The following is an 86,140-nucleotide window of genomic DNA, read 5'->3' as shown; positions in this document are numbered from 1 at the left end:
CAGAGCTTCTAAAAGATAAGGGACCTATATACATATTTAATAATTATGGCACAGCATATAATATGTTTGATGCAGGAAACTGGTTATGGGGTTATTCTCAACAGACGCTGGGGACCTCATCTGGCCAAGCTATTAAATGGGGAACTATGTATAATTATCAAGATAGTAAGGCTGATAAAAGGGCTATCACAGAAGGGTGGTCTTATGGAGCCGGTTTTAGGAAAGTTGTTCACGGAAGATAAATCATAATGAAAAAGTATGTACGTTGGTTAGTATATGTTCTAGCTGTTTTTTCGATTATTATAATAACGTTTGTTCTTTATCATATGATAGACGCAAGAAGAACCGAGCGTCAGAAAAAGATTTATGAAGAACGATTAGACTATTTTAAAAAAGTGAAGCCCGATCATTGATCGGGCTTTTGTTGTTTGTTATTGTGCACTTGTAATTGCAACTTAAAAGTGGAGATTTTTTATGCCGCTAATTTCTGTTTGAGTGATAAAACGATTCCATTTGATTTGAATGCGAATTTTTTTTCTTTGATAATTTAGATATATTTAGTATTTTCAATTAATTATATTAATCAATTTTTTATATATGTAAACCGATATTGACCTAGCAGGATATTGTTAAAGGATCTTTTATGTAATTTCATGGATTACTTTCAAGTTCAGCAATAGTCGGAAGGCAAGTGATGGAGTAATATAGTATTTTAATAACCAATTATAATTTATGAAAAGTGACAGAAATAGTTTTGCTCTGGAACTTCGGTTTCTTTTGATTCTATGTCCAGTTTTTTTCTTTTGCGACAGATCATTGGGACAGGATGCCACATTGACAAGTGCGGTCCTTCGGGGCCATGTTTCCGATGTCCAGGTGATTCCACCTTCGGTGGAAGCGGCCTCGCTGGCAAGATATGGCAACCAGAATATATCTAAATTTACCGGCCAGCCCAATATTTCTGTCCCGATTTATCAGATCAGGGGAACTGCTATTTCACATGACATCTCTTTAACTGCCAATGTTTCGGGCTTTAAACCTGCAGAGCGGGCCGGATGGACAGGTCAGGGCTGGACTCTGAATATGGGATGCGTAATCACAAGGAGCGTTCAGGGTGCACCGGATCTACCCAGCAACTATTATAATGCACAGGCCGCAAATTATGCTCCGCCCAATGCACAAAAATTATTTGACTATCAAAATTATCTTGACCAGATCGACAATGGTACCATAGAACGGCAGCCTGATCTTTATTACTTTAATATCGGTGGTTATTCTGGGAAATTTAAGATTGCGCATGATGGGACTGTCAATCAGAAAGAATCAAGTCTATTGAAGATTATTCCGAGCAATGTCTCACAAGATACTTTTTCGTTTAGGATAATTGACCCGGAAGGTACGGTATATTATTTTACGGAACGGGAACAGACGCGTATGACAGCGACCGATTTTGGTGATGAAGCTAACCTGAACAGTTATAACTTTACCTCTGCATGGTATGTAAGCAAAGTTGTTAATTCTTACACAAAAGAATCACTGATCTTCGACTATCATACGATGACCGTAGAGGAGGAACTGGCACGGGGGAATAATAGTATCTTTTCGATAACGGTGCCGGTAACTGACCTGCGGGTCAGCCAGTGCTATCCCAGTAATAGTAGTTTTTCTAATGTCATTATCGAGCCGTTTACCTATATCAAGAAAAAGTTTTTGAAATCAGTTGTTCTCAGTAGAGAAGGAAACTTGTTAAAACGAGTGGATCTAAATTCGCAGACAGGGGTACGCAAAGATAGTCCCATTTTGGAAGAGCGTCAGCTTAAAAGCATTCAGGTGTCCAATTACTTGAATGGAACAATAATTCCTCTGCGGACGTTTACTTTTTACCACGGCTACTTCTCCAATCTTTCTAATATCGGTCATGAGCGATACAGGTTGCGGCTCGATTCGTTGACCGAGTCTGTCGGAAACGAACGACTTCCTCCTTACATCTTCAGCTACCACGATGCCTGGAATCTTCCACCCATCAATACAAAGGGTATCGACCATTGGGGATATTTCAATGCTCGAAGTAACAGTACGTTGGTCCCGAACCTGACATTACAGGGTGAATATGGTGCTGAAATGGTTTATGGCGGTGGTGCTGACAGGTCTCCCGATCTCGCCGCCAGCCGTTCCACAGTGCTGCGCAGCATACAATATCCTGGAGGAGGACGGACCGAATATGAATATGAGTTGAATGAGGCTTTTTTTCAGAACCAACGCGTCAATGTCGGTGGTATCCGTCTGAGCGGTATTGCCGATTTCTCTTCATCCAATGTGGTTGCCGGAAAAAGGCGTTTCCAATATCTCAGTGAAGACGGAAATTCGAGTGGTTTTATCGGCCGGATGCCGCAGTATGTGCGTACGACAACGCGATTGGTGCATGGCCTGAACATTAACCCACCAGGTTCGACAGATCTTTGCGCACTGAAAGACAAGATCTTTATGACCCATACACTCTATTCTTCCTCGATATATGAACTGGGGAGTTTTGAAGGCTCACAGGTCGGCTATGAGCGGGTCATTGAAGAAACCATTTCTCCCTCAGAAGGCCGAGTTATAGGAAAAACAGTATCGCTCTATAACAGAGGGTGGATCGGTGAAGAAGAGGATAGGTCTGCCGGAAAACTGCTGAATCATAAGACCTATAATATCAGTGGCAAGCTGGTGCGGGAACAGAAATTTCAATATGGAGTGGCCGTACTGGCGACACTTTATGGCTATTATTCAGATGCCCGACAGTCGCAGAGCAGTTATCAGTATCATTGCAAGAAGTCTGATTTTGAATACATTAACTATTCGATAGATAACGGCGCTCCCGCTGGCTGTTTGGAAAGTAGGCGTATTCCTACGGTCAAAGCTGCTATGACAAAAGCATTTTCGACACAGGAAATAAGATTAGTGAAGGAAGATAACATTGAATACACTGACAGTAGTATCCTTACGGAAGAAAAGAGTTACACCTATCAAGGATTTCTCCGCCTGCTGCCCTCCGCATTGACTCTTAAGCGATCCAACGGAGAACTGTTGGTCAACAGGAAAAAATACATTGCAGATTTTGACTCTGGAAGCGGGATCAGGCCGAGCTGGGTTCGGAATATGTACAATGCCAATAAGCTTAGTGCTGAAGTGGAGAGCGTGTTGTTGAGTAAAGCCAATGAGAGTGCCGCTGAGCAGGTTATTGGGGCAAATTTTTACGAATACGCAAATAATGCACCTGCACTTGCGCGGGTTTTCCAGCTGGAAAAACTTCCTACAGGTATGTCATTTGTCTTATCAGGCATTGATGCATCAGGAAATATCACTCGTGATTCCCGTTATGCTCTGGAGAAAGAAGCAGGTTATCAGTCAAATGGTAGGATCCGGGATATCGTAGCAAAGGACAGCTCGACAGTTTCTTATTTATGGGACAGCCAGTTCAACGAACCGATCGCGATCAACCAGCAAGGTGATTATAGGAATCTGGCAAATGCCAATTTTGAGACCGGAGAGACTGGAGGGTGGCAGGTCGACCAGATCACCTATTCGAGCGGAGCGTTTACAGGTAAGCGTGCTGGCTTGCTCTCTGTGGGAAGCAGAATCTACAAGCTCCAACTTCGTCAAGTAGCTGTTCCGCTGGTACTGGAATTTTGGAAAAAAGGAGGAAGTGTTAAAGTTGTTGTAAACGGAAGTACTGAGGTCGTTCCACAATCGGTGACGGTGCTTCAGGGCTGGAGTTCCATGGTATATAGTCTCCCGACAGGAACAGTTTCGGTGGAAGTTACTGGGAGTGGTGTAACAGTGGATGATCTGCGGTTATACCAATCAGGTGGAACAATAGAAAGCTATGGTCATAGTGAAAAAGGCGTCGTTTCTAGATTGGATGCCAACAATTTCCCCGCAACTTATGAATATGATGTTTTCAATAGACTCAGTTCAGTAAAGGATATAAACCAATATGTCACCGAGGGATACCATTATCAGATCAACAGGCCAGCTGTAGTCGGTGTTACACCTGGTACACTATTCTTCAGCGTGCTGAAATCAGGATTTTTCACAAAGAATAACTGTCCTACCAATGGAAGTCTGCCTACCCAGCTTGAATACATTGTTTCTTATGGAAGCTATGTATCTGCTATTAGCCAGGCAGATGCCGACAATAAGGCACAGGCTGATGTGCAACAGAACGGACAGTCTTACGCTAATGCTAACGGGAAATGTCTGTTTTATAACGATCAACAGTCCAGAATGTTTTTTAAGAACGACTGTCCGCCAGATAAAGGAGTGGGAAAACGGATAAATTATGTAGTTCCTGCAGGTAAACATTCTTCCGAACTAAGCAAGGAAGATGCAAATGCCAAGGCCGACCAGGATATTGTCCAGAACGGACAGGCCTATGTCAATGCAAACGGTACCTGTTCATGCGATGGTCCTGATAAGAAAATGGTTGGTGGGATTTGCGAGACTGGTGTACGCGTCGAATACAGTTCAAGCTATCTGGGCAATAACCAGTGGGAATGTAAATACAGATACATGTTCAGTGATAGCAGTTATTCGGCCATCTATTCGGAGATCAATTCATCGGCTTGTCCACAAAGTAATTAATGGTGTAGCGTATTATGAAAAAGATTGTTTTATTCTTTATACTGACAACAGGGTGTCTATCTCTCTATGGCCAGGGATCTACAGACTGGTTTGATCTGTCCATGGTGGAGAAAACAAACCATATTGTAAAATATAATCCGACTGAACGGACAAGAAGCCAGGACTCTGCACTCAACCATGTAAAGAATCGCATTGGTATCAGTTATTTTGATGGACTAGGTAGAATTGTGCAGGAAATACAGTTCAAGGCGAGTCCGCTTTTTTCGGACCTCATCAAAGGAAGTGCGTACGACGGTTATGGGCGTGTGTTTAGGGGTGACCAGGTATATGCTAAATCTGGGAACAGTGGAAAATTCAGTCCCGCAGGATTTAATGAATTGAAGAGTTTTTATACCGAAACCCAGGCCACTATCAATGGGGTTAAAGCGATGGACTATCCTTTTGAACAGCGCGTATTTGACAATTCAGGGCGCTCTGAGCCTGTAGAGACAGGTTTCGCTGGTGCAGTTTGGCAACCGGGAACTAGCCATACGGTCAGGCGGTCATCTGGAAGCAACGGACAGGACGAAGTGCCCCGGTGGAAAATGGACAATCCTAACCAAGCCTCGCTACAGGGTTTTTATGCTACAGGCAAACTTTATAAAAGCATTGTTAAGGACGAGAACTGGACTCAAGTTAAAGGGAAAATGGGTACGGTGGAGGAATATAGGGACTTTGAGAACCTTGTTGTGTTGAGGCGGATCTGGGAGACTTCTACCAAGAAATTGGATACCCATTATGTTTATGATGAGTATGGCGATCTGAAATATGTGATCCCGCCTGGCTTTACGGCTACCACCGTTACGGAGAGCAGTTCAGATTTCAATGAACTGATCTATTGCTACCGTTATGACAGCAGGCATCGAATAATAGAAAAGAAAATCCCGGGAAAAGGCTGGGAATGGTTCGTTTACAATAAAAGTGACCGTTTGGTACTTAGCCAGGATGCTGTACAGCGGAGTCAGAACAAATGGAGCTATACAAAATATGATGCACTAGGGCGTGTTGCGCAGACCGGTATCTATGCAAAATCATTTTCATCGCAGGCTGCTGCACAGACTGACGTGAATACAGTTGTTAAGTATTGGGAGAGCCGTATCGGTACGGCCAGTTATACCAATCAGGCCTATCCTAAGACGGGGCAAGCAGTGATGACGATCAATTACTACGATGATTACAGTTTTAATGGAGCGTCTACTGCAGCACTTCAGCCATTGGGTATCAGCTGGAGCCAAAGAACAAAGGGGCTTCTGACTGGAACCGCCATTTGGAAAGATGACCGTACGGATTCGATGTTGACAGTCAACTATTATGATGATTATAGCCGGTTGATCCAGAGCGTGGGAAAAAATAACTTGAAGGGTACAGACCGACTGACCAATGAATATAATTTTTCTGGAGATCTGGTTAAAAATGTGCGTTTGCATACGCCAAGTAGTGGTGCTGCTACAACATTAACGACCACAAATGAATATGATCATGTAGGTCGGCTGGTACAGACTAAAAAGAAAGTGAACAGCCAGACTGAAATTCTCCAGAGCAAGCTTGCGTACAATGAGATCGGCCAGCTGAAAACTAAATCACTGCACAGTGAAAACGGTGGGAGTACCTTTATGACCAATATTTCTTATTCCTATAACGAACGGGGTTGGCAGACCAAGATGGGTTCTCCTCAATTTAGCTTTCAGCTGAACTACAATGTCAACGGAACTACGGTATTATCCAATGCACAGTACAATGGCAATATTGCGCAACAGCTCTGGGGGCATGCGTCTACAACAAACAGTACATTTACCTATGCCTACGATGAACTAAACCGATTGAAGAGTGGTGTGAGTACAGGAACAGTTATGAGCGAGTTATTGACCTATGACGATATGGGTAATATCAAGACATTGACACGTGATAATGGGGCTTCAATTACCTATGTTTATAACAATGCAAATAAGAGCAATAGGCTTTCTAGCCTTTCAGGTGGATTAACTGGGACATTTACATATGATCTGAACGGTAATGCGACCAAGGACCGCACAGGTATGTCGTTTACATATAATCATTTAAACCTGCCAAAGACAGTAACAGGTGGCAGCAGGACTATCGTATATAGTTATGATGCGATAGGAAACAAACTTAATCGTAAGTCTACAGTAGGTACAATAATCACAGAACAGGATTATATAGGAGGAATAGAATATAGTAAGACTGGTACTGCAGCTCCCGTGATCGAACGCATTGCTACGGAAGATGGATTTCTGCTGAACAGTTCGGGCACGTATAGCTATCATTACAACCTGACCGATCATTTGGGTAATGTGCGTTCCGTGATCAAGCGAGAAGGAAGTGCGACTGTTCCATCTGTTGTTCAGAAGCAGGACTACTATCCGTTCGGCAAAACCAAGTCTATTGCAACGAGTGTAAATAATAAGTATCTTTATAATGGCAAGGAGATGCAGAGTGACCTTAATCTGGGTACGCATGCCTTGGGAGGTTCTTATGTCTTGGAAGGACAGCTGGATTACGGAGCTAGATTCTACGATGCAGAGATAGGACGTTGGAACGTTGTGGATCCATTGGCTGAACAAGGACGACGATTGTCTCCATATTCTTATGCTTTTAATAATCCGATCAGGTTTATGGATCCGGATGGACAATACCCTATTGAAATACATGTAAGGAGTTTTGCACCTTTTGATTGGTTTGGTGGAAATTTATGGAAAGGTGATGGCTACAATAGACGTTTTTCGACAATATATGAAGGACACTCCTCAAGAATAAGGCAAATTACTTCGTATGAAACTACTACAATGACTTCAAATAGTACACCTTATGGTAGTTGGTCAGAATCTAGGTATGGTGCGAGAGCATTTTCAGATGCCCAAATTGAAGATGATTATTCTTATGGTAGCAGAATTTATACGCATTTATCGGGAAATGATGATGCTTTATTTCCTGGACTTGACGGAGGTCCGTCACATGATATTGATGTCTGGACTGATGTACATATTGGTGTTTCAGAAAATAAGGATGGTTCTTCTATTTTAAGTTTAACTGGTGATTTAGCAGGCGATGGTTTTCCAAGTTCAGAAGCTTTTGTTGTTGATGGTACAGGAAAGAACAAAGTATTCTTAGGAGTTGGAGCTGCAAAAGCAGGATCCGATAAAGGACCATTTTGGGCTTTATTAGGTGATAAAAGAGAAAAACAGTTTGATATTAATCTTCGGATAGCAGTAGATAAGAAAGGAAACTTTACCGGTGTTTATTCTATTGGCCAGAATGGAAAAGAAACAATCATTCCTATTGCTGATTGGAATAAACAATTTGAAAAACAAAACCCAAGAGGACAATGAATAAATTAAAGTTTTCACTCACAGCCTTTGTTATATTGGTTGTGAGTTCTTTTATGCCAGTTCTACAAGTGCTAATAATGTATTTGAATAGCATTATAGCTGAACCTATAGGAGTTTTATTAAGTAAGAATGACAGCATAGGAATGTATCTGGTGAATAGTTTGTTTTCTCTGACTATGCTTGTGCTTTTTTATTTTTCTAATACTACAGTTGCAAAAATATTTTCAACAATAGGTTTTTTGCTATTCTTTCTACCGTTATTTTTTTATTCAACAACAAATCTGTTTACCGATGAAACAGGGAGATCACGGTTAGAGAGGTTTTATTTTCTACAGTTTTTGATAGCAGGATTTGTAGCAGGTTTATTGCTTGTTGTAATAGAGCTTATAAAATCAAAAAAAACGAACTAATGAAGTGATCTCAAAAGTTTGGACAGGTAATACATGTGACTCATACAGATCCTTTCAATAACTTTATGTTAAAATAATGGTAGAATTGCTAGTTTTACCATATTCTAACTCTTACTATCCTTGAGTAGTTAACGTTCTTTAACAAAAGTTGTTAGGAGTTGCGACAGAATCGGGCAGACTACGGAAAAATCATGGTAACCAATATGATTACGGCGCGAGGTTCTATGATGCAGAGATCGGACGGTGGAATGTGTTGGATCCGATGGCGGAAAAGATGAGGAGGTATTCGCCATATAACTACGCTTTTGATAATCCTATAGTATATATAGACGCTGATGGTATGGCACCTGAAAAAATTATTTTAGGTATAAACGAGTTAGAAAATAGAAAATTGAATTCAAAAGAAATTGGAGGTATAATGCAAGGACTTCAATCAATGACTGATGATAAATTATCTTATAATTCAAAGACAGGAGAAGTTGAAATAGCCTCAAGGGATCGTGGTAGCAAGAATAAAGGAACGGATCTAATACGTAAATTGATTAGTAATAAAAATTCTGTAACACTAGATGTTGCGAGAAGTGAGACCAGAGGAGATGTTGCTGGAGCAAGTTCTGGAGCAACAAATCCAAATTTAAAATATAAAACTGAAAATGGAGATGGAACTAATGTCAGCGTTTCTTTGGGAAAGGGGCTTAAACATTATTTATCTAATAATGGACGTATAAGTGAAGAATCTGTTAATAATACTAATGAATTACTAAATCATGAGTTATTGCATTCTCTAAGGCAGATGAATGGAGAAGCTTTAGCTGGTGAACAGAATAATCAATCAATTGTATATACAGATGATAAAGGTGTTTCTCGTATGGAAAAGGTTAATCCAGAAGAAGCAGCGGTATTTAGAGGTGGAGTACAGTCAAAAATTTACCCAGGCTATAGATATCCTTCTGAAAATACCTTAAGATTGGAGCAGGGATTGAAACCTAAAGTAAATTATTTGAAATATTATCAAATTAGGCGATGAAATATCTATTATTATTATTATTATTATTATTTGTATTTAGTTGTTCACCTAATGCAGATAAAAAGGAGTGTCGGATAGTGTACAGAATCGGCTACAATTTTATTAAATTGTCCCTTAATGAGGATGGTAATACGACCGCTATTATTGGTGAATCAAATGATTTGGAGAATGATCGATTTAGAGTAGATACTATTATAGACAGCGCTAGATTTTTCTTGAAGACAAGTGGTGATTTTTTTAAAAAGCTACAATCAATAAATGTTAAAAAAGTAGAAGAAGGGAAAGGTTATAGTAGAATGCAGATATTTTTAAATGATTCACTTTATTATGATACGCGGACATATAGTCCTGAATTTTGGAAATTGTATTCGATTATTTCTGATGATATCCCAAATGAATATAATCCTTTTAAAACTAAGAGATTTGAGTAATTGATCAAGTAAAATAACAGAGCCCAATCTTTCATCGGATTGGGCTTTTTTGTTTATTGTGCATAAGCTTTTCTTGCCTTATAATCTTTGATGAGCGCATCGAGTACAAGGAAAACCTGTTTTTTATCATCTTTCGGCATTACGGATATCTCCATGATCCTATCGAGTGTTACCAAATCCAGTTCGGTGTCGATTTTTCCCGAAAGTTAATCCAATGATTCATCAAGCACATTGGCCAGCTTGGATGCCACCTCTACGGAAGGCGTCACCTCGTCACTTTCTTGCCCAGATCGCCCCGTGAGAGCTGTAGTTGCTACCTTTGAGTGGAGACGGATTGTAATCCCCCGCTCTACCGCATGTTATGTGAGTTGTATTCGAAAAGTTACAAAGAATAGCAAAAGCTATCTTGACTAAGGTCAGTCGCATCTCGCAGTTCAATAATATTAGGTGACAAAATTTTTATTGTTAGGTCAGATTTTGTGATTCTTTAATTTAGTATAATATAAAATTATAACATAGCCTTTTCAGGCAAAAAATCTTTTGGGGACATTCCAAAATGATCAGCAAGTAGATTAATATGGTCAATATTATATTTCGCTCTATTGGATGGATTCTCAACATTTGTAATAAAGACTCTGTTGACAGCAATAATTGTTGCTATATCTGCTTGATTAAGTTTTTTTCTTTTCTAAGTTTAAACACATAATCAATGATATATTGTTCAATAGTGCTAATATTGAGACTGATCACATCTCGTTGTTCGATAATATTGAATATCAAAATTTCTATTTAAGTTTTTTCAATATAGCTTTGTTATCTAGCAATGATCTCATTTGTGTCATCGCAACTTTATTCAGTTGTGTAAGTCTATCATTTTGAGGCAAGCCTTGTTGAATTAATAGGGCATTTATACTTTCCATATTGCTTAGTACAACCAGTTGTTCTATTATTGCAAAATCGCTAATATTTCCTTTCTTGTCAGGATTTATATCTCTCCATTCTTTGGCTGTCAGCCCAAATAGTGCAACATTTAGTAGATCGGCTTCACTGGCATAAACGAAATTAGATTGTTGTTTGGTAATTTCTGGTGGAATAAGATTTTCTTTGATTGCGTCAGTATGAATTTGATAATTCACTTTAGATAGTGTTCTTTGTAAATCCCAACTCAGCTTCAAGCGATCGTTTTCATCATCTTTTAAACGCTGAAATTCTTTGATTATATAGATTTTAAATTCGATAGAAATCCAAGAGACAAATTCTAGGGCAATGTCTTTATGTGCAAAGGTTCCTCCGTATCTTCCAGCTTTGGATATTATACCAATAGCATCAGTATTTTCTATCCAGCGTTTAGGGAGTCATGACAAAGCTATTGAGGCCAGCTTGCTTTTTAAACCCATCGAATTCGACGGGTTTAAAATTAGGATTATAAATAGTTTCCCAAAAACCTAAAAGTTCAATGGTATTTCGATTTCTCATCCAATTTTGATTAAGTCATCAGTAAGCTCAGAATTTTGTATCTAGCAATATCAGTTAGAGATATGTAATCATTTTGATGTTCTTGAAAAAGGAAAATATCAACTCCTTGAACATTAATCTTTTTATTCTTAGTCATACTGTTAGATTCAATAAGTTCTTTTTCGTCATCTTGGGATAGACAAATAAATAACTGGCTATTATTTTTATTAGAATACGAGTAACAAATAGGGGAGTTACTCGCATCTAAAAAGCAAATTACTTTTGCTCAATTATTTCGAATATTTTTTTATTCATATCTGTCACACTATTAATAAGTTTTAAAATAGCATCATTTTGCTTTTCATTCACCCCTATAAAAGTATGAAATGTAGAAGCATTAAGGATCGTAGAGTTTTCAATATCACTAAAATTATGACTTGAAGTATGAGACAAAAAATGTAAGGGGTCCTTATTAAAAAGTTTTGCTCCTTTCTTAATCAATTCAATAGTAAATTTGCCATTTCCATTTTCTAGATTTTCGTATTCTTCCTTTTTAAGATTTAATCCTTCAGCAATTTCTTCTGTAGTCAAATCGGAATTTTGCCTATTCAGATAAAATTCGAAACCTATTTTTTTGTGATCTAGTTCTATAGATTGTAGATTTTTCTCTTCCATTTTTATTAAGGTGCTTATAAATTATCTTTTGACGTTTATTAAATATCTTTATTATCCAATTTTTCTAATAACGTCATCATACGGTCGTTTAATTTAATGACATTATCAATTAGTAACAATATTGATTCATTTTGTTTCTCACTATTTCCGTGAAAATTATGAAAATTAGAAGCATTTAATATTGTTGAATTTGTAATTTGGGAATAAAATGCATCAGGTGGTGAAGATAGTAAAAGGAGCGGATCTATCTTCAAAATATCAGCTACTTTCTTGATAAAGTCAACAGTGATTTTTGTTTCACCTCTTTCATATTTTGTATATGCAGCTTCTTTAATATCAAGCTGCTCGGCAACATCAAAAGCCTTAAGTCCAGCAATCTTCCGCTGAATATATATCTTGTGTCCTATTTTTTTATTATCCAGTTCTAAATAAGGATGCTTTTCTTCATTTGCCATATTTCACAAATCTAATCATTCTATATTATTGAAGTTTAATTGGCAAGTAGTTTTTAACTACTTATTGCAGTGGTAAATATACTAAAAAAAATAGTATTTCAAGTTCTTTTTCTGTAATTTTGTTTACAAATTAATAGTTTAAAATTGATTTAAAATCATAGTAGCAAAAGTTTACTTGATTTAGTAACTTTGCAGAACTTCAAATAGAAAGAAATGAAGCTTCTGCTTCGAGTCTTGTTCTGGAAACTAGCACTTTTAAAGAACACAAGATGAGAGGTAAGAACTCCCATACTATAGGTATGGGGTTCCCTTCTTATGTGTGTTCAGGGCGTGCTAGCCCTCCAGAACCATAGGTTGGGGCCCCATACTTTTAGAAATATACCCACCTATAGACTCGTTTAACCATTGGAATCGAGTTATGAGTAGAAAACAAAAAAATAAAAACATCAAATCCCCGGCCGATTAATCGGCTCATGTAGCCATTATGGCGATTTTCTAATAGAATGCGTATCGATGACCGATATGAAACCTGTATGATAACTTTATAACGCATTCTAAAGCAGTTAACCATTTTTTTATTTGTGACCTAAGTTAGGCTTAGGATCATGTGGATGCGTTTGTAAGTATCTGCATTTTAATCTTTTGTCAATAGGTCACAGCCCTTAAAACCTTTAAAAATGAGCAATTTTTACAAGGGTGGGAGAGAACTTGCCTATTTTAAAGGGCTGTCCCACTATGCTGTACAGCAAAAAACTACAGCAATCCGACAACATTTACAGATAGCTTTGCAAGACTCTATACTTGCTATTGCCATCTTGTTTATTAACCCCATCACTTTACTCCGTAAGCTATGTAAGAGCAAAGCAATCCTTTTACTCGGGATCGCTTTGTTACATATGTTTAGTTTATCAGCTCAGACGCCCCGCAAGGACAGCGGGGCTGATGGGGTGTCTCCAAAGGATTTGAAAATGGGTGATTTTGTACCCGAGGACTTTTGGAGTGTGCAACATTTGTTTTACCAAAACGGGGATACCATAAGAAGAGATATGAGCGCATATAAAGGCAAACATATCATTCTCGACTTTTGGAGCTTGGACTGCGGTGCCTGTATATTGACATTTCCAAAAATGGAAAGCCTTCAGCAGGAGTTTTTTGATTCGATCGTCATCATACCGGTGAACAGCCAGAAAAAAAGGCATAATTATGAGCGGTTTCAACAGTTTTTCAAGTATGGTAACCGTGCTATGCCTCAGCCTATGAAGTTGCCGAATATCATTTACGACTCGTACTTTGCCCAGCTTTTTCCGATCGACATACTGCCGCATTATGTCTGGATAAAACCGAGTGGTATGGTAAAAGCCATTTTATCTGCTGATTTTATCAATCGAACACAAATAGAAACGATCATACAGATGGAAGGGGGCGAATTATGAAACAGATAACATTATTATGGATACTGGCTTTGATAACTTCTCTTGCCTCCGCACAACAAAAAATCAATATTATTGTGCTGGATAGCCTGACCCAAAAACCTATTGCCCATGTTAATATCAAAAATGGACTGCATGAAACTGTTGGACAGACGGGTGAAAATGGATCTGTATTGATCCCTGTAGAAATGGCGAGAGGCAATTTACAGTGCTCACGCGTGGGATATGAGCCCTCAATTATTGCTGCACTTTCCATTGACGGTCGGGAACAGATCATCATCAGATTGTTGCCTAAAAGTATTGAAATGGAAGAGGTACAGGTCAATACAGGTTACCATTTCTTACCCAAGGAAAGGAGTACCGGAGCATATTCAATAGTGACAGAGAAACAACTGCAGGAGCGGATAGCTCCCAATATTCTGGATAGACTGGAAGGAATAGCACCGGGACTACAGTTTGATAAAAGATCCGGTAACAGTGTTATGAATATTCGTGGTATAAACAGTTTTGGATCTGGAGGAATCGCTCCGCTGATTATCGTTGACAATTTTCCATATACCGGTGAAATCAGCAATATCAACCCTAATGATGTTGAATCGGTCAATTTGCTCAAAGATGCGGCCGCTACGTCAATATGGGGCGCACGGGCAGGAAATGGTGTACTGGTGATTAATATGAAAAAACCAAAGGCTCGTAATGAACTGAGTTTTACAGCCAATACTTCTTTCACCGCCAAACCAGATCTGAGGTATCTGCAGGAAATGTCGAGCACAGATTTTATTGCAGCCGAACGATTATTATATGATAAAGGTTTTTATAAACCATCTCTCACAGGTACAAATGCACGGCTTTTTGTGATGTCCCCAGTTGTCACTTTATTGAATCAAGTAGATCAAAAGTTGATTACGGTAGCCGAGGCGGAAGAGAAAATACGGTCTTTTGAAGGACTGGATTATCGTGATGATTATGAAAAGTACTTCTACAGGACAGGAGTCAATCAGCAGTATAATCTGAGTACAGGTGCCAATATGGGCGCCCTGGGATATCGGGTCTCAGCGAGCTATGATAGCAATAAAGGAAATATGGTAGGTGAAAAATCAGAGCGGTTGACACTGACCTCATCTGTCAAATATGAACCGAACCGAATGTTTCGTTTTGAGTTAAATTCTTCTTACAATAACAATGGCCGTATGGCAAGTCTAGGTGTCCCCAATTACCCTCTTAATGTTGGGGGAGGAAAAGCATCGCTCTATCCTTATGCACAGCTTGCCGATGCGCACGGAAACCCTTTAATAATACCTTACCAGTATAATGCGGCATTTGTGGATACTGTTGGTGGTGGGCGATTGTTGGACTGGCATTATGCTCCACTCACTGATATCAGTAAAAGCAGAAGTACGATGAACAACCGTTACCTCTCATTTTCACCTACTGTTCAGATCCGGCCCATGGATGGTGTTATGTTTGCACTGATGTACAATTATGAACATCAGGCCAACCGAATATTTGGAGAATATGATGTAGAGTCCTTTTACGTACGAAATATGGTTAACCGTTATACCCAGATCGTGGGCGGTATACCGAGATATAATCTGCCTAAGGGTGCCATAGCAAACGTAAGCAACAATATATTAGCAAGTCACAAATTTAGGATACAGGGAAATGTAGATAAAATAATAGCATTGGATCATCAGATCAATGCCTTGCTGGGAGCAGAAGTTACAAATAATATGACATCTGGGGAATCGCGCCGTCTATATGGGTATGATGGTATCAGGTTGACGCAGTCACCGATTGATTATCTGACCAGATTCCCTATCTATGGAGGTCTGGCCAGTGCCGCAACTATACCATTTACAGATGGGTTTTCAAAAGGTCTGAACCGATTCATCTCGGCTTATATGAATGTCGGCTACACTTATAAAAGTCGTTATGTCCTATCATTTTCTACCCGTCGGGATGCGTCTAATTATTTTGGGGTCAACACCAATAATAGATGGAAGCCGCTTTGGTCGGCAGGAGCAGCCTGGAATCTGCAGCAGGAAAAATGGCTTGAGAACAGTGATTTTGTAAATGCCCTAAAACTGAGAATGACCTACGGTCATAGTGGAAATTCGACTGGTCAGGTTTTTACAGATGTTATCTTGCAGTACGCTACTGCACCTGACACCTATTATGGAAAACAGTATGCACGGATCATTTCACCTCCCAATACAAACTTAAAATGGGAAGATGTCGCCCAGTTAAATGTCGGTGTAGATTTTGGCTTTTTTAGAAATCGATTATCCGGATCTGTCGATCTGTATAGAAAGCATACAACTGATCTGATTTCCACCGATCCGATAGATCCGACCGTAGGCTTCGCCTCTATTAATAGAAATGTGGCTTCGATCAAAGGACGGGGAATAGATCTGCAATTAAATGCACTGATTTTGAATAAGGGATTTAAATGGAACAGCAGTTTTTTTGTATCCTACACAAAAGATAAGGTCGAAAAATTCAAAGGTAATAAATACACAGGGTTAAATTATGCTTCTTCCGGAGGTAGATCGATATCACCTATTGTGGGGTATGTCATGTACCCGGTATTTTCCTACCGCTTTAAAGGTTTAGATCCTAAAAATGGTAACCCATTGGGCTTTACTGCCGACGGTCCTAGCGACAATTATTCCCAGTTGCTAAAAGATTCGGTAGAGCAGCTTGTCTATCATGGATCGGGGCTACCGCTGGGACATGGGGCGTGGACCAATTCATTTTCGTGGAAGGGAGTTGAGTTTTCCTGGACACTTTCATTCAAATTTTCATCTTATTTTATGAAGCCCACGATCCGCTATATGGATCTGATGAATAATTGGACAACTCATGCAGATTTTGCGAACCGATGGCAGCATATCGGAGATGAACTGACCACAACAGTACCCTCATTTAGCTATCCCGGAAATCAGAATAGAGATAATTTCTATTCATATTCGTCAGCAAATGTCGAAAAAGGAGAACTTTTGCGTATCCAAAATGTACGCTTGGGCTATACAGTACAAGACCAAAAAATGTTGGAAAGGTTACGTTTAAAAAGAGCAACACTATATGTTACAGCCAATAATCTAGGTTTATTGTGGTCGGCCACTAAATCGGGCTATGATCCAGATTTTACGTACTTACCAAATGCCAGAACAATTAACTGTGGTATTAATATTCTATTTTAAAAATAATGAAACGATATAAAATTTATATATTCAGATGCATAATAGCTATTGGAATAACAGTTTTCATGTTTAGCTGTAATAAGTTTCTTGAAGCTGTACCCGATACTTCCAAAGTAATTCCTGCAACGTTAGATGATCTTGAAGCTATGCTTTGGGATGGATATGGGCTCAATGGTGGGGCAAGTGGACTTATCGAAATGGGAACAGATGATTTTTATCTGAAACAATCCGTGTTTGATGGACTTGAGGTCTTCAGCCAGCAGGTGTACACGTGGGACAGAGTGCTTGATATTACCAATGCAAATATAAATCAACATTGGGGATCGACCTATAAGAAGGTGCTGACAGCTAATGTTGTACTGGATAAACTAAAGTCAATCCGCTCAGATGATCAAGCCAAAGCCAAAAGATTGGAAGGAGAAGCTTTATTTATTCGAAGTCTGGCATTTTTTCAATTTTCACAGATCTTTATGGATACCTTTGACCCCGCTACCGAAAATGAAGGTCCAGGTATTCCATTAAAACTAAGTTCAGATATCAATGAAAAGGTGTTTCGGTCTACAGTCGCCCAGACTTATCAAAGAATCATAGAAGATCTGAACACAGCAAAGGACCTTTTACCGACACAGGTTGAATATAAAACAAGGCCTGCTCTTCCGGCGGTAGAAGGGTTATTGGCTAAGGTATATCTGATCATGGGTAATTTTAAAATGGCTGAAGAATCTGCTGAAAAGTCGCTGGCGTACTATTCGTACCTGAGTGATTATAATAAGCTGAATTCCAGCTTGGCTCAACCTTTTAAAACGTTAAACGATGAAATCGTTTATTTTGCTTATACTGGATCGACCGATATGTTGATCTCTTATACAACCAATGTGGATAGTACCTTGATCAGTCTGTATGAAAAAGATGATTTACGGCGAAAATTATTCTTTGAATTTTCCACAGATGGCTCTGCAACTTTTAAAGGATGGTATTCAGGAATCAATAATTGCCCATTTTTGGGAATTAATACGTCAGAAAATTATTTGATCAAGGCGGAATGTTTAGTTAGAAGGGCAGCTTATCAGGAAGCTAAAAATGAGTTGAAAACATTATTGAAAAATAGGTACAGTCTAGGAAAAGTGGCTTTCATTGATGAAGTACGTAACGAACGTTTATTATCCCTTATTCTTGAGGAAAGGCGCAAGGAACTTCTTTTTCGTGGTAGCCGTTGGAGCGACCTGAGAAGGCTTAACCGAGAAGGAAAGTTTCAGACGACGCTTTGGCGGGAGGTGATTGTGAATGGAGAGAAAAAACGGATCAGTTTAGCACCAAATGATAAAAGATACATTTATCCTATACCACTCCAGGTGATTGAACTGACTGGAGTAGTTCAAAACGAACGATAAGTTAAAGATTCTTACAATTGAAAGCAATGGAAAAAGACCAGAAATATGAAAATTCTGGTCTTTTTGATTTTTGAGTGACCTTTTAAATTATTATAAAAGATCTGATTGTTTTCTTGTGTCTAGTATTCTCTGAAAGCGGTTACTGTTTCGTTTTCAGTTTTACTATTCGCAAGGGCAGCTTCGATTCTATGGGCTACAGTTTCGGTACCGGAAACAAGCTCATCCATTTTCGGATGCCCTGGGTTTAACGGATCCTCCGGAGCATCTATGGAACAGATGGTTTGCGGCACCCCACAAGATTTTGTAGGGTGAGGTGAATCTGCGTAGAGGTTGGGATTGGTTACATTGCTCGGACTGTCTGTCCCTTGAAAGTACCAAGTCTCATTTTCAAGCTTGATGGAAGGTATAACTTCCACAGGTGTTTTTTTTATCATCACTGCAGCTGCTGCAATCGTACCGACTGCAACTAGTGCCAAGATTAAAGTGAAGAGTGATGCCTTCACTGTAAAAAAATGTTTCATCATAACGTAAGTGTTTTGATCATAATGCTAAATTACTATCGAAAAGCACCTCACCGTTAGGCAGTTTTTGATGTGGAGTAAGGCAGTGTTTGATAACTTCATTTATGGCTCATAATCTGCGTGCCTATAGGGGTAGCCAAGGGGAAACTGGTCGTACACATGGAGATAGGCCAATACCAGAGGCGATATCTTTCTACGATTGTAGAGCGCAATGATGCTGGGTAAGTGCAGCGGATCTACAGCTGGATCGTCATAACCTTCCAATACCTGCTCGATATCTAATTGTATTTGCCAGAGCTGCTGCTCTTTTTCTAGATAATGAAGGTCTTGATAAAAGATCTGCTGATAGCTTTCCTGCAAGTCGGTGATTAAAAGCAATTCATAGTCCCAGAAGTTCAAATGAAATCCTTGTTTTTTTAAGATAGCAAATAGGTTTTCCAAACAGTAGAGTAGGTCCATGTCGTCCAATGGTGGACAGGGGCATATGGCAAGCATGAGATTTGCTTCCTCTTTTTCTATCTGTTTGTTTCGGTAGGCGATTTCGATAATAAGCTCTTCGAGCTGGATTTCATCGAAATAGTATGCAGAGCTATGGTGATCTCGGTGTAGTGTTGAGTCTGCTGTTATGTCAAGTAAGAGACCTGCTAGAATATAAAAAAGCTCCAGATGATCGTGATATAATGGAGGAAAAGTGATCAGGAAATAACTGTCAAAATCAATTTCCTCATTCCAGGGTATATCTTGTTCTGGAGTAAATGGACTAAAATAATGATGTGCTGGTGCTTCTTTATTACTATCCTGACAATCATTGTCATCACACCAGGGTATCTCTTGTTTTAGATCAGGAAGGTCGACAGTTTTGGACTCAGGATGAGAACTATTAATATCTTTATAATCATCATACAGCATTTTACGATAACTGATCATCTCTTGGTGATAAGGTGTCTGTTTCCAGCCTAGTGGTGCGATGGCTTGCATAACCTGAGGTACGCTATCGTATACTTCTTGTAAGATAGCTAGGACTATTGAGGAAGGTAATCTTTCGATTTTTCTTTGTTTCATAAGTAAATAATTATTTCATGAGCTAGTTTAGGGTTTTAGTTTTTGTTCAGCTTGCTGTTTAAATTGTGATGCGGTAAGACCGGTGTGCTGGCGAATAAATCTGTTCATCTCGTTGGGTCCGCTAAAGCCGGTCTGCTCTGCCGTGGCAATCAATTTGTCGTTTTCGACGATAACCTGCTCGATCAAGTTGAGCAGCAATTCATGCCGGTAGCTGTATAACGTCTGATGGTATTTCTTTTGATGTTCTCGGCTCAGGTACTCTGGGGCGGTTTGCAATATGAGCGAGATTTCTTGGAGATGCGTCTGCGCTCCTTGCTGCACGATCATGATATCGAGCAACTGTCGGGCCTGATCCACCAGATCCTGCGCTGCGCCATGGAGTAGTTTAAATCGGCTTAATTCGACCAGAAAGATTAAGTGTTTGAGTAGAATATACTCGTTGTTGAGGGTGTTGGGGTTCAGTCTGCTAAATAGAATCCGCAAATATTTGAGTGTGGTTATTCCTACCCGAAAGTCAACACTCTTGTCTGTATGACATGCGTGTTCTTTTTTTGCTCGTACCAGATGGCTGATGAAGTCAAAATGACGGATGGCCGGTGGCCTAAACATGCCTGCATCCAGAATAATGCCTACCAGAATGTGATGACCAACGGGAAGATGAAGATTGTACATACCCTTGGCTAAATAAAAATAAGCGCCTTTACCAGGCGTGAGCTCAAATGTAAAATCCACATCTGTCCTTTTGCCATAGATACTTTGCTCACTCAAGAGGGGGTAGATCAGGTGCAGGTCGTGCATGCTGATCTCAATGGGTATATCCATCGCTTCACAGATCCAGTACTCGTAGTAGTAAAGGTATGCAAAGCGGCCATCAAATACTTGTTCGCTTATCTGGTTGGAAGGGGACCACCAATGTTTTTCTTGCGCATTTCGTATGGGGTAACTAAGTTGCTTGCGAGGTGCTTCTACGGATTTAAAATCTTCATTTAATGTGAAGGTAGAGGGTCTTTTCATATTGGTTATCGCTTTGGTTAAAAGATGAGTTTAGGAAGTTTATTCACTGATAACCAAATAAAATTGTACATCGACCGATTTTGATTGTAACTCCGTACTTCCAGATTGCAACTCGCTCTTTTTCGTTGCAATTCGGTTTTAAGGACGATTATGGTGTTGCAACTCGGTTTTTCCCGTGAATGTACCTTTATTTGAGGGGCCTTGTTTTTCAATATCCATATTTGCTCCCATTGGATCCGATATGGAGTTATTAATTGTCTAAAATAGAGCCTGTACAACCCTATAGAAGACCTTATGTAAAACAATAAGATACTTTGAAATGAACGTATTGAAAGAACAGATTTTAATAAACGTAGCCCAGACGGCTGAAGGACAGGCAATATTAGAATGGAACGAGTTACTGCCTTTTATAACAGAAGAAGCTGCGAGCGGGGATCGGTGCCCCATCTTAACTTTCTAATCTAAGCAGCCACATTACCCCTGTGGAAGGAGAAGCACGGTTGTGCATGCTCCTTCCTATTTTATGATCTATTAAGAAGTTCACTACATGCCTATTGAAGATAACCAAAGCTGGGAATATGCGCTTTTCTCAGCTCATTTGTACCGGTACATACCAGCAATAAGTTGGGATAACCATGCCGATATTTATAAAAAATGGACGATCGTTCACCAACCCAAACCTATAGGAAGTACTTTACAGTGGGATCGATCTTTTTTACAGGAATTAGATTGGACTACGCCACAGATTATATGTTTGTACCATCTAGGGATGCATGCACAGATCCCGTTGGTACTGGCTGCTCATGGTCTCTGTTTCGATATTCTGATGGATAGAGCTGTGTTTGAGAAGCAGCGAACACAGTTACTGCAGTTGCAGGATGAGCTTCGTAATAATGGACTGGAATATGGTTTTTTAATGAGCGACGATCCGCAGGTTTTGCTGAAAGCGCGTAAGGCTATCAGAGAAGGAAGACATCTGCTTGTTTTTGCGGATGGCAACAGTGGGACTTCGGAGTCTTTGAATAAAAAGGTCAGAATTGATTTTTTGGCTGCAGATATTTATGTTCGCAAAGGTATAGCATTGCTCAGTTTTTTATTGCAAATACCTGTGATCCCGATAACTCATGTTTTTATAAATGATGATTACTATAGCGTGGTTGCAGGAAATCGGATTTGTGTGCAACCTTATGAAAATCGAGACTGCTACATCACTCGCTGTATGCAACAGGTATATGATTTTTTGGCTATTGAGATCAGTAGGTCTCCCTGGAATTGGGAGTGCTGGAGCTATTTGCACGAAATGAACTGTTACAGCATTGCGGTGCCTACGATCAAAGAAATTGGGGAGCAAAATACTGATGCAGGGATTATTCATATTCAATTGGCAGGTGAAAAAGGAGTTTTTTACAGGAAATATTTTTGTTACTCGCGGAGATAATTATTTTTTATAAGTAAATTTAAGTTTTTGACATTTTAATTTATGATGAAAACTACCGCCTTTACCCTGTATAGTCATCTGTTCATATTTGTATTAATGTTGACTGCTTTGTGGGTAGCTAATCTCTTATGGAGTGGTGAAGATATTCCATTTGTCCAGATCATCATTGCTGCTGGTTTATATTTTGGTTACAGCTATTTGATTTCGAACTTAATCTTACGGTTTTGGGGCGGAGCTCGTAAACAGAAGGTAATAAGTGTGATGTGCTATTTGATCCTTTTCATCACCGTGATACCTATTGTCCAGATATTGATCCATGATGTGTTACCCTTGTTCGGGATTATTTTTTTTGATGATTCTCTTCCCGAAAATATGCCTAAGTTTTATTTCAGGATTGTGAGCGGTTATTTAATCGCCAATCTCTTGGCCATGATTGTCGCGATAGGAAACCGGTATTTTACTGTTAAACAAGAAAAAAAGAAGCTTGATCAAGACCTCCGCGTTTATAGAGATCGGGTCGTGGGGCTTCAGTATACATCACATTTTTTGACCTCGATATTTTTGACAAAATTTGGCGAGATGCTACTCAATGATGTCCCAAAAGATAAGACTACAAAACGGGATATTGTTCAATTTTTGGCTTATTTGCTGGAAGTGGAAAGACCAGGTGATCGGAAAAGCTGGGCTGAAGAAATGGATCAGTTACATTGCTTTATCCGACTATTGAGCAGGCATTATGGAGAGAAATCTATTTTATATAGCGAAATGCTACATGATCGTATTTATCCTGCTATTCCTGCTGGAATATTATTTTTTCCTTTGGAAAACTGCCTCAAGCATGCTCATATTTCAACAGACCAGCCTATCGAATTTAGATTGGATGGTAATCATGATGAAATTTTACTTACCTGCCAGAATTATTGGTCGCCGAAAGATGAAAGACTTGAACCTGAAACGGGATTTGAAATGTTACGGTATAAACTTAGGCAGATGGATACGGAGGCAGCTATTGCTATCAAACGTACTGAAAATACCTTTCTTGTTCGTCTACAATTAAAACTACAACCTAATGAAAAAGCTAAGTTATAAGCTTCTGATTGTAGATGATAAACCGGAAACACTTGTCTACTTAAAAATGTTACTCGATGATATACCATTCATCAATAAAGATATTGAGGTCATCACCAATGCGGTAGATGCGATACAATATCTGAAAGAAAATGAAGTGGATATATTACTATTGGATATGGAACTTGGCTCAGGTGAAATCAGCGGAATAAGACTGTCCATGATGATCGCCAATCCGCCTGTGATGGCTGCTTGTTCTGCTCATCCTGAGTATGTATTTGAAGCCGAGGATACATCAATATGTGCTTATTTTAGTAAAAAGATTAGTTTTAATGCGCTTCAAGTGAAGATGGAAGAACTGGTTGAGCGCGTGGACCGAAAATTGGAAAATCAAAGTCGTGATATTAAGCATTTGCTGATGACCAATTTGGAAGGAAAAGTGATCGAACTGCCTTTGGCAGATATTTACTATGCGATTATTGATAATAACACATTGACTGTTTATCTGGAGTCGGAGCAGTATCAGTTTAATGAACACTTGAATAGTTTTCAATCCAGATTACCTGCCCATTCTTTTGCACGGCCACGCAACAATACGTTAGTTCACCTGGCCAAGGTAGATCTGGTACGCACGAATGAATTCTATCTGTGCAAACCTAGAAATATTGATCCGTTATCAATGACAGCAGATTTTAAAGGTAACTTTAAACATCAATTTGAGATTTATAAACAAAATAATAAGTAAAATGGGGTAGGGCTGCCCGCATTTCATGGTATCGGCAAATGAATTTTTTTATGTCGCAATTGAATGAAATTGTAATTATGTTGAAGGAAATCAACGAAAAAATGTTTAAGATCTTCCGGAGAATATTTCCGGACGAAAGCGAAAAACAGATCGTGGAAGTTGATCTATTAATGACACGGATGATGGTTGTATCGCGGTTAGGGATTTCTGAAAGAACCTATAACCGCTGGGTGAAAGTAGGGATTTTAACTCCTATTGTGCTGGGCAATAAGCACTACTATCGGGAAGAGGATCTGCGGGAAGCAATCAAGCGTAGTATAAATAGGGGGCTGATCTAGCTGTTGGAAATAAGAGGTCGATTCGGAACGGGATTGGCCTTTTTTATTTAACACTACGTTACTTTTTTCTGCCCTTTGTTTGCTTATTCTTTACTGTTTTATTGCTGTTTGCTTGCCTTTTTATTGGTGTTTTATTCCCTATTGTTGCGTGATTTTTTGGTTATTCTTTGCTTTTTGTTTGCCTTTTCTTTGGGCCTGATAGGCTATTGGCTTGCTCTTGGTTTGCTATTTCCCTGCTTATTTACTGCTATTTCTCTGCTCTTTAATAGCCACTTTTTATGCTCTTGCTTGTTAGGTAGCACTTATAGTTGCTTGCAATAGGCCAATTTTGACCGAAAAAAATTCTGTATTTAAGCTAGCCAGCTGTTTTGAAATACACCACCTGGTCACTGTTTAGTCACTAGCTTTACTACCTAAAATCTGCACTATAGTTATTCAATTCTTCCATTTGTATGTCGCCAAAATCGGCATTTCCAGTCAAATGATGCCAAATGGCGCCATTGCTCGTCTTTCGCTACATGCTGTCTTTACTTTAGCTGTATGATATCGATATCCGTGGTTGTCTGCAGCGCCACAAATATGGTTTAACAGTTTAAAAAATTAATATTATGGCAAGATTTATTAAAGGAATACACGGATCGTACCAGGGTAAAGTGGGCAGTGTCGTAGGCGCGTCCTGGCGGGGTATTGACTATGTTCGCTCGCTTCCAAAACGTAGTTCAAAAGCAGCTAGTGAGGGTCAAATGGCACAACGGATTAAATTTGGGATGACGACCAGTTTTCTCAAATCTATTAAGGATGTGCTGATGCTTGGCTATTCCGACAGTAAACAGAAAGGGAAAACTGGGTATAATGTGGCTTTCCAGCACTTTATTAAAAATGCAATCTTAGGTACTTATCCTAATTATACGATTGACTATGCAGCTGTACAGATAGCAAGTGGCAGTTTAGCAACATTGATGGGATTGGATGTTCTAGAGTCATTTCCCAAAGTGTTGAATGTGAATTGGGATCCAATAGGTAATAGATTTAATGCATTTGATGATGATCAAGTCTTTGTGGTCTTATATGACCCAGCGGATAATCTGTTTTTTGCTTATGAAGGAATGACGAGGATTGATGCAACTATGGAAATTACTTTGCCGGATAGTTATACGGGCAAAACTATAGTTGGCTGGATATTCAATATTCATCGTGATGGTTTGATCACGTCCAGTAGCCAGTACCTGGGTGAATTTATTTTGAGTTAAAGTGTAACAATGGAATCTGGATTAAAAGTCATCCGAATCAGACAGGGGAATAATAGTACCCTGTCTGAAATTTATCTCAACAATCAGTTTGTATGCTATGGTCTGGAAGATATCCCGCGCGAAAAGAAGATACCGGGGAGTACCTGTATTCCCGCTGGAAGATATAAGCTTGGTTTCAACCGTGATGGAGGGATGAACGGTAATTATTACGACCGTTTTCCGAAACTGCACAAAGGTATGATCGAAATTAAGGCTATTCCAGGTTTCAGCTATGTCTATATCCACATCGGTAATACGCACAAGGAAACGGTGGGTTGCCTGCTCGTCGGAACAAAGTATGTGTTCGAAAATGGGGATTATCGATTGGTGCAGTCGGTTACGGCATACAAGAAACTGTATCCTTTGTTGGCGGAGCTTATGAACAAGGGGGAGGTTTTTATTGAGGTAACTAATAAAGGAGTAACGACGTAACGAGTGATGTAGTGATATAGAGAAGGAGTTAAGATTAACGTAGTGACAGGGTAATTAGTGGAGAAGTAACGCAGTAATGCAGACTTGTTCACTTCTCCGTTACTATCCTTCTAACCTCATAACTTTCTCACCATCTAACCTTTTAACAATAAACAAAATGAAAAAAATTATCAAAAAAATAGGACAGGCACTCCAGGTAGTGCTTATGGCGCCGATTAAATTGCCGGGAAAAGCTTTAAATATTATCAAGTACATTGCTCTTGGACTTGGTGTAGTGGAGACGGTACTGGATGATAAAGATAAAAAAGAAGAGGATGAGTCACCGCCACCAGAGAAGATCGTGTCTCATAAAGAAAAGGAGGTGCCTTATGAAATTGAATGATATCCGCTTTGGTGCTTTGGGTGGGACACTTTGTTCCTTATGGCTAAGCCTTACCTTCAATGATTTGTTACAAACAGCTTTGATGGCCGTGGTAGGAACGGTTGTTAGTTTTATGACGAGTAAATTATTGGGAATGATCCGAAAAAAGGAGTAGTATTTTTGCAATAAGCCTTCCAATATAGAGGGGGCTTATTTTTTTTAATCGATGTTAAAAAAAAACTTATTTAAGAATATTTTGTCGACTATATCTTCTTCTACTTAAGAAATTGAAGAGTTTGCTCTATTTCTATTTTTTTATATATTTACACTTATGAGTTTTTTGAATACATTGTGAATTTCTCATAAATAATGAATATATAGTCGTATTTTTCCAAACTAAAAAGTACGACATAATAATCATTACATTGCTACCTTTTAAAAGTTCTATAAATATAGAACGATGTATCTACTTATTTGCTAAAGATTGGGTCGTACGAAACTTATTTTGTGATAAATACTTTAATAATGGAATTTGAGAGTTTAAACGATGATCAATTGATTGCTCGTCTTCAAATGAGTGATGCGAGGGCAATAACTGAAATCTATAGACGCTATTGGAAAAAACTACTTGCCATTGCATATAACCACATTCGAGATAAAGATGATGCCGAGGAAGTAGTACAGACTGTATTTATCAAATTATGGGACAAAAGAAATGATATTGCAATTGGACAATTACCCAATTACTTAGCTACAGCTGTTAAGTATTCAGTTTTCAGCATGATTCAGAAGAAAAATAGAAAAGATGAAGTAGGCCAGTTTTTTGTAATGAACCATCAGTCTCAAGATTATGAAGAAGAGAAGATCTACACGATTTTTTTGAGACAATATATTAAGGGAGTTGTTGAAGAATTGCCAGATCGTTGTCGACTTGTATTTACTTATAGCAGAGAGCAAGGAAAAACCATTCCGGAAATAGCGACCACTATGAACATCGCCGAAAAGACAGTAGAAGCGCATTTAACCAAAGCTTTAAGAAGAATAAAACATTCCTTGAAAGCTATCGGAATAAGTGTGGCTATAGCTATATCCTTTTATATATTTTGGTAGTTATTTATTATTTAATATTTTTTTAATATTGAGTAAGGGTTAATCATGTTGACGAGTGACTATATAGTATAACCGCTATTATAGCCATGGAGTCTAATAAATTACATACTTTAATTGAAAAATTTTTATCTGATACTGCTTCTGCTGAAGAAATACAGGAGCTTAATCAATGGTATCGTGATAAAAATGATCATGACGTCCTCTGGAAGCATGATACACCGAATGAAGAAGAAATTGTCAGTCAAAGACTTCTCACTAAACTGGAACTTCATGTCGGGAAAGAACAAGCTATTATTCGTAAACATCGTATTCGTCATATATCTCGATTGGTTGCGGCTGCTTGTATAATAATAGGTTCATTTGTCATTTATTTTGTCAATGATGCTAACGAAATCACAGATACGGTATTAGCTCCTGCTGATAATATTGAAAATCGCTATGTACTGCTCCCAGATAGTAGCAAAGTTATCTTACGTCCAGGTGCTGAAATAAAATATAGATATACCGAAGGGAAAAGAGAAGTGTTTTTAACCGGTGAAGCTTTTTTCGAGGTCTCCCATAATAAGCTGAAACCGTTCTTAGTCCATGCCGGCGATATTACAACACGAGTATTGGGAACTTCTTTTAATATTGAAGCATATGCAGAAAAAAATGTTGTTGTATCAGTAACAACAGGTAAAGTTGCAGTAAATGATAATAAAGAAAAGACACTTGCAGTTTTATTGCCTAATCAACAGCTACAATATAAACAAGATCACATCAACGTACTTCTGAAGGACGTGGAGATAAGTAAACTGACTTCTTGGGTAAATACAGATATGCAATTTTCTGATATCACTTTTGGAAAACTTGTTACAAGTTTGAACAGAAGGTATTCGACGAAGATTGAATTTGAAAATGAAGACTTGAAAAATTGTTTGATAACGGGACGATTTGATGGAACTGAATCCTTAGAAAATGTACTGGACATACTCACTAAAATGACCGGAGGAAATTATAAATGGAAAGATAAAAAAGTGCTTCTGTCTGGGAATGGTTGTGCCAAAAAGATCTAAAAACAATTAATAAATTATGAATATGCAGAAGTTCTACCTCTAAAGATATAACAGAATAGCCACTACCTAGGGAAGTGGCTATTACTCTCAAAAGCTGGTAACGATTGAGAGTTAAGGATAAAAAATTTCAACTCATTTTTTAACATCACAATATAATGAAAAAAAATAGAATTTTTTTCAAGGATAACCTGTTGTCTAGTAGGCAGGTATTTTTAAAAACTAATTTACTGTTTCTCATGAAATCAGGTTTATGTTTGTCTATGACTCTTTTGAGTGTCAATATTTTTGCTTCGGGCACCACATCCGGACAAACGCTCAATGAGACAAAGATCAATTTTGAAATAAAAGCTAACACATCATTAAAGAATGTATTAAGCGATCTGCAAAAACAAACTAAGTTTAATTTTTTTTACTCCTCTTCGAGCGTAAATAAGCAGACAATCGTTGGACCTAAACAAAATTTTTCGGGAACTGCGGATGAATTGCTGGCTGAAATTTTAGAAAATACTGGTCTTGCATTTTCGGAACAAGGAAATCGTGTTGTTATCTATGAAAATGTAGCTTCGACTAAAAACAAACCAAAGTTTCAGACGCGTAAAATAAGTGGTACCGTAAGAGATGAAAATGGATCGCCAATTGCTGGTGTGACGGTTACATCAAAACTTAACCCGACTTATTCAACGACGACAAATGATAAGGGTATTTTTGAAATCAGTACAACAGGCAATAATGATTTCTTACAATTTAGTTTTGTAGGTTATAAATCGCAAGAAATTCCAGTTGGAAGCAAAGAAACCATTAATACTTCAATGGATCTTGCTATAGGTAGTTTGGACGAAGTTGTTGTTGTTGGTTATGGTACACAAAAAAAAGCTACTGTAACAGGTGCTGTAGCGCAAATAAAAGGTGAGGATATAGCTAAATCTCCTGTTGCTAACGTGACAAATGCACTTGTAGGTAGATTACCCGGTTTAAGAGCTGTACAGCGTAGTGGCCAACCTGGGGCCGATGGAAGTGGAATCGATATTCGCGGATTTGGTAATGCACTTGTCATAGTTGATGGAATACCTAGTTCAATGAGTAATTTAGACCCAAATGAAATAGAAACATTTTCAGTCATTAAAGATGCATCAGCGTCGGTCTATGGTGTGCGTGCGGCTAATGGAGTAGTTTTAATTACGACTAAAAAAGGAAAGATCGGTAAACCAAGCATTAACTATTCAACTTATTACGGTTTTCAACGCATCAATAAATTTCCTGAACTGGGTGATGCTGCCCTATATGCAGAATTGTCCAATGAGGCTGTAACAAATACATGGCATATCAATGGAAGAAATTCGACATTAAGTTTACCTTTTTCAAAAGAACAGATTGAGCAATATCGTAATGGAACTCTAAAATCATATGATTGGTTCAATGAAGCTATTCAAAAGAATTCGCCACAATCTTATCACAACTTAAATGTGAGTGGTGGAACAGAAGATGTTAAATATTTTATGAACTTGGGATTAGTTGACCAGGATGGATTTTGGAAAAGTGGTGCTACGAATTATAAGCGATACAATGTAAGAGGAAATGTGGAAGCAAAAATCGTAAATGGATTGACTGCAGAGTTAAATTTAATGGCACGTATGGGTAAAACAAATAACCCAAGTACATCAACTCCATTGCTGATGGCGGGCTTATATAGGACTTATCCAACATATTCTTTTTACGCAAATGATAACCCTGAATATCCCGGTATTCCGAATAATGCTTCTCAGAACACTTTGATGCTGATGGACCGTAATAAAACAGGATACAATGATCAGACAGAAAAGGAATTTAATGGGATATTTTCATTACGATATGATATTCCGAAAGTAGAAGGGCTGTATGCGAAAGCTTATTATGCGTATAATAATAAAATAACCGACGTTAAAAATTACAATCGTAAATATAATTTGTATAGCTATAATGCTGACAATAAAACTTATAATGTTGGTTTCACAGGAAATACTCCCAGTAATCTAAATGTGAGCAACCTGAATGAGGTGAATACCGTTTTTCAACTTTCATTGAATTATAACCGTCGCTTTGCAGATGCGCATAATGTAAGTGGTCTCTTTTTGTTTGAAGCACAAGAAGGAACAACAAATTCGTTGTCAGCATATAGACAGTTTTTAATTGATGGTGTGGACGAGTTATTTGCTGGAATTGCCGCAAACCAGAGAAATGACGGTTCCTCTTCAGAAAGTGCACGCTTGGGATATGTAGGTAAATTCAACTACGATTATAAAGGAAAGTATTTGGCTGAATTTGCTTTTAGATACGATGGTACTTATAAAGTGATGGATGGCTCCAGATTTGGTTTTTTTCCAAATGCATCCATTGGTTGGAAAATTAATGAAGAGAATTTTTTGAAAGATGTTTCTTTCATTGATTTATTGAAAGTTAGAGCGTCACATGGTAAGGTTGGGGATGATGAAGATATAGCTGCTTTTCAATATATGACAGGCTTTACTTATCCTAACGGTAATTATATTTTTGGATCCTCCGCTATTCCTGGATTGGTAGATCGAGGATTACCGAATTATTTGTTGACATGGTACACTTCTAAAACAACTAATATTGGTTTAGATGTATCCCTATGGAAAGGATTATTAGGTGCCGAAATAGATGTGTTTTACAGGAAAAGAGATGGTTTATTGGCTAATCGCTTATTGAGTCTTCCTAATTCATTTGGTGCAGTTTTACCACAGGAAAATCTGAATGGTGATAGTCATAAGGGATTCGAAATCATGCTGACACATAAAAATAGGATAGGTGATTTTAATTATTCAATTTCCCCTAATATGAGTTGGACAAGATCAAAGAATGAATATCTAGAAAGAGCTCCATCGACTAACTTAGTTGATAATTGGAGATCTAATAATTCTAATCGTTGGAAAAATATTTATTGGGGTTATGTGGCAGATGGTCAATTTCAGAATCAGGAAGAAATCAATGTTGCCGCCATTCAAGATGACCAGGCAAATAAGACTCTTTTACCCGGAGATATTCGTTATAAGGATTTAAATGGAGACGGTATTATTACAGGTGCGGATCAGCAGGTGATCGGTAGAGGTACTACACCAGAGTTGTTTTATGGACTTAATATGTCTGCAGGATATAAAAACTTTGATCTATCACTTCTTTTACAGGGAGCTAGTAATTTTAATGCTTATTTCACTGAAGAATTACAAAACCCTTTGTTTAATAATGCATCTGCCTACTCTATGTTTGCAGATCGCTGGCATAGAGCAGATCAATTTAATCCTGATAGTGAATGGATTCCAGGAAAATATCCTTCTACGGTTAGCTCTGGAACTAATAACAATAAGCGTGTGTCATCTTTCTGGCTGAAAGATGCTTCATACTTGCGTTTGAAAAACTTTGAACTCGGGTATTCATTTGATAAAGAGATGATTAATAAATTAAAGATCAGAAACCTGCGTGTTTATGTGTCTGGACAGAATGTATTAACTTTTGATAAAATCAAATATATTGATCCAGAAGCTGAATCAGGAAGAGGAAATTATTACCCGCAACCGCGTATATGGACTGCAGGATTAAATATCGGATTTTAACATAAAATAGGATAGAAAAAATGAAATTCAAATTAAATTATATAGCCTTAAGTATCTTGTTGGCAGCAGGAACATCATGTTCAAAAGATTTTCTAGATAGAAGACCTCGTGATTTAATCATAGAGGACGATGCTTACGGATCTCAAAGTGGTATTGAAGCTTTAACTGTTAAGCTTTACAACGACATGTTATTAGAGGACTTCAGTTATGAAGTTGCTGAGCAGGCAGGTTATCTTTCTACTGTGACGGATGAGGCTGTCCGTTCATATACATGGGGAGCAGGAGTTATCAATGGTACAGTGTTAGGAAACTGGTTTGGATCTTGGGATTATGCTAAAATTAGAAGAGTCAATAGCTTCATTGAAAAAATACCAACATCAAAAGTGAGCGATGATCTGAAAGCAAGATTTTTGGCTGAAGCACGATACATCAGAGCATTCCATTATTTTCAATTGGTAAAGCGTTATGGTGGTGTGCCTCTAGTGACTAAAACTCAAGAGTATGCTTTCGGCGATGATGTTGCAGGATTATTTGTTCCTCGAAGCAAAGAAGATGATATTTATGCTTTTATTGAAAAAGAATTGACGGATATCAAAGATATTCTACCAACCACAAATATAGCTGTAGATCAAAATAGAATCAACCGGTTCACTGCTCTAGCATTAAAAAGTAGAGCTATGCTATATGCAGCATCTATTGCTAAATATGGACAGGTTCAGATTGATGGATTAGTGGGTATTCCTAAAGGTAAAGCTGAGGCATATTGGCGCTCTTCTCTCGCCGCTTCTCAAGAAATTATTAACGAAAAGCAATATTCTTTATATAAAGGTGACACTGATAAATCGCTTAATTTTCAGAATTTATTTTTGAAAGAAAATAATAGTGAGGTGATCTTTAATAAAGTCTATCGTACACCTGAGGTAGGACATAGCTATGATTTTTTTAATGCTCCGCAAAGTTTCAAAGTAGACTATGGTTGTGCTACCAGTCCGACTTTGGATTTAGTAGAGGAATATGAGTATACCGATGGAAGTTCCGGGGAGTTAAAAACTACGGATAAAACGGGTAATCCTATTGTTTATGCCAATCCATACGATATTTTTAAAAATAAGGATCCACGTTTACTAGCAACGATTATGTTACCTTTTTCAGCTTGGCAAGGTGGTGAGCTTGAAATTAGAAGAGGTGTTTTGAGAGATGGCCAAAAAGTAACTGCCGAAAACTTAACGACAGGTTATCCGGAAACAGGTTCAAATTTTAAAATTGTTGGTAAAGATGGACCTTTAACTACAGCTGATCCAACAAAAACAGGTTTTTATGTTAAGAAATCTATGGATCCAACCAAACGAGTAAACGATGGTGAATCTGTTGCGCCTTATATTGTATTTAGATATGGTGAGATCTTATTGAATTACGCTGAGGCAGCATTTGAACTTGGCTTGAATACTGATGCTCTTAAATATGTAAATGAGATTAGAGAACGCGCCGGGATTGCACTTAAATCCTCCATCAATTTAGAGCAAATTCGTCATGAAAGAAAGGTAGAATTGGCATTTGAGAATCATCGTTTATGGGATTTAAGAAGATGGCGAACTGCCACTTCAGTATTGAATAATACGCAATTTCATGCCTTATATCCTTGGTTGGTCTGGGAAGAGGGAAAAGACCCAAGTCAAATGAAGTATATCTTTGAAAAAGTCAATGCTCCAAAGAATACGCGAACTTTTCCTGAGAAATTGTACTACGAACCATTACCTCAAGGTGCAGAACCTTATATTCAGAATCCTTTATATTAGATTAATAGAAATGAAAAAAAATATAAAAATAGCACAGATACTTTTAATTCCTTTTTTATTGATAGGTATCGTATCGTGTGAAAAAGATAATTACGAAGCTCCAAGCTCTTCACTTGTGGGAAGGTTAGTAGATAAACAGACCGGCAATACGGTTCCTCAACAGACCATAAATGGTGGAATATTAAGATTATTTCAAACAGATCTTTCAGATAATGCAATTGCTATTACATCATACTTTAGGTCGGATGGGACATTTGAAAATAAAATGCTGTTTGATGGAAATTATAAAGTCGTAGCTGATGGTCCATTTTTTTATGACGATACGGTTTCGGTAAAGATTAATAAAGTAACCAATCAGGATATACAAGTAAGGCCATTCCTGTATGTCACTGCTGAGCTTGAATCTACAACTGCGACTTCGGCTAAGGTAAAAGTAACAACTGCTTTTGGACCAGGCAATACGAAACAGAAAATAGCTCGTGTGGGAGTTGTAGCAGGTACGACAAATTCTGTGGACATTAACTTTTTTTCGAAGAGAGAATTGACAAATACAGAGCAAATTACAGATAAAGAAATTTTGGAAACCGTATATACCTATGAATTGAAAGATTTAAAACCAAAAACTACATATTACATTAGAGGTGCAGCGCGTACAATTAATACTGGTAGTTATTATAACTATGCACCTATATTGACCATTACAACAGATTAAACCTGGTTAAATTGTTATTTAAAGAGGTGAATTTTGGTTTTTACAAATTGAAATTCACCCTCTTTTAAATAAATTTTTGCACTTTAGCAACATCAAATCTAAAGAACATAAGATCATTATGAAATTGAAAAAAATCTATGCAATATTGGCATTCCAGCTTATTGCTGGAGGTCTTTTTGCACAGGAACAGCTCGATAGCCTTGCTGTTACAAAATTAAGTCCCCTCTTTTCTCAACCGACTCTGAAGAATAACAAGCTGGTTGTCCCGCAGATAAAAGGATATGAAGTCTCTCTGATCGGGTCGGATAATAAAGTGGTGATTGACCTAAATGGTCATATATCGCAACCTCTGATCGATAAAAAAGTTAATGTACTCTATAAGATCGTACGTAAATCGGATCAGGCTTTTGGTGAAATTCCGATGAAAGATATTGTCATCAAAGGTGTATATGGTGATAAAGGAGTGGGGGAACAACCTTTCGTAATTCCTTCCTTGCGCGAGTGGTATGGTGTGAATGGCGTATTCCAATTGCGTCCTGAGTCAGCGATCGTGCTGGAACAACAGAATGAAGAGTCGTCAAAGGCTGCACAGCTTTTAAAGGAGGATCTCAAAAAGTTGATCGGACTGGATCTGCCTGTGCGAACTGGAGAACCAAAAGCGGGTGATATTTTTATTGGATCTAGAGGTGACAAGGCTCTGGGAAATGAAGGGTATTCGCTAAAAATTGATGATGTCTTCAGTATTCAGGCTCCAAATTATAATGGTAAGGTTTTCGGAACGAGAACATTACTTCAATTGCTTGCTCAAAATAAAAAACAACTGAGCATACCGAAAGGTTTCTCTCGTGATTATCCTACATACGAAGTGCGTGGATTTATGCTGGATGTGGGGCGTAAGTTTTTTACGATCGATTTTTTAAATGATTATGTGGAGATGATGTCTTATTACAAGATGTCAAATTTCCATATCCACCTTACGGATAACGCCTTCGATAAATATTTTAACTACGATTGGGATAAAACCTATGCAGGTTTTCGGTTAGAAAATGAACGCTATCCAAATCTTGCCTCTAAAGATGGACACTATACCAAAGCTGAATTTATTGCCTTACAAAAGAAGGCGCTTCGTTATGGGGTGACTATTATTCCGGAAATCGATGTACCTGCCCATTCATTGGCAATTAGCCATGCTATTCCTGAAGTAGGGAGCCGTAAGTTTGGAATGGATCATCTTGATCTGGATAATCCAAAAAGTTATGAGGTGGTCAAAAATATTTTTGATGAATATACAAAAGGTCCTAATCCGGTGTTTATCGGAGAAGAGGTACATATCGGCACAGATGAGTATGCAAAAAGTGAATCTGAGAAATTTAGAAAATTCACCGATTACGTGATTAAAGTGGTGCAGGATAATGGTAAGAAAGTACGTGCCTGGGGTGCTTTGACACATGCTCAAGGAACAACGCCTGTTCGGGTTAAGGATGTACGATTAAACATGTGGTACAATGGTTATGCCGATCCTATCGCGATGAAAAAATTGGGTTACCAACAGATCAGTACACCTGATGGTTGGTTGTATATCGTACCGGCTGCGGGTTATTATTACGACTACCTCAATACCGACAACCTGTATAATAATTGGGAGCCGAGAATGATTGGTGATATCACCTTTGAAAAAGGTGATCCGATCGTTGATGGTGGTATGTTTGCCGTTTGGAATGATATCGCAGGAAATGGGATATCGGAAAAAGATGTGCATAACCGTGTGTTCCCGGCCATACAGGTACTTGCTGAGAAAATGTGGGGAGCAACAGATCAACATACAAGTTTATTTACTTTCAATCAAAAGAAAAAATCAGTCATTGAAGCTCCAGGTCTAAATATGAGAGGTCATTATGCGGCTCTTGATCCTGTAATTGTTCACCTGAATTTTGATTCGCAAACGCGCAATCAAATGGATAACGAATGGAAAGAAGCTAGCACCACGGGTACTCAATTTGAAAAAGGTATAAAAGATAATGGTCTTAAGTTTACGGGTGAAACAAGTAAATTGATTTTACCTATTGCTGAAATTGGTGAGCAGTATACGGTGTCTTTCTGGATCAAACCTGAGACAAATTTAGTTGGTGATCTGTTTGTATCGAAAAATGCAAAAGTTTTCAGTGATGGTAAAGGTCTTGGATATGCTCGTGACGGTTATCAATACTATTTTGATTATACTTTACCTATAAATGAGTGGAGTCAGGTAAGCATCACAGGTGATTATATCGGTACACAATTGTATGTGAACGGTAAATTGATCAAGGATATGAAACCTTTTGATGTGGTGATGCCTTATAAGGATAAGAATAATGGTAAAGAAATCAAGTATAAGAAAGTGCAGACCTTAGTTTTTCCGCTGTCCGAGATCAGCTTAAAAAATGCTATTTTAGATGAGCTAAAGGTTTATAATAAAAAATTGACCAGTCAAGAAATTGTGAGTGAATTTAGAACATACTAGCACTTTTTGACAATCATTTCGAACTGCTCTTTATATCTTTCATGCCTGCCATTTTGAAATGGTTGGCATGTTTGTTTTGAGTATAATCGTAAAAAAAGATATCATCCAATCATTGGATGATATCTTTTAAAAACTTTATTTTAGGATATAAGACGAAAGGTAATAGTCCTGTCGGAAATTAATTTGAAACAGCGATGATGCTTTCAAATACTTTGTCCATAAAGAGTACAGTATCCATATTTTTTTCATACTTCCTATGTTCAAATAGAAGTTCAAAATTGCCGTTATATTTCATTGCAACAAGTTCAAATTTGCGTAGTTCCAGCCAGGTTGGAATCTCCTCGATACTGGGTACTGCACAGGTGATGGTTTTAAAATTTCCTTGTTGCGTAATGCTATAATGAACATGGACCGGAGTAGAGGTCTTCTTCGGATAGCTGACCATAATGTTTTGTTTCATACTGAATATAAAAATGAAAAAATAGTTGATGCTGCTCACTACGAAGAGCAGGAATCGCTAAGTGCAGACGATCTGCCTAAAGCCAGAAAGATAGAAGAAGAGATGTCGTTATCAATGAACGAGGACGTAGCGTAATCTCAGTTTTTAATCACATTTATGTAAGATGCTGAAATTAAGTTAAATAAACAAATATTAGGCAATTGTTGTTTACACTATCATACCTTTTTGGAGCGTAAAATTATTGTGATTTATCGGTTATTTAGCGTTAAATTAATATCTTTAGAAATAGAGTCAACAGCATGTCTGACCAATTTCAAATAAACCGATCAAAATAATACCAAGATTATTATGAATACAAGAAGAGCATTTCTCCAAAAGGGATTTTTGGGAATATCTGGATTAGCCTTAGCCAGTACATTTCAATTGGAGGCACAAGCAACTACTTTAGTAAAAAAAGAAAAAGAAGATGGCTTCCATTTGGGGGTTGCAGGTTATAGCTTTGTCAATTTTAAGTTAGACGAGTCTTTAAGCATGATGAAACGGATGGATATTAATTACCTATGCATCAAAGATTTTCATCTTCCTTTTAAGAGTACAGCAGCCGAAATTAGTAATTTTCATGAAAAGCTAAAACAATCTGGTGTTACGGGTTATGCTGTAGGTCCGATTTACACCAATTCGATAAAAGCAATCGACGATGCTTTCGATTATGCTAAACGTGTAGGAGTTAATTTAATCATCGGTATTCCGAATAAAGAAGATTTGACCTATCTATCCAATAAGACAAAGGAAACAGGTATCCGTTTTGCGATTCATAATCATGGTCCTGAAGATAAATTGTACCCGAATGCTACGGTGATTTATAATCTGATCAAAGATTTAGATGCTAACCTGGGGATGTGTTTTGATATGGGACATGATACGCGGGATGGACAGGATGCGATCAAAGATTTACAACAATATCACAAAAGAATATTTGATATACACCTCAAAAATGTCACTTCAGCAACTGCGGAAGGGACTACCTGTGAGCTTGGTCGTGGAGTCATTCATATTCCTTTATTTATAAAAGCATTGCGTAAGGTGAACTATAGCGGTAAGTGTAGCTTGGAACATGAAAAAGATATGGAGAATCCTTTGGCAGGTCTGGCCGAGTCAACGGGATATTTTAGAGGTATTTGTGCTGTTTGATCTTTAGAATAAATTATATGTTTTCAACTAAGTTAATCCCATATTTTACATCAGTGAAAGTATGGCTATCCTTCTTGCTTTTCTTTATGATTGTTGTGGATGTAAGGGCGCAACATCAGGATCATGTTTTATGGTATAAAGAACCTGCTAAAAACTGGAATGAAGCATTGCCTGTCGGAAATGGCCGTTTGGGTGCTATGGTATTTGGAGATTATAATAAAGAGACGATACAGCTTAATGAGGAAAGTTTATGGGCAGGTACCAAACAAGATGCAAATGCGGATGCTGCTAAAAAATTGCCAGAAATACAAGCATTATTGATCGCTGGTGAAATTGAAAAAGCTGCTGCGCTATCCGAAAAATACCTAAAAAGCGACCCGTTAAGAATACGCTCTTACCAGTCTTTTGGAGAATTACAGATTGATTTTGCGAACGAACGGTATAAACCTGAACAGATTACTGATTATCGACGTGAATTGGATATTCAAAGTGGTATTACAACTGTCCACTATCAATTGAATGGGGTACAGTATAAAAGAGAAGTTTTTGCATCGGCTCCTGACAATGTGATCGTCATCCGCTTGACGGCAGATAAACCGGGTAAACTTACTTTCCGTTTATCGTACGGTAGGGAGCAGGATGCTACTGCGATGCCACAGAGTGAAAAGGAACTGCGCATACAGGGACAGATTGCAGATCTGCCACATAAAGATGCGAGTGAACCAGGATTGCATATGAAGTTTGCAGGTTTGATGCGAGGCGTAAACAAAGGAGGTAGCCTAGTGGCGACAGCCAATTCATTTTTTGTGAAAGATGCCGATGAGGTATTGATCTATTTTACCGCTGCGACCGACTATAATTTCTCGATATTAAATTATGACCGTACGATCGATCCATTTTTACGTTGTCAGGAAATCATCGATAAGGTTAAAAATTTACCCTTTGACGAGGCTGAGAAACGTCATGTAATGGATCATCGTAAATTATTTGACCGGGTGGTTTTTAATATGGGTGCTCCTTCTATGTTGCCTACCAATGAGCGTCTAAAAATGGTGAAAGGCGGTCAACTGGATCTGTCTCTGATTAGTCTATATTTTCAATATGGACGCTATCTATTAATGGGATCATCCCGTGCGCCAGGTGTACTTCCTGCTAATTTGCAAGGTATCTGGAATCAGGATATGAATGCGCCATGGAGTTCTGATTTTCATACCAATATCAATATCCAGATGAATTATTGGCCAGCAGAGGTGTGTAACCTTTCTGAAACCGTAATACCCTTTTCAAACTTTATTTCGGCTTTACGTGAACCTGGCCGTGTCACCGCTCGGAAAACATATAATGCTTCGGGATGGACAATGAACCACCTCACGGATTTATTCGGACGTACCGCGATAACGGATGGTGTTGGATGGGGTACTTTTCCTATCGCAGCTTCATGGCTAGTGCTACATCAATGGGATCATTATTTGTTTTCAAAGGATAAAGAATATTTGAGAAAAGAGGCTTATCCGACGATGCAGGAAGCAGCGCAGTTTATGTTGGATTATCTTGTAGAAGATAAAAATGGAAATTTGGTTACAGCTCCTTCGAATTCTCCCGAAAATCAATACCGCATGGCTGATGGAAAGCAGTTTATGTTAACCTATGGTGCCACCATGGATGTACAGATTATCAATGAATTATTTCAAGCATGTGTGGAAGCAGAAACAATTTTAGGCCAAAAATCTGATTTTTCTGATCGCTTGAAAGCTGCAATGAAAAAACTACCTCCGATTAAAATTAGTCCACGCTATAACACGATTCAGGAATGGATAGAGGATTATGAAGAGGTTGAACCGGGGCACCGACATATTTCGCATCTTTTTGGTTTATATCCTGGGAAATCAATTAATGCAAATGACCCTAAAATTTTTGAAGCTGCACGCAGAACGATAGCCCGTCGTCGTTTTTATAATGAGAATGAAGGAAACCGTATGGGAAGCTATACGGGATGGAGTCGAGCTTGGATGATCAATTTTTACGCACGTTTGCTGGATGGAGATGAGGCTGGGAAAAATGTGCAGGAGCTCCTAGCGAAGACGACATTGGATAATCTTTTTAATACACACCCGCCATTTCAGATTGATGGTAACTTTGGAGGTACTGCGGGTATAGCCGAAATGCTGATTCAGAGCCATAATCAGGAGATTCATCTTTTACCAGCATTGCCACCGACTTGGGCAACGGGTGAAATGAAAGGATTGCGGGCACGTAACGGACTGGTTGTGGATATGAAGTGGGAAAATGGAGTACTGACTTCAGCTACTTTATATGCCATAGAGACTAAAAAGGTAACAGTACGCTACAATAATAAAATAAAAACAATGAAAGTGACTGCGAATAAACCGCTGATTGTTCAATTGTAATTTTGATTTATCATAAACACAAAGGGCTCCAATGCATTGGAGCCCTTTGTGTTTTTAATGGTATTTAAAAAAAAAAACAACTGCATTTTAACCTATAAATACGTATCCAAAACTTAGTTCAAAAAATTTTAGATCCATTAGTAGTAAGCTAATGCATGATTGTTTTGAAGACTGTTGTCTTTTGCAAAGAAAACATAGGTAATAGTCAAATTTGCAGTAGTTGCTTAGCAACTATAGTTGAATCTTTACATCGTACAAATAGATCAGTATTTGTGCATGATAATTATAATATCTAAATCCAAAAGTACTTGAACTCATTCATCATATTTTTTGAATTACCAAAACTAATCTTACAGATGAAGTTCTAGCCTTTTATTCGGTATACGTATATAATAATGGAGACGCAAACACAGAATTTTAATCAATTATTTAAAGAATATTATACCAGGTCTTTTTTGTTTGCAAGATCTTATGTGCATGTGTGCGAAGTTGCTGAGGATATTGCGTCAGAGTCATTAGTGGTGATGTGGGAACGCATGCAAGTTGAAGAGATCTTGTCTCCAAAAAGTTTTCTTTTTAAAGTTGTTAGAAATAAGTCTTTGGATTATCTTAAACATCAAAAAATACGCGTCAGAGTGGTGGAATCTCTTGATGACTGGGATCGGAAAGAATTGCAGGTAGAAGCTTTACAACGAATGGATAATGAGATTTTCCTCGCTAAAGAAATTGCAGAAATTACTTTGGAAACCATCGCATATTTACCTTTAAAAACTAAGGAGGTCTTTGTGTTGAGTCGCCATCAAGAGCTTAGCGGTAAAGAAATAGCGGACCAATTGGGGATTACGGTTAAAGGAGTAGAATATCATATAACCAAAGCCTTGAAAACATTGTCCGTCAGCTTAAGAGACTATTTGGTCGTTTAATAGTGTAGTTTTTTAGTATACATAACATGAAGTAATTAATAATAGATACTTCCTTATTTTAAAGGAAATTTTATACAGAAGTATTTTAAATCTGTAGATTGGTTCGTTTATGTTTTTTTGAAATTTGGAAGTATAACATGTACAATCTGGGAATAGATAAAATAATATTGGGAACTGCTGGTTTAGGTGGTGTATGGGGAAATGTAAAGGCAGAGGAATCGATCACTACAATTGAGTATGCCATGTCGCATGGTATAAGTGCAATAGATACTGCTCCGGCATATGGAGATGCTGAAGAATTTGTAGGCAAAGCACTTGTACAATGGGAAGGTGAATTACCTAAGATTAGCACTAAAGTGGGACGGCTAAAAAGTTATAAGGCCGATCAGGCATCATATGATTATTCTGCAGATGGGATGAAAAGAAGTGTGGAAAATAGTTTAAAAACGTTAGGTATTTCGACTATTGATGTACTTTTTTTACATGATCCAGCGGCAATTCCTACTGAAAAAATCGAAAATGTTGTTTCGCGAATGCGATACTTTAAACAAAATGGCTTTGCAAAGAAAATAGGTGTTGGGGGTAATTTACCTGTCGCATTTGCGCCATACCTTGAAGATGATGTATTTGATGTTATCATGGAATATAATAGGCTTAACGCTTGTTGCATTGATGCGCTTCGTACAACTATACGAAGTTGTGAAAATACCCATAAACACTATTATGCGGCTAGCCCACTAAATATGGGACTATTAGGATGTAACTTTCAAGAATTTTTAAACTTCCCGCCAAGTTGGCTCGATATGAAGAGTATAGAACAAGCCCAGAAGATCGATGCAATAGCGAAACGATATCATATTCCCTTAGATGTATTGGCATTACGCTTTATCTGTACAATCCCTGCTTCATTTAAAATGGTGCTGGGGGCCGCAGATCATGAGCAACTTAAGAGTTCGCTCCATGCGATTGAAGCCGGTATTTTGCCTGCAGCTATTTATAATGAAATCCTTCAAACCTTTAAAAAATAATAAATGAATGAAATTGATGATGAAATTTTTAATGTTCAAAAAATTAGCATTAGAGTTTTAGAACCAGTGGCTAACGTCACGCCCTTTCAGGATGCAACAATGGGTCCCTTCCCGTCTTTTGGCTTATCCATTATCAGAATAGAAGATGAGGATGGCTATATTGGAGAGGCTCCGGTATATAATAGCTACACGAATATTTTAGAGACTTGCTTATTTCCAATTTTGTTTCACTGTAAAGGTGTTCCATACAAAGAGTTTTTTCCAAAATTATATTGGTCTATTCGAAATGAAGGATTTAAAGGTGCGGCTTCAGCCTTATTGGGGCAGGTCGATATGGCCTTGTACGATCTAGCTTCTAGACGTAAAAATATTCCCCTGTACCGCTATATTGGTGGCACTCGAAATACGGTCAAAATATATGGTAGTGGTGGCGGAACGAATTATACGCTGCAACAGTTGGAGGATGAGGTGCGTGTGTTTATGGAAGCTGGAGTGGATTGCTACAAGATGAAAATCGGGAAAGATTTTGGAACAAATATCAGTGAAGATATTGAGCGCGTAAAACATGTTCAACGTCTGGTGAACAATAGGATGAAGGTGGCAGTGGATGCCAATCAGATCTGGTCGTGTAAGGATGTGTTTAAATTTATTGACGCTATCGGCGAGCAATCTCTGTGCTGGATAGAAGAACCGATCCATTCTGCCGCATACGATCAGATCGAAGAGCTTTGTAAGCAAACCTCATTGACTGTCGCTTATGGAGAATCGGAAAGGACTTCAAAAATTTTTCCTATGCTGGCTAATTGTGGAGTTGGCCACCTGCAACCGGTACCGACACAATTTGGGGGTATGAAAGAATGGATGGAAGTACGAGATTTATGTAAAACACGCAATTTACAGCTTTCTTCTGGCGGTTATTCTTTATATTCGACCTTCCTAATGACTACTGCCGATGATAATGGAATGATCGAATACCTCTATTCGCTGATGTATGGATTAGAAAAGTATTTTTTGATAAGCCCTACTTTAAGCAATGGACAGTTTCATTTGCCTGAATGTGAGGGGTTACCAGTACGTATAGATTGGGATTATTGTTATAAAGAAAATAAAGTAATACGGGAACAGGTATGGGAAAAGCATCAAGTCTCGAATTACAACCCATTAGTAACGATGTAATAAAATAAAAACAACCATATTGTGAGCTTATCATTCAATTATATTGATTATTTAGTTTTAGGATTATACGCGTTAATCTTATTATATGTTGGATTTCGTTTTAATAAAAAGGAAAAGAATCAGCAGGATATATTTTTGGGTGGACGCACACTGAAATGGTGGCAGATCGGTTTTTCTATTTTTGGTGCTAATGCTGGCCCTATGATGTTGATCGGTTTTGCAAGTATAGGTTTTACGCATGGTATTGTTGCCAGTAATTTTGAATTATTGGCCTGGGTATTTCTCATGTTGCTCGCGATGGTTTTTCTTCCTTATTATTTGAAAACGAAGATCACTACAATCCCTCAATTTTTACTGATACGTTTCGGTAAGCGATCCTATAATTTTTTAATTGTATATAGTTTGATTTCTATTCTGGTGGTGTGGTTAGGAAGTGCGCTTTATGCAGGAGGTTTGCTCATATCTGGAATATTCGGTATTTCGTTATTTACTGCGATCGCTGTGATCGCGGTGATTGCAACAAGCTTTACGGCAATTGGAGGGTTGAAAGCAGTGGTTCGGACAGGTGTATTTCAATCTGTTATCATTATCATCTCTTCTGTTATACTTACCTTTTTAGGGTTTCAAAAAATTGGCAGTGTTGATGCATTAGTCAGTCAAACGCCAGAATCTTATTGGAAACTTTTTTTGCCAGCATCCAATGCCGCATATTCTTGGGTAGGAATTTTATTAGGTTATCCTGTCGTCGCAATTTACTATTGGTGTGCCGATCAGACCATTGTTCAGAAAGTGTTGGCGGCTAGAGATTTGAAAGAAGGCCAGTACGGTGCTATCTTTATTGGAACCCTAAAAGTGATTATGCCGATTATATTTATCCTGCCGGGTATCATGTGTTATGTTTTGTTTCGAGATACAGCGCCTGATAATGCTTATATCACAATGATCAAAGAACTGATGCCTCATGGTCTTCTGGGTTTAAGTATTGCCGCATTGATTGCTTCGCTGGTCGATACTGTATCATCAAGTCTTAATTCATTCTGTACTGTTTTTACGTTGGATGTTGTTCAGCAATTTAAGGTGCTTAATAGGGAACAGCAGGTCAGGATGGGCAAATGGGTTACGGTGGTCGCAGCAATTGTTGGGGTAGGTATTGCACTTTTATTTTCGTATTCAGGTAAGGGATTTTTCGATCTAACGCAAGGATTAGTGTCCATTCTTTCGCCACCGCTAGCAGTGGTCTTTCTATGGGGCATCTTTTGGAAGCGTATTAATGGTAAAGCGGCTGAAATCGTACTCTACGGTGGAGGATTCATTTGCTTGGTGCTAGGTGCTTGTCATGTACTTAATTATCCTTATGAAGGATATTGGCCTCATTTTTTAATGCTTTCTTTTTATATTTTTGTAGCATTGAGTGTCGTTATTGTTGCTGTAACTTTATTAACAAAGTCTGAAGTTAAGACGGAGGTCCCTACATTATTGGACGTTAAAGATAAAATGGGCAGTTCTAGTTCTATTTGGTGGACATGGGCTGCTCTTGCAACGGTCATGATGGCGATATATATTTATTTTAATTGATATGGTTATGAAAAATTTTGGGATAAGTTTTGTTTTATTATGCAGTTCTATCTTATTTGTCATGTGCAAGCAACCTGAAAATAATCAGGGTTCTACAACATTTGAAGAGAAAGTTTTTGTTGTGAATACGGTTGATAATGATGAAAAGCTACAGGAATATTTAACTTATCATAAGCAGGTATGGCCTGAAGTTGAGGCTGGATTTAAGAAAGCAGGCTATAAGCGGATCACACTTTATCATTTTAAAGATCTCATTGTAATGGCGATATCTGTACCTGTGGGTGCTGATCTAGATGAAATGGGGAAAGTAGCTGAAGCCCATAATCCCAAATGCGCTTCATGGAATAAGTTAATGAATACCTATCAAAAAGGTGTCAATGGAACAGAAGAAGGGGAAAAGTGGGTAGAGGCTTTGCCCTTCTATGAATTTAACAATTAAAGTGTTTCAATCTCGGCGGTAATTTTGTATTTCTTGGCAAAATCTCGAGGTGAACTTCCCTTTACATCTTTAAAATGCTTGTTGAAGTTGGAAATATTATTATAGCCACTTTTGTAGCAGGTTTCCGTGATGTTGTAATTTCCTTCCATTAATAATTTGGCAGCATGCCCGATACGTATTTCCTTGATGAAATCAACTAATGTCCGGTTAGTCTGCATTTTGAAAAATCGACAAAAAGCAGAGGTGGACATCGGTACGACAGAAGCCACATCCTGAAGAGAAATATCTTCTTTAAAATGCTTAAATATATAGTCGAATACACGATTAATTCGATTGGCCTCAGTCGAAGTTTCGATAATATGAAATGAGGGTGATGATAGCGTTTTACATGTAGACGATAAAGCCAATTTGTCCAACAGTTGTAACATTAGAACTGCGCGTGTAAGTCCAGTGGCAGTCAACATTTGGTATAATATTTCCTTAGCATCAACCACAATTGTACCGGTGAACAATACACCTTTTGATGCATTTTCGAAAAGTTGATTCAAGTGTACTGCTTCAGGTTTTGTCAATAGATCTTTTCCGAGGAAATCGGGATAGAAATGTACAATAATAGCATCAGCAGGACGCTTGCTGTTTATCGTATTGTAATATTGCCAACAGTGAGGTAAATAACTTCCCAGAAGTACGAGTTCGTCTCCCTTAAAATCTTCAATATGATCACCTATAAAACGCTTTCCAGTGCAGTTTTCCAATAAGGCTATCTCAAAATTCACATGCGATTTTAAGGAAGTATATTTCTTGATTTCCAATTCTTCTGCACGGATCGTAAATGACTGATCTGGCGGAAAGGTGAAATTTTCGTAGATGTGTTGCATAATGTTAGTAATAAGTTCTGGTAGAAGAGCAGATATTATAACGGGTTATTTTTTAGTGCACCTAAAGATATATAAAAAATGCAACTAAATAAAGTTGTTCTGCTTAAATATAGTTGAGCGCAAAAATAACATTATAAAATAGCAAATTATTGGTGGTTATCCCTTTATATAATATTGAGATTTATTCCGATAAACAATCTGTGACCACAGGTTAGCATATCAAAACCAAATTATGAATTATACTATTGGAAGACAGGCGTAAACTAAAGTCTATGCAATTCTTTACGTATAAATAATCTAATGAAAAATATAATTGCCTATGGATAAGAATATAGACGAATGAAAAAAACAATGAAGGAATGCGACTCCTTCATTGCCCATTAATTTCCTAATTAACTAATCAAGAATATACTAAATTATGAAAAATGTCAAATTAATCCACATTCTAAATTTTGGCAAGAAGACAAAGAATCTAACACTATTATGTGCGCTGGCTGCAATCAATAACGCAACCCATGCAGCAACAGAATTTGTTACTTTAAATACTGGTCAAATTGAGCTTGAAAATCAGAAAAATAATCAACAAGAAATAATTGTTTCCGGTAGAATCGTTGATGTAAATGGAAATCCTTTGAAAGGAGTTACTGTAGCTGAAAAAGGGAAACGAAACCAACAGAAAACACAAGAAGACGGTAAATATCAAATAAGAGTTTCTTCTTCAAGTTCTTTAGTTTACACCTACATCGGATATGAGACTCTTGAGCGTGCAGTTCAGGGTAAAAGTGTTCATGATATCACAATGAAAGTGGGAATCAGTGATTTAGATGAGGTTGTAGTTATTGGCTATACTTCTCAAAAGAAATCATTATTGACAGGAGCGGTTTCTACAATGAAAGTCGATGAAACATTAAATACAATTCCTACAACATCAGCGGGAAATTTATTGATTGGAAAACTGCCTGGTGTAAATGTTAGTACTGTAAATGCGATTCCTGGATCGCAACCAAGTATCAGTATTAGAACAGGATCATCTCTTAATGATCAAAACGTAACTTACGTGATTGATGGTGTGGTGAGAGGTGCAGGAGATTTTAACAATTTAAGCCCTAACGAGATTGATGATATTACCGTTTTGAAAGATGCCGCCTCAGCAGCTATATATGGTTCTAGGTCTGCTGGCGGTGTTATTTTAGTGACGACAAAAAAGGGAAGTTTAGGTAAACCGACTTTTAATTTTTCGACGGGATATAGTATCGATACACGTACTAAAAATATGGGTCTAACCAGCGCAGTACAAGCGGGGGAATTGTATTCGCGCATCAATGGATCAGCAGATCCTGCTGGTTGGGCATGGTCACAGGAAGAATTGGACCATTATAAAAATATCAATAATGGATGGGGCTACGATCAGTTGGCGGATGTCTGGCAAAATCCAACAACGCAAACCAATAATTTAAGTGTTAATGGTGGAAGTGAAAGGGTGCGTTATTTTGGGGCAGGGTCTTACGTAAAGCAAAAGGGATTTTTAGAACCGATGACTTACGATAAGTATAATGTGAGAATGAATGTGACAGCTGATATTACGAAAGATTTAGAAATTTTCACGGGATTTGCGTTGTACAATGACATGACAGGACGCATTGCTGATAATGCCGATCCTGCTGATACTTATGGTAAATTGAGGATCTGGCAACCCGATCAACCCGTTTATACCAATAATGGTCAGTTTATAGATTATGGATGGATCGGTAATGTTGGGGCTCGTGTTGCAGGTGCTAGTGGTTACGATAAGGAAAACCATTTGAAGCCACAATTGATTTTGAGCGGTACTTATAAAGCTCCTTTTTTAAAAGGTCTGAGTGCAAAAGCGATGTATAGCAGAAGTTGGGCTAATAATATGAGAAATCGCTTCTTTACAAATTACGATATGATGGTGATGAAGAGAAGCGGAACGAATAATCGTATTGTGTCTACCGATGATAATGATATTACAGGTGTGCGGAGATCAACATGGGTAGGTAAAGATTTTATTGAGCGTAAATCAACTTGGAGCGATGACAAACAGTTTAATATGCAATTGAACTATGCAAATGTTTTTAATGAAAAACATCGCGTAGCTGCAGCCTTAGTTACTGAATGGTATGAAGGTGCTGGTTCTGGTGTAACGGGGGGACGCGAAACCTTTCCAGTTTATAGAACGGATCAATTTTGGGCAGCGAGTGGTGCTAGGGCAGACACGTGGGGAGATGGAGATACGGATTGGGTGAGTGGACGAATGTCGTATATAGGTCAGTTTAATTATACTTACGCTGATAAGTATTTGTTTAACTTTTCTTTTCGTGAAGACGGTTCTATGAATTTTGCACATGAACAACGTTGGGGCTTTTTTCCCGCTGGATCTGCTGGTTGGGTGATTTCTGAAGAAAACTTCTTTAATAAGTCCATCGTTCAGACCTTAAAATTGCGTGGATCCGTAGGCTTAACTGGTAACGATGCTGTAGGAGGTTGGCAATGGCAACAATCGTATCAATCGGGTAGTTCAGCATATTTTGGTACTAGCCCATCGCGATCAGTAGGGTTAACTTATGGAAGCGTAGTTAATCCAAATCTAACTTGGGAGAAAGCACTGAGTTACAATTTTGGTGTGGATATGAATTTTTTGAAAAAATGGAATTTATCTGCGGATTACTGGTTCCGTAATTCTTATGATATTTTAGGAAACCGTCAAAATACACTACCGTCAACTTATAGTTTATCAATGCCTGCTGAAAATTATGGCGAGATTGATGCACAAGGAATGGATTTGCAACTAGGCTTTCGTGATGGAAATGAAAAAGTAAGTTATTTTGCAAACTTAACCATGTCTTACGGATGGAATAAAGTAATTAAACAGGATTATGCAGAGAATGCGCAATGGATTGATATTCCTGTCGGTAAATCTAGAAGCAATATCACGGGTTGGGCGTTCGATCAGATTATCCGTACTCAGGAACAATTAGATGCTTTTAATCAAGCCAATCCTAAATATAAACATAATGGATTATCGCCTGAATTAGGAATGATGGTCTATAAAGATTTAAACGGACCTGATGGTGTTCCTGACGGAATTATAAACGATTGGGACCGGATTATGCTCCGGTCAAAAAATTTCCCTGTCATATTTGGTCTGAATCTAGGAATAAGTTGGAAAGGGTTTCATTTGGAAACGATGTTATCTGGACGTTTAGGGGAAAAGAAATGGATGTCAGATCTAGCAGGTGGAGTCGAGTGGAACCGAATGTGGGATCAATGGTATGATGATAGCTGGACTTCAGAAAATCCAAATGCAACTTTGCCAAAGCGTATCGGAGCCAATAATGCAAAAACATACCAAACGAATAGCGAGTACTGGTTGAAAGACGCTAGTTTCATGCGAATGAAATATTTGACACTGAGTTATAATCTGCCGAAGAATGGTGCATTTTACAATAAAGTATTTGAGAATGTACGCTTATTTGCTACAGGTACGAATCTATTTGTGTTGAGCAAATTCAATAAATATTATGATCCTGAGATCGGTAATGGGAATGCATTTCCAGTGTTAAGGTCTTACAATTTTGGTATCGATGTTAAATTCTAAACCTAAGACGATATGAAACTTAAAAATATTATATATAGTACTGCTTTTGCATTGCTGTTAAGCAGCTGTAGTTTAGATTATGAAAATACGGCTACAATTAGTCCAGAAAATGTATGGTCTGATAAAGTGATGATAAATGCTTTTATGACAGATATTTATGGAAGGATGTTGCCAGAGTGGCCAATAGCTGCTAATGGAACGGATGAAGGTATGAATGGTCCTACAGATATGGGAAACTTGGCTAGGGGATTGATCGACGTCGATAATCAAGGTCAAAAGTGGGATTATGCAAATATAGATCGTATTAATTTCTTTTTAAAACAATTGGAGACAGTGACGGTATTGTCCGATTCAGAAAAGAAAACGATGATTGGTCAAGCTAAATTTTGGAGAGCCTGGGATTATTGGGGTAAGGTATGGGCAACAGGAGGCGTACCACTTATTTTGGATGTTCAAGATATTACAAATGTGCCTTCCTTGTTTGTCTCTCGCAATACTACCTCAGAATGCGTTGCTCAAATATTAAAGGATTTGGATGAAGCAATCGCCGTATTACCTGATACTTGGACAGGTGCAGATTATGGGAAAATTGATAAAGGAGTTGCAATGGCTTTTAAGGGACGTCTATTGTTGCAGTATGCAAGCCCGCTATTCAATCCTTCTAATGATAAGGTACGATGGGACCAAGCTTATTTAGCAAATAAAGTGGCTGTTGATTTTTTAAAGACAGTAGGAAAAGGATTGTTTAATGGCAAATTTGAAGATATCTGGTATAGCGAACGTAATAATGAAGTAATTATGGTCAATCAGTATTACTATCCTGATCATAGATTGGATCAAAAGAATATTCGTCCTGAGCCATTAACTAAAGATAATGCCAATTTTAATCAAGCTATTTTACCCCTATTAATGGCTTATCCTAAAAAGAATGGATCAAAACTTGTCTTGGATGAAAATCGTTTGAAAAATGATCCAGCCTATAACGAACAGTTTATGACCGATTTTTATGTGGATCGAGATCCCCGCTTCTATGCTACCGTTTTTTCTCCGGGTACAGCTTATCCAGCAAGCGATGTTCTGTCAGGAGGGATGAAATATTGGAATGCCTGGCGTAAAGTGGCCGATCCGAAAGCAGAATCTGGCTTTAAGTATACCACCCTAATATTTGATCAGTTAGGTAAGGGAGTAGGTGGTAGTGCTTCCGGATACTTTCAACTCAAAGGTATTGATAAGGCATTGACCATACCTACAGTATATGATGCACAGACAGATTGGGTTGAAATCCGCTTTGCAGAAGTGCTCATGAACTATGGTGAATGTGCCAATGAGGTTGGAAAAAGTGATGAGGCATTACAGGTACTATATGACATACGTAAGCGAGCGGGAATTGAGCTGGGAACAGGAAATTATGGTATTACAGCTACTGATCAAGCTGGCATCCGCAAAGCCTATATGGACGAAAGATTCATTGAATTTGCTTATGAAGGTAAACGTTGGACTGATATTCGTCGATGGAAAAGATATGATTTGTTGAATACTATTAAATTTCGTTCTGGACTTAATGCTGTAATTAAAAATGAACAAGATTTGAAAAATTTTGATTGGGCTAAAGATATGTATGATCCATCGGTACGCAAGTTGTTCCGTTTTGAATTTGTCGAATGCCTAGATGGTGATAAACAATATCAATTTAAATTGGATTTAAACCATTGGTTTTATCCGGTCCATAAGGATGTACTGAATCGGAATTCTAAAATAGAACAAAACAAAGAATGGGGAGGAACATTTGATCCTCTACTTTAAGATTTTTTTAACTAAGATAAAATGGCGACTTATTCACAAAATAAGTCGCCGTTTTGTTTCATGAGAAGCCATCATTAGTTTTGATCATAAGCATAAGTGCAAAATAACATTATAATAGATCAAATTATTGGTGGTAATCAAGATAGAATATAGTGAAGTTTACAGTTGAATCTTTTGAGATGAAGTTTTTAGAGGAAAACCAGCGCTTTATTTCTTGATTTTAACCAGTAATAAAAATCCCAATGTTAATCTAATGGGTTGTTAGCAGTTGATTATGAAAAGAATACAGATACTTTTATTTTTTATTATCCTTCATCATGCCTTACAGGCAAAGGTGAAGCCTGTAGGGCATTTTAATTTTGGGAAAGTAGGAAATGTAACCTATGCAATTGGGCCTGAAAAGGTGAAATCAACGCAAGGGAATTTTACGTTGACACGAATAGATAGGCCCTTGTTTTATGCTGATGCACCTGCAGAAAAAGCACAGCAGGGTGAGGGAGCCATTTTATTTAATGGTAAAACTGATGGTTATAGTATGTCATCTGGAATAGGAGTAGCTACAGAAAATTTTGTTTTTGAAGTCTGGGTAAAAGCAAAGGAAATAGATTCACAATCTGGTGAAATAAATATTGTCGCTTTGAACGGTACGACAAAAGAAGGTTATGGTTTTGCGCAACGTGGGAAAAGCTGGGTGTTTATTTCAGCAGATAAAGGCACGACAAGTATTGGGAATGCAGTCAAAGGTCAATGGATTCATCTAGCGGCCACATTACGGAATGGAGTTGGTGAACTTTGGATGAATGGAAAAAAAACAGGAAGCTTTAATGCGACTAAAACAATAGCTCCTCATTTTTCAATTGCAATTTCTAATGAAGGAAAACAAGCTTTTATGGGAGAAGTCTATGAAGTAAGATGGAGTACTTTTGAGAAACAGGGGTTCGATGAAGAATCTGATTTTTTAATCAATTATAAAAAGAAAAAAGAACGGGATAGAAGCAGAGATCTCTCTAGATTGGCATTAATGAAAAATATTCAAAAGCCTGGTCTAGGTAAGAGTGTGGTTAGTGAATTTGAAAATAAGAGCTACGGAATAGACTGGTTGATTTCTCCAGTAAAGCATGCTACAAATTTATATATAAAAGAAAATAGAGATAATAAAACTGCTCAATTTCAATTGAATAATGGTTTAGTGTCGCGTACGTTTTATGTAGCTGATAACTTAGCATGTATAGGTTACAAGAATTTATCCAATCAGGCAGAATATGTCCGAGCAGTAAAACCGGAAGCGAGAGTTATGCTCGATAGTATCTGGTATGAGGTGGGTGGGCTCAAGGGGCAACCTGAAAAGTCTTATCTGATGGAAAGCTGGTTGCCTGAAATGGAAACGGATGATCAAGCTTTTGAATTAGTCTCCATTGAAACAGCTGCTCCAATGGAACGTTATCCATGGCAACAAAAATACAATGCTGTAGCTACTGATTGGCCAGTTAAAGGACTTCGTTTGATTTTGACTTTCAAACCTACCGAGCGAATGAACATGGTCAAAAATATCGAAATAAAGGTAAACTATGAGATTTATCAGGGACTTCCTGTTATCACCAAATGGGTTGAAGTTTTGAATAATAGTGATAATTTGATTCGGTTGAATGAAATTGAAACAGAAGTTCTGGCCGTAAACCAAGATCAAATTAATCGTATTCATGTCGAAAGTGACTTTTCTTTTGCATTGGTCAATGCGAACTTAAAAGGTAGTGCGCTGATGCACTATCAAGGGGATAAAATTGAAGCTTATCAAGCTGGGGAATCCACAACGAAATGGGTCGTGGATCAAGAGTATAATACCTGGGCTACACACAATCAAGCAGAGGATGGCTTTTTAGATTTTCCACATCGTAATCTTTTAGTCAGCTATTTACCGATGGGACCCGATGTGGATATTTCGAATAAAGAATCATTCAAATCCTACCTGACATTTGAATTGCTACAAGACGCAGACGACCGAGAAAGGAAAAGTCTGGCACATCGTCGTATGTATAAAAAATTGGCGCCTCAAACAACGGAATCCTTACTTACTGGCGGTATCACATCTCATGATGAAAAAACGCTTAAAAACTTTATCGATCAGATGGAGGAGTTGGGTATGGAAAGATTGGATATTCAGGCATGGCCAGGGATCAGTCATGATAATCTGGATGATAAATATGTAGCCTTATGGAAAGATATTGCCTCATACGCGAAAAATAAGGGAATTGTAATGGGCGGTTATGAATTACAGGTAGCCTCCAGAGGTCGTGGTGCGGAAGTAGATTGTGTTCATCCCGTTACGGGAAAACCGGGAAGTCTTTTTGGACAAAGTGTTTGTATTGCCAGTACTTGGAAAGATACCTACTATAAGAAGATGTGGGAGTTTTTTGATAAAACAGGCTTAATGACCTACAACATGGATGGTCCTTATCATGGCGATCCTTGTGCTTCTACAGTGCATCCACATCATCATGGTCTTTACGATTCTCAATGGGAACAGTGGAAAAGTCAGGTGCAGGTAATACATGAATTGCAACGTCGAAATATGTATGTACCGATACCGGATTGGTATTTTTTAAATGGTCAATCAGCAACAGGTATGGGGTATCGGGAAGCGAGTGCGAATCTGACTCCTGATCAACAAATGCTCTTAGGAAGACAGTATATTTATGACGGTACATGGCATAAACTACCAACTATGGGCTGGATCAGTTTACAATTGGTCGGATTCTATTCCAACGATCCAAAAATTGGACTCGAACCGCTAGCTCAAAATCTGGATCGCTATGAACGTCAATTGATGCAATTTCTAGCAAGCGGCAGTCAATTAACAATTAGGGGCAATAGACTGTATGATACTCCCGAAACTAAAGCAATGGTATCACAGAAGATTAAGTGGTTCAAAAAGCACCGCGAAATATTAACTTCAGAAATTATTCATGTAAGCCGCCCAAATGGTCGTGACCTCGACTGCATGCTACATGTAAATCCGTTTATTAATGAAAAGGGTATGGTGATTTTCTTTAACCCAACGGATAAAACGATCAAGAAGGAGGTAAGACTTCCGCTGTATTATACTGGTATTAAAGGAGAGGCCATGTTTACCAATGAAGAAGGTATCACGACGGCAAAAGCTTTGGATGATAAAGCAGATATTGAGATGACCGTAGAGGTTAAACCGGGTGGTACAGCTTGGTATGTTATTGAAGATGCACAAAAGAAATAACTAATGAAAATAAGTGAAGTAGTAGCAATAGCCTGCGGATGTTTAATCTCCATATCTGTTTCTGGGCAAGATTGGTTGCCTGTGAAAAGAGATAATCAAGTAAAATTACGTTTGCTGGACTGCAAGTATGATAAAGCGAAATTACTAAAGAGCCAAGTGATAGGATCAAATTCGGATAATTGGGAGGTTAAGCAGACAGTAGAAACCATAAAAGATGGTGAGGAATCGATCTATCGGTTTACTTTTAAAGCTAAAAGAACAATGGACAATGTTGGTGTTGCAGTAGCTTTTGATGAATACGATTGGAACAGCGACAATTTTGTGATGATACCAGCAGTGGTTTATAACGGAAATAGACAACGCATTGTTAATCGGGAATATGCAACAGGATTGGATAAGTCGGATTATTTTAGAAAAGATCTGGCTTTAACGTCTAATCCGATTCCACAGCTTTCTCCTGAATTTGGGGCTAAATCCCGCATCGAAGTTAATGTGAGCAACACAGCAACGCCCATGATCGCTTATTTGAACAGAAATATAGGAAAGGGGACTTTCTTATTTACAGATCAGGGTATAAGTTGGAAAGAGGAAGTGAAAGATCATGCTTTGATTATTGAAGAGAGTTTAGATCGTCGTGTGGCCAGCTTCATTATCAGTGCACCTGGAGTAAGGGAAAAGAAACCTGAATTTATTGGTTTTAGTGAAAGTCCGGATCGAGGGGTGTCTGTCACCGCTGGTGAGGAAATTACGATTCGAGTGACAAAGATTAATTTTCAAAGCCAAGATGTTGCGACATTATATAATCGTTTTATGCGTGAAAGAAAGGCACATGTGACAGCGGAAAAACCAAGAAATCTGATGCCGATGAGTGAGGTACTCCTCAAGATGGCGAAAAATATCGATGAGCGTTATTACGTTGGTGATGGTGTTGCTTTTTATTGTCCAGAAAATGCAAATTGGATGTCCTATGGATGGGTCGGAGGTTTGATGAATACCTATCCCATGTTAGCACAAGGTGATAAAGAACATTTGGAAAAAGTGAAGAATACATTTGATTTTGCTCTTCCCCAAGGTAAAGGTAAAAGCGGATATTACTATGATGTCCTTGGTGCCGACGGAAAAGTCATAAACCGCGATGCAGCGAAGTGGATTCCTGGAATCGGATTGACCCGAAAAAATGCAGATATCTTGTACTGGATGATCAAACAGTTTATGTTGCTGGAGAAACAGGGGAGATCCAATGCGATTTCAGATGAATGGAAAACGAATATACGACAGCTTGCTGATGCTTTTGTAAAAACCTGGAAAGAAGAGGGAACATGGGGTAATTATTTTGCTATTGAATCGGGAAAGGTAGCTGCATATAACACAACGGGCGGTGCTATGGCAGTAGGTGGCCTAGCACTTGCTTCGTTGTATTTTAATGTTCCAGAATATTTGGAAGTAGCTCACTTGGCAGCCAAGGACTATTACGATGGTTTTGCTTTGGTCGGTTTTACTTCTGGTGCTTGTGGAGATATCCTTCAAAATGCTGATTCAGAAACTGCTATTGCACTGACGACATCTTTAATGACGATGTATGAAGTGACAGGTGAACAGAAATATCTGGATCAGACAAAACAATTGGCAGATTACACAGCATCATGGACGGTTTCATTTCCGTATCGTCTACCAAAAAATACGGCATTAGCAAAGTTAGGAGCAAATTTAACTGGAGCTATTTGGGCCAGTACACAGAATAAGCATGGTGCTCCGGGATTTTGTACCCAATCTGGTGATGTGCTTTTTAAACTGTACCGTAAAACACAAGATACGCTATATGCAGATTTTATACGAGATGTTATTCATGCCCATGCAGAGGGAATACAGCCCAATGGAAAGATTACAGAACGGTTGACTTACTGTGACGCGGATAGTCGTGGTTCACGTGGGGATGGAGGTCAAACAGGTTGGAATGAGACAAATGGAGCCTTAATGGCTTTGGAAATACCTGGAATATATATACGTAAAGATCTAGGAACGGTTTATACATTTGATCATATTGTTGTTAAGGAGATCAAGAAAACGAAAGTTGGTATGACATTGACAATTTTTAATCCAACGACATTCGATGCAACAGTAACGCTATTAACAGAAGATAAGCAACAGGCTTCGACACCTTTGGGTGAAAATGCTTTTTTGGATTGGAAGAATAGGGTAACCATTAAAGCAGGCAAGTCTGCGACAGTAAAAATTTAGTAAATTCAACTTATAAAATAATTGATGATGTACGTAAATAAGAATTTTTTGAAATGTTGTAGTTTGTTTCTGCTTCTGGTGGGAATCGGAAATACTTTGCAGGCACAAACTGTTTTACAGACTGCATATTTTAAGATTGCGATAGATGGAAAGGGGTATATAACCAGTATGCAGAACATAACAAAACGGCCTTTCAGAGAGTTTAGTCCTGCAGACAAACCTTCACCTTTGATGACTCTTTATAATGCAAAAAAAAGAGTTTATTCTTATCCCGAAAAAGCGGTCTATTCGAAAAGTGAAAAAATTATTACAGTAGTCTATTCGAATGGATCTTCTGCTAGGATTCGTATTGAACCGCATGCAAAATATTTTAAAATGAAGTTGCTGTCTTTGACAAATTCACAAGATATTGAAGCGATTCAATGGGGTTCATACCATACAAATATCACGAACCTGATGGGAGAGATTATTGGTGTGAGCCGAGATACCAGTGTCTCGGTAAATTACGCCATTGGTATGCTTGCCCTTAATGATAATACCATTGGCGGTACTGCTGACATTCAAGGTGATGCTGCTCCATTTCAATACATCATTCATTCACCAGATGATAAGCGGTTTCCGTTGCCTGCCCATTTGCATGAAGGACAGGTTTTTACCCTTGGGGGGGATGGTGTTAATGATGTTGCATTTTATGGACATAAAGAACCTTACTACCGAATTTTATATGGAAATGCTGCTGAGGTGGATAAAAATGGTCGGATTTCGATTACTTATCAATCTAGAGATAGAAGAAGTCCACGTGAGGTTTATTTTTCATTGATCCCGAATATGGCGATCAATACTCCTAATCACCTACAGGTACAACCTTTACCTGGTGTAGATTATATCGGATCTTCCATTGCTTTTTGGGGAAGTCCGGATAGCACAGCATTAATGGATGTTGTTCAGAATATTGTCAAAGCCGAAGGTTTGCCTTATCCAACTGTAAACGGTAAATGGATAAAAGATCCTGCGGCCTATGTACCAGATGTGCTGACTGAAGGAGGACAATATGATCATATGATTGACTACACGCATAAATTGGGTTTTAAAGCAATTAGTTTATATGATCAGGGCTTCGTTAGGCCGGATCGTGGAAATTTGGGCTACTTAGATGGACGAAATTTTGAAAAGAAACCTTTGAAATTGGCGAGTGGAAATCTATCTCATAAAGAATTTTCTGATTTGGCGAAGAAGTATAATATCGTGATCGGAAGAACTCCTATTACTAATTCTTTAGCCCCTGGAACGAAAGATGCTAGCCCCATTCCTAGCGATAGCATATGGTACCAACAGAAACGTTTATTAGCGAAGAATATTGATGCAGTCGATACGCTGCTATATGTAAACGATCCGACGCATTTGCAGGAAATTGGAAGTTGGGAAGGCCATTCAAAGAGCTTGAACATTATTAAAATTGGTAAAGAGCTTATTCATTATCTAGGTGTGTCGGATAAGGCTCCATATCGATTGTTGAATGTTAAGAGAGGATATTGGGATACAAAAGCGACTTCACATCAGGCGCTTGATACACTTTATAAACTGCAGGTAACGATTAACTATGGGTATGACGGACTGATTCCGAATATGCAATTGCAGGATAAGATTGCCGAGTATTATGCTGATTTAGCCAATATTAATGGATTGGGGTATTATGATTTTGATGGTCAAGAGTTTTTATTTAACAACGGGCATGGGTATTATTCTACCAAAAGGTTTTTCCGAAAAATGTTTGAGAAAGCTAAGGTGCACGGTATAGCTGATATCCGTTTTACTGGTGCTACCCTTTCGGAAGGCTCTTGGCACTATCAAAGTATCTGGAATGTAGGTGGGGGTAAGAATCTGTATGATGCTGAGACACGAGAATGGGGCAGTGCCACAAGTCAGGGTAAAGATCTAAGAGATGTTTCTTATGCTAATTATTTTCCTGTGGGAATGGGAGGAAACTTTCCGATTACAGAAAAATCAAAAGTAGAAGAGTATGAACATATTCAGGCAATGGCTGTTGGTACGGGTGCCACATATAGCCTCAAATTAAATCAGAAAAATGTAGAAAGTTGCCCAGAGAAAGATCAGATTTTTAAAGTGATCCGTACTTGGGAAAATGCGCGTGCTGCAAATGCTTTTCCAAGATGGGTAAAACAACATCTTGTCGATCCGACCCAGAGTTTTAGATTGGAAGAGTTGGATACAAATAACTGGAATCTATATCGTGTCAACAACAAAACTTCAGGGAGACAATTAATAGCAAAGTTGACTAGGGCTACGGGATATTAAGATATCTAAATTTTAAAACAAAAAAATTGAAATATAAATACTTGATCGTACTGTTGCTATTCGGATTGAATGGCACAGCACAAACAGGAATACAAGTAAAAGAGTATCACGTTGCGCAATCGGGTAATGATGCGAACAATGGAAATAATACAAAGCCTTTTAAGACGATAATGGCCGCAGCTCAAAAGGCGATGCCTGGCGATATCATTACGATACATGAAGGGATTTATAGGGAGCAGATAACTCCACCTCGCGGAGGAAATTCCAATCAGGAGCGGATCGTTTATAGAGCGGCTTCTGGAGAAAAAGTTATTATTAAAGGCTCTGAAATTGTAAAAGGATGGAAACTAATCGGGAATGATACGTGGGAAGTAAAGGTGTCAAATAGGATATTTGGGAAATTTAACCCTTTTCGGGATCAAATTAAAGGCGATTGGTTCTGGCCAACGCCTAAAGAACGTAAATATCATACAGGTGCTGTGTATCTCAATGGACACTGGTTGATGGAAGCTGCTGAAAAACAAGAGGTCTTGAAAGGGGTAGATGACAAAAATCCTTTGTGGTGGGCTGAGGTTGATTCATTGAAGACGACCATTTGGGCGCAGTTTAAAGATATTGATCCAAATCAGGAAACAATTGAAGTTAATGTACGTCAAACGTTATTCTATCCGGATAAGCCATTTGTGAATTATATTACGGTAAGTGGCTTAATTATGGAACATGCGGCGACAAATTGGGCCCCACCAACTGCAGAGCAAATTGGATTAATTGGAACGCACTGGAGTAAAGGTTGGATTATTGAAAATAATGATATCCGCTATTCTAAATGTGTAGGTATTACTTTAGGTAAGTATGGTGATGAATACGATAATAATATGACTGAATCTGCTGAGGGCTATGTAGGGACAATAAAGAGGGCTTTAAATTTTGGTTGGAATAAGAGTACAATAGGTGAACATGTGGTTCGGAATAATACCATTGCGCATTGTGAACAAGCAGGAATTGTAGGAAGCATGGGGTGTTCTTTCAGTAGAATAGAAAATAATGTCATTCATGATATTCATATAAAACGCTTATTTACGGGAGCCGAGATGGCGGGTATCAAATTTCATGGTGCTGTTGATACGAAGATTTCTGGCAATCGAATCTATAGAACTGATAAAGCGATTTGGTTGGATTGGATGGCGCAAGGGGCTCAGGTAGCGGGCAACCTAATGTATGAAAATGATCTCGATGTGTTTTTAGAGGTTACGCATGGCCCCATGTTACTCGCAAATAATATCATGCTTTCGAATAAAAGTTTATTGATGAATGCTCAGGGAGCAGCGTTTGTTCATAATTTATTTGCCGGAGGTATGGATGTGATCAATTACGATAGTCGTTTGACACCTTATCAAAAACCACACGTTACGGATCTAGAAGCATTGGAGGATAATCCAGGTGGTGATGTGCAATTTTTGAATAATCTCTTCGTCCAAGGCGCAGATGTAAGTCAATATAGTAAAGCATTTTTGCCTGTTTTATTGAATGGAAATGTATATACAAAAGGTTCTGTTCTTGTAACTCCTGATTCAAAGAATGAAAAACTCGGTGAAATGAATACAGAAGGTAAAAACAAGATGAAAGGTTATAAGATCAGGAATGCGGTGGAAAAGAATGCTTTAATGGATACCAGTTTTGTTGTTGGAGCAAAATTGAGCAAAGTTGAGAATCAGATATTTCTTGAATTGACTCTTAATGATAAATGGTTAAATCAAAAGCGTAATATGGTTACCTCGCAAAATCTAAATAAGACGGTGATTTCGAATCTACCATTCGAAAATCCGGATGGTACGCATATTCGAATGGATCTTGATTATTTGGGAATGAAACGAAATAGAGCCAACCCTGCTCCGGGACCTTTTGAAATCAAAAAAAATGGAAAATCTCTAATTAAAGTTTGGTAGTATGTGTTTGATAAATTGGATGCTTACAAAAGTTGGCGGGATTTAATTCTATTTTTTACTCAATGATTATCTAAAATAGAACAATAAATTTCTAGGAATCGGTTATTGCGTTCGTCATAGTAACACCTATATTTTTTATTTCGAACGAATTTAGGTTGATGTAAGAATTTTGTCATGAATACTGATGTTATAAAACAGCTCCTATTGAATACGTTTTGATAAGGAAGATTTTATCTAAAGAATCTATACTGTAACTTTTTTTAAGTAGACAAGTAGTTCGCTTTTTTAATAAAAAAGAAATGTATTTTTAAATCATTATAAATCAACCGTAAAAATTATTTATTTAACAATTATTATGAAGAGGTATCTTTTAGGATTACTATTGGCAGTAGCCACTTTACCTACTATGGCTCAAAAAGGTTATGTGCCAACTAAAGAAAATTTAGAAAACCGTAAAATTTTTCAAGATAATAAATTCGGTGTATTTATTCATTGGGGGATTTATAGCATGCTGGCTGATGGGGAGTGGGCAATGCTGCAAAAGAATATTCCCTTTGATGAATACAGTAAATTGGCTCGAGGTTTTGATCCGTCTAAGTTTGATGCAGAGCAATGGGTTGCTGATTTAAAAGCTGGTGGTGCCAAATACATTTGTATCACCTCTCGTCATCATGATGGTTTTTCTATGTTTGATACCAAATACTCGGATTACAATATTGTAAAAGGGTCACCTTTCAAACGAGATGTCTTAAAAGAATTGGCGGATGCCTGTCACAAGCATGGAATGAAATTGCATTTTTATTATTCACTACTGGACTGGGGAAGAACGGACTATAATGTAGATGGTAAACTGGCTTCAAAGTCATATGGTTCCGATTATAAAACTTATCATCAATTCATGCTGAATCAATTGAAGGAGCTGCTGACAAATTATGGTGATGTCGGAGCGATTTGGTTTGATGGAGCTTGGGATAAAGGCAAGACTTTTGATTGGAAATTTGATGAAATTTATGCGTTGATCCATTCGATACAACCGGGATGTCTCGTGATTAATAATCACCATTGGGCGGCATTAGAGGGAGAAGATGCGCAAGCTTTTGAACGCGATCTTCCTGGGCAAAACGCGGCTGGCTATTCGCATGGAGTAGAAATCTCGCAACTACCCCTAGAGACCTGTGAGACGATGAATACATCATGGGGGTATAAAATCACCGATAATAATTATAAATCGGATAAAACTTTGATCCAATATTTAATAAAAGCTGCAGGTAATAATGCAAACCTTTTGATGAATGTAGGACCTCGACCTGATGGAACTTTGCCTGATGTGGCAGTGTTGCGCTTTGGAGCTATGGGACAGTGGTTAAAACTGTATGGTGAAACTATATATGGCACCCGAGGTGGAAGTATTGGACAGCACAAATGGGGAGTGACAACACAAAAAGGCAATAAATTATATGTACATATATTGGATCTGCAAGATAAAGCTCTTTTTATTCCTTTGACCGATAAAAAGGTAAAATCAGCCAAAGTATTTATCAATAAAAAAACAGTAGAATTCGTGCAACGAAAAGAAGGCGTATTAGTATTGCTTGATACAGTGCCCGATGATGTAGATTATGTATTAGAACTCGATTTTTAGCAATCTGTAATTGAAGCAGAGTATATATAAATGCCCATTACGGTTTCTAAAAATAGCAAAACGTAACGGGCGCTCTCATATGTCCATAATGGTTTGGGACCAAATCGCGTTTCATTAACATCTCTGAGGATGAATGCATGTTGTACACTTTTTAAATCCGATAGCTGATTCTATGATTTTTTTTAGACTTGAAACAATAGCATATAGACGTACCGTGATTAAAAGAGGCTAAAATAGCATTACAATAAGTTAAAATACTGCTAATAAAGGACGTCCGATTTGTTGAGATTTATATTTTGACAGGAAGGTGAATAAAAGCGATTAATAATATAACCAATACTATTCGAGTAGTGATCAGTAAATTTTGACCGGTTTGTTCGTTTCTTAAACTTTAAATTATGACAACGTTGGAAGAAATGTAGTATGACTGTGGATAGTAAAGAATGGTGGGGAAAAGAAAATCATATTTCTTTCATTAGCTTTATTTATAAAATTGAATTAAGGTAAGTCAATACCAAATAATTCGATACAGGCAACCTATATGTAAAGGCTTGCAGGTAAGTGTTCAAAATACAAAAATAAGGTTATATTATTCGGTGGGATTTGATGTCAATATTCCACGAAAGATTCGCATTGGTTTGTAATTAAATAAATAAGATTGACATGTTATTATTAGGAATAGATCTAGGTACATCTTCGATCAAAGTTTCTGTTATTGATGCAGCTACAAATAATAAAATTATTTCCTGCCAATTTCCTGAAACAGAAGCAGAAATTATATCCCTACAGGGTGGTTGGGCAGAGCAGGATCCTAATCTGTGGTGGGAAAATACGTGTTTGGCAATTAAAAAAGCAAATGCGTCTGGATTATATGACCCGTTGGATATTATGGCTATTGGTATTGCTTATCAGATGCATGGGTTAGTAGTGGTTGACAAGGAGCAACGTGCCTTACGTAACGCTATTATCTGGTGCGACAGTCGTGCTGTAAATATTGGTCAAAATGCATTTTCTGCATTAGAAGGAAAGGGATTTTTGAATAGTCATCTCAATTCACCAGGTAATTTTACAGCTTCAAAATTAGCATGGGTAAAGCAACATGAACCGCAGGTCTATGAAAAAATAGACAAGTTTATGCTACCTGGAGATTATATCAGCATGCGTCTAACTGGTGAAATCAATACAAATGTAAGTTCGATATCAGAAGGAATTCTATGGGATTTTGAACAACAGCAAATTTCAGATACGTTACTAACTTTTTATGGTATTGATCGGGAATTGGTGGCCAAATTACAGCCCGTATTTTCAGATTATGGATCGCTTCGTTCGGATGTAGCAACTGAGTTGGGATTATCATCGCAAGCGGTTGTTTGTTATAAGTCCGGTGATCAACCCAACAATGCATTATCCTTGAATGTTTTTGAGCCGGGAGAAGTTGCTGCAACTGCAGGTACCTCTGGTGTTATCTATGCCGTTACGGATCAAAGGGTACATGATCCCCAATCTCGAGTAAATACTTTTGCACATGTTAATTATGCACCTGGTATGGAACGTTTGGGAGTGCTTTTGTGTATCAATGGAACGGGAATACAAAATAGCTGGATCAGTCAGGTAACAGGTAACGGAAATGATTATGAAAGTATGAATGCGAAAGCTTCACGTATACCAATTGGATCTGAAGGGGTAAATATTCTGCCTTTTGGAAATGGTGCCGAGCGGATGTTGAATAACAAAACGATCGGGGCACATATCCAAAACTTAGATTTCCTCAGACATGGCACAGTTCATCTTTGGAGGGCATCACAAGAGGGAATAGCATTTTCCTTTCGCTATGGATTGGATCTCTTAAGGGAAAACGGAACCACACCGCAGGTAATTAAAGCCGGTCATGCCAATATGTTTTTGAGTCCTGTTTTTCAAGAAGCATTCGCAGGGGTAACAAACACACCCGTAGAGCTATATGATAATGATGGTAGTGTTGGAGCTGCTTTAGGGGCCGGTTTAGGTATAGGCATATTTGCGGATCGACAAGAAGCTTTTAAGGGGCTTCGAAAATACAAAACAATCGAACCAGAACATACTTCGCAATATGAGGAAGTATACGGTAAATGGAAACAATTATTAGAAGACAAACTATAAATTAAGATAAGATGAAAATTTTGACAGGAAATCATGTGTTCTTTAAGCATGTAGAACAAGTTCAATTTGAAGGTGTAAATTCTGACAATCCTTTGGCTTTCCGTTGGTATGATCCAACACGAGTTGTCGCAGGAAGAACCATGGCAGAGCATTTTAAATTTGCCTGTGCCTATTGGCATTCTTTTAATGGTAATGGGGCAGATCCATTTGGTGGTCAAACGCATTTTTTTCCATGGGATAAGAAAGCAACAATCATGGAGCGTGCAAAAGATAAAATGGATGCTGCTTTTGAATTTATGACGAAAATGCAGTTGCCATATTACTGTTTTCATGATGTTGATTTAGTGGATTATACCGATGATATTCATGAAAATGAACGCCATCTTGATGAGATTGTTGCTTATGCAAAAGAGAAACAGCAACAGAGTGGTGTGAAATTGCTATGGGGAACAGCAAATTTATTCAGTCACCATCGCTACATGAATGGAGCATCTACCAATCCTGATTTTCATGTTTTGTCCCATGCAGGTGCTCAGGTTAAAGCGGCAATTGATGCAACGATTGCATTAGGCGGTGAGAATTATGTATTCTGGGGTGGCCGTGAAGGGTATATGTCCTTGCTTAATACAAATATGAAAAGAGAGAAAGAGCATTTAGCGAAATTTCTACATATGTCAAAAGATTATGCACGTAAAAATGGATTTAAAGGTACGTTTTTCATTGAGCCAAAGCCATGTGAACCAACAAAACACCAATATGACTACGATGCCGCAACAGTGATTGGATTTCTTCGTGAATTTGATCTAATGGATGACTTTAAACTTAATCTTGAAGTAAATCATGCCACATTAGCGGGCCATACATTCCAACATGAACTACAGGTTGCTGCTGATGCTGGTTTATTGGGGTCAATTGATGCAAACCGTGGTGATTATCAAAATGGATGGGATACGGATCAATTTCCAACCGACTTAACCGAATTGACAGAATCACTGATGATTATTCTTGAAGCAGGAGGATTACAAGGTGGAGGTGTCAATTTTGATGCTAAAGTGAGACGTAATTCTACAGATCCTTTGGATTTATTTTATGCACATATCGGCGGTATGGACAATTTTGCACGCGCATTGGTTACTGCAGATAATTTACTTCAAAATTCCCCTTATAGAGAATTGAGAAAAGAGCGTTATAGTAGTTTTGATACAGGTGCTGGAGCAGATTTTGAGCAAGGTAAACTGTCTCTTGAAGATCTTCGTGCTCATGCTATCAATGAGGGAGAACCTAAGTTGATCAGTGGTCAACAGGAGTTTATGGAGAATTTGATCAACCGTTATATATAGCACATTATTCATTTATTATAAACCTACTTCTAATTATATGAATAATATCTTGGCGACCAAAGATTATTTGGTTTTTTTCATCTACTTTATCATCGTATCGGGGTACGGTATTTGGGTCTATCGGCAAAAGAAGACCAAACTTAATGGTACCGATTCTAAAGATTATTTTTTAGCAGAAGGCTCACTAACTTGGTGGGCCATCGGCGCTTCTTTGATTGCATCTAACATCTCTGCCGAACAGTTTATCGGTATGAGCGGCTCGGGCTTTAAGATGGGTCTTGCTATTGCTACTTATGAATGGATGGCAGCTGTGACATTGATTATTGTTGCAGTTTTTTTTATTCCGGTATATCTTAAAAATAAGATATTTACGATGCCTCAATTTCTGCATCAACGCTACAACGGCACGGTTGCCATGATTATGGCTGTGTTTTGGTTGATGTTGTACGTAGTAGTCAATCTAACCTCAATTTTGTATTTGGGAGCACTCGCCGTTAGTAGCATTTCGGGTTTCGATTTAGAAGTGTGTATGTATGCCATCGCTTGCTTTGCTGTTATTATTACATTGGGAGGAATGCGGGTTATTGGGTTTACAGATGTTATTCAGGTTTTCTTCTTGATTCTAGGAGGTCTGGCAACCACGTATTTGGCGCTGAAATTAGTGGCAGAAAATTACGGTGGAGAAGGGGTGCTAGAAGGATATCAGATTATGGCTACTAAAGCCACGGATCATTTTCATATGATCCTACATCAGGATAACGAGAATTATTTGGATTTACCAGGGCTTACTGTTCTTATTGGGGGGATGTGGATTGTAAACCTGAATTATTGGGGCTGTAATCAATATATCACGCAACGAGCTTTAGGTGCAGATCTTAAAACGGCTAGAAACGGAATTTTATTTGCAGCTTTCCTGAAGCTTTTGATGCCCATCATTGTTGTACTTCCAGGAATTGCAGCTTATGTGCTATGGAAGGATGGCTTATTCCAACCTGAAATGCTTCAGAATGGTGAGGTTAATCCAGATCGGGCATATCCAGTTTTATTAAACTTACTTCCTTCGGGCTTAAAAGGTCTATCATTTGCCGCTTTGACTGCAGCAGTAGTTGCTTCATTAGCTGGTAAATCGAATAGTATTGCAACTATCTTTTCATTGGACATTTACCAGAAGGTATTCAATAAAAAAGCAAGCGAAAAGCAATTGGTCAATGTCGGTAAAATAACCATTATATTTTCGATGGTACTTGCGGTGATCATAGCGCCTCATTTAGGGATAGATAGTAAAGGTGGTTTTCAATATATTCAAGAATATACCGGATTTGTTTCACCAGGTATTTTTGCGATGTTCATTTTAGGATTTTTCTGGAAGAAAACAACTTCAAATGCAGCTTTATTTGCAACAATAGGCGGGTTTATTTTATCTGTTCTGTTTAAATTTTTACCGCATATTGCAGATCTGTCGTTTTTAAGTTCGACTGGTTTTTCTGTTTTAAATAAAGCGTCAGGACTGTACGAAATTCCATTTTTAGACCGTATGGGTTTTGTTTTTGTCATCTGTATTATTGGTATGTTGATCATTAGTTTAATCGATCAGCGAAATGGCGTTGTATCAAAAGGATTGGAAATAGACAGAACAATGTTTAAACCGCATACCGGATTTATAATTGGTGCATTGTTGATCATTCTGTTAACGACTGCGCTATATATGATTTACTGGTAATTTAAAATGAAATTATTTTTTACAATGTTATCGTTGATCTGCTTAGTCAGATCAACGTATTCGCAAGACAAAGTGTTGTTTGAAGTGGGAGAAAAGGATAGTAAGTCTTCTGAGTTTTCATTGTCTCCAAACCAATATGATAGTTTTCTAGCTAGTTTTTCAGGAGAGCCCACATATTATGTGGGCTATTCTTTTTCAAATAAACAATGGCCTTATGTGTTACCAGGACCACTGGACCATTGGGCAGGTGGTGGTTATTGGGCGGGATTTCATCCGCGTCATTTTCCGTCGCTTTATTTTGAGGTAGCGCAGTTGACGACTAAAGGTGAATGTGAGTTTACAATTGATTTTGTGGGAGCGAAGAAGGGAACCAACAAGATTCGTATCGAACTGAATGGACATCGTTTTGAAGAAGATATTCAAGGAGTGGATAGTAATACGCTTTTGGAAGGGAAAGCGCAAGAAGCAAACCCAGCTCATATCAAGATGCGATTTCCAGTTTCTTGGTTGAACAAGGGTATGAATAAGATTCAATTAGGGACAATAGCTGGTAGCTGGTCTATTTTTGATGCGATGCAATTGAAAACTCCTGTAGCAGTTACATTAAAGGAAGCGTCTTCTACATTAATTCGATCTGTTGAAGCAGCCCCATTTGAATATCTGCGTAATCGAGGATTGCGCGTACAGCCCGTTCTTGTAGATATGTCTCAATTTGATGTAGCTAGAACGTTGAGTTTTGAAGTGGATGGTAAATTAGTGGAAACACGTATCATTGAAGTTGGCGCTTCTATTCAAGAAATATATTTACCTGCATTACTAAACAAGAATGGAGTTAAAAATTCCATATTAATCATAAAAGATGGTCAAAAGATTGTTTATAGTGGTTCCATAAAACGTTCGTTTCAAGAGCTGCATAAACGGACAGATTATGTTGATTTGTTAATGGGAACGGGTAATTCTAGGTGGATGTTTAAGCCATCACCTGCACTTCCATTAAGCATGGTACAGATTGCACCCGATAATCAGGATGAAACTTGGAAAGCCGGCTATGAATATACGATTGAGAATATCATGGGTTTTAGCCACTTTTGTGATTGGACCATGACTGGACTCTTAATGCAACCTACTTGTGGCGAACTCCAAGTTACTCCTGGAAGGGAAGCTTTTCCTGATGAGGGGTACCGGTCTCGTATCGATAAAAAAACGGAGGAAGCAAAAGTGGGACATTATTCGGTGTTTATGACCGATACGAAGATAAAGGCTGAATTGACTGCCACACGTAGAGCAGCATTGCAGAAGTATACTTTTCCTAAGCGCAATGATGCACGCATCATGATCGATATGTTTACACCAAGTGAGTATCCGCATAATTTGACGGATGCTAAAATAACCAAGGTAAATGATCGTGAAATTGAAGGCTATGCAACCTATTATAACGCCTTTACAGGTTATTCTCTTCAACAGGAGTATACCGTCCATTTTGTTTTGCAATTTAGTAAACCTTTTGATGCTATGGGAGGATGGGTTAATGAAGGTGTTGAGGCAGTGAAAGGTTATATACCGGAATGGAACCGGAATCATGAGTTTAAAAGTACAAATGACATCCGCATGGATATCAATGAAATTCATGGAAAAGGAGATCTTGGTGTTTTTGTGAATTATAAGACCACCGAGGGAGAAGAAATACTCGTACGATCCGGAGTTTCACTTGTGGATATTGCTGGGGCAAGAAATAACCTTAAAACTGAACTTTCAACTCCATTTGGATGGGATTTTAATCAGGTTGTTGCTAATTCGAGAACAATCTGGGAAGATTATCTAGGACGTATAGAGGTTGAAACAGATGATTACCTTCAAAAAAAGAAGTTCTACACAAATTATTATAGAGCTTTATCGGCTAAAGCAATCTGGAGTGATGTGGATGGTCGTTATCGTGATGAAGATGAGGAGATCAGACAATTAAAGGATAAGAAGGATGCTATTGTAGCGGGTGAATATTGGAATACTTTCTGGAATAATCAGCAACTGTTTAATCTCATTGCACCGGAGATTTCTTCTACTTGGGCACGTTCAGCTATACAACTTTATCAGAATACGGGTTGGTTTAATACCGATCCCGCGGGTGTTGAACATACTGGTGTCATGGTCGCGATGCATGTAGCCTCTCAGATTCAAGGGGCATGGCAAAGTGGTATTCGAGACTTTCACCTCAGCACAGCATATGATGGGTTAAAAAAAATGTTGACGGTTTCTCCTCAACGTTATCCAGGCGGTGGTACAGTTGGGGTGGAGCATCTAGACGTTTACAAAAAGTATGGCTATGTTCCTGCTGGAAAAGGTTATGTATCCAATACGTTAGAATATGCCTATGACGATTGGTGTCTAGCCCAAATGGCTAAAGAGCTAGGGAAAAAAGATGATTATAATTATTTCCTGAAAAGATCTGAAAACTGGAAACATATTTTTGATCCTAAAACCGGTTTTATGCGACCGAAGGATGAAAAAGGAAATTGGATAGAACCATTTGATCCTTATCATACGCCTGGATTTGTAGAAGGAAATTCTTTTAATTACAGCTGGTTTGTGCCCCATGATCCCAAAGGGTTAGTAGAAGGTGTTGGACAATCACGTTTTGTAAACAGACTGGATGAGGCAATGGAGAAATCCGCAAAAGCAAATTTTAATGCCGCCGGTGATAATTTTAGTGCTTATCCGTTGAACCATGGTAATCAGACATCAATGGAAGTGGCATATTTATTTAATTGGGCTGGTGCTCCTTGGCTGACCCAAAAGTGGTCGCGGGCCATACAAGAACAGTATTATGGAACCACACCTTACAATGCATATCCGGGTGATGAAGATCTTGGACAGATGAGCAGTTGGTTTGTAATGAGTGCCTTGGGTTTGTTTCAATTAGATGGTGGTGCATCAACGACACCAATGTATGAACTGGCTTCGCCACGTTACCCTAAAGTGGTGTTAAATTTGGACGGACGCTACGGTCGTGGTCAAAAATTTATCATTGAAGCAAAGAATGCCTCAAAAGAAAATAAATATATTCAAAGTGCACAGCTTAATGGAAAGAAAGTCGAAGTATTTTTAATTCCTCAAAGTGCTGTTTTAAATGGAGGTAAATTAATTATAGAAATGGGAAGTACTCCGGTTAAATAGCGGAGAGTACTATTCCGAATTAAAGCAAAAAAGTCATCGGGATGTCTACTTCCGATGGCTTTTTTGCTTTAATCAGTACGGATCAGTAATTGCAATTTTCTATTTTTTTACTAGGGAGAATTCGTTTTGAATCGACTTAGTTATTGCACATCATGTTTTTAAGTAGAATTAAATCAATCTTTAAATAAATCGATCAAAATCAAGTTGATGAGTAGAAACTAAAAGTAGAGATGAGTGAACCAGGTTGTACGAGCTATAAACACAAAAATATAATGAAATACTAAACTATGAGGAACAAGTTGAAAATATTATGGACACTATGTTTCATCTTCATGTTGACCAATCTGAGTCAGGGTGTAGAACTGAAAACGAAACAAACTCAAATTACACTTGATGGCAAGGGATATTACAGTTCTATTAAAGTTGCAGGAAATGAATTGTTAGGCAAAGGTAGTTATCCGATTTTGTCAGCAGTCAAGGCACAACAGATTATTCTACCTAAAGAATTAAAGATTAAAGGAGATCAGTATTTGCTTTCGATGGAAGATGGTCAACAAATTGAACTTAAGGTAAAACAGCTGGCGCAAGCCATCACTTACGAAATCATTAAGATCAGTGATGTATACAATATGGTTGTTTTTGGCCCGGTAAAGATCAATTCACATGAGGTTGTTGGAGAAATTGTAGGTATTGCACAGGATGTTGATGTCGCATTTGGAATGCAATCATTAAATGCGAAAACCAATGGTGGAATACCACAGGAATCAGCAAGTTTATATAGTTCTAAATTTACATACACAGGTGCTAATACGGAACTTTCAGTAGCCAGCGTTCCTTTCTATAATCTGGTCGCGGTTGATGCAAAAGATGGAACGGTTTTTCAATTGTCAGCCCGTAGTAGACAAAAAATTGAATACCGGAAAGTGCAGCAGTTGGAAAAATCGCTGACACTTCCAGTTTCTGGTCCTGATGGATCGATAATCGGTGCAAAGATCGCTCTCTTTGGAGATCATAGGGATGCAATTTTAAATCGCATAGGGCATGTAGAATTGGAACAAGGATTACCACATCCCATGCTTGATGGTGAATGGGATAAAATATCCCGATCAGCGATGGATTCTTACCTGATTTCAAATTTTTCAGAAGAGGATTTCGACTTTGTTTTGGATAAGGTACAGATGGCCGGTTTTAGAAATGTGTACCATACGGATCCTTTTGAGACATGGGGCCATTTTAAATGGAAATCGTCTTTTGTTAAGGATGGAGATCAGGGTGTAAAGGTTCTGGTAGACAAAGCGAAGGCTAAAGGTATTCGTGTTGGGGTGCATACGTTAACTAATTTTTTAACCACTAATGATGCTTATGTCACTCCGATTCCAAGTAAGCACTTGCTTAAACAAGGTGAGTTGAAGTTATTGCACAATTTGAATGCAGATCAGCAAGAAATAGAAATTCAAGTGTCCGGTTTATTTGAAATGCCACTTTCCCTTAATGCTATGCAGATAGATGATGAGCTGATTACATTTGGTAAAGTTGAGAAAATGAACAATCGGATGCGGTTGACAGATTGTAAAAGAGGGGCTTTCGGAACAAAGGCTACTGCACATGATCAGGTACAACCGTTATATAAATTATGGGATTATCCTTACAAGACATTATTCCCTGATTTGGTGCTACAGGATGAATTTGCACAACGACTAGCGACCATATTCAATACAACAGGCCTCAAGCAGATTTCATTTGATGGCCTTGAGGGCAGTATGTATACGGGTCATGACTACTATGCTACAGCACGTTTTATCACAGAATATTATAAAAACTTGAAAGATAAGACCGACTTGATTAATGATGCAAGTCGATTGGATCATTTTTTATGGCATACGCATACCCGTATGAATTGGGGAGAGCCGTGGGGTGAAGAAATGCGTAAGGGACAGGTCGAAAATAGAATCAAGAATCAGGAATATTTTAGACGCAATCTATTTCCACGTATGCTAGGTTGGTTTTTGGTTCGTTTGGCAGATCGTAAGTTTGAAACAACAACTTTAGAAGATCTGGAATGGGCTTTATCAGAGTCAGCTGGTTTTGATTCTGGATATGCAATGAGTATTAATATGCAGACACTCCGAAAACATGGTCAGATTGATCAGTTATTAGAAGCAATGAAAAATTGGGATGTGTTGCGAAAAGCGAAAGCTTTTACAGAAGAGCAGATGAAGCGTTTGCGGGATCCAGAAACGGAATGGCATCTTAAAAAAGTAACTGAAGATCAGTTTTTGCTCTATCCACTTTATATTTCAGATCGCTATCGCTGTGATTTATCGGAGATGCAACCCGGACAACCTGGCGGAGCTGATTGGTCCTGGTATGCTCCAAATGAAGGAACATATGCATTACGTCTAAAAGTAGAAGGTGGAGGGACAATTTCAAATCCTTCATTTACAACTTCGAAAGGTGTGATTAAAATAGAAGGAGCGATCGAAACCGATCAATACTTATTATTGGATAATGATGGAAATGCTTTGTTGACGGATAAAAATTTTAATACGATAAAGAAGCTTCCTGTTCAGGGGAAAGCCATTTTGCCTCAAGGTAATTCAAGTATTGCATTTGCCTGTGATGTACAAGATGATACTCCCACAGAAGTACTAGTACGTTACAGTGTAAGAGGAGAAGCGGAAAAGATAACGAAAAGAAAATAAGGTAATCTTGAGCGCATCATCATATAGGATGCGCTCAATGAATGATAAAAATTAATGACTGCAATAATATTTGATATTACGTATTTATCAACAGCAGGTAAAGTTATGGGCAGATGCCAAAAAGATATTATGATTAAATTTTTGAAGTACAGCATTAGGAGTATGATTTGCTTCCTACTGTTTTTGTCATGTTTTTCAACTGCTAATGCGCAGCAGGTATGGTCTCCCGATAACGGAAATGGAACATTTACCAATCCATTGATGTGGGGTGATTGGCCTGACCCAGACATCATCCGTGTCGGAGATGACTTTTACTTGATCTCGACAAGCATGCATTATGTTCCTGGAAGCCCAATAGCAAAATCTAAAGATTTGGTGAATTGGGAGATCGTTGGGTATCCTGTAGAGCGTTATGATGAAGATCCACGTTTTGATATGAAAGGTGGTACTTTGTATCTCAATGGATCGTGGGCCAATACCATCAAGCATCATAATGGAAAGTTTTATGTTGGATTTTGTACACCTAAGAACTGGGGATGGGATAAAGGAAATTTTTCTATCTGTATTGCTGATAAACCAGAAGGACCATGGGAAAGAACTATTTTTCCAGAATTCTTATACGATCCAGGATTATTTTTTGATGATGATGGTAAAGTTTATGTAGCTCATGGTCAAGGAACTTTGTACCTAACGGAATTAAATGCCGATGCTAAATCTGTAAAAGGTAAAGACGTTAAAATTTGGGACAAGCGTTTTAAAAACGCTAATGAATTTGGAGGTGGATTTGGTATGGAAGGTGCTCATATGTATAAGATTAATGGAAAATATTATATTACTTGTCCAGCTGGAGGTACGGAAGGATGGCAGATTTGTCTACGGTCGGACAATATTTACGGACCTTATGAGCATAAATTAATTATCAATGATAGCAGTTCTTATCCACCAAATGGTTTACACCAAGGTGGAATGGTGCAGTTAAAAAATGGAGATTGGTGGTTTATTATTATGCAAGATCGTGGGGCGATTGGTCGAGTACCTGTTCTTTTGCCTGTTGAGTGGAAAGACGGTTGGCCGATGTTAGGAAGCGGAAATAAAGACGTGATTACTTATAAAAAACCTAATGTTGGTAAAGTGTATCCTATTAAAAGTCCTGCAACAACAGATGAGTTTACAAAGCAAAAATTAGGTTTGCAATGGCAATGGAATCATAATCCTGACAATGAAAAATGGTCCTTAACAGAGCGCAAAGGATATATGCGCTTAAAAGCATCTTATGCCGATTCATTAAAAGTTGCACGTAATACACTGACACAACGCGTTCAAGGCCCCAATTCAGAAGGAACAGTTGAGATTGATTTAATGAGCCTGAAAGATGGTAATGTCGCTGGATTCGGAGTGTTTCAGTTTCCTTATGCTTTTGTAGCAGTAGAACAGACGGATGGTCAAAGACGTATTATTATGAATAACAATGATAAGATTATCGAGCAGATCGATAATTTTAAGGGTGATAAAATTTGGATCAGAGCACGTGTTACTGATCGAGATTTTATTGCTAAGTTTTACTACAGTATAGATGGAGAAAACTTTTATGTTATCGGAAATGATCTCAAGATGCAATTAGAATTATATTGGACAGCCAATCGTTTTGCTTTGTTTAATTATAGTAAAACTAAGACTGGCGTTGATGGGTATGCCGATTTCAATTGGTTTAGATTTACAAATAAATAAATTAACACACAAAAAAGAAATCCCGCCGATCTATGATTAGCGGGATTTTTTTTATACAGACTTACCAGTTTCAGTAAGCGGTTTATTTTTTATATCATCCAACGGAATAAGCTTGCGCCCCAAGAGAAACCAGCCCCAAAAGCTGTTAACATAACAAGATCTCCAGTCTTCATCTGTTTTACATTTTCCCAGATACATAATGGAATTGTCGCTGCGATTGTATTCCCAAGATACTCAATATTACTTAAGGTACGGCCTTCAGGAATATTTAATGAGCGACCTACAGCATCGATAATACGTTGGTTTGCTTGATGTGGCACTACCCAGTTGATATCCTCAACGGTTAAGTTGTTGCGCTGCATGACCTGCGTGCAGGCATCACTCATTGATTGTACCGCTTGCTTAAATACGGTTTTACCGTCTTGACGTAAGTATCTTTTTTGTGTATCATTATCCGATAAGCTTATTGGATATTGGGTTCCACCTGCTTCAATATTTAGGAAAGCGCGACCATCTCCGTTACTTCTCAAGTAGGCGTCCATAACACCTCCTTCTGTAGAAGGTTGTAGTAATACAACTCCAGCACCATCTCCGAATAGGATGTTGGTTGAACGGTCATGGATATCGACATAAGTACTGATATTATCAGCCCCTACGATAAGTACATTTTTGTATCGTCCTGTCTCAACAAGTGAAGCACCCATATCCAGCGCATATAGAAAACCAGAACAAGCAGCGTTTATATCAAAAGCCCAAACATTTGTAAGACCTAGTTTTTCAGCGATGATGTTCGCAGTCGCAGGCATGGGCATATCAGGAGTTGAAGTTGCTACTAAAATTGCATCTACTTCAGCTAAATCTTTACCATACTTTGCTACGAGATCCTGAATTGCACGAACGGCCATGTCAGAAGTCGCCAATTCTTCTTCTAAGATGCGACGTTCTTTGATACCAGTTCTTTTGATGATCCACTCATCATTCGTATCACATAATTTTTCTAAGTCAGAATTTGTTCGTTTATTTTGAGGGATATAACCTCCGATTGCGGTAATTGCAGCGTAAAGTTTATTCGGGAGAGTTGTATTCATATATTATGGTTATCATATTCAAGTATGATCCGCCTTTTGGTATTTAGTTTAATTTTATTATCTCTAATGAGTATGTTTATTTATTCTGCCTTTTTCTCTTTTCCAAAAAGAGTTGTAAAGGAGGTGTAAAAATAGGATAATTTCTACAACAGTATGAAAAATATTAAGATTGTGACAAAATGATTACGATGAATCACTTTTTTTGAACCGTTTTGCAAAACGGTCTAGTTATGATACCGTTTTAGTTTTATTGTTTAGAATATAATTTTGATAAAGTTGCTGTTGACAAAATATATGAAATTATTGTAATGCAATTAAAACACGTTAAAAAACAGTCCTTTATTTAAACTATTAGCACTTCTTTTATTATTTAACCATAACCTGCCGGAAAAAAAACGAAAATAATAAATTTCCAGAAATATTTCATAGATCCCTGTTGAATTAACGAATGGTTTTCTTAATTTGTTGTTCGGGAGCTCATTTTTTATAGAGGCAAAGCTTACCCAATTGAATTTCTGTTATTAAAATATATATGCAATGATTCCATTTTCTATTCAAGCACCACTCGAAAATAGTAAGATCAGACTAGTTCCGCTACAGGATAATGACTTCGAAAGGCTTTTCGCTGTCGCTAATGATCCTAAAGTATGGGAGCAACACCCTAATAAAGATCGGTATAAAAGACCTGTGTTTGAAAATTTCTTTGAAGGTGCGGTAATCAGTAAAGGTGCCTACCTGATCCAGGATAAACTGTCCAATGAAATCTTAGGAAGTACACGTTTTTACAATTATAGTTCCGATGATAACAGTATTTTCATCGGTTACACTTTTTATGGTACAAAGACATGGGGCACTGGTATAAATCCTCAAGTAAAAAAAATGATGCTCGATTATATATTTGATCATGTGGATACTGTATATTTTCATGTTGGGAATAATAATGAAAGATCAAAAAAAGCAATGGAGAGATTAGGGGCACAAAAAATAGCTTTGGAAGAAGTGGCTTATCATGGTGAACCTAACCGTATCAACGTTCTGTATGCTATTAGAAAAGATGACTATTACAAAGTATGATGGGATCTAATATGAGCTTTTTGCATTTTAAAATATAACATGCTGCACACGGGCAAGCGCATATGTTTAGGAGATATTAGAATCATTAATTTTTGCGAAAATTTGAGTTAACTCGGACTTTTAGTTAGATGATTTCAACTTAGTGCAAAGAAGATTGTAAAAAGAACAAGATTTCATTGCTAATCTTGTCATTTTTGCTTGTGTAAATAGATTTTTCTACACCTAACTGTTTCATATGCTATCGTTTATCTTCAAGAAAATAAGTTAAATTTGTTTATAGCTCAATTATAAATGGAAACTTACGGCAACCCAGTATTAAATCGCTTACCCCAACATCTGAAACGTTTTATTGTACCGCAACAATATGATCGTTATACGGCAATTGATCAGGCTGTGTGGCGCTATGTCATGCGTCAGAACTATGCATATCTTCGTAATATTGCATATTATCCCTATATTCCAGGGCTTCATAAAGCAGGATTAACGATTGAGGAAATCCCAAATCTGCAAACGATGAACGACAGTCTTAAACATATGGGTTGGGGAGCGGCTACAGTGGACGGTTTTATTCCTCCTGCAGCTTTTATGGAGTTTCAAGCTTATCGGGTACTCGTGGTAGCAGCAGATATACGTCAGATTGAACATATTGAATATACTCCTGCACCAGATATTATTCATGAATCATCTGGACATGCTCCGATCATTGGAGAGCCTGAGTATGCGGCATATTTGCAATATTTTGGGGAGATTGGTACAAAGGCAATGTTTTCAGAGAAAGATTATGAACTGTACGAGGCAATTCGAAACCTTTCTATCCTTAAAGAAAGTAGTAGTGCAACCGAAGAGCAGCTGTCAAGTGCAGAAGCAAAGCTTATTGCGATACAAGAAAATATGGGTGAACCTTCCGAAATGGCATTATTGAGTAGATTGCATTGGTGGACGGTTGAGTATGGACTAATTGGAACAGTAGATGATCCCAAAATTTATGGGGCAGGGCTTTTGTCATCAATTGGAGAAAGTGCGTCCTGTATGCGTAAAGAAGTCCCAAAATTACCTTATTCATTGAAAGCATTAGCATATTCATACGATATTACGAAGCCACAACCTCAATTGTTTGTTACGGAAGATTTTAAACAGTTGCGAGAGGTTTTAGATCAATTTGCAAATACCATGTCATTTCGGGTAGGGGGAAAAGTTGGTTTGGAAAAGGCTATTGCTTGTAAGAACCTATGTACGATTGTGTATAGCTCCGGATTGCAGGTCTCCGGACTTTTTCAGACAGTTATTGCTGGTAGTGAAATAGAATATATCAAGACTGTTGGTCCAACGGCATTAGCTTATGCAGATAGACAGCTTTCTGGTCATGGAAAGACGTATCACGCTGATGGATTTGGGTCTCCTGTTGGGTATCTGTTAGGAGCAGTCAAAGCACTGGAAGATTTTGATGCTGCTGATCTAAAAGAATATGGCATTGAAATAGGGCAACACACCACACTTATCTTTACTTCTGGAATTGAGGTAAGAGGAGTTGTTCAGTCTATAGAACAGCGGGATAAAAAAAATCAATTGATTACCTTTTCCCCATGTCAGGTTGTCGATAGTAGATCCTGTCAGATTCTATTTGATCCAGAATGGGGAACTTATGACATGGCTGTAGGGAAACAGATTGTATCGGTTTTTTGTGGAGCAGCAGATAAAGAAGCTTATGAGCAAGGAGCCTTTGTGTCAGAAACTAAAACAATCGTACATCAGCAAAATGAGGTCGAAAAATCAAAAAATAAGCTTTATAAAGTTATTCGTGACCGAAGAACAGGTCAAGAACCGGATGTTTCACTTAGTGAGATTTATCAGAATATAACACATAACTATCCCGAAGATTGGCTTGCTTATATTGAAACACTGGAATTGGCTATTCATGATGGAGATCATTTGTTAGCAACTCAAATTGAAAATCGATTGCTGGAAATTATTCAAGATCATCAACATTGGAGTAAATTGATTTTGGATGGCATTAACTTAGCTAAAAACGACCAAATAGCATTGCTTTTAGGACCTAAGTAATGCATATCTACGATTAGAACGAGATTTAAAAATGTATCCAGGGATACTAATAAATCTTTCCAGGACTGCTAAGTAATAAAGAACTGCCATGAGCTATTGTTTGATATCTCATGGCAGTATGTATTTTAAACCGTATTTTAATATTAGACTGCTAATAAAAGAATTTGCCAAGCTGAAATCAATTCACCTTGGTCTAACAGTTTTGCGGCATGCATCTGGAGCAACTTACGTCTTAGGGCAAGATCTTCGTGAGATTGTTCCCAGATTGCTATAATTTCAGGATTTACTAATAAAGTCTTCTCGTCATTCAATACAGGTAATTGCTCTACATTTGCCAATCGACCCAATTGATTTCCCGTAAGAATATCCGAATAACGGATATGTTCGGGAAGTGCGTCAACTCCTATACCTAAATTGCGGAGAGGCTTTGGGACTTCGAAGAGTGATTCTTTTGTTACGCGACTGTACCAATTCCCACCTAAACGGGCAACGAGATCAAGTGATTCCTGTGAGACTTCATTTTTATCGTTTAGTAAGTTTTCATGAATATGCATCCGGACTATTTCTGCAATGACGAGATTTCCTGCTCCCGGACCATCACCGAGATTGATAATTTCATGAACTTTACATTCCAATTGAACTGGTGATTCTGCCACACGTGGAGGATTGATCAGATCTGAAGCAATAGCTGTAAAACCTGATTTATCAAATTCATTAATTCCCTTTCCATATTCGGTGCTTGCGAGAGACTGTTGCTGCACCATGGAATAATTCACAATATTAATAACAACCTCTGGTACTTCTAGCATGTTGTCCAAGGTATGTTTAGTAGAACCGTCGCGCATTCGCCGCAATGGTGAAAAAACACAGATAGGGGGTTGCTGAGACATAAAATTAAAGTAGCTAAAAGGGCTCAGGTTGACATTTCCTGCCGCATCAATTGTACTTGCAAAACAGATAGGACGCGGAGCTACCGCATATTTGATAAGATTATCAAATATTGCTTGTTGTTCAACTGGATCTATTACTGTTGTTTTTTCTGTAGTCATATGTTGAGTAGCTTATTTAATTTAGTGTTCTTAATTATTTGCGGCGATGATGTGATTTTGTAATCGACCTAAACCGGTAACTTCCATTACGATTTGATCGCCGATCTGTAACCATTGTTCTTTATGAGATGGATCATGCAGCTTCGCAGTCCCATTAAGCTCCAGAAAACAACCAGTACCAACAGTACCTGAGCCGATGACATCTCCTGGAAATACTTCAACACCATAGGATACACGTTCTATGATTTCAGCAAACGTCCAGTTCATATCGCGCAGGTTTCCTTTGGATACTAATTTTCCATTAACTGAGCAGGTCATTTCAAGATCATAACAGACGCCAATATGGCCCATGGGCGGATTAACACGATATTTTTCCAATTCATCTGCTGTAACAAGACAGGGGCCTATCACCGTCGCAAAATCTTTTCCTTTAGCAGGCCCCAAGTTAAGTTTCATTTCTTCCATCTGTAATGTTCGGGCACTGATATCATTCATGATCATGAAGCCACCAATATAAGAGTCCGCTTCTGATGCAGCTATATTTTTACCCTGTTTATCAATAACAATAGCAACTTCCAATTCAAAATCAAGTTTGTCTAAATGTTTGGGCATGCAGGAAACAACGCCTGGACCGTAGATAGCACGGTGGTTTGAAAAATAGAAGACAGGAAATTGATCAAATTCAGGAATCATCTCTAAACCGCGGTTTCTACGGGAGGTTGCTACATGCTGACGAAATGCATAAGCATCGCGTAAAGAACCTGGACGGGGTATGGGAGCTTCTAAAATTGTGTTAGCAAGTGTATGGTGTGTTTCTACATTTTTTGAACTAAAAAGCTTTTGATAGGCATCCTTCATGGCGGCTTTGATACTTAAAGCTGCATGGAGATATTTATCCATAGAATCTGGAAATTTAGAATCAACATTCCCACAAGGATATATAGATGTACCTATTAAAAAAGCCAGGTGTTCACTATCTTCCAGAATACAGGTAACAAGTTTCATAATGTCATGAATATAGTATTGAAATCGGTTTTCTCTTTTATTTATATGTACGTTTTCAACGTTAAAAAAGAATTTTTGTACACCGTGTTTGATGTAATTTGGTTAAATATAGGAAGTTCGGGGTTAACTTTCTTTGTTTTTTATGAATTATTAAAAATTAAAATATTATATTTGATATAAACAAAAATCCAATTATGAACACCAGCAGACTCACATATGTAAGAGTCATTTTCGGAATGAGTGCTTTCTTGAAGGCCTTGATCGCTGCTGTGGTGTTTGCGCAGTATTAAATTTTTCCTCTTTTCTTATTTATCTGTGCTTGTGTCATTCGTTTGATCCATGCTTCACTATATATATCATTTCACTTTTTAAAACTTATTTACTTATGCCAATTTATCATCAATTGGGGAAAGTTCCTTCTAAAAGGCATACCGTATTTCGGAAACCTAATGGTGCTTTGTATTCCGAAGAACTGGTTTCTACACACGGATTCTCAAGCACATATTCGTTGGTTTATCACTGTCATCCGCCAACATTAGTTAAACAGATTGGAGAACCCTATGATGTGTCTCCTAAAATAGCACGGCGAAAGCATTTGAAACACACAAGTCTAAAAGGATTTGCTATAAAGTCGAAAGACGATTATCTGGAAAGTCGGGTACCGGTTCTGGTCAATGATGATTTGCATATATCCTTAGCTGCTCCTAGACAATCTATGACGGATTATTTTTATAAAAATAGTCAAGCAGATGAAATTATTTTTATTCATCAGGGATCAGGTGTCGTTAAAACAGGTTATGGTCAGATTCCATTTTCATATGGCGACTATGTTGTTATTCCTCGCGGTGTGATTTATCAGATTCATTTTGATCAATCTGAGAATCGATTATTTATTGTCGAATCCTTTTCGCCGATCCGAACGCCAAAGCGCTATCGAAATGAATTTGGTCAATTGATGGAACATGCGCCATTTTATGAACGCGATATTAGAAAACCGTCACAATTAGAGACTAATGATTCATTAGGTGACTTTGAAGTGAAAATTAAAAAACAGGGATTAATATATCCGTATATATATGGTAGTCATCCTTTTGATTTCATTGGCTGGGATGGTTATCAATATCCTTGGGCGTTTTCAATCCATGATTTTATGCCTATTACGGGGAAATTGCATCAACCGCCACCGGTACATCAGACCTTTGAAACCGACAGTTTTGTTGTTTGCAGTTTCTGTCCACGTCTATATGATTATCATCCGGACTCGATTCCAGCTCCTTATAGCCACAGCAATGTGGATTCCGACGAGGTTCTATATTATGTAGATGGCGATTTTATGAGCCGTAAAAGTGTAGAGCGTGGTCAAATTACGCTACATCCTGGAGGAATTCCTCACGGTCCGCATCCTGGAACAGTGGAGAAAAGTATCGGTCAGAAACAGACCGATGAATTAGCGGTTATGATCGACCCTTTTAGACCATTAATGCTGACAGAAGAAGCTTTGGAAATTGAAGATCAAGAATATTTTAAATCCTGGTTGAGTTAATAATAAATTATAAAAGAAATCTAAAATGAAACAGACTTTTGCTGAAAAAATAGCTTTGGCGCAAGATTTTTTGCCCATTAACGGTACTGACTATATTGAATTTTATGTGGGCAATGCGAAGCAGGCCGCACATTTTTACAAGACGGCTTTTGGATTTCAGTCCGAAGCATATGCAGGTCCAGAAACGGGGGTACGGGACCGTGCATCCTATGTTTTAAGACAAGGTAAGATTCGTCTGGTGTTGACTACCGCATTACGATCAGACCACCTCATTTCAGAACATGTTAAAAAGCATGGTGATGGTGTTAAGATTCTTGCCCTCTGGGTAGATGATGCTACAAAAGCTTTTGAAGAAACAACTAAGCGAGGTGCTCAAGTGTATCAGGAGCCACAGGTATTATCTGATGAATATGGTGAGGCAGTTACCTCGGGTATATATACTTACGGTGAAACGGTCCATCTGTTTGTAGAACGTAAAAATTATAACGGTGTATTTTTACCAGGTTATCAAGTATGGGAAAGTGATTATCAGCCAGAAGAAGTAGGCTTGCTATATATTGACCATTGTGTGGGGAATGTCGGTTGGAACAAGATGAATGAAACGGTCGAGTGGTATCAGCAGGTTATGGGCTTCGTTAATGTACTTTCTTTTGATGATAAGCAGATCAATACCGAATATTCTGCATTGATGAGCAAAGTGATGAGTAATGGCAATGGATATGTGAAATTTCCGATTAATGAGCCTGCAGAGGGACAAAAGAAATCGCAGATTGAAGAGTATCTGGAGTTTTATGAAGGTGAAGGTGTACAGCATGCCGCATTAGCGACGAAAGATATTGTCAAAACAGTAAAAGAGCTGAAAGCGCGAGGTGTTGAATTCTTAGGAGCGCCACCAGAAGCGTATTATGATATGTTACCCGATCGTGTCGGTCAAATTGATGAAGAAATAAAAATTATTCAAGACCTCGGAATACTTGTTGATCGTGATGATGAAGGTTATCTCTTACAGATTTTTACTAAGCCAGTAGAAGATCGACCAACTTTGTTTTTTGAAATCATACAACGTAAAGGTGCTCAGAGTTTTGGTGCTGGA

The 86,140-nt window shown here is 38.1% G+C and carries 60 protein-coding genes (1 of these 60 running past the window's edge); 48 read left to right on the top strand and 12 right to left on the bottom strand.

The window, feature by feature from the left end:
• From EDF66_RS26155 to EDF66_RS22250, 6 genes are all read left to right on the top strand, one after another.
• Window positions 1-242, top strand: a 242-nt coding sequence (locus EDF66_RS26155) for a hypothetical protein (RefSeq protein ID WP_165902498.1), incomplete at its 5' end; no start/stop codon positions are given.
• 490 nt (window positions 243-732) lie between these two features.
• Window positions 733-4,623 (top strand): DUF5977 domain-containing protein, encoded by a 3,891-nt coding sequence (locus EDF66_RS22270; protein WP_132845174.1) that lies wholly within the window; start codon window positions 733-735, stop codon window positions 4,621-4,623.
• 14 nt (window positions 4,624-4,637) lie between these two features.
• A complete protein-coding gene (locus EDF66_RS22265; RefSeq protein WP_132845173.1) occupies window positions 4,638-8,009 on the top strand; it encodes an RHS repeat domain-containing protein in 3,372 nt (1,123 codons plus the stop codon).
• The gene (locus EDF66_RS22260) at window positions 8,006-8,419 is read left to right on the top strand and encodes a hypothetical protein (protein ID WP_132845172.1); all 414 of its coding nucleotides are present in this window, start codon (window positions 8,006-8,008) and stop codon (window positions 8,417-8,419) included. The genes EDF66_RS22265 and EDF66_RS22260 overlap by 4 nt, the downstream gene beginning before the upstream one ends.
• A 148-nt stretch (window positions 8,420-8,567) precedes the next feature.
• Window positions 8,568-9,446 (top strand): RHS repeat-associated core domain-containing protein, encoded by an 879-nt coding sequence (locus EDF66_RS22255; RefSeq protein ID WP_132845170.1) that lies wholly within the window; start codon window positions 8,568-8,570, stop codon window positions 9,444-9,446.
• On the top strand, window positions 9,443-9,877 hold the full coding sequence (locus tag EDF66_RS22250; protein WP_132845169.1) for a hypothetical protein: 435 nt from the start codon (window positions 9,443-9,445) through the stop codon (window positions 9,875-9,877). Before EDF66_RS22255 ends, EDF66_RS22250 begins: the two co-directional genes overlap by 4 nt.
• Before the next feature lie 785 nt (window positions 9,878-10,662).
• On the opposite strand, the gene EDF66_RS26370 is transcribed toward EDF66_RS22250, so the two are convergent.
• The 4 genes from EDF66_RS26370 to EDF66_RS22235 all read right to left on the bottom strand — a co-directional run bounded on the left by EDF66_RS26370 (window position 10,663) and on the right by EDF66_RS22235 (window position 12,462).
• Window positions 10,663-11,013, bottom strand: a complete 351-nt coding sequence (locus tag EDF66_RS26370) for a hypothetical protein (RefSeq protein ID WP_243656116.1) — start codon at window positions 11,011-11,013, stop codon at window positions 10,663-10,665.
• Window positions 11,014-11,224: 211 nt separating this feature from the next.
• A complete protein-coding gene (locus EDF66_RS26485) occupies window positions 11,225-11,353 on the bottom strand; it encodes a hypothetical protein (RefSeq protein WP_259194750.1) in 129 nt (42 codons plus the stop codon).
• 255 nt (window positions 11,354-11,608) lie between these two features.
• Entirely contained in the window at window positions 11,609-12,007 is a 399-nt protein-coding gene (locus tag EDF66_RS22240; protein ID WP_132845167.1) for a helix-turn-helix domain-containing protein, read from the bottom strand.
• 38 nt (window positions 12,008-12,045) lie between these two features.
• The gene (locus tag EDF66_RS22235; protein ID WP_132845166.1) at window positions 12,046-12,462 is read right to left on the bottom strand and encodes a helix-turn-helix domain-containing protein; all 417 of its coding nucleotides are present in this window, start codon (window positions 12,460-12,462) and stop codon (window positions 12,046-12,048) included.
• Window positions 12,463-13,139: 677 nt separating this feature from the next.
• On the opposite strand from EDF66_RS22235, the gene EDF66_RS22230 reads away from it, so the two are divergent.
• The 3 genes from EDF66_RS22230 (at window position 13,140) to EDF66_RS22220 (ending at window position 18,486) form a co-directional block, all read left to right on the top strand.
• Window positions 13,140-13,895: a TlpA family protein disulfide reductase gene (locus EDF66_RS22230; RefSeq protein WP_132845164.1), complete on the top strand. Its 756-nt coding sequence runs from the start codon at window positions 13,140-13,142 to the stop codon at window positions 13,893-13,895.
• Window positions 13,892-17,095 (top strand): SusC/RagA family TonB-linked outer membrane protein, encoded by a 3,204-nt coding sequence (locus EDF66_RS22225; protein ID WP_132845163.1) that lies wholly within the window; start codon window positions 13,892-13,894, stop codon window positions 17,093-17,095. The genes EDF66_RS22230 and EDF66_RS22225 overlap by 4 nt, the downstream gene beginning before the upstream one ends.
• 65 nt (window positions 17,096-17,160) lie before the next feature.
• The gene (locus tag EDF66_RS22220; RefSeq protein ID WP_207898733.1) at window positions 17,161-18,486 is read left to right on the top strand and encodes a RagB/SusD family nutrient uptake outer membrane protein; all 1,326 of its coding nucleotides are present in this window, start codon (window positions 17,161-17,163) and stop codon (window positions 18,484-18,486) included.
• A 119-nt stretch (window positions 18,487-18,605) separates the two neighbouring features.
• Here EDF66_RS22220 and EDF66_RS22215 read toward each other — a convergent pair whose 3' ends face one another.
• The 3 genes from EDF66_RS22215 to EDF66_RS22205 all read right to left on the bottom strand — a co-directional run bounded on the left by EDF66_RS22215 (window position 18,606) and on the right by EDF66_RS22205 (window position 21,083).
• On the bottom strand, window positions 18,606-18,962 hold the full coding sequence (locus EDF66_RS22215) for a hypothetical protein (RefSeq protein ID WP_132845159.1): 357 nt from the start codon (window positions 18,960-18,962) through the stop codon (window positions 18,606-18,608).
• A 147-nt stretch (window positions 18,963-19,109) separates the two neighbouring features.
• Window positions 19,110-20,069 (bottom strand): hypothetical protein, encoded by a 960-nt coding sequence (locus EDF66_RS22210; protein ID WP_132845158.1) that lies wholly within the window; start codon window positions 20,067-20,069, stop codon window positions 19,110-19,112.
• A 27-nt stretch (window positions 20,070-20,096) separates the two neighbouring features.
• A complete protein-coding gene (locus tag EDF66_RS22205) occupies window positions 20,097-21,083 on the bottom strand; it encodes a helix-turn-helix domain-containing protein (protein ID WP_132845156.1) in 987 nt (328 codons plus the stop codon).
• 319 nt (window positions 21,084-21,402) lie between these two features.
• On the opposite strand from EDF66_RS22205, the gene EDF66_RS26150 reads away from it, so the two are divergent.
• The 15 genes from EDF66_RS26150 (at window position 21,403) to EDF66_RS22140 (ending at window position 37,535) form a co-directional block, all read left to right on the top strand.
• On the top strand, window positions 21,403-21,543 hold the full coding sequence (locus EDF66_RS26150; RefSeq protein WP_165902496.1) for a hypothetical protein: 141 nt from the start codon (window positions 21,403-21,405) through the stop codon (window positions 21,541-21,543).
• Window positions 21,544-21,630: 87 nt separating this feature from the next.
• Window positions 21,631-22,521 carry a hypothetical protein gene (locus tag EDF66_RS22200; protein WP_132845154.1) on the top strand — a complete coding sequence of 297 codons (891 nt, stop codon included), beginning with the start codon at window positions 21,631-21,633 and terminating at the stop codon, window positions 22,519-22,521.
• Window positions 22,522-22,563: 42 nt separating this feature from the next.
• Window positions 22,564-23,610 (top strand): hypothetical protein, encoded by a 1,047-nt coding sequence (locus EDF66_RS22195; protein WP_132845153.1) that lies wholly within the window; start codon window positions 22,564-22,566, stop codon window positions 23,608-23,610.
• Window positions 23,591-24,334: a LytR/AlgR family response regulator transcription factor gene (locus EDF66_RS22190; protein ID WP_132845151.1), complete on the top strand. Its 744-nt coding sequence runs from the start codon at window positions 23,591-23,593 to the stop codon at window positions 24,332-24,334. The genes EDF66_RS22195 and EDF66_RS22190 overlap by 20 nt, the downstream gene beginning before the upstream one ends.
• A 50-nt stretch (window positions 24,335-24,384) precedes the next feature.
• Window positions 24,385-24,672: a helix-turn-helix domain-containing protein gene (locus EDF66_RS22185; RefSeq protein WP_132845150.1), complete on the top strand. Its 288-nt coding sequence runs from the start codon at window positions 24,385-24,387 to the stop codon at window positions 24,670-24,672.
• 608 nt (window positions 24,673-25,280) lie between these two features.
• Complete coding sequence (locus EDF66_RS22180; protein ID WP_132845148.1) at window positions 25,281-25,922, top strand: DUF6266 family protein; 642 nt, start codon at window positions 25,281-25,283, stop codon at window positions 25,920-25,922.
• 9 nt (window positions 25,923-25,931) lie between these two features.
• On the top strand, window positions 25,932-26,393 hold the full coding sequence (locus tag EDF66_RS22175; protein WP_132845147.1) for a DUF5675 family protein: 462 nt from the start codon (window positions 25,932-25,934) through the stop codon (window positions 26,391-26,393).
• A 157-nt stretch (window positions 26,394-26,550) separates the two neighbouring features.
• Entirely contained in the window at window positions 26,551-26,775 is a 225-nt protein-coding gene (locus tag EDF66_RS22170; protein ID WP_132845145.1) for a hypothetical protein, read from the top strand.
• On the top strand, window positions 26,762-26,929 hold the full coding sequence (locus tag EDF66_RS26145; protein WP_165902495.1) for a hypothetical protein: 168 nt from the start codon (window positions 26,762-26,764) through the stop codon (window positions 26,927-26,929). Before EDF66_RS22170 ends, EDF66_RS26145 begins: the two co-directional genes overlap by 14 nt.
• Window positions 26,930-27,279: 350 nt before the next feature.
• Window positions 27,280-27,864: an RNA polymerase sigma-70 factor gene (locus EDF66_RS22165; protein WP_132845143.1), complete on the top strand. Its 585-nt coding sequence runs from the start codon at window positions 27,280-27,282 to the stop codon at window positions 27,862-27,864.
• 86 nt (window positions 27,865-27,950) lie between these two features.
• Entirely contained in the window at window positions 27,951-28,919 is a 969-nt protein-coding gene (locus EDF66_RS22160) for a FecR family protein (protein WP_132845141.1), read from the top strand.
• 236 nt (window positions 28,920-29,155) lie between these two features.
• The gene (locus EDF66_RS22155) at window positions 29,156-32,527 is read left to right on the top strand and encodes a SusC/RagA family TonB-linked outer membrane protein (RefSeq protein ID WP_165902494.1); all 3,372 of its coding nucleotides are present in this window, start codon (window positions 29,156-29,158) and stop codon (window positions 32,525-32,527) included.
• 20 nt (window positions 32,528-32,547) lie between these two features.
• Window positions 32,548-34,323 carry a RagB/SusD family nutrient uptake outer membrane protein gene (locus tag EDF66_RS22150; protein WP_132845138.1) on the top strand — a complete coding sequence of 592 codons (1,776 nt, stop codon included), beginning with the start codon at window positions 32,548-32,550 and terminating at the stop codon, window positions 34,321-34,323.
• Between the two features lie 10 nt (window positions 34,324-34,333).
• Entirely contained in the window at window positions 34,334-35,035 is a 702-nt protein-coding gene (locus tag EDF66_RS22145) for a DUF3823 domain-containing protein (RefSeq protein ID WP_165902493.1), read from the top strand.
• Window positions 35,036-35,153: 118 nt separating this feature from the next.
• Window positions 35,154-37,535, top strand: coding sequence for a family 20 glycosylhydrolase (locus EDF66_RS22140; protein WP_132845135.1), 2,382 nt, complete (start codon window positions 35,154-35,156; stop codon window positions 37,533-37,535).
• Between the two features lie 178 nt (window positions 37,536-37,713).
• Here EDF66_RS22140 and EDF66_RS22135 read toward each other — a convergent pair whose 3' ends face one another.
• Window positions 37,714-37,995, bottom strand: a complete 282-nt coding sequence (locus tag EDF66_RS22135) for a hypothetical protein (RefSeq protein ID WP_132845133.1) — start codon at window positions 37,993-37,995, stop codon at window positions 37,714-37,716.
• A gap of 348 nt (window positions 37,996-38,343) precedes the next feature.
• On the opposite strand from EDF66_RS22135, the gene EDF66_RS22130 reads away from it, so the two are divergent.
• The 7 genes from EDF66_RS22130 to EDF66_RS22100 all read left to right on the top strand — a co-directional run bounded on the left by EDF66_RS22130 (window position 38,344) and on the right by EDF66_RS22100 (window position 46,735).
• A complete protein-coding gene (locus tag EDF66_RS22130) occupies window positions 38,344-39,186 on the top strand; it encodes a sugar phosphate isomerase/epimerase family protein (protein WP_132845131.1) in 843 nt (280 codons plus the stop codon).
• A 17-nt stretch (window positions 39,187-39,203) separates the two neighbouring features.
• Window positions 39,204-41,594 carry a glycosyl hydrolase family 95 catalytic domain-containing protein gene (locus EDF66_RS22125; protein ID WP_132845129.1) on the top strand — a complete coding sequence of 797 codons (2,391 nt, stop codon included), beginning with the start codon at window positions 39,204-39,206 and terminating at the stop codon, window positions 41,592-41,594.
• 395 nt (window positions 41,595-41,989) lie between these two features.
• Window positions 41,990-42,517, top strand: a complete 528-nt coding sequence (locus EDF66_RS22120) for an RNA polymerase sigma-70 factor (protein ID WP_132845127.1) — start codon at window positions 41,990-41,992, stop codon at window positions 42,515-42,517.
• 137 nt (window positions 42,518-42,654) lie between these two features.
• Complete coding sequence (locus tag EDF66_RS22115; RefSeq protein ID WP_132845126.1) at window positions 42,655-43,545, top strand: aldo/keto reductase; 891 nt, start codon at window positions 42,655-42,657, stop codon at window positions 43,543-43,545.
• 3 nt (window positions 43,546-43,548) lie between these two features.
• On the top strand, window positions 43,549-44,721 hold the full coding sequence (locus EDF66_RS22110; protein ID WP_132845124.1) for an enolase C-terminal domain-like protein: 1,173 nt from the start codon (window positions 43,549-43,551) through the stop codon (window positions 44,719-44,721).
• 21 nt (window positions 44,722-44,742) lie between these two features.
• Complete coding sequence (locus tag EDF66_RS22105) at window positions 44,743-46,296, top strand: SLC5 family protein (RefSeq protein ID WP_165902492.1); 1,554 nt, start codon at window positions 44,743-44,745, stop codon at window positions 46,294-46,296.
• A gap of 7 nt (window positions 46,297-46,303) precedes the next feature.
• A complete protein-coding gene (locus EDF66_RS22100) occupies window positions 46,304-46,735 on the top strand; it encodes an L-rhamnose mutarotase (RefSeq protein ID WP_165902491.1) in 432 nt (143 codons plus the stop codon).
• Here the strand turns inward: EDF66_RS22100 and EDF66_RS22095 are convergent.
• Window positions 46,732-47,613, bottom strand: coding sequence for an AraC family transcriptional regulator (locus EDF66_RS22095; RefSeq protein WP_132845118.1), 882 nt, complete (start codon window positions 47,611-47,613; stop codon window positions 46,732-46,734). The two genes, EDF66_RS22100 and EDF66_RS22095, sit on opposite strands and share 4 nt — an antisense overlap.
• 418 nt (window positions 47,614-48,031) lie before the next feature.
• Between EDF66_RS22095 and EDF66_RS22090 the strand changes: the two genes are divergently transcribed.
• The 13 genes from EDF66_RS22090 (at window position 48,032) to EDF66_RS22030 (ending at window position 77,227) form a co-directional block, all read left to right on the top strand.
• Complete coding sequence (locus tag EDF66_RS22090; RefSeq protein WP_132845116.1) at window positions 48,032-51,232, top strand: SusC/RagA family TonB-linked outer membrane protein; 3,201 nt, start codon at window positions 48,032-48,034, stop codon at window positions 51,230-51,232.
• Between the two features lie 12 nt (window positions 51,233-51,244).
• Window positions 51,245-53,035, top strand: coding sequence for a RagB/SusD family nutrient uptake outer membrane protein (locus EDF66_RS22085; RefSeq protein ID WP_132845114.1), 1,791 nt, complete (start codon window positions 51,245-51,247; stop codon window positions 53,033-53,035).
• Between the two features lie 274 nt (window positions 53,036-53,309).
• Entirely contained in the window at window positions 53,310-56,285 is a 2,976-nt protein-coding gene (locus EDF66_RS22080; protein ID WP_132845113.1) for a LamG-like jellyroll fold domain-containing protein, read from the top strand.
• Between the two features lie 3 nt (window positions 56,286-56,288).
• The gene (locus EDF66_RS22075) at window positions 56,289-58,523 is read left to right on the top strand and encodes a hypothetical protein (protein WP_132845111.1); all 2,235 of its coding nucleotides are present in this window, start codon (window positions 56,289-56,291) and stop codon (window positions 58,521-58,523) included.
• A 24-nt stretch (window positions 58,524-58,547) separates the two neighbouring features.
• Window positions 58,548-60,839, top strand: a complete 2,292-nt coding sequence (locus EDF66_RS22070; RefSeq protein WP_132845109.1) for a hypothetical protein — start codon at window positions 58,548-58,550, stop codon at window positions 60,837-60,839.
• A gap of 26 nt (window positions 60,840-60,865) precedes the next feature.
• Window positions 60,866-62,785: a right-handed parallel beta-helix repeat-containing protein gene (locus tag EDF66_RS22065; protein WP_132845107.1), complete on the top strand. Its 1,920-nt coding sequence runs from the start codon at window positions 60,866-60,868 to the stop codon at window positions 62,783-62,785.
• A 355-nt stretch (window positions 62,786-63,140) separates the two neighbouring features.
• On the top strand, window positions 63,141-64,427 hold the full coding sequence (locus tag EDF66_RS22060; RefSeq protein ID WP_132845105.1) for an alpha-L-fucosidase: 1,287 nt from the start codon (window positions 63,141-63,143) through the stop codon (window positions 64,425-64,427).
• Between the two features lie 663 nt (window positions 64,428-65,090).
• The gene (locus EDF66_RS22055) at window positions 65,091-66,566 is read left to right on the top strand and encodes a xylulokinase (RefSeq protein WP_132845103.1); all 1,476 of its coding nucleotides are present in this window, start codon (window positions 65,091-65,093) and stop codon (window positions 66,564-66,566) included.
• Between the two features lie 11 nt (window positions 66,567-66,577).
• Window positions 66,578-67,906 carry a xylose isomerase gene (xylA, locus tag EDF66_RS22050; RefSeq protein WP_132845102.1) on the top strand — a complete coding sequence of 443 codons (1,329 nt, stop codon included), beginning with the start codon at window positions 66,578-66,580 and terminating at the stop codon, window positions 67,904-67,906.
• Between the two features lie 37 nt (window positions 67,907-67,943).
• The gene (locus EDF66_RS22045; RefSeq protein ID WP_132845100.1) at window positions 67,944-69,626 is read left to right on the top strand and encodes a sodium/sugar symporter; all 1,683 of its coding nucleotides are present in this window, start codon (window positions 67,944-67,946) and stop codon (window positions 69,624-69,626) included.
• 6 nt (window positions 69,627-69,632) lie between these two features.
• Entirely contained in the window at window positions 69,633-72,797 is a 3,165-nt protein-coding gene (locus EDF66_RS22040; protein ID WP_207898731.1) for a GH92 family glycosyl hydrolase, read from the top strand.
• Between the two features lie 287 nt (window positions 72,798-73,084).
• Entirely contained in the window at window positions 73,085-75,499 is a 2,415-nt protein-coding gene (locus EDF66_RS22035) for a hypothetical protein (protein ID WP_165902490.1), read from the top strand.
• Between the two features lie 54 nt (window positions 75,500-75,553).
• Complete coding sequence (locus tag EDF66_RS22030) at window positions 75,554-77,227, top strand: glycoside hydrolase 43 family protein (RefSeq protein ID WP_207898727.1); 1,674 nt, start codon at window positions 75,554-75,556, stop codon at window positions 77,225-77,227.
• An 89-nt stretch (window positions 77,228-77,316) separates the two neighbouring features.
• On the opposite strand, the gene EDF66_RS22025 is transcribed toward EDF66_RS22030, so the two are convergent.
• Window positions 77,317-78,315: a beta-ketoacyl-ACP synthase III gene (locus tag EDF66_RS22025; RefSeq protein WP_132770764.1), complete on the bottom strand. Its 999-nt coding sequence runs from the start codon at window positions 78,313-78,315 to the stop codon at window positions 77,317-77,319.
• 537 nt (window positions 78,316-78,852) lie between these two features.
• Here EDF66_RS22025 and EDF66_RS22020 point away from each other — a divergent pair.
• Both EDF66_RS22020 and EDF66_RS22015 read left to right on the top strand, forming a co-directional pair.
• Window positions 78,853-79,389: a GNAT family N-acetyltransferase gene (locus tag EDF66_RS22020; protein WP_165902489.1), complete on the top strand. Its 537-nt coding sequence runs from the start codon at window positions 78,853-78,855 to the stop codon at window positions 79,387-79,389.
• Window positions 79,390-79,680: 291 nt separating this feature from the next.
• Entirely contained in the window at window positions 79,681-81,450 is a 1,770-nt protein-coding gene (locus tag EDF66_RS22015) for an aromatic amino acid hydroxylase (protein WP_132845098.1), read from the top strand.
• Window positions 81,451-81,593: 143 nt separating this feature from the next.
• Here the strand turns inward: EDF66_RS22015 and EDF66_RS22010 are convergent, their stop codons facing one another.
• Window positions 81,594-82,499: a flavin reductase family protein gene (locus EDF66_RS22010; RefSeq protein ID WP_132845097.1), complete on the bottom strand. Its 906-nt coding sequence runs from the start codon at window positions 82,497-82,499 to the stop codon at window positions 81,594-81,596.
• Window positions 82,500-82,529: 30 nt separating this feature from the next.
• Complete coding sequence (locus EDF66_RS22005; protein ID WP_132845095.1) at window positions 82,530-83,504, bottom strand: fumarylacetoacetate hydrolase family protein; 975 nt, start codon at window positions 83,502-83,504, stop codon at window positions 82,530-82,532.
• Between the two features lie 385 nt (window positions 83,505-83,889).
• On the opposite strand from EDF66_RS22005, the gene EDF66_RS22000 reads away from it, so the two are divergent.
• Both EDF66_RS22000 and hppD read left to right on the top strand, forming a co-directional pair.
• A complete protein-coding gene (locus EDF66_RS22000; protein WP_132845093.1) occupies window positions 83,890-85,047 on the top strand; it encodes a homogentisate 1,2-dioxygenase in 1,158 nt (385 codons plus the stop codon).
• 25 nt (window positions 85,048-85,072) lie between these two features.
• Window positions 85,073-86,140, top strand: partial view of a 4-hydroxyphenylpyruvate dioxygenase gene (gene hppD / locus EDF66_RS21995; RefSeq protein WP_132845091.1) — the 5' portion only. Its footprint extends 60 nt past the window's final position; the window shows 1,068 of its 1,128 coding nt (coding positions 1-1,068); its start codon is at window positions 85,073-85,075; its stop codon lies off the right edge, out of view.

Origin of the sequence: Sphingobacterium sp. JUb20, from assembly GCF_004342035.1 — a bacterium.
Lineage (GTDB): Bacteria > Bacteroidota > Bacteroidia > Sphingobacteriales > Sphingobacteriaceae > Sphingobacterium > Sphingobacterium anhuiense.
Note: the sequence above shows the minus strand (reverse complement) of the source record. Positions and strands in the feature narration are given on the sequence as shown.

Excerpts from the sequence above, each read along its gene's own strand:
- EDF66_RS26150 (WP_165902496.1), top strand. The coding sequence starts at position 21,403 with ATGAACGTATTGAAAGAACAGATTTTAATAAACGTAGCCCAGACGGCT.
- EDF66_RS22225 (WP_132845163.1), top strand. The coding sequence starts at position 13,892 with ATGAAACAGATAACATTATTATGGATACTGGCTTTGATAACTTCTCTT.
- EDF66_RS22170 (WP_132845145.1), top strand. The coding sequence starts at position 26,551 with ATGAAAAAAATTATCAAAAAAATAGGACAGGCACTCCAGGTAGTGCTT.
- EDF66_RS22165 (WP_132845143.1), top strand. The coding sequence starts at position 27,280 with ATGGAATTTGAGAGTTTAAACGATGATCAATTGATTGCTCGTCTTCAA.
- EDF66_RS22075 (WP_132845111.1), top strand. The coding sequence starts at position 56,289 with ATGAAAATAAGTGAAGTAGTAGCAATAGCCTGCGGATGTTTAATCTCC.
- EDF66_RS22130 (WP_132845131.1), top strand. The coding sequence starts at position 38,344 with ATGAATACAAGAAGAGCATTTCTCCAAAAGGGATTTTTGGGAATATCT.
- EDF66_RS22120 (WP_132845127.1), top strand. The coding sequence starts at position 41,990 with ATGGAGACGCAAACACAGAATTTTAATCAATTATTTAAAGAATATTAT.
- xylA (WP_132845102.1), top strand. The coding sequence starts at position 66,578 with ATGAAAATTTTGACAGGAAATCATGTGTTCTTTAAGCATGTAGAACAA.
- EDF66_RS22035 (WP_165902490.1), top strand. The coding sequence starts at position 73,085 with ATGAGGAACAAGTTGAAAATATTATGGACACTATGTTTCATCTTCATG.
- EDF66_RS22240 (WP_132845167.1), bottom strand. The coding sequence starts at position 12,007 with ATGGAAGAGAAAAATCTACAATCTATAGAACTAGATCACAAAAAAATA.
- EDF66_RS22270 (WP_132845174.1), top strand. The coding sequence starts at position 733 with ATGAAAAGTGACAGAAATAGTTTTGCTCTGGAACTTCGGTTTCTTTTG.
- EDF66_RS22045 (WP_132845100.1), top strand. The coding sequence starts at position 67,944 with ATGAATAATATCTTGGCGACCAAAGATTATTTGGTTTTTTTCATCTAC.
- EDF66_RS22195 (WP_132845153.1), top strand. The coding sequence starts at position 22,564 with ATGATGAAAACTACCGCCTTTACCCTGTATAGTCATCTGTTCATATTT.
- EDF66_RS22005 (WP_132845095.1), bottom strand. The coding sequence starts at position 83,504 with ATGAAACTTGTTACCTGTATTCTGGAAGATAGTGAACACCTGGCTTTT.
- EDF66_RS22135 (WP_132845133.1), bottom strand. The coding sequence starts at position 37,995 with ATGAAACAAAACATTATGGTCAGCTATCCGAAGAAGACCTCTACTCCG.
- EDF66_RS22015 (WP_132845098.1), top strand. The coding sequence starts at position 79,681 with ATGGAAACTTACGGCAACCCAGTATTAAATCGCTTACCCCAACATCTG.
- EDF66_RS22060 (WP_132845105.1), top strand. The coding sequence starts at position 63,141 with ATGAAGAGGTATCTTTTAGGATTACTATTGGCAGTAGCCACTTTACCT.
- EDF66_RS22210 (WP_132845158.1), bottom strand. The coding sequence starts at position 20,069 with ATGAAACAAAGAAAAATCGAAAGATTACCTTCCTCAATAGTCCTAGCT.
- EDF66_RS22100 (WP_165902491.1), top strand. The coding sequence starts at position 46,304 with ATGAAAAATTTTGGGATAAGTTTTGTTTTATTATGCAGTTCTATCTTA.
- EDF66_RS22265 (WP_132845173.1), top strand. The coding sequence starts at position 4,638 with ATGAAAAAGATTGTTTTATTCTTTATACTGACAACAGGGTGTCTATCT.
- EDF66_RS22185 (WP_132845150.1), top strand. The coding sequence starts at position 24,385 with ATGTCGCAATTGAATGAAATTGTAATTATGTTGAAGGAAATCAACGAA.
- EDF66_RS22250 (WP_132845169.1), top strand. The coding sequence starts at position 9,443 with ATGAAATATCTATTATTATTATTATTATTATTATTTGTATTTAGTTGT.
- EDF66_RS22020 (WP_165902489.1), top strand. The coding sequence starts at position 78,853 with ATGATTCCATTTTCTATTCAAGCACCACTCGAAAATAGTAAGATCAGA.
- EDF66_RS22230 (WP_132845164.1), top strand. The coding sequence starts at position 13,140 with ATGAGCAATTTTTACAAGGGTGGGAGAGAACTTGCCTATTTTAAAGGG.
- EDF66_RS22200 (WP_132845154.1), top strand. The coding sequence starts at position 21,631 with ATGCCTATTGAAGATAACCAAAGCTGGGAATATGCGCTTTTCTCAGCT.
- EDF66_RS22150 (WP_132845138.1), top strand. The coding sequence starts at position 32,548 with ATGAAATTCAAATTAAATTATATAGCCTTAAGTATCTTGTTGGCAGCA.
- EDF66_RS26145 (WP_165902495.1), top strand. The coding sequence starts at position 26,762 with ATGAAATTGAATGATATCCGCTTTGGTGCTTTGGGTGGGACACTTTGT.
- EDF66_RS22030 (WP_207898727.1), top strand. The coding sequence starts at position 75,554 with ATGACTGCAATAATATTTGATATTACGTATTTATCAACAGCAGGTAAA.
- EDF66_RS22125 (WP_132845129.1), top strand. The coding sequence starts at position 39,204 with ATGTTTTCAACTAAGTTAATCCCATATTTTACATCAGTGAAAGTATGG.
- EDF66_RS22220 (WP_207898733.1), top strand. The coding sequence starts at position 17,161 with ATGTTTAGCTGTAATAAGTTTCTTGAAGCTGTACCCGATACTTCCAAA.
- EDF66_RS22180 (WP_132845148.1), top strand. The coding sequence starts at position 25,281 with ATGGCAAGATTTATTAAAGGAATACACGGATCGTACCAGGGTAAAGTG.
- EDF66_RS22090 (WP_132845116.1), top strand. The coding sequence starts at position 48,032 with ATGAAAAATGTCAAATTAATCCACATTCTAAATTTTGGCAAGAAGACA.
- EDF66_RS22070 (WP_132845109.1), top strand. The coding sequence starts at position 58,548 with ATGATGTACGTAAATAAGAATTTTTTGAAATGTTGTAGTTTGTTTCTG.
- EDF66_RS22080 (WP_132845113.1), top strand. The coding sequence starts at position 53,310 with ATGAAAAGAATACAGATACTTTTATTTTTTATTATCCTTCATCATGCC.
- EDF66_RS22000 (WP_132845093.1), top strand. The coding sequence starts at position 83,890 with ATGCCAATTTATCATCAATTGGGGAAAGTTCCTTCTAAAAGGCATACC.
- EDF66_RS22115 (WP_132845126.1), top strand. The coding sequence starts at position 42,655 with ATGTACAATCTGGGAATAGATAAAATAATATTGGGAACTGCTGGTTTA.
- EDF66_RS22155 (WP_165902494.1), top strand. The coding sequence starts at position 29,156 with ATGAAATCAGGTTTATGTTTGTCTATGACTCTTTTGAGTGTCAATATT.
- EDF66_RS22095 (WP_132845118.1), bottom strand. The coding sequence starts at position 47,613 with ATGCAACACATCTACGAAAATTTCACCTTTCCGCCAGATCAGTCATTT.
- EDF66_RS22260 (WP_132845172.1), top strand. The coding sequence starts at position 8,006 with ATGAATAAATTAAAGTTTTCACTCACAGCCTTTGTTATATTGGTTGTG.
- EDF66_RS22055 (WP_132845103.1), top strand. The coding sequence starts at position 65,091 with ATGTTATTATTAGGAATAGATCTAGGTACATCTTCGATCAAAGTTTCT.
- EDF66_RS22085 (WP_132845114.1), top strand. The coding sequence starts at position 51,245 with ATGAAACTTAAAAATATTATATATAGTACTGCTTTTGCATTGCTGTTA.
- EDF66_RS22235 (WP_132845166.1), bottom strand. The coding sequence starts at position 12,462 with ATGGCAAATGAAGAAAAGCATCCTTATTTAGAACTGGATAATAAAAAA.
- EDF66_RS22190 (WP_132845151.1), top strand. The coding sequence starts at position 23,591 with ATGAAAAAGCTAAGTTATAAGCTTCTGATTGTAGATGATAAACCGGAA.
- EDF66_RS22110 (WP_132845124.1), top strand. The coding sequence starts at position 43,549 with ATGAATGAAATTGATGATGAAATTTTTAATGTTCAAAAAATTAGCATT.
- EDF66_RS22160 (WP_132845141.1), top strand. The coding sequence starts at position 27,951 with ATGGAGTCTAATAAATTACATACTTTAATTGAAAAATTTTTATCTGAT.
- EDF66_RS22040 (WP_207898731.1), top strand. The coding sequence starts at position 69,633 with ATGAAATTATTTTTTACAATGTTATCGTTGATCTGCTTAGTCAGATCA.
- EDF66_RS22145 (WP_165902493.1), top strand. The coding sequence starts at position 34,334 with ATGAAAAAAAATATAAAAATAGCACAGATACTTTTAATTCCTTTTTTA.
- EDF66_RS26485 (WP_259194750.1), bottom strand. The coding sequence starts at position 11,353 with ATGAGAAATCGAAATACCATTGAACTTTTAGGTTTTTGGGAAACTATT.
- EDF66_RS22025 (WP_132770764.1), bottom strand. The coding sequence starts at position 78,315 with ATGAATACAACTCTCCCGAATAAACTTTACGCTGCAATTACCGCAATC.
- EDF66_RS22175 (WP_132845147.1), top strand. The coding sequence starts at position 25,932 with ATGGAATCTGGATTAAAAGTCATCCGAATCAGACAGGGGAATAATAGT.
- EDF66_RS22205 (WP_132845156.1), bottom strand. The coding sequence starts at position 21,083 with ATGAAAAGACCCTCTACCTTCACATTAAATGAAGATTTTAAATCCGTA.
- EDF66_RS22010 (WP_132845097.1), bottom strand. The coding sequence starts at position 82,499 with ATGACTACAGAAAAAACAACAGTAATAGATCCAGTTGAACAACAAGCA.
- EDF66_RS22140 (WP_132845135.1), top strand. The coding sequence starts at position 35,154 with ATGAAATTGAAAAAAATCTATGCAATATTGGCATTCCAGCTTATTGCT.